The sequence below is a fragment of the Streptococcus parasanguinis genome (assembly GCF_016648855.1).
Classification (GTDB): Bacteria; Bacillota; Bacilli; order Lactobacillales; family Streptococcaceae; genus Streptococcus; species Streptococcus parasanguinis_L.
The window spans coordinates 1-115,343 of record NZ_JACLQU010000001.1; the positions used below are offsets into that span (position 1 = coordinate 1).

A 115,343-nucleotide genomic window follows, 5' to 3' on the forward strand; every position below is an offset into this window, starting at 1 on the left:
CTTAGGTCCAAAACTAAGTCATGGAACTTCTTCGAAGTTCGCTGACGTCCGTACTCACCTAAGGAAAGTTTCTAAGATGTTTTGAACTAAATCTTAACGCACTTCTGCATTGACTTTTTCTTCAAGTGACGCTTGGATTTTTTCCATGTAGCGAGCGACTTCTTCATCCGTCAAACTATCTTCTGGATTTTGGAAGGTCAAACTGTAGGCCATAGACTTCATGCCAAGTCCTAGTTTTTCACCGGAGAAGACGTCAAAGAGTTTGATGTCTGTCAAACGTTTTACGCCAGCAGCTTGAATCGCATCAACCACTTCTTGGTGGGTCACTTCTGCTTTGAGAAGAAGGGCGATATCACGGCTCACGGCTGGGAATTTAGTGATTTCCACAAAGGCTGCGGCTGGTTGAAGAGCTGCTTCAATAGCAGATAAGTTCAATTCTGCCACATAGGTTTCTGGGATATCATAAGCCTTAGCTGTTACAGGGTGGACTTGTCCCAAGACCCCAATCACTTGGTCACCAAGTGAGAGCAAGGCTGTACGCCCTGGGTGGAGACTCTTGATTTCAGAAGTTGCTGTATAAGTCACATCAAGACCCAAGCGAGCAAAGAGGGCTTCCAAAATTCCCTTGGCATAGAAGAAGTCAACTGGAACAGCTGCAGTTTGGAAGTCTTTTTCAGCGACTAGACCAGTTAAAGCAAAGGCAAAGCTGTTGATTTCGTTTGGTAAGTCTTCTTTTGGATTTCCTGTCTGTTCAAAGACTTTTCCGATCTCGTAGAGGGCCAAATCTTTGTTCTTACGAGCGACGTTGTAAGCTACGGTATCCAAGATTCCTGAGATCATATTTTGACGGAGGACTGAACGATCCACAGTCATTGGCCACATGAGCTCTGTTAAGTTACTTGGCGCAGTTGTGAATTCCACGGCTTTTTCAGGAGTTGTCAAGGCATAAGTGATGATTTCAGTCAAGCCTGCTCCTTCAGCAATGGTCCGAACTTGACGACGCAATTTTTGAGTCGCTGTCAATTCACCTGCTGTCCCGTCATCTTTTGGAAGGGTTGCTGGTAATTTGTCATAACCGTAAATCCGAGCAATTTCTTCAAAGAGGTCCGCTTCGATGGTGATGTCCCAACGGCGACGTGGAACGCTTACTGTGAAGCTGTCAGCATTTCCAGAAAGACCAAATCCAAGGCGACGGAAGACATCTTCGACATCCGCGTAGGAAAGCTCTGTTCCAAGGACACGGTTCACGTCTGCAAGAGTGGAAGAAACTTCCACATCTGAAGTATCCAACTGACCTGCTGAAACAATGCCCTTACGCACGGTCGCACCAGCAAGCTCTGCAATCATGCTTGCTGCCGCATCAAGGGCTTCATTAACGGTTGCCACGTTGATCCCTTTTTCAAAGCGAGAAGATGATTCAGAACGAAGGTTGAGGCGACCGCTTGTCTTACGGATCGATTTGCCATTGAAGACAGCTGCTTCAAGGACGACACGACTAGACTTTTCAGAGATTTCTGTAGCCTCTCCCCCCATGACACCTGCAAGGGCAACAGGTTTATCAGCAACCGTAATCACGAGGTCACTTGTTTCCAACTCACGCTCTTCCCCGTCCAAGGTCACCAATTTCTCACCTGCACGCGCTTCACGCACACGGATGTCAGTTCCTTCAAAGGTATCCAAGTCAAAGGCATGCATAGGCTGACCAAAGTAAAGCAGGATATAGTTGGTCACGTCGACCACATTATTGATGGGACGGATACCTTCATTCATGAGGAGGTTTTGCAACCATTGTGGACTTGGTGCGATGGTTACATTGTCCAAGATACGAGCTGCATAGTAAGGAGCCTTGTCTGTATCAATGCTGATAGAAAGAGCATCCGCTGCAACTTGGTCTGTTTCGGTCAAGGTAAAGTCTTTGAAGTTCACAGCCTTGTCATAGATGGCTGCTACTTCATGTGCTACCCCACGCATCGAAAGGGCATCTGCACGGTTTGGAGTGATAGAAAGCTCGATGATTTCATCATCCAAGTCTAGGTAAGAGAAGACTTCTTCTCCTGGAACAGCATCTTCTGGCAAGATTTGGATGCCATCTGCAAATTCTTTCGGTACAACGGAGTCAGAAATACCCAACTCACCAAGTGAACAGATCATCCCAAGGGATTCCAAACCACGGATTTTCCCTTTTTTAATCTTGTAGTTATCTGCGATGCGAGCACCTGGAAGAGCCACCATAACCTTGATGCCTGCACGCACATTTGGTGCTCCACAGACGATTTGACGCGCTTCTTCTTCACCCACATTAACTTGGCAGACATGAAGGTGTGTCTCTGGTACATCTTCACAAGACAAAACTTCTCCGACGACAATTTTTGAGAGACCAGCAGCAGGTGATTCCACACCTTCTACTTCGATCCCTGTGGTTGACATTTTTTCAGCCAACTCTTCTGATGGCACATCAATGTCCACCAATTGTTTTAACCATTTATATGATACTAACATAATTCCGATCATAAGATCCCACTAGGTGAGATCTTCTCAATTCCTTTCTCTCAATTTGAACCCACAATTAAGCTTACGGATTCTCCTTCAAATGCTTGCGCAACAACCAGTCTGTATCTACGGTATCTCCGGTGATATACTGGTGTTCACTAAATCGTTCAAATCCAAAGCGGTAGTAAAAATTTTGCGCCTTAAAATTGCGTTCCCATACACCTAACCAGGCCCACTCAAAGCCACGGCTCTTGGCTTGATCCAGCGCAAAGGTAAACATTTCCTTGCCGAAACCAGCTCCATGACATTGCTTCTTGACATAGATCCGTTGGATCTCAAAGGACTTGTCCATCTCTACTTGCTCCGTCTGCGCTTGCCCCCAGTTGATCTTGAGAAAACCACAGATTTCTTGATCTTCATTGAGGACAAAATAGGTTTCAGATTCTGGATCTAGCAGATCCTTCTCGATTTGCTCCAAAGAGAGCACCGTAGAGAAGTAATCTTCCAAATCTTCCTCAACAATATAGGGACCAAAGGTATCCCGATAGGTTTCCACTTCTAGGTCACGTAAGGTCTCTAATTGATCGATTTTTACTCTAACTAACATGATTATTTAAACTGTTCTGAGAAGCGAACATCTCCTTGATAGAAGCCACGGATATCATTGATTCCGTAACGAAGCATGGCCACACGCTCTTGACCAAGTCCAAAGGCAAATCCTGAATAGATTGTTGGATCAATGCCACTCATCTCAAGGACGCGTGGGTGAACCATACCAGCTCCCATGATTTCGATCCAACCTGTCTTCTTACATACGTTACATCCCGCTCCACCACACTTGAAGCAAGAAACGTCCACTTCAACCGATGGCTCAGTAAATGGGAAGTAAGAAGGACGCAAACGGATTTGACGTTCTGCACCAAACATCTTTTGCACGATCAATTGAAGCGTTCCTTGAAGATCGGCCATAGAAATGCTTTTCCCAACGACCAAGCCTTCGATTTGATGGAATTGGTGGCTGTGGGTCGCATCATCCGTATCCCGACGGAAAACCCGCCCTGGAGAGATCATCTTCAATGGTCCCTTGCTAAAGTCATGCGCATCCATCGCCCGCGCCTGTACAGGTGAGGTATGGGTCCGAAGCAAGATTTCTTCTGTGATATAGAAGGTATCCTGCATATCCCGCGCTGGGTGATCTTTAGGCAGATTCATACGTTCAAAGTTATAGTAGTCTTGCTCCACTTCAAAGCCGTCCACAACTTGGTAGCCCATCCCGATAAAGATATCTTCGATTTCTTCACTGGTTTGAGTCAAGATATGACGGTAACCACTAGCAACCGGACGACCTGGAAGCGTCACATCGATGCTTTCGCTAGCTAGTTTCGCTTGGACTTTCTTTTCTTCCAAGAGTTTGGTTATTTCTTCAAAGGCAGCCGTCAACACATCGCGGGCTTCATTGACGTGTTTCCCGATAACCGGACGCATCTCAGCAGAGACATCTTTCATCCCTTTGAGGATCTCAGTCAGAGATCCTTTTTTCCCAAGGACAGAGACCCGTAGTTCTTGCAATTCTTTTTCATTTTCAGCAGAGATCTGCTTCAATGCTGCCAGCGTTTCTTCACGAAGCGCTTTTAATTGTTCTTCAATCGTTGACATATTTCCTCCATCATGGTCCATCTACAGACATAGAAAAAACCACGCACCAACACCCACATTCGGAGCGTTGACACGCGGTACCATCCGTTTTTTATCCGTAAACCAGACCTTAATTTCTAAATCCTTTACACAAGTGAATTCACTCAGCTTTCATGCAAAGAGCTTTCAGTCACGGCTCTTCTCCCTGTCGCACTTCCCTTGAGATACTAGTCTTGCAGATTTCTATTCAATTACTACTTAGTTTATCAGATTTTTAGTTAAAAAACAAGTTAGATGAGACCAATTCACTAGAAAAAGGAACAAGAGACAGTGCATTATCTATTTGCCTTGTCTATTTCATCTGCTTGCCTTTTCAATAGAAGAGTGGCTGCTTGGTTAAAACCATCACACCAGTTATACCATTTTGCTTCATACTCATCTTGAGGTAAGATATGATGTTTTAAATCCAAAACAGAGGTTATCTTTCTTTCCTCACAAGCTTGCGCATAGAGAGCATACAACTCATCGCCACCATCTCTATCAAACTCAGCAGAAATCGTATCCCGATCTGCCAATAAAGCCTGATAAGCCCTGTGATGCCCGTCTGTAATCAAGAAGCGATTTCCAAATGCAAGAACACTAATTGGATCCACATTGATGATGTCTGCCGACTGATCCAGCATCTGGATAGCTTGTAACTTCTTTTCTGATAAATATAGTTGGGTCGGATGAAGATCTGTTATCTTAACTTCCATATCTTTCTCCTCTACCATGAGTAACATAGTTGGTCATGAGCACTGGTAGACATTTTTAATGGTCACGATTTAAAGACCTGCCAAAGCCAAATTCCCCTGCCATTCTTGTGATTCGTTTCCTTTTTATTTAATGACTTGTCCAGCATCTTTCAAGACAGATTCTGGAATAGTAATGCCCAATTCATCTGCGACTTTTTTATTGATGACAGATTTTCCTTGGCTAAAGATTTCAACAGGTGTATCCGCAGGTTTTTGACCTTTCAAAATCTTCGCAGCCATTTTACCAGTTGCTACTCCAAGATCATGTTGGTCGACAACGACTGAACCAAGACCACCAGCTTCTACCATAGCTGTCGCACTTGGGAAGATTGGTTTTTTAGCTGTTTTGTTGGCTTCGACAACTGTTGAGAAGGCTGATGCGATAGTATTGTCGATTGGAACCCAGATGGCATCGACTTTGCCTGACATTACAGACACAGTGGAAGCAATTTCGTTTGTAGAAGGAACAGAATAAGGAACGACCTTGTAGCCTGCTTTTTCAGCCAATTTTGTAAATTCTTCTACTTGAGATTTTGAGTTATCTTCACTGGTTGAGTACAGGATCCCAATTGTTTTCACGTTTGGAGTCAACTCTTTGATCAATTTCAACTGTTGCTCAGTTGGATTGTGGTCAGATACCCCAGTGATATTGCCACCTGGTTTTTTCAAATCTTTGACCAAGTTTGCGCCGACCGGATCAGTGACAGCTCCCATAACGATGGGTTTGTCTTTGGTTGCACTAGCCAAACCTTGAGCAGATGGAGTTGCAATCCCAATCAAGACTTGGTTATCCTTGTCTACCAATTGTTTACTCATGGTCGCAACTTTGTTTTGGTCGCCTTCTGCATTGAGGAAATCAATGTCCACTTTATCCTTGTCATAACCTTCTTCAGCTAAACCATCTTGAATCCCCTTGTAGATCAAGTCAAGCGAAGGGTGGCTGACCAACTGCAAGACCCCAACTTTAGCCTTTTCATTGCTGTTTGCTGCCTTGTTGTCTTTGCCTGCTGTAGCTGAATAGATCGCTGTCCCAATGACTGCTGCTGCAATCAAACCAATAATTCCCATTAACCGTTTATTTTTCATTTTTAATACCTCTTCTATTTTTCATTTTCTTCTTTTTTTCCATCATCTAAAGACTGTGACGCCATCGTTTCTTCATATCTTTTCTCCCTTCTCATCTAAAACAAAAAACACGCCCACACATAGCAAAAGCTATGTGAGGACGTGTCATCGCGGTGCCACCTCACTTATGGGAAAAGGATAGTCTCCCCCATATCTCTGTCTTGTCTAGCAACAAGTTGCACGATAAGGTGTGCCAACCGAATTTTTATTGTTTCAAATTCATCTCATCATTAGTCCAATTTCATAAACTGCCGCTACCTACTCTCAGCAACCGTAGGCTCTCTTGAAACTTTCATTTACTACTTTTCTAATTTCTTACATTTTAAAGTTTTCTTTCAAAAATGTCAATACTTTTTCTGCATTTTTTTGAAAACGTTCGCATTTTCTATTGAACAGCCCCTAGCTTCTTTCTGGGATTTCCGCACTAATTTTGATATAATTTACTAGAATAAACGCTAGAATGATGAGGAATCCCATGTCTTTTGATGGATTTTTTTTACACCATATGGTGCAAGAATTGAAGGCCGAACTCTTGAGTGGTCGCATTCAAAAAATTAACCAACCCTTCGAGCAAGAATTGGTGCTTCAAATCCGAGGCAATCGAAAAAACCAAAAACTCTTGCTCTCTGCCCATTCTGTCTTCGGACGGATCCAACGGACCCAGACCAACTTTGAAAATCCTGCCTTTCCCAATACCTTTATTATGGTTATGCGCAAATATCTTCAAGGCGCTGTCATTGAAGGGATTGAGCAAATGGAAAACGACCGGATTCTTGAGATCCGTGTCTCCAATAAAAACGAAATTGGAGATGCCATTTCTGTCAGCCTCATGATCGAAATCATGGGCAAGCACAGTAATATTATTCTCCTGGACCGCACCAGCAATAAAATCATCGAAGCTATCAAACATGTCGGCTTCTCACAAAATAGCTACCGGACCATTCTCCCTGGATCAACCTATGTAGCTCCTCCGAAAACCAACTCGGTCAATCCTTTTACAATTGGAGATGAAGCTCTTTTTGCCCTTCTTCACAAGGAAGAATTAAGCCCAAAGAACCTTCAAAAATGTTTCCAAGGTTTGGGGCGAGATACAGCTCAAGAATTGGCCAAGCGACTTGAGACGGATGAAAAATTAAAGACCTTCCGTGCCTTTTTCCAATCTTCAACTGAGCCTCGCCTAACGACCAAATCCTTCTCGGCTATCCCCTTTGAGGATGCGACCAGTCAAACCTTTGAAACACTTTCTGATCTGCTGGATGACTATTATCGAGACAAGGCTGAGCGCGATCGGGTGCAACAACAGGCCAGTGAATTAATCCGCAAGGTCGAAAACGATCTTGAAAAGAACCGGAAAAAATTAGCCAAACAAGAAGCTGAGTTAGCGGCGACCGACAATGCGGAAGAATTCCGCCAAAAAGGAGAATTGCTGACAACCTTCCTCCATCAGGTACCAAACGACCAAGACCAGGTTGTTTTGGATAATTACTATACCAACGAGCCCATTACCATCCAACTCAACAAAGCCCTGACCCCCAATCAAAATGCCCAACGCTACTTCAAACGCTACCAGAAGTTAAAAGAAGCCGTCAAACATTTGACCATCCTCATTCAAGAAACCAAGGAAACCATTTCTTATCTTGAAACGGTTGAAACAGCCCTTTCTCAAGCGAGCCTGGCTGAGGTGGCAGAAATTCGAGAAGAGCTAATCCAGACCGGCTTTATCAAACGGCGCAACCGTGAAAAAATTCATAAACGGAAAAAACCAGAAAAATACCTGGCGAGTGATGGAAAAACCATCATTTTAGTGGGTCGCAATAATCTGCAAAACGATGAACTGACCTTTAAAATTGCTAAAAAAGATGAACTCTGGTTCCATGCCAAGGATATCCCGGGAAGCCACGTCGTCATTACAGGAAATCTAAATCCATCGGATGAAGTGAAAACCGATGCTGCAGAGTTGGCGGCCTACTATTCCAAGGCCCGTCTCTCAAACCTGGTCCAAGTAGATATGATCGAAGCCAAGAAACTCAATAAACCAACTGGTGGAAAACCAGGTTTTGTCACCTACACTGGCCAAAAGACTCTGCGGGTCACTCCCGAAGAAGAAAAAATCAAAGCCATGAAATTAACAGACTGATTTCAAAAATAAAAGAGAGTAGGACAGAAATCGGTAATTCGTTAGAATTCGATTTCGTCGTCCCACCTCCGCACTGTTGAGTAGGGCTGTAAAAGCTGATGAAATCAGCGTAGTAGAGCCCACTCAACCACTGCGTCTTGCTCGACAATCCAAAAATAATTGAGAGGCTAGGACTTTTGTCCCAGCCTCTTTTTATTCTGCTTTATTGATGTCTTCTTTGACCTCATCAACATTGAATTTGGCAAAGAGGTACTGACGGTCTTGAACTGGGAAACGTTGATCCAGCTGATCGATGGCTCCCACCTCTACAATCCCTTCTGAAATGACAAAATCCATGACATGGCCACCAAAGGTGTGGTCATCTGAAATAAAGTGCAAATGATAACCAGCCACGCTCACGCCATGGAAAATTTCTGGTGTCCAAAAACCGACGATGGTTCCAGTGACATTTTCTCGTGTATACTCTGGCTGATGGGTTGCAACCTCTGCAAACTTCATCTCTGGTGTTGATTTTGGAATCATACGGACATGCATCTTGGCAAAGTCACCACGAATCTTAATGGAGCGGAAAAGATTTTCCCCATCGTAATAAGATTCAATACGGGCTTCCAATTCCTCGTCCGTCATTTCAAAGCGTTGGCGGAAAATTACTTCTGCTTGGTGAGGGACGACTGCTGCATAAGGAACCTTGGCATCCAGAGAAACTTCGACTATTTCAGGATGATCACCTGATCCCTTGGCCTGATATGCCTTACCATCTAATACGATCAACTCTCCATCAATAGAATCAAGCGTCCCAACTCCTAGATCTCCGTGTTCCAAGAGTTCTCCAATCGTAAATGAACCCCCGTACAGACCCGCCATTAGGGCACCTAAGGTATTGTATTGAAAAAGTTTCACTGGTTCCATGTTTTTCTCTCCTCATTCTATCTTCTACCAGTATACCACAAACTATTCCGAATCTTCACGATATGGTTTTGATTAGAGGCTATCATAGAGGGTTTGCATCTGCACATCGTCTGGTACGATTGCCAAATACTGATTAGCCACTTCACGCGCCTTCGTCACATCTCCAGCCTTACGCAACAAATAAACATAGGCTTCGAGGAATTCTGGGTTGTCCTTTAAGTCTTCATAGAGCTCTTGGTAGGCTGAGACGGCCTCTTCTGTTTTCTCCAAGGCAGACAAGGCACGGGCAATGTTCCATCGAGTGACAACTGTTTCGACTTCTTCATTTTGCCAAGCCAAGACTTGGTCAAAGCGTTCCTGTTCCAAATAAAGGGTGGTCAGGCGAAGAGCAATCTCTTCGAGATCATCTGCCACTTCTTTAGCCTCTAATAGATAAGCTTCTGCCTGTTCAGGCTGGTGAAGTTCATAAGAAAGCTGAGAAGCAAGAAGCTTCAATTGGGCATCAAAGGGATTCTTCTGGATCCCTTGTTTAGCAATCTCAAGCGCTTTTTCACGGTCATTTTCAGCCTGTAAAGCCAAGGCATAACCGTACTCATATCCCTCAAAATCAGGCGACAAGGTATCAATTTGTTTGTAGTAGATCAGGGCTTTTTGGAATTCTTCTTGGTCAGACAATAAGGTCGCTAATTCGTAAGCAATCTGGTCATCAAACTCAATCTCCAGAGCTTTCTCTAAGAAGGGAACAGCTGCTTCAAACTTACCAAGATTGGCATAGGCAAAACCAATCCGTTGATAGGTGGAAATTCCTGTTGCTTCCAAAATCTCCCGATTGTCTAACTGGGCATACTCTTGGATAGCCTCTTGGTAGCGTTCCAATTCCAGATCAATTTCAGCTAGCCCTAATTGAATGATGGGATCATCAGACAAATGAGCAGCTTCAACTAATTTTTCACGCGCCACATCTGCTAAGCCTTCCATCTGATAGAGATCCGCCTTAACCAAGAGACTCGCCACATACCAGTTTGATTCAGGTCCAATTTCTTCTAAATAAGCAAAGGCCTCTTCTGTTTGGCCTTCCTCTGCAAGGATGGTTGCCAAACTCAGATACACTTCTGGGTAGGTTTCTGCAATCTGTTCATAGATCTCTTTTGCCTGAGGGTAAAAACCGATACTTTCAAGATATTGACCTAAATCCAATAATTGTGCTTCACTATCTTCTAACAAAGCCTGTTGAAATTGAACTTCTGCCTCTTCTAGCTCTTGACGATCGAGAGCTTCTACCATTTGTTGACTATGACTCACTGTGTATTTCCTCTTCTACTTCATTGTGTTCTTCATACAAGCCACTGACGACCTTATACCATTCAAAGATAGCTCCGATCACCACCTTAGCAGATGCATAGACTGGAATTCCAAGGAAAACTCCCCAGATTCCAAACATAGATCCTGATGTCAAGAGCACAAATAAAATGGTAATCGGATGGATATTTAACTGGCTTCCCAAAACCAACGGTGATACAAAACGTCCTTCAATGGTCTGCTCCACTGCAAATACAATCAAGACCTTGATAAACATCTCTGGTCCAGCTACCAAGCCCAAGACTAAAGCAGGTAACATGGCTAAGAAACTACCCAAATAAGGGATCAAATTCAAGATCCCCGCAGAGATCCCAAGCGTCACCGCATAGCGCAAGCCAATGATCTTAAAGAAGATGATGAACATAATGGCGACGACAATGGCTACCGTAATTTGCCCTCGAACGTAGTTGGAGAGTTGGGTATTGACATCTGAGAGAACCTGTTCAGCCGATTTACGAATCTTAGTCGGTAAGAAGCGAACAATGTGGCCCTTTAAATTTTTTCCATCTCGAAGAAGATAAAAGACAATAAAAGGCATGATGATCAAGGCAACAATAACTTGCGAAGCCACTCCGATCAAGTTGCTGACCCAATTGACAGCCCGCCCAGAAATCGAACTCGCCCAAGAAGTAATGTTTGCAGACAATTCCTTGGTGATCTCATCTAATTGGGGTTTGATATCTGAGGAGACGCGATTATCTAGAAAATCATCGATAGTTGCATTGGCCTTTTCCAAATAAGTTGGCAGGTTATGAAAGAAACTCACCACTTGTCGTTGGACGGATGGAATCACTACAGCTAGACCCCAAATTAAAAGCACTGCAATCAAGAAAAAGACTAAGGAAATCGCAAAAATCCGCTTGAGTCCTTTTCTTTCAAGAAAGTCAACAATAGGGTTAAGCAGGTAATAGAGTAAACCAGAGATAATGACAGGCAGCATGACTGCTCCTGCAAACTCAAAAATAGGAATAAAAATAAAGGTGATTTTACTCAAAACCAAAAGGTTCAAGCCCAACAGCAAGGTAACTAAAAATACGGTAATGGCCTTGTTGTCTAAAAACCATCTAAAAAACCAGGACAAACTAAACTGTTTTTCTTTATTATCCACAGAGAACTCCTTTTCATTTCAATCTGTTTCTATTTTAGCATTTTTTGAGCTTGAAGTTACGAAAAAACTAGCAAAATAAGAAAGAAAGGCCCTCCCCTTTTTAACTAGCAATTGCCTTCCAATAGGACCTTTGATATAATAAACCTAACAAATCATACGAGGTGACCTATGTCTCAAACCATTTATTTCGGTACCTATACCAAAAAAGAATCCAAAGGAATTTACAAGGCACAATTTGACCCTGAAACAGGGACATTGAGCCAACTTGAACTAGTGGCAGCTGAGCCCAATCCAACCTATATCGCTTTTTCTGAAAAAGGCAACCTCTACAGTGTCGGAGCTGAAGAAGGAAAAGGAGGAATCGCAAGCTTTACAGCTGATTTTCAGCCGCTCAATCACGTTGTTGAAGAGGGAGCACCACTCTGCTATGTCTCTGTCGATGACAAGCGTCAACTGGTCTATGGAGCCAACTATCACAAAGGCCAAGTTCTCGTATATCAGCTAGAGGCAGATGGACGTTTGTCCTTTGTCGATCAAGACACCCACCAAGGAAGTGGTCCTCATGCCAATCAAGCAAGTCCACATACCCACTATGCAGACCTTACACCAGATCAGTACCTGATCACGTGTGACCTAGGAACAGACAGTTTGCATGTCTATGATGTCAGTGAGGAAGGAAACCTAACCCTGATCAATCAGTATCAAACAGCCCCAGGGGCAGGACCTCGTCACCTGGTCTTTCATCCCCACTATAAGACTGCTTACCTCATCAATGAATTAAATGCTACGATCGATGTACTCTTTTATGATGGTATGGGTGAATTCGAACACTTCCAAACTGTTTCCACACTTCCATCAGACTACGATGGTCAAAAATGGGCTTCTGCGATCAAACTCTCAGCTGATGGGAAATTCCTCTATGCATCTAACCGTGCTCACAATTCCATCGCTGTCTTCAAAGTTGTGGCTGATGGTAGCCTAGAACTCATTGAAATTGTTCCAACTCAAGGGCTCAATCCACGTGATTTCACGCTTAGTCCTGATCAAAACTATTTGATCGCAGCCCATCAAGATTCACCTAATGCCACCGTCTTCAAGCGAGATTCTGCTAGCGGAAAATTAACCCTTCTATCCCACGACTTCTATGTTCCAGAGGCTGTTTGTACGGTTTTTCATTAAGTCGTTTTAGTTGTCAAACCTCTAAAAAAATGATTAAATAGATGAGAAAAAGGCGTGAGCCTGACTTCACAACTTATATTTTAGGAGATCCAAGCATGAATCCAATGGACTTATTTAACCAAGTAAAAGAAATGATCGAAAAGAAAGATTTCGACGCTGCAAAGAAATTTGTTGATGACAACAAAGACAACCTCGGTGACTACCTTGAACAAGCTAAAGGGCTTGTATCTGGAAATGAAATGGTCAGCGGTGCCTTGGACAAAATCAAAGGCTTGTTCTAATAGAACTACTCCTCAACGCTTTAGTTGAGGAGTTTTTGTTTATACCAATCGCAAAAAAGATCCTTGAGAAAACTCAAGGATCTTTTTAGTCTAGTAAACTAGATTATTTCTTAAGGTTGTAGAATGATTTCAATCCACGGTATTCAGCTACTTCACCAAGTTGATCTTCGATGCGAAGCAATTGGTTGTATTTAGCGATACGGTCTGTACGTGAAAGTGAACCAGTCTTGATTTGTCCTGCGTTTGTTGCAACTGCGATGTCAGCGATTGTTGAATCTTCAGTTTCACCTGAACGGTGTGATACAACGGCAGTGTAACCAGCTTCTTTCGCCATTTCGATAGCATCGAATGTTTCAGTAAGAGTACCAATTTGGTTAACTTTGATAAGGATAGAGTTAGCACATTTTTCTTCGATACCACGTGAAAGGTAGTCAGTGTTTGTTACGAAGAAGTCGTCACCAACCAATTGAACTTTACCACCAAGACGTTCAGTAAGAGCTTTCCAACCGTCCCAGTCGTTTTCGTCCATACCATCTTCGATAGTGATGATTGGGTATTTGTTTACCAATTCTTCAAGGTAGTCGATTTGTTCAGCAGCAGTGCGGACAGCAGCTCCTTCACCTTCGAATTTAGTGTAATCGTAAACTTTGCGTTCTTTATCGTAGAATTCTGATGATGCACAGTCAAATCCGATAAATACGTCTTTACCTGGAACATAACCAGCAGCTTCGATAGCAGCGATGATAGTTTCTACACCATCTTCAGTTCCGTCAAAACGAGGAGCAAATCCACCTTCGTCACCAACGGCTGTTTCAAGACCACGACCTTTAAGGATTTTCTTAAGTGCGTGGAAGATTTCAGCACCCCAACGAAGAGCTTCTTTGAATGTAGGTGCACCAGCAGGTACGATCATGAATTCTTGGAAAGCGATTGGAGCATCTGAGTGAGATCCACCATTGATGATGTTCATCATTGGAGTTGGAAGAACTTTAGTGTTGAATCCACCAAGGTAGCTGTAAAGTGGGATTTCAAGGTAGTCAGCAGCAGCACGAGCTACAGCGATAGACACACCAAGGATTGCGTTTGCTCCCAATTTACCTTTGTTAGGAGTACCGTCAAGAGCGATCATAGCACGGTCGATAGCTTGTTGATCACGTACATCATAGCCGATGATTGCTTCAGCAATAATGTTGTTTACGTTGTCAACAGCCTTTTGAGTTCCAAGACCACCGTAACGAGATTTGTCACCGTCACGAAGTTCAACTGCTTCGTGTTCACCAGTAGAAGCTCCTGATGGAACCATACCACGTCCATGAGCACCTGATTCAGTATATACTTCTACTTCAAGTGTTGGGTTACCGCGTGAGTCTAGGACTTCGCGAGCGTAAACATCAGTAATAATTGACATTTCTTACTCTCCTTATTGAGTTATATTTTTTACTCCTCTATCATATCGTAATTAGGCTATTTTTTCAAGAAAAAACAAGGAAATCTACGAAAATTGAGAAGTTTTTAACAAGAAAACGGTTCCACTATCTTATTTTCTGCCATTTCTCCTCCTTATTTAATTTTTTAGCATTCTTCTACTCTTCTGCTACGCTTTATGCTATACTAAACTTATGACAGATATTAATAAAACGATTTTAGAAAAAGCTGCTGGTCCTACTCGATTCAATCCGGATGAGCAGCGTCGATTTTTGGAGACTTATGAGGAGCGGGTGATTGCTTCATGCACCTTGGAGGAGGCAAGGGACAAGATATACCTGGAGCAGTATTCGACAATCCTCACTGATATTTCAGATCGCTTTCATCCTGTTTTGGTCAAGATTTCGCCTGCCTTGGATGAAAGCAGCCAACTTCAATATTTGAAAAAGACAAAGGATCTTGGTCTTGTGGCAAGCATTGTTTCAGATGACTGTCGCCACTCTCCCTTTGGTCTCATCATCCATACTGATCATCCATCTGGAATTTCTCCAACCGATATCAGCCTCCAGTATCCAAATTTGTTTGAAAAGAAAGAAGAGAGCACAGCACCTGAAAAAAAATCATTTTGGAAACGCCTCTTTGGCTAAAGAAAGAACCAATTGAAAAGGAAATTCCTTTTCAATTGGTTTTTTAGTTTGCTTTCATTTTTAAGAGGTTACCAATATTTCGAGCACAGGAAATCAGATTTTTTTCAGCATGAGTGAGTGCATCTGCCACCTCACAAGGACCTGGCACAATAGAGAAGGCAGCCTCAATATGATGACTTGGGAATGCTGGCAAATCGTCCGCTAAGCTACCACAAATAGCAAGCACTGGGATCTTCTCTGGTGTTCTTTTGGCTACCCCGACAGGAGCTTTTCCAGACAGAGATTGGAGGTCCATCCTACCTTCTCCCACGACGACCAGATCCGCTTTTTGAGCCTTACGATCGAAGTCGATTAGATCCAAACTTTTCTCAATTCCTGAGGAAATCTGACCTCCCGCAAAAGCGACCAAGCCTGCTGCCATGCCACCTCCAGCTCCGGCGCCAGCCATGGATAAAATTCGGGCATCTGCTAGCTGGTAAAAATCCTGCATAGCCTGGTCGACAGCTGGAAACAGAAGGGGATTCAAACCCTTTTGCCCGCTAAAGATATAGGTTGCTCCTTGACTGCCACAGAGAGGATTGGTGACATCCGTTAAGACCAGGAGCTCGATGTCATGTAAAGCATTTGGAACCGCACTGGTATCTATTCTATCAACACGACCGATCGAAGCACCTACAGGACGAAGCAGATGACCTTGGTCATCATAGAAGGCTACCCCTAGTCCGGCTGCCATCCCAATCCCACCATCATTGGTCGCTGAACCACCAATCCCCACACAGATCGTTTTAACCCCTTGGTCAACCAATTGCAAAATCAGTTCACCAATTCCTCGTGTCTCTAGTTCTAGTGGATTGCGTTTTTCAGCTGGGATAGAGCCTAAGCCAACAAGAGAGGCCATCTCAAAAAATGCCATCTCATCTTTTTGGTAGTAAGCCATTGAAACAGGCTTCCCAAATGGTCCTGTTACCTGAGTATGCTTCTTGGTTAAATTCAGAACGTCAGCGAGTGTATCCATGGTTCCTTCGCCACCATCCCCTATGGGAAGGAGGTCAAAAGTTGCATCTGGTAGAGCCTCTTGAAATCCTTTTTTTAAGGCTTCTGCTACTTGTTTGGCGGATAAGGATTCTTTAAATGAATCCGGTGCTAGTAGGATATGCATGCTGTTTCCTTTCTATGCTGGTCTAGAATTTCAAGAACAAGGCTTAGATCCCTCGTTTCAATACGGTATGGAGCTCGTTCGGCAACGATCGGCTTTGCCATAAAGGCAATCCCGATTCCGGCTGTTTCAATCATGGGAAGATCATTGGCACCATCTCCCATAGCAATCGTCTGACTTCGTGGAATATGATTTTCTCTCGCCCATGTCAGGAGAGAGTCTTTTTTTCTTTCAGGGGTCACAATCTCTCCGAGCACTTTCCCTGTCAGACGGCCATCAAAAGTCTGCAAACGATTAGCACGAACCAGATCAATTCCTAAAGACCTCGCGATAGGATCGATGACTTCATGAAATCCCCCTGAAACAAGGCCAACCTTGTAACCTCTTTGATGAAGTTCCGTGATTAAAATCTTAGCTCCCGGTGTAACGTCCATCTGCTCTATAATTTTCGGAAAAATAGAGGCCTCTAATCCCTTCAATAAAGCGACACGCGCCTCTAAAGATGCTGAAAAATCCAGCTCGCCATTCATTGCTTGTGCCGTGATCTCTGCTACTTTTTGTCCCACGCCAGCTTCTTGAGCTAGTAAATCAATTCCTTCTTGTTGGATCAAAGTTCCATCTACATCCATAACGAGGAGACCTGTTACTTCTTTCATCGCTTTCCCTTCTTATTTCTCCCTTACTATACAAAAATAGGGTTTAAATTTCAAGTTTCAATGATCATTTGAAGATAAAAAAAACGACCTCCTAAAAAGTCGTTTTTTTGTTATTAGAAGCGAATTTGCTCCCGAGTTTTTTCATACGAAGTAACAAAGCGATCTGTCACTCCAGCTTCTACCATCTCCAAAGCATCTGAGATGACCTTAAAGGAAGCTGCATAGTCATATTCTCTTTCGAAAATATAAAGGGATTCATCAAAAGCTGCTTGCACATGATCATCAAATGAACGGTAACGGTTTGAGTATTGCAACAACTGCTCTGTTAAAGTAGCATTTTGTACAATTCGATAAGTCGCTTCTTCCAATTCATTCATATCATTGGTCAAAATATCTAACAAACGATTGGTTGATTCGATGTTGATTTTATCCCCTTCCAACTCATCCATCAAAGCCTCTGTATTGTTGCTTGCTGTGAAGAATAATTCCAAGAATTCTTGAGGGATTCCTGGCAAGTTTCGCTTGTCCATATAGCGTTTAATGGCATGCAAACGGTTAGCATAGATGTTAACTTTTTGGCGAGCATTGGCATCGTCTTTTTCAACTTTTGAAAGGGAATCACTCAAGCCGATTTGCTCATCTTCGATTTCTTTCAAGCGAGCCTCGATGGCTTCTAATTCTTCTTCTACGATAGAATAGGCCTTTTGTGTTTCAGATGAATCTTTCAAGGCATCTTCTACCACATTTTCTTGTGAAGATAGCTCAGCTTCCAACTCTTTTAACTGTTGGCTGAAAGCTTCATTCAAGACGAATGTTTTACCAAGGCGTTCCACTTCTGCTGCAAGGTTGCTATTGTTATCTTTTGCGTGTTTCAAATAGCCAGGCAGTTGTTTCACTAACTTCTTCACGACTTTTTGTGATTCGATTTCACGAGTAAAGATGTGATACAATGCATCGATTTCCTCTTGAATTTGCTCATTCTCGTAAATAGCATTGTCCAATTCAAGCGCGGATACATTTGCCATATTGTTCTTCAAGGAAGCATGCAACTGTTGGAAACGAGATTCAATATCTGTTTCAGTGAAGTGGTAGCCAGATTCCAAAAGCTTTCGGTAGCCACTTTCCAAATCCTCTAATTGGTCTGGAAGTTTTGACTGAAGATCGGTGACAATTTCTGGCACTCGCTCAACAATTTGTTTTAAGGCCACAATATGATTCTCAGCGGTATCAAGGATTTCAGCTGCTTCAACAGGGTCACCTGAAGAATTCAAGGTGACAAATTGTGAAAACTCAGATTGAATATTTCCAATTTGCTTTTCAATTTCAGGAAGCGCACTGCCATAACGATCTGGATCTGAAGTGACTTCTTTTTGAAGTTCTTCAAACATATCTAAGGCATGAACCACGCGTCCGCTATTTTTTTGTTCTTGCTCTTCAAGATCTGAAAGGGCTTGGCGAATCGCCTTGATATCTTCGTCGATCAACTGGATCTGACTTTCGATATTGTCAATAGCTTGTTTAGCCTTCATGAAACGGAAAGAATTATTGTAGCCTTCCGCCTCAAACAGATTGTTTTCAATATCAGCAAATGAATTTAAGGATAAATCTACCCATTTTTGATTCCATTCACGAAATGCAACTTGACTTTGACCAATCAAATGCATGTTTTTTACGGCCTCAACTTCATCGTTGACCGGAAGGTTATATAACTTTTCTTTTCGTTCTTCCAGTGCTGCCAGTAAGGCCTCGTTTCGTTTTCTCAAAATGACTGCAACCACATATCCTACAATCAAGATAAGGGCGACAATAAAGATGAGAACAATTAGTCCACTAGACATATAAAAACTCCTTCATCGTATTACTTGAACGTAATCCTAGTAATTATACCATAAAATATCCATTAATGGGAAGCGTTCGTTGAATTTTATACATCGAGTGTACTATATTCAGCGTTTTCTTCGATAAATTCCCGACGTGGTTCCACGCGGTCCCCCATCAACATATCAAATATCTTATCTGCTTCCGCAGCATCGTCTACTGATACCCGTGCCATCAAGCGGTGTTCGGGGTTCATAGTTGTTTCCCATAATTGGTGATCATCCATTTCCCCAAGACCTTTGTAGCGTTGGATGGTTGGTTTTGAGCGACCTTCTGAATAGCGTTCCAAAGCTGCAGCTAATTCTGCTTCTTGGTTCGCACCAGGTTGGATATATTCTTTGATCTCACTACCGACTTTGACCCCATAGATTGGTGGTTGCGCAATATAAACATATCCCGCTTCCAAGACTGGTTTCATATAGCGATAGATCAAGGTCAACAGAAGAGTTCGAATATGTGCGCCATCGACATCGGCATCGGTCATGATGACTAATTTTTGATAACGCGCTTTTGTGACATCAAATTCAGCACCAAATCCAGTTCCCATAGCAGTAAATAAACTACGGATCTCTTCATTGGCAAGAATCTTGTCCATACTTGCTTTTTCAACGTTCAAAATTTTACCACGGATTGGAAGAATTGCCTGAAATTCACGATTCCGACCTGATTTAGCAGATCCTCCAGCCGAATCCCCTTCGACGATGAAGAGTTCTGTTTCTTGTGGGTTGTTTGAAGAACAGTCTGCCAATTTACCAGGCAGGTTAGAAATCTCAAGTCCCGATTTCTTACGGGTCACTTCCCGTGCCCGCTTAGCTGCTACCCTAGCTTTCGCTGCTAAAATCCCTTTTTCAACGATTTTCTTAGCGATTTGTGGATTTTCCAAAAGGAAATCAGAAAAGGCATCACTAAAGAGTCGATTGGTAATTTTTACAACTTCTGAATTTCCAAGCTTTGTCTTGGTTTGTCCTTCAAACTGTGGGTTTGGATGTTTAACTGAGATAACTGCTGTTAAACCTTCCCGAACATCCTCTCCTGTTAAATTGTCTTCGTTTTCTTTTAAAAGTTTATTTTTCTTAGCGTAATCATTGATGACACGAGTGAGAGCTGTACGGAAACCTTGCTCGTGAGTACCACCTTCATGGGTATGGATGTTATTAGCAAAACTCATGACGGTTTCATGGTAGCCCGTAGTATATTGCATCGCCACTTCAACGGTAATATCATCCATTTCCCCATCTGTATAGATGGGTGTTTCAAAGATGACATCTTTATTTTCATTGATATATTCGACGTAACTAGAGATCCCACCTTCGTAGTGGTAATGCTTTTCCTGCTCTAAGCCTTCGCGCTTATCCGTCAGGGAAATACGCAAACCACGATTCAAAAAGGCTAATTCTTGAATCCGTTTATTTAATTTTTCAAAATCATACTCGGTGGTTTCCGTGAAGATTTCTGGGTCTGGAATAAAGTGGACGGTTGTCCCTGTCCGATCTGTCTCCCCGATGACTTTCAAATCATCCACAACGTGTCCACGTCGATACTCTTGGTAATGGATACTGCCATTTTTATAGACGCGAACATCGAGGGATGTGGAGAGGGCGTTGACGACGGATGACCCTACCCCGTGAAGACCACCAGAAACCTTGTAGCCGCCTCCGCCAAATTTTCCTCCCGCGTGAAGCACAGTAAAGACAGTTTCAACGGCAGGTCGACCTGTCTTTTCTTGGATATCCACTGGGATTCCACGACCATCATCGACAACCGTGATCGAATTATCTGCTTCAATGAAAACTTCAATATGGCTAGCAAAACCAGCTAAGGCTTCGTCGATCGAGTTATCCACGATTTCCCAGACCAGATGATGAAGACCTTCTTTTGAGGTCGATCCAATATACATCCCCGGACGCATCCGAACGGCTTCTAGTCCTTCCAAGACCTGAATCTGACTGGCATCATATTCTTGTGCTTGATTTTCTTGCTGTTTATCCTCTGTCATAATTTCCCTTTTCTATTCAAATATAAACTGGTGTAAGTGGGGCATGGTGTCAAATAAATAGGTTGAAAGCCCTGCAGCCTTCCCAGCTTCAATATCGATCGGACGATCTCCGATGACCAGACCGTCTTGAATGCCATATTTTTCCTTCAAAAAAAGCATAGAGGCTGGGTCTGGTTTTCGAGGAAAGCCCTCGTCTGCTGTTACAATCTCCGTAAAGTAGGGTGCAATGCCTGTCTGTTCAATAAGGGTCAAAACTTGGCGATCCCGATGAGATACCAAAAAATGGCGTCCTCCATGTGCTTGGATCTCTTCTAGTAACTCTTTTGCTCCCTCAAATAAGACCGGCTCTTGCAAGCCCAAGGCTTCTTTTTTCTTGTATTCCGTACGAAAATTGGAAATATGAGGGGCAAAGGTTTGAATTGCATCCTGTGTTGAGATTTTTAATGCTGCATAAACAGAATCATGATCGGCTTGGATGTGAAAGTCCTTCAATGTCGCTACAAAGGCATTTGTGGACGTTTCGTAATTATCCAATAGCGTCCCACCAAGATCCCATATAAAATCATGATAATTCATAGTCAATATTATACCACAAATGGACAAAAAAAATAAGCTAAAACCCTCATTTAGGGGGGATTTTAGCCATTTTTTACGGTCATTTCATTTTAAATCATAGAGAAGTCATTTCCCGTCATAGAATGTAAACTTTCACCAGAAAATATGGTGTCCAAAAGAGCTCTTTTAAGCATCTCCAAAGACATCTTGATAGAGCATTCCTTGACGAAGGCTTTGGGCATCTCCTCCAAATTGCTCTACCAAGGCATAAGCCAAGGCAAGCGCAGTTGAAGGACCACGACTGGTCAAGAGATTCCCGTCTTTCACCACTGTTTCTTTCTGATAGTGCCCATCTTGAATCTCTTCTTCAAAACCATCGTAACAGGTATAGTGTTTATCTTTTAAGAGGCCGGCACGTGCCAAGACAATTGGTGCTGCACAAATCGCAGAAATGATTTTTCCTTTTCTACTTTCTTCTTGAAGAGCTGCAATCAATTCCGGATTATCCCGCAAATTCGCAGCTCCTGGCATCCCACCTGGTAAGAAGATTCCATCATAATCTGACAGGTCCCCATTCCAGAGACGGTCGACTTCCACTGTGATCTGGTGAGAACCTGTGACCGTTTCTTCCATCCCAACGAGGTCACAGTCGATCCCAGCACGTCTCAAAACATCGACAATGGTCAAGGCTTCAATTTCTTCAAAACCGTTTGCTAAAATCGTTGCTACTTTTTTCATTTTCATTCCTTCTTTCTATCTATTGCGCCTTTTTAAGGACTACTTTTTTACGGATTGGAGGCCCTTCTTCTGGCTCTTTCTTTTTGCTACTATGATTATATATTGAAAGGACCAGACCAATACCAATCAGATTACTAATAATAGAGGACCCACCTTGTGAGATAAAGGGGAGGGGAATCCCCGTCAAAGGGAGAAGACCCGTTACTGCTCCAACATTTTCAAAAATATGAAAGACCAGCATCATAATAAATCCAATGGAAATATAGGTATAAAATTGGTTATTGGACTGGAGGGTAATTTTTAAAATGCGGTAAATCAGGGTCACATATAAAATCAACAGCACCAGAGCTCCAACAAAGCCAAAGTCTTCTGCTACTACTGTAAAAATCATATCACTTTCCCGTACGGGAACCAATAAATTGGAGACATTAAAGCCTTGCCCAAAGAGGCCACCACTTGCAATGGCTAGCTGTCCTTGCGCCTGCTGGTAGGTGGTTGTTTGTGCATAGTCAAAAGGATTTAACCAGGCTAAAATACGGTTCATTTGGTAGGTTGGCATCCCTACTTGCTGGTGCAGAAAAGCCCGACCCCCTTCTGATAGAAAGAGAAAGAGAAAGCCTGCTAACCCACCTGCTAGAAGCAAGATGACCGGCAAGATTATTTTCCAAGAAACTCCTGAAACGAGCACTAAGCCCGCAAAGATGGCCAAGAATACTAAGGCCGTTCCCAAGTCCTGCTGGAGGGCCAATAAGGCAAAGACCGGAATTGTATAGATGGTCAACTCTAGAATTAAAAACCAATCTTGTCGTAACAATCGCTCACGCCCCTTATTTCTTTGTAAAAATCGAACAATAGAACGTGACAGCATCAGGATGAAGGGAATCTTCATAAATTCTGAAGGCTGAAATAAGGTGATGTTTCCATAAGCTACCCAGTTTTTTGCACCTGTTGAAGCCACCAAGTTTGAATTATAAAAAACAAGAGGAAGAACCATCAAGGCCAAGCCTAGTAGGTAAAGAAAGGGAGTGATTTTCCAAAGAAATTTCGTACTAAAAATCGTCACAATCAGGCAAATGATACATCCCACACCAATCCAGGCTAATTGCTGCCCCAAAAAAGGCCACACCATTTGGGGATAATCATGAGAAACTGCCACATAAACGGATAAGATCCCTATCATAAGTAGGGTGAAGACAATTCCAATGATCGAATAATCCAGGTGGATCGTCCAAAAATGATTTTTCTTCATTCACATTCCTTTCTGTGAGAATCATCAAATTAATTAATAGAACAACATCTGTAGAATCAAGCTAGATCCTGCCACACAGAACCAAGCAATCAAACCTACCAGAAGGGGGGCTGCTCCTGCCGCACGGAACTGTTTCCAAGAAACCTTGCTTCCGATTCCAACCAAGGCCATGGCCATAAAGAGGTGAGAAAGGTCATTTAGGTAAGGTAGGACCACTTTAGGTACCAGGCCAATAGAAGAAAGAATGGAAGCCACAATAAACCAGATAATAAACCAAGGAATAATTTTCTTTAACATTCCTTTGTTTCTTCCTTGTTGTTTACTCCTATACCATTTTAAACCGATCAAGCCCAAACAAACTGGTACAATCATCAGGGCGCGTGTTAACTTAACAATTGTAGCCATTTGCCCCGCTGCTTTACTGTAAGAAAATGCTGCTGCTACAACAGATGACGTATCGTTAATGGCTGTTCCTGACCAGAGGCCAAATTGGAAATTAGACATATGCCATAAATGCCCTAATACTGGAAAGATAAAGACAGCCAAAATGTTGAAGAAGAAGATAGTTGACATAGATAGGGCAATTTCCTCTTCGTCTGCTTCAATGATCGGAGCTGCTGCTGCAATAGCAGATCCACCACAAATAGCTGTACCAAACCCAATTAAGGTCCGTAGATGAGATTTCAGGTGGAAGACTCTCCCAAAAATAATCGCTGCAAGAAAGGCAACGGTTATCGTCGGCAGACTAATCTTTAAAGAAGATAAACCTGTAGAGGCAACTGTCGCAATGGGCAAGCTAAATCCCATGAAGATAATCGAATACTGCAACAATTTCTTACCGGACCAGTTCAAGCCTGGTCGTGAATTCTCCGGCAAATCCACAAATTCATTAAGGACAATTCCTAAAATTAAGGCAAAAACACTGGAGCCAATAATGGGAAAGAAAGTTCCCAACAACATAGCACAAAGTGCCAGTACAAATGCAATTGCAAGTCCAAATCCTTTATTTTTCATTTTCTCAATTCCTTTCAAAAAAGTCAGCTGCTTGCTCAACAAGCCGCTCTCTCAATGTCGTGTGAAGGGGCAACACTTGTTGCAACCCGTCCAAAATTTGTTTTCCATATCGCTTGGTTACCACCCGCTGATCCAATAAGAGGACCAGAGATTCCTGATCTTGAAAACGGCTGGTTCTCCCAATAGCCTGTTTAAGTCTTAAAATCGCTACTGGAAGACTATAGTCATAAAAGGGATTTTTCCCCTGTTCTCTGAGTTTTGTATTCAGCTTTTGAACCATATAATCTTTAGGATTGTCAAAAGGAAGGCGCGTGATGATTTGAATCACTTCTTTTTGTTGAGAGAAATCGACTCCCTCCCAGAAGCTTCCTGTTCCCAATAAAATGGAGCTTTCTCCTCGGTCAAATCGCCGCTTAATATTAGCTGCATCACCATTTCGATACTGGGCCAAATGAGGAAACTTCAATGCGTTTGACGTCTCCAGTAACAATTCTTTTGAGGTAAACAAAAGAAAAATTGGTTTTCTTAGAGGAAGGAGTTCATCGATGAGCTGACAAATCTCTCTTGCATACTCCACAGAAGATAAAGAAACGACATCTGGAAAATCTATCGGCACCAACAATTCCTGGTGTTGTTTGACTGTTATTGGCACCCGGTAGATCTGCTGCTCTTGGTATCCCAAAAGGGTAGGTAAATGCACCTTTTTACTGATAGCGATCGTCGCTGATACAAAGAGCACGGGTACTTCTTCAGGCACAAACTCCCTAAAGGATAGCAAGTCCTCAACTCCTCCATGGAGACGAAGAATCTGGTGGCTTTCGACCACTTCCTTGTCCATCCAAAAGGTTTGGTAGCGCTCATCAAACAATTCTCTTAGATTCTCTAATGATTCATTTTTTAATTCCGATACATCCTGTCGCATTTTTTCCACTGTTTGATCTGATAAGATGGCTGGTTTTCCTTGTACAACTTCCTTAGAGCAGGCATTTAACTCAAATTGAATACTCTCCAGCAAACGCCTTTGCAGAAGATCTTTTTCCTCTTCGATGGCATGTTGCAAGCCTAGAAGAAGAGATTGCAAGTTTTCTTCTCTCTGTGAAAACTGCTCTAAAGCAAAGAAGAGTTTTTGCGCTTCATCCACTACCAGAACAGATTCTTGAAGTAGACTCTTATCATCTTCTAGACGAGTTAACAGATAGGCATGATTGGTCAGAATTACCCGGCTGGTTTTCACTTTTTCCTGGCCGAGACGCCAAAAATCTTCCTGATAAAAAAGTGAACGTTTCGACAATTGGCCATCGTGGCAAATGTCAGCTACAAAATGAAGATGACGATAGAGTTGGCCAATTTCACTGAGCTCTCCCGTTTCCGTCATGGTCAGCCAAACCAACAGTTGCATTTTAAAGCGTCGGATCATCCCATTATCTGACTCACTCTGTAAGGCCTCATAAAATTTATCGAGTTGGATGTAATCCTTGGGACTTTTCAGGCTATGAAAGGGAATTTGGAAAAGATCTTGGATAGTCTTTCCTTCCTTCTTCATAATTTGATCCTGAAGAATTTTAGTCGGAACACTGACAAGAATGCGCTTGGATGTTTTCGCCAAAAGCGTTAATAGATAGGCATAGGTCTTCCCAATACCCGTTGGCGCTTCAATAAAACTCGGAAGTGGCTGTTGCAAACTGTCCTCGATATAGGCAACAAATTCTCTCTGCTCCGGATAAGCCTCCATTCCCAACAACTGCATATTGAATTCAAACTGTTCAGACAAATGACGACTTTCTAAAAACTGCTGTGGCTTTCGCAGGTAGAGACCATGAACTTCTACTAAATGAGCTGGTAAAAAAAGGCTACTGTCTTCAAGCGCATCTTCTATTAAGAGTCGTGATTCATAAATCAAACAATCTGCCATCGAAAGAAGTTTTTCGATCAATCCCCTTGGCAAGCTCGCAATTTTCTCTCTCAATTTCAACAGCAACTGGGCTGTTGCCATAGCATCCGCTAAAGCGGAGTGAGCATGGTGCAACTCAATTTCCAGTTCAGCTGCAAGCGCTCCTAAATTGTAGCGTTCTAAAGTCGGATAGAAAATTTGAGACAATTCAACCGTATCAATCCGAGGAGTCGTTAGCTCAAATCCTTCCCAAAAGAGGGCTTCTGCCAATAAATTCGCATCAAATTTGACATTATGGGCCACAAAGACGGCATCTTCTATTAATTCAAAAATTTCTTTTGCCACTTGTGCAAACTCTGGAGCTTTTTTCAAGCGAGCATCTGTCAGGCCAGTCAATTGTTTGATATGCTCATCCAATCGTTCGTGGGGATTCACATCCGTCTCATAGGATTGCGTAATCCTCCCATCTTCAATGATGACAATCCCAACCTGAATGATCTTAGCATTGCTTCCAGCACTGGTCGCTTCCAGATCCACAATGGCATATTTCCGTTTCTGTCTTGTCATAATACTTAAAATTATATCACGTTTGAGCAAGCTCTGCAGATTTTTTTCTCCTTTCATGCTGACTTCAATCCTGTTATTTTCCTCGCAATTTGATACACTATTCTAGAAAGGAGTCCTTATGAAAATCTATCGTACCGTTAATCCTGTAGCTTATGAAAACACCTACTACCTTGAAAATGACCACTCCCTCATTCTTGTCGATCCAGGGAGTGACTGGGCAACTATTCAAAAACAAATTGATCGCATCGGAAAACCCATCGTAGCGATTCTTTTAACCCATACACATTACGATCACATTATGAGTCTTGAAAAGGTTCGTCAGACCTATCATTTCCCACCTGTTTATGTCCATTCAGCAGAAGCCAGTTGGTTGTCTTCTCCAGTCGATAATTTATCTGGTTTGGATCGTCATGCGGATTTAGAAGATGTGGTATGTAAGGAGGCCGACTTCCTTTATGACATTCGCTCCGATTACCAAATAGCTGATTTCCACTTTTATGTTCTGGAGACACCAGGCCACTCTGCAGGAGGAGTCTCTATCGTCTTTCCTGAGGATCACCTGGTTCTATCTGGTGATGCCCTTTTTCGCGAAACCATTGGACGGACCGATCTTCCAACAGGGAACGCGACACAGTTGCTTAGCAGTATCAGAGAAGAACTCTTTACCCTTCCATCTTCCTACACTGTCTATCCCGGTCATGGCCCTGAGACTTCTATTGGTCACGAGAAGATGTTCAATCCCTTCTTTAGACAATCCTAAAGAGTCCTTATCATCCTTCCTGTCCTCATAACAGTAGACAAAAAAAGCAAGTGCGAACTTGCTTTTTTATTATATCTTAAGAAAACGTCTCATGGAGATTGAAGAACCAATCGCTCCAATCAAAATTCCTAATCCAAAGAGGCCACCGACCATGATCGGTACCAAGAGATGAGGACTATAGAGATACAAGTTTTGATCTGCCAAGTTATTGTTCATAGATGTATAGACAACATTATAAACATAGAAGACCAAAGCTGAAGGAACCAAGGCTCCCAAAAGACCGATCCAAGCACCTTCTAAAAGGAATGGTGCACGAATATAGCCATTTTTTGCTCCTACCAGTCGCATAATCTTAATCTCACGACTACGTGAAATGATGGTAATCCGAATGGTATTTGAAATCAAGAAGACTGCGATGAAGATCAATAAAGCTACACCAATCAAGCCCCAGTTTCGGATAAAGGTTCCAAGAGCGAACAAGCGTTGGGTATCGACCCCGCCATCTTTAACCTCAGAAACTCCTTCAATTTTTTTGGCATCAGCCGAAACTTGCTTTACATATTTAGGAGCAGTCGTCTCTACATAATAAGCATCATAGAGAGGATTGGCATCTCCATCAAAAATCTTCCAGTTGTTCCCAGCCGTTTTGATCAGTTTATCATACTGTTCTTCCTTGCTAGAAAAATCAACCTTGTCAACATGTTTCATGGCTGTCAGAGCATCGTAGACCTTATGGTAGTTTTCATTGGTCACGGTTTGACCGTCTTTTTCAATTTGCTCACTCTGGTCTTGAATATCCTTGCGCATGTATACTACAACCCGCACACTATTTTGAATATCATCTGAAAGCTTGATAGTATTGGCAATAACTGAGGCGAAAATAGCAACCAAGCTAAGGGTAATCATAACCGAGCTGACCGCTGCAATCGTCATCCAACCATTTCGTTTCAAGCTTTTAAGCGATTCGATTAAGTGTCGGAAAAATCTTCTAATCATCGTATCCGTACTCTCCTTCCGCTTCATCACGCACTACACGACCATTTTCAATCGCGATGACACGGTGACGTAAAGTATTTACAATCTGGCTATTGTGGGTCGCCATCAATACTGTGGTCCCTTGCAGATTAATCCGCTCCAAAAGATTCATGATTTCCCATGAATTATCTGGGTCCAAGTTACCCGTTGGCTCATCCGCAATCAAGACTTTCGGATTGTTGACGATCGCACGAGCAATCGCAATCCGTTGTTGCTCTCCCCCTGACAATTCATTCGGGAATGAGCGGACCTTGTGTTTCAATCCGACAAGATCCAAAACTTCCATAACACGCTTTTTAATATTGCGACGTCGCTCACCGATAACTTGCATTGCGTAGGCAATATTTTCATAAACGGTTTTCTTTGGAAGCAATTTATAATCTTGGAAGACCACTCCCACATTGCGTCGCAACATAGGAATATCGCGTTTTTTGATTTTATCCAAATCAAAATCAGCTACTTTCAAACTTCCTTTATCGTGTTTGACTTCACGGTATAAAAGTCGAATAAAGGTCGACTTCCCTGCACCAGAAGGTCCTACGATGTAGGCAAATTCTCCTGGTTCAATTTGGACAGAGACCCCGCGAAGGGCCGTCGTCCCGTTGTCATACTTTTTGACAACATCTTTCATTTCAATCATTGACATGTAATGAAATTCCTTTCATTCTTTTCTGGTTGATTCCCTCGAGGTTATTGGAGACGCCATTTAAGGTAGGCATCGATAAAGCCATCGATATCTCCATCCATCACCTTGTCCACCTGCGCTACTTCGTAGTTGGTCCGGTGATCCTTAACCATGGTATAAGGGGTAAAAACATAGGAGCGGATTTGACTTCCCCAGGTGATTTCTTTTTTATCCCCTTTTAGAGAATCCACTTCTGCTGCTTTTTTCTCTTGCTCTAATTGGTAGAGTTTAGCTTGCAACATCTTCATCGCACGATCACGGTTCCCGTATTGGGTCCGATCCACGGTGGATGCCACTACAATCCCTGTCGGAATGTGGGTCAAGCGCACCCCTGTAGAGACCTTGTTGACGTTTTGTCCACCAGCTCCACCAGAGCGGAAGGTGTCCATCTTGATATCATCATCACGAACTTCGACTTCAATGGTATCGTCTAATTCGGGCATGACCTCAACAGATGTAAAGGAGGTATGACGACGTTTAGCGGAGTCAAATGGAGAGATTCGAACCAAACGGTGTACCCCCATTTCAGATTTCAGAAGACCGTATGCATGTGGCCCTTCAAAGGATAGGGTCACAGACTTGATTCCAGCCTCATCTCCAGCCTGATAGTCCAAGACTTCAACTTTAAAGCCGTGGGCATTTCCAAAACGAGTATACATCCGAAGAAGCATGTCGCCCCAGTCCTGAGCTTCTGTCCCTCCTGAACCTGGGTGGATTTCTAGGATGGCATTATTATTGTCATAGGGTTCAGACAATAGCAAGGTCATCTCATAGCTGGTCATACGTTTATCCAGCTCCTCCAACTTCTCGATCAATTCTTCTTTGACCGAATCATCTTCTGCCAAAAAGTCCAGTAAGATTTCTGACTCATCAAAGAGATCCACCATTTGATGGAAATTTTCATAGGTCTGCTTGAGTTCATTTAATTCTTGAGATGTCTTTTGCGCAGCAATGTTATCATCCCAAAAATCAGGTTCTGTCATTTTATTTTCTAAAATGGCAATTTCTTCTTCCAATGCCTCTAAGTCAAAGAGACCCCCTGAAAGAAGCTAATTTTTCACGATTTGCGTCAATTTTTTGACGAATTTCTGAAATGTCCATAAGTACCTCTTTCTATGTATCTAGTCTATTATATCATAACCTTCACTATTTGCCCACCTTCCAATATTGGATCTACTGGTTGACCACTGCCAAGCCAGCTGATTTTCAGCATTTTTTCTATTCATTTGTAACCTAATTGTTAGAAAAAAAGATCCTCTTATGCTAGACTGGTAGCATGACAACAGTAGCTTTTATGTCCGATTTACATATTGATTCAAACAACTTCGGCAAAGAAGAATTAGAGACCCTGATCACTCTTTTCAAGGACAAAAAAATTCAACATCTCCATATTGCAGGAGATATTGCCAACGGCTTTGAAAAGACGTCACAGGAATTTTTAGACCAACTCCGATATCACCTTCCAGTGACCTTTAGCCTAGGAAATCATGATATGCTGGGCCTATCAGAAGAAGCCATGAGACCTTTTGAATTTCAAAAGATTCCCTTCTCCAATCATACGCTTCTTGCCTTTTCGGGCTGGTATGACTACAGTTTTGTTCCTACTATCTCTCCCCAAAAACATCTCCAAACCAAAAATCTATTTTGGTTTGACAGACGCCTCCAACGAATGGGATCTGATCCAGCCATTACCAAACGTCTGTTGCAAGAGCTGGAACAAGAGCTCATGCGAGTAAACCAACCCCTGATCATCGCCATGCACTTTGTTCCTCATAGTCAGTTTCTCCTGCGCCACCCTTATTTTGAACGCTTTAATGCTTTTCTAGGGAGCCAAGCCTTTCATGAACTGTTTAGACAATATCCTGTCAAAGAGGTGATTTTTGGTCATAGCCACCATCGAATGCCAGCAACAACCATTGACAACATCACCTATCATGCCAGACCTTTAGGCTATGTCCGAGAATGGGAGCTCTGCAAACAATTTTTCGATGCTTTTCCTGAATATGATTTTCCAAAACGATACGATCCCTACAAACGCTATCGCAGAATTAAAGAACTCCCCGAATTTAAAGCATACAAGAAAAAACAGCTCGCTCATGAATTTTCTCAAGCCATGACGATCCTTGAACTATAAAAAAATTGGTTCCTTCGGAACCAATTTAGAATGTAGACAAACTATTTTAAAGTAAAATAAGTTAAGCGATTCTGCAAAAAAATAAATAAGTTCCAATTTTTAAATCGATCGAGAAAATACCTAAACTTTCCGCTGTGAGAAAAGTGCCTGAAACAATAACATTTCAGGCACTCGGAATTATTGAGACCCTAGGCTCAATAATTAGTCATGGAACTTCGAAGAAGTTCGCTGACGTCCGTACTCACCTAAGGAAAGTTTTTTATATGACTTTGTTTTCAATCTGAATTGGTCCCTCTGGGACCAATTTTTTTACTCTTCTGTATCCAAAAGATTTTTTGCAACGATTGCAGCCAGAACACCGCCAACGATTGGAGCCAAGATAAAGATCCAAATTTGTTGGAGGGCTGCACCACCTACAAAGAGTGCAGGAGCCAAGCTACGAGCTGGGTTAACAGAAAGTCCTGTAATGTTCAAACCAACAAGAATAATCAAAGTCAAGCTCAAACCTATGACAAGACCAGCGATTTTCCCATTACCTTTGGTAGCTGATGTCACTGTCATGATGACTAAGATAAAGATAAAGGACGCAATCACTTCAAACAAGAAACCGCCAAATGGAGTCACACCCTTCGCTAGGGCATTTTCACCAAGACTAGCTGTTGACATACCTGAATTTGACAAGAGGAAGAGAACTGTTGCAGATGCGAGAACCGCACCCACTACTTGCGCTGCAATATAATTAACCAAGTCCTTTGAAGACAAGCGTTTGTTCACAAACATGGCAATCGAAACAGCCGGGTTCAAGTGGGCACCAGAAACAGTCCCAATTGAGTAAGCTGCTGCAACAATGGATAAACCGAATGCCAAGGCAATTCCTAAATGTCCTAGACCTTCTGTTCCATTTCCAAAAACAACTGCGCCAGTCCCGATAAAGACAAGCATAAATGTGCCGATTACTTCAGCAAAAAACTTTTTCATAACTAAGTTTCCTTTCTTCAAACTGTTGACTAGTTTATCAAAAAACCACACGTACCTCAAGAAATATGCCCAGTCTATTTTGCCCGCAAAAAAAGCCATCCGAAGATGACTTTTTTTATGCTTAAATAGCGTTTTTATCTTTTCCAAGTGCACGTTGAACGGCTTTGACAATCTCAACGAGAACAACAATCAAGAGCGAACCAATCATAACAGCTAACCATTGTGTCAAACTCAAATGAGAGACATGGAAGAGTTTGTTAAATCCAGGGACAATGATGGTCGCCATCAAGAGAACAAAGGCAACTGGAATCGACCAGTTAAAGGTCTTGTTCTTGAAGAGTCCCACTTTAAAGATGGATTGGTAAACCGATTTAACGTTAAAGGCATGGAGCAATTGGATCAAACCAAGAGTTGCAAAGGCCATGGTCAAAGCGTCTGCATGGATTTCGGCACGAGTCGCATGTTCTGGATAGAGTAAGGCCCAGCCATAAACACCAAGAACCAGCATGGTTTGGAAGACACCTTGATAAAGAATAGCTCCGAAGACCCCACCGTCAAAGAAGTTAGATTTACGTCCACGAGGTTTGTGGGTCATGACACCTGGCTCAGCTGGTTCCACACCAAGAGCGATAGCTGGAAGAGTATCGGTTACCAAGTTGATCCAGAGAAGATGTACTGGTTGTAACACATCCCAACCAAAGAGGGTTGCAAAGAAGATGGTGAAGACTTCAGCCATATTGGCAGACAAGAGGTATTGGATAGATTTTTGGATATTTGAGAAGACCTTACGTCCTTCTTCTACCGCTACGATAATGGTTGCAAAGTTGTCATCGGCAAGGACCATATCTGATGCTCCCTTAGAAACCTCTGTACCTGTAATCCCCATACCGATACCGATGTCAGCTGTCTTAAGTGATGGTGCATCGTTGACCCCGTCACCAGTCATGGCAACAACTTTTCCTTCATTTTGCCAAGCTTTCACGATCCGAACCTTGTGTTCAGGTGATACACGCGCATAGACAGAGTATTGCTTGAAGACTTTTTGGAATTCTTCGTCAGAGAGTTCATTCAACTCAGCTCCAGTGAAGACATGGTCTTCGGTGTCATTTGGATCGATGATTCCCAGACGTTTGGCAATCGCTTCTGCTGTATCTTGGTGGTCACCAGTGATCATAATTGGACGGATACCCGCTTCCTTAGCGACACGAACAGCTTCTGCAGCTTCTGGACGCTCAGGGTCAATCATACCGACCAAACCAGAGAAGATCAAGTCAGACTCAACGATTTCAGATTCCAAGGTTGGAATTTCGTTACTTGTCTTATAAGCCATCATCAAAACACGAAGGGCTTGTTTAGCCAAGTCTTTGTTGGTAGCAAGTATAGCTTTCTTATCTTCATCCGTGATAGGACGAACTTCCCCATTAACTTCAATACGCGTCACACGTTTGAGCAATTGGTCAGGAGCTCCTTTGACAGCGATAAAGTAAGAACCGTCCGATTCCTTATGGATAGTTGACATAAGCTTACGGTCAGAGTCAAATGGCAATTCTGCCACACGTGGTTCATCCTTCAAAATTTCGCGAACATCAAAATTGTGATCCAAACCAAACTGTACCAAAGCAGTCTCTGTTGGGTCCCCAATCAACTTGCCAGATGGGTCCACCTTAGTATCATTGGCAAAGTTCATGATACGAAGGGTATTGTTGCTAGCAGCAATCTCAGCTGCTGAGCTTTGCAATTGACCGTTGGTGTAGACCTTCTCAACAGTCATTTGGTTCATAGTCAAAGTACCTGTTTTATCAGATGCGATGATTTCTGTTGAACCAAGAGTTTCAACCGCTGGTAATTTACGAACAATCGAATTGCGTTTGGCAAGGGTTGTAGTTCCCAAAGATAGAACGATAGTTACAATGGCAGGAAGTCCTTCTGGAATGGCCGCAACCGCAAGGGCTACCGCAACCATCAAGCCTTCTAATGGATGCTCTCCACGAACGAAGACGCCAACTAAGAAAGTAATGACCGCAATCACAACAATTAAGTAAGTCAAGGCTTTAGATAATTGTTCCAAGCTTTGCTTCAATGGTGTTTCAGTCTCATCGGCATTAGCCAACATATCTGCAATCTTACCAACTTCTGTATACATACCAGTGTTTGTTACGACACCAATACCACGACCATAAGTTACATTTGAGTTTTGGTAACCCATATTAACGCGGTCCCCAATACCAGCATCTGCTTCAACAAGTCCTGTCACATCTTTTTCAACTGGCACAGACTCCCCTGTAAGAGCTGCTTCTTCAATTTTAAGAGAAGCTGCTTCAAACAAACGCATATCTGCAGGAACCACATCTCCAGCTTCCAGAAGAACGATATCACCTGGGACCAATTCTTTAGAATCAATTTCAATCACGTGACCATCACGGCGGACACGCGCTAATGGACTAGACATGTTTTTCAGCGCTTCGATAGCTGCTTCGGCTTGTCCTTCTTGGTAGACACCAAAGGCTGCGTTCAAAACAACAACGGCTAAGATGATCATGGCATCTGTAAGGCCGTCCATTCCTTCTGTGATCACAGAGAGAGCTGCAGCGATCAACAAGATGATGATCATCAAATCTTTAAACTGATCGATAAACTTAGACAAGAGGCTACGTTTTTCACCTTCGTCCAGTTCATTATGACCATAAATCGCTAAACGTTCTTGAGCTTGAGCAGTTGACAAGCCTTCAATTGAAGAGTCCAATTCCTTTAGAACTTCTTCTTTACTCTGTGTATAAAACAAAGCTTTATTTTGTTCTTTTGACAAAATAATTTCCTCCTTATAGCTTTCTACTAGGTCTCTTTTGCACAAAAAAGAGACCTGTTTGAAAAAACAAGTCTCGCCGTTTAATATAGTGCCGGAAATAATTTCGTAATGACGACACTATCGCGGAAAACCGCCAGCTACTCCCTTGAGTGGTTTTATTATACCATTTTTATAGAATAAAGCAAGCGGGATCTAGAATAATTTAATGAGGATTATTCTTCCCATTCCACCAGTAATTGATAATCGGCAAATTCCTGTTCTCCATCGAGAGTTAACAAGCGATAAGAGACTTGCAAATGACCTGCTTCTAATTGAAAGAGGTCTGTTGTAATCAAAAACTGCAGAATGCCCATCGGAGTTGGGATGATTGCCCCACCATATTCATTTTTGTAGAAACGCATGATGGATTTAGGACTTGAGAATCGTGTCATGACCAATTCATCATTGGAAAATTTCAAAGCAACCTTTTCATCTTCTTCATTGGTATACAAGAGATATTGAAAACCTGCTTTTTCCTTCCATTCACCTTGATAGTACTGATCAACAATTTCCATTTCTTCTCCAAATCGAATGGTATTTTGAATGCGAATCTGCATCTTTGTCTCCTTCTCTTCTTTTCTTGCCTTACTATTCTATCAAATTTTACGCATTTTGACTGCCCCTATTAGCCTCTAGATCGCAAAATAGGCTTTTTTTTGCTATAATAGACCCATGAATGAAAAAGTCTTTCGCGATCCCGTTCATGATTACGTTCATGTGGATCATCCCATCATTTATCAATTAATTAATAGTAAAGAATTTCAACGACTACGCCGCATCAAACAACTGGGGACATCTGGTTTTACCTTCCACGGTGGGGAGCATAGTCGTTTTTCTCACTGTCTTGGCGCCTATGAAATTTCAAGACGTATTCTGTCTATTTTTGAGGAAAAGTATGCAGAGCAATGGAATTCTGATGAAAACTTACTGACCATGACAGCCGCTCTTCTTCATGACATTGGACATGGTGCCTATTCTCATACCTTCGAAGGACTCTTTGGAACCGATCATGAAAAGATGACCCAGCTGATCATCACCAGTCCAGAGACGGAGGTCAATCAAATCCTCTTACAGGTAGCACCTGATTTCCCAAACCGTGTAGCCAGCGTCATTGATCATACCTATCCCAATAAACAAGTGGTGCAATTGATTTCTAGTCAAATTGATGTGGACCGGATGGATTATTTACTGCGGGATGCCTATTTTACGGGTGCTTCCTATGGAAAATTTGACTTGACCCGTATTTTGCGTGTCATTCGACCGATTGAAAATGGTATTGCCTTCCAACAAAATGGCATGCACGCTGTCGAGGATTACGTGGTCAGCCGTTACCAAATGTATATGCAGGTCTACTTCCACCCGGCTACTCGTGCCATGGAAGTCCTCCTTCAAAATCTACTCAAACGCGCTAGAACCATTTATCCAGATCAGAAAGAGTATTTTCAACTGACTTCACCTCGCTTGATTCCATTTTTTGAAGAAGAGGTCACCATTCAAGACTACCTAAATCTAGATGACGGTGTGATGAATACCTATTTCCAAGTCTGGATGGATAGCCCGGATACCATCCTGTCTGATCTTGCTCAGCGCTATATTAATCGGAAAGTCTTTAAATCGACTCTATTTACAGAAGATAAGCGAAAAGACTTAGCAATCCTTGAAAAACTGATTAAAGAGGTTGGGTTTAATCCAACCTACTACACCGCTATTCATCAAAATTTCGATCTGCCCTACGATATTTATCGACCAGAGCTTGAAAAACCGCGGACCCAGATCGAGATGATCCGAAAAGATGGGAGTCTCGCTGAATTGTCTCAGTTGTCTCCACTCGTCGCTGCTTTAGCAGGAACTCGCTATGGGGACAACCGCTTCTATTTCCCCAAAGAAATGCTGGAGGTTAATGGACTTTTCAGTAAGCAAGTAGAGGAATTCACTTCCTATATTACCAATGATTATTTTACAGGAGAGACGGATGTCCATTAAATTAGTTGCGATCGATATCGACGGTACACTTCTCAATTCAAAAAAAGAGATCACACCTTCTGTATTTGAAGCCATTCAAGATGCTAAAGCCGCAGGCGTTAAAATCGTGATCACAACCGGTCGCCCTATCGCAGGGGTCTCAAAACTTTTAAAAGAACTCCATTTGATGGATCCTGGAGACTATGTCATTACCTTTAATGGTGGTCTGGTGCAAGAAACCGCTACTGGAAAAGAACTCATCAAGGACCTTTTACATTATGAGGACTATCTTGATATCGAGTCTCTTGCTAACAAACTCAAAATCCACTCTCATGCTATTACTAAAGACGGCATCTATACCAGCAATCGAGATATCGGACGCTACACCATTCATGAATCTCAACTGGTCAACATGCCCCTTTATTACCGGACGCCTGAAGAAGTTCGTGAGAAAGAATTTGTCAAGGCCATGTATATCGATGAACCAGATATTCTAGATGCTGCGATTGCAAAAATCCCTAAAGAATTCAAGGATCGCTTCACTATGGTCAAATCAGCCCCTTTTTATTTAGAAATTCTAGGGAAAACAACCAATAAGGGATCAGCTGTTCTTCATCTAGCTGAACGACTTGGAATTCAGCAAGAAGAAACCATGGCCATCGGAGATGAGGAAAATGACCGTTCCATGCTAGAAGTCGTGGGCCATGCCGTCGTTATGGAGAATGGCAATCCAGCTCTTAAAAAAATTGCTACAACTATTACCAAATCAAATGATGAATCTGGCGTTGCATACGCCATTAGAAAGTGGGTATTATAAGAAATGTACCATTACCAGCTAGGAATTTCTGCTAGTGAGCATGATGACTTTGTTATTCAGAGTGACCAAACCAATCTCTTACAAAGCAGCTCATGGGCAAAAATCAAAGATAATTGGGGAAATGAACGGGTTGGTTTTTATCAAGAAGACCAATTAGTCGCTGTTGCAAGCATCTTGATTCAACCCCTGCCACTTGGCTTTTCCATGCTCTACATTCCTCGAGGCCCCATCATGGACTACCAAAACAAAGAGCTGGTTTCATATGTGATCCAGTCCCTTAAAAAGATAGCCAAACAATACAAGGCCTTGTTTGTGAAATTTGATCCAAGTCTTTTCTTGAGTAAACAATTGATTGGACAAGAAAATACGGAAACCACTGATGTGCAAGCAGTAATCGATACCCTAACTAAAGAAGGGATTGAATGGACTGGCCGAACCAGTGATATGGCAGAAAATATCCAACCACGCTTTCAAGCGAATATCCACAAAGAGTTTTTCACTGAGCAAGATCTTTCAAAATCTACTCGACAAGCCATCCGAACTGCTCGAAACAAAGGGATCCAAGTCCAATTTGGCGGGACTGAATTGTTGGAGGACTTTGCTTCTCTCATGAAAAAGACTGAAGCTCGTAAAAGCATTCATTTACGTGGAAAAGACTACTACGAAAAACTACTCACAACCTACCAAGGACAATCCTACATTACCTTGTCTACTCTAGATCTCGAGAAACGCAAAAGCTCCCTTATAAAAGATCTTGAAAAAAACAAGGCAGAGGCTGAAAAATTCACAGAAAAAACAAAGCCTGGCAAGGTTGAGAATAACCAAAAAGAAAAAGAGCGGATAGAGGAAGAACTGCAATTTCTTGAGCAGCATCTCCAAGCAGGTAGACAAATTGTTCCTTTATCTGGGACCTTAACCCTTGAATTTGGTGGGACATCTGAAAATGTTTATGCAGGGATGGATGAAGAATTCCGCCGCTACCAACCTGCTATCCTCACCTGGTATGAAACTGCCCAACACGCTTTTGATCGTGGTGCTTCTTGGCAAAATATGGGGGGCATTGAAAATTCACTCGATGGTGGTCTCTATCATTTCAAATCAAAATTTAATCCTGTCATTGAAGAATTTGTTGGGGAATTCAACCTCCCAACCAGTCCACTCTATCCACTTGTAAACAAAGTCTACAAGATCCGGAAAAAATTAAGGAGTAAATAAGTTACATGACTCTTACGACAATTTCAAAAGAAGAATTTACCTCATTTGCAAATACTGTCTCCCATCGCTCTTTTATCCAGTCTGCTGAAATGGCAGATCTGCTTGAAAAGCGAGGAAATACCGTCCAATTTATCGCTTGGAAGCAAGAAGATCAAGTCCAAGTGGCAGCAATCTTGTACAGTCTTCCTATGACAGGTGGTCTCCATATGGAAATCAATTCTGGCCCCCTTTACCAAGAGGAAGCTATGCTAGAACCCTTCTATGCAGCTATAAAAGACTATGCGAAAGAAAATGGGGCTATTGAACTCGTTATTAAGCCCTATGATACCTATCAAACCTTTGACAGTGACGGCAATCCAACCAGTGAAGAGCAAACCCATTTCATGGATACCCTAAAAAAATTGGGCTATCAGCATGATGGTTTAACAACAGGTTATCCAGGTGGAGAAGGTGATTGGCATTATGTGAAAGATATGGAGGGTATCACCGAAAAAAATCTTCTCAAGAGCTTCAGTAAAAAAGGAAAGCCACTTGTCAAGAAAGCCAAATCTTTCGGTATTGAACTGAAACGATTAAACCGAGATGAACTGCAACTCTTTAAGGATATTACTTCCTCTACCAGTGACCGTCGCGACTATCAGGATAAGACCTTGGATTATTACCAAACTTTCTATGACAGTTTTGGCGACAATGCAGATTTCATGATCGCAACACTGAACTTCCACCATTACTACACGAATCTTGAAAAAGACCAAGGAAAACTAGCACAGAAGATTGAGAAATTACAGAAGGATCTTGAAGTCAACCCCAATTCAGAGAAAAAACAAAATCAACTTCGTGAATTCTCTAGCCAGTTTGATACCTTTGAGGTGAGAAAACAGGAAGCAAAAGAATATATTGAAAAATATGGAGATCAAGACGTCATTCTTGCAGGTAGCCTCTTCGTCTATATGCCACAAGAATCCACCTATTTATTCAGTGGCTCTTATACAGAATTTAATAAGTTCTATGCTCCTGCTGTTCTCCAGGAATATATGATGCTTGAAACCATCAAACGTGGCATCCCAAGATATAACTTCCTAGGTATTCAAGGAATCTTTGACGGGTCAGACGGTGTTCTTCGTTTCAAACAAAACTTCAATGGTTACATCGTCCGTAAGATGGGGACCTTCCGTTATTACCCAAGTCCTCTGAAATACAAACTGATTTCTCTCATTAAGAAACTATTAGGACGTTCCTAACTTAAAAGACCAGCTTTGTAGCTGGTCTTTTCTACTATAAAAAAGACGAGAAACCTCTCGCCTTTTTATATGTCATTATTTAACGAAGTCAAGCAATGCCAAGAAGCTTTCTGGATCAAGTGATGCACCCCCAACAAGAGCTCCATCAACGTCTGGACAAGCCATGTATTCAGCAACGTTTTCAGGTTTCACTGAACCACCGTATTGAACACGTACTTTGTCAGCCACTTCTTGACCAAAGTCAGCAGCTACAACGTCACGAACAACTTTACACATTTTTTGTGCGTCGTCTTGTGAAGCTGATTTACCAGTACCGATCGCCCAGATTGGTTCGTATGCGATAACTGTTGAAGCTACTTGTTCGGCAGTCAATCCAGCAAGAGCAGCTGAAACTTGAGCCCCTACGAATTCTGCTGCTTTACCAGCTTCGTAAGTTTCAAGGCTTTCACCACAACAGATGATTGGAAGCATACCATTCGCAAAGATTGCTTTTGCTTTTTTGTTGATATCTTCATCAGTTTCATGGAAGTAGTCACGACGTTCTGAGTGACCGATAACAACGTAGTCAGTACCGATTTCTTTCAAAACTTGTGGGCTAGTTTCACCAGTGAAGGCACCAGCATTTTCAAAGTAAGTGTTTTGGGCAGCAACTTTAAGGTTTGAACCTTTAGCAGCAGCAAGTACAGCTGTCAAGTCAACTGCAGGAGCTGCGATACCAGCTTCAACAAGGTCAGCTGAAGGAAGTTTTGATGCTACAGCTTCAACGAATGCTTTTGCTTCTTCTGGATTTTTGTTCATTTTCCAGTTACCAGCGATAAATGGTTTACGTGACATTTCACATACCTCTTTTTTCTAATTTTATACTACTATTTTACCATAATTTTCGTCATAATGAAAGGTTGCACAAGCTCATTTTACGTTTTACAAAAAATAAAAACCCCGTCTTCACGGGGTTTTCTGTCTGTCTATATAATTGTTAATCTGGGAACTAGATCGAATTAAGCTTCGATTTCAGTAACCATACCTGAACCAACAGTACGTCCACCTTCACGGATTGAGAATGTAGTACCTTGTTCAACGGCGATTGGGTGGATCAACTCAACGTCGATAGTCACGTTATCACCAGGCATTACCATTTCAGTTCCAGCTGGAAGTTCGATAGATCCAGTTACGTCAGTTGTACGGAAGTAGAACTGTGGACGGTAGTTGTTGAAGAATGGAGTATGACGTCCACCTTCTTCTTTAGTAAGGATGTAAACTTCACCTTTGAATTTAGTGTGTGGGTTGATTGAACCTGGTTTAGCGATAACTTGTCCACGTTCGATTTCATCACGTTGGATACCACGAAGAAGCACACCAACGTTATCCCCTGCAAGACCTTCGTCAAGTTGTTTACGGAACATTTCAACACCAGTAACAACTGCTTTTTGGATTTCGTCTTTGATACCAACGATTTCGATTTCGTCGTTGACACGAACAACACCACGGTCGATACGTCCTGAAGCAACTGTACCACGTCCAGTGATTGAGAATACGTCTTCGACTGGAAGAAGCAATGGTTTGTCAGTATCGCGTTCTGGTTCTGGGATGTACTCATCAACAGTATCCATCAATTCCATGATGATGTCTTCATATTTAGAGTCACCTTCAAGAGCTTTAAGAGCTGAACCTTGGATAACTGGAAGGTCATCACCTGGGAAATCGTATTCTGAAAGAAGGTCACGGATTTCCATTTCAACCAATTCAAGCAATTCTTCATCGTCAACCAAGTCAACTTTGTTCATGAAGACGATCAAGTGTTTAACACCAACCTGACGTGAAAGAAGGATGTGTTCACGTGTTTGTGGCATTGGTCCGTCAGTTGAAGCTACTACAAGGATAGCTCCGTCCATTTGAGCGGCACCAGTGATCATGTTTTTAACGTAGTCCGCGTGTCCTGGAGCGTCGATGTGAGCGTAGTGACGTTTAGCAGTTTCGTACTCAACGTGTGCAGTGTTGATGGTGATACCGCGTTCGCGTTCTTCTGGAGCAGCATCGATAGACGCATAGTCTTTAGGTTGGTTAACTGATGAAGGCAAGCGACGTGCCAAAACAGTTGTGATTGCTGCAGTTAGGGTAGTTTTACCGTGGTCAACGTGTCCGATTGTACCGATGTTAACGTGCGGTTTACTACGATCGTATTTTTCTTTTGCCATTTGAGTAAAAGCCTCCAATAAAATATATTTTATAGATAGACAGTAGGCAATACAGTCTAACTTTCCTTACTATTCTATCGAATTTTAGATAAAATTGCAAGCCTTTTACCTATATTTTCTTAATTATTCCTCTTCTTTTCTTTTATTTTATCAGCTTGCTGAAAGATCCTGATCTAGCTTTGAAAATTCTCATTTAAAATCTGCTATTTAAGCCTTTATGTACCTTTTGCTCCTTTGGGTTCAGGGAATAAAAAAATCGGAACAGTCGTTCCGATTTTTTTAACCTGAATTACGTAATCCTGTCGCCACCCCGTTGATGGTGATATGGATTAGCTTGTCTTGATCGGCTGGTAATTGGCCGGTCCGTTGACGTCGAATCAGTTCTAACTGAATATAGTTCAAGACGTTAAAGTACGGCATCCGATAGTCCAAACTTTCTTTCAGATAAGGGTTCTCCGCGAGCAACTCGTCTTGTTCCTCAATCATCAAGATGATGTCCTTGGTCAATTGCCATTCATGTAAGATAATCTGATAGATATTGCGAACTTCTTCTTCTTCACACAATTGAGCGTACTCAAAGGCAATATCCATGTTGGCTTTGGATAAGACCATGTCCACATTTGACAAGAGAGATTGGAAGAAAGGCCAGTTTTTATACATGTATCGAAGGGTTTCGATATTCTCAGGATCCTCATCGATAAATTCCTTAAAGCTAGAACCTACTCCGTACCAACCAGGGAACATCACCCGACTTTGTGACCATGAGAAGACCCATGGGATAGCACGCAAACCACCGATTTCTGTAATGGTCTTACGAGCAGCAGGACGTGAACCAATATTAAAGCTTGAAATTGCTTTGATCGGACTTGATTCAAAGAAGTAGTCATAGAAGTGCTCATTTCCAAAGACCAAATCACGATAGATATCGTAACTGCAATTCACGACTTTATCCATGACTTCCCCGAAACGATCAAACATAGAGAATGGACTCTTTTGTTCGGCAATCATTCGGTTAATGGTTGCAGAGACGAGCATCTCAAGGTTGTAGTAGGCAGCATCTTTATTTCCATATTTATTGCCGATCACTTCCCCTTGCTCGGTTAAGCGGATACGGTCATTAATGGATTTCAATGGTTGAGAAGTGATGGCTTCATAAGTAGGACCTCCACCACGACCAACAGTACCACCACGACCATGGAAGAAGGTAATCTTCACACCAAACTCGTCACCGATAGCAGTCAATTGTTGTTGGGCTTTAAAGAGGGTCCAACAAGAAGACAAGTATCCACCATCTTTGTTGGAATCAGAGTAACCTAACATAATCTCTTGGTAGTTGTTCTTAGAAGCAATCCAACGTTTAGCGATTGGAAGAGACAAGTAACTTCTCATGGTTTCTTCTGAATGATCCAAGTCTTCGATCGTTTCAAACAAAGGCACGATTTGCACACGAGCTTTTTCCGTATCGACTAAGCCCACTTCTTTCAACATCACAGCCAATTCCAACATATCTGACACACTGGTTGCATGAGAAATGATGTTTTGACGAATGACTTCTTCTCCTAAACGATCCTTCAATTCACGGGCCGTTTGGAAAATCGCTAATTCTTTTTCAAGCAGTTCAGATTTTTCAGCATGAGTTGCTGATAAAATACGTGGATCTTCTAAAAGTTCTTTCAAGAGAACTTGACACTTTTCATCCTCTGATAAATCAGAATAGTGGTCATTAATCCCTGCTGATTTCAGCAATTCTGCCACACAGGCTTCATGTACACTCGAATCCTGGCGCATATCAATAGAGGCCAGATAGAATCCAAAAACATCGATAGCTTCTAGAAGTTCTGCAAACTCACCAGAAATTAAATACTCTGATTTGTTTTCTAACAAGGAATCTTTGATCTTTTCAAGGTCTTCTTTAAATTCTTGAGCTGATGCATAAGCTGGAGCTTCTTTCTCAGAAATTTTCTTTAAAGCTCCAGAGATACGATTGCCGATATAATCAGAAACTGGCCCTTGTTGATGAGCATTTGCTCCTAATAACCTCTCGACAGCATAACGATCTTCTCTGGTTTCTCCCACCATCGTCCATTCTTTTAAATTGACCAAAGTCTGGATCAATTTTGACTGGATATAGTGGAAAGCACGACGGTATGGTTCTTTTTCACGAAAGACGGATGTATCACTGGATAGGGCTGCCATTTCAGCTACTGCTTCACTTGTTTTAGAAAGACTCGTTGAAAGGGAGAAATGACGGTATAATTTAGAAATCTTTTCGATGTAATAGTTCAAAATGACTTCACTTTGAATAGTTGCTGAACGCTTCAAGGTCTCAGCTGTTACAAACGGATTCCCGTCTCGGTCTCCCCCAATCCACATGCCCATTGTGATCGGACGTGGTTGTTCAAGCTCTAATCCATGCTCTTTTGCCAAGCGTTTGTATTCCAACATAAGATTTGGAACAGCTTGTAAGAAAGAGCTATTGTAATATTCCATGACATTGGTGATCTCATTGGTAACCTTCAATTTTTTGTCACGAATCATATCCGTTTGCATCATGATTTCGATATTACAACGAAGATTGTTATACCACTTATTCTCATTCATTAAACCAGCTTTAACATCCCGGTGCTGACGAAGAAGAGCGTGAATATGATTGGTTAAATCCAGCATGGTTTTTCGTTGCACTTGAGTTGGATGGGCTGTTAAAACAGGTACAATATTGAGATTTTCAAGAATTTCTTGTGCATCTTCATTTTTCGCAACTTCTTTGATGGTTGAAGAAAGTTTTCCGAGGTATTCACCATCCACATTATTCAAATGATTGATTTCATAGGCCAAATCGACATCTTCTGAGATGTTAATCAAGAGTGGTAAAATGGCAAAATAACGTGAAATCACTGTCATTTCTTCATTTGTCAATTGTTCCACTATTTGATTCAACTCACGATAGTTCTGTGTTTTTGATAGATCCTTCAACTGCCTAATTTTATCAAAGGTTTCCGGACGAACCAAATTTTTCGTAATATCATCTAATAAATTGGTTAAGATTTCGGCTTCTTCTTTGATAATATCTTTATTTGTGAAGTTCTCTAATTTTTGTAAGACCATTTTTTCTCCTTTTTGAATAGCCATTTAACAATTCCCTTTTAATAATAAGGTTTGATTTTACCTTTTTCTTCAAAAACCATGCCTTCTTGTTCCATCTTAGCCCGTTTTTCACTAGCGTCGATATTCAAAACGAAAGCAATCGCTACGGATAAGACCCATAAGCTATTTCCCCCTTGGGATAAGAAGGGGAAGGTCACTCCTGTAGACGGAATCAAACCAGAAATTCCTCCGATGTTAATGAAGGTTTGCACTAAGATCATCCCACCGATTCCAATGGCCATCATCGAATTAAAAGGATTCTTTGCTCGAATACCGACTAAAATGATCCGAAGAATTAAGAAGAATAGGAGAGCAAGGATCAAGCTAGCTCCAACAAAACCTAATTCTTCAATCACGATCGCAAACACAAAATCTGTGTGCGCTTCTGGTAAGTAACCTTGTTTTTCAATGGAATTTCCAAGCCCCAAGCCAAACCAACCACCATTACTCATGGCATAGTAGGAATTGGCTAATTGGTGTCCTGCACCAGACAAGTCATTAAAGGGATTAAAGAAGGCACTAAAACGTTTGGCCACATAACCAAAGACAGGAATTTTAGCGACACGGTCCACACCGATGATCCATATTGAACCAAGGACAATGGTGGAGGCTCCAACAACTAAACCAAGTAAAGAGGTAAACCAACGGTAGCCCACTCCACTAGCCGTAATCATGATCAAGACCGTTAAGGCCAAGATCGTCGCATTTCCCAAGTCCGGCATAATCACAACGATTCCAATCAGAATCAAGGTCAGCCAACGCCAATCGTTTAAATTCCTTGGAATCCATTCATTGTGGGTCAAGGCTTGATAATCATAATCGCGTATCTCGTCTTGTCGTTTAGAAAAGATCAAGGCTAGATACCAGACTAAGATCACCTTGAGATATTCTGCTGGCTGGATACTAAACCCTCCAGGAATTGTCAACCAACCGTGAGCCCCATTGACCGTATCTGTGATAAACCTAGACAAAATCAACAAAATCACTTCAGCAAAAATGACAACAGCCAGTACTTTTTTATTTCGAAGGAAATCTAAGCTAAATTTATAAATCAGGGCGATGGTTAGGAGACTAAGGATAAAAAAGAGTCCCTGTGTCCGTACCATCCGAATCGAACTCACTCCACTTTGAATTGCCAAGGCACTTGTTGTCGAATAGACAACAATCAAGCCAATGATGGATAAAATCAAATAGGGAATGAGGATGGAATAATTTAAAAGATGTCTTTTTTCAATTTTCATAATTCACCATATTCCTAATATTCAACCTTCATTATATCATTTTTAAGAAGCAAAACCAAGGAAAGGCCAGAAAAGATTCGGCTTCTTCCCCATTTTCAAGAAATATTCTAATCATTCTTCTTATTTTCATATATTTTTATCCTTTTTCGATGAAAAGATTCCTTTTTTTTTGAAAATAATGGCTGAAATCAGCATCTTTTAAGCATTAAGTTTTGCCTTTTCGTTTTTTTTACGGTAAAATGATTTTGTATGAGAAAAAGGATAAAACCCGTTGTTCTCTTTGTCTTTTTTATCGGTATCATTTCTTTTCTGGTTCTTTCACGAACGATTGCCGATCTGCAAGCCAGAGAGCGACAAGAAACAACCAAAACCATTCCGAACTCCAATACACCTAAAAAAACAACTACTGCAAGCTCTTCTTCTAAAAAAGAAGAAGACATCAATCCAGAACTGGTTGGCCGTCCGATCATTGATATCTCAGGCTGGCAATTGCCTAGTGAAATTGATTACGATGTCCTTTCCCAAAATGTGGGAGGTGTAATCGTACGTGTCCATAGTGGGGCTCAAGCTAAAAAGGAAAATGCGGCAACCTACTTAAATGGTCTGGATAAATCTTTTAAAACTCATATCCAAGAATTCCAAAAACGAAATATCCCTGTCGCAGTCTATGCTTATGTCGCTGCTAAGGATAAAAAAGAAATGGAAAAAGAAGCAGAAGAATTTTACAAGGCTGCTTCTCCTTACAAACCGACCTACTATTGGTTAGACGTTGAGGAAAAAACCATGAAGGATATGAATGCAGGTGTTGAAGCTTTCCGAGCAAAACTACAAGCTTTGGGTGCAAAAAATATTGGACTCTATATCGGAACTTACTTCATGGAAGAACATAGTATCTCCACTGATAAATTTACGGCTCTTTGGATTCCTACTTATGGATTTGATGACGGCTACTATAATGCCGCGCCAGATACCAACACGGAATACGACTTGCATCAATATACCTCTCAAGGGCAATTAAATGGATTCTCACACTACTTGGATCTCAACCAAATTGCTCCGACGCAAGACCAAGAAGCGATTTATCGGAAACTTTTCAAAGTACAAAAAGATAACTCTTCCTCATAGCCTTAAAACAGCAGATCAAGTGATCTTCACTTTTTCTGCTGTTTTCTATTTTTAAGGAGAAGACAATATCGTCGCTATTATATGTTATAATGGTCTAATGAAATCTGATTTTGTAGAGAAAAAGAGAAAAGGAGAAAGCCATGGCAAAAAAAAATAAAGTGAAAAAAACCTTAGTCGAGCAGATCTTGACTAAAGCAAAAATTGAGCACGTAGGCTTACAAATCAACGCTTTAGAAGGGATCTTACCAGAAGGGATTGATCGCTCTACTATTTTCAAAACCCTAGCTCTCAAAGGAGATAAAACGGGTCCTGTGATTGGGATCATTCCTATTACGGAACATCTTTCAGAGAAAAAATTGGCCAAATTATCGGGAAATAAGAAAGTCGCTATGATTCCTCAAAAGGATCTCGAAAAGACAACAGGTTATATTCATGGGGCCAATAATCCGGTGGGCATTCGTCAAAAGCATCCTTTCCCAATCTTTATCGATGAATCAGCCCTTCAGTTAGAGACCATGATCGTATCTGCCGGGGAAATCGGCCATAGTATTCAAATCAAACCACAACTTCTAGCAGACTTCGTACAAGCGACTTTTGCAGATATTTTAGAATAATGACAGAGAAGGAGACAAGATTGTGAAACTATATTTTATTCGACACGGACGGACAGAATGGAATGAAGAAGGACGTTTTCAGGGATCAAATGGCGATTCTCCGCTGTTACCAGCCTCTATTCATCAGCTTGAAAAATTAGGAAAGCACCTAGCTACTGTTCCTTTTGATGCAGCCTTTGCAAGTGATCTGCCACGAACAGTCCATACCGCACAGATCATCCTCGATCAATTGGAGACACCTCTAGAATTGCAAGCAACGCCTGCTCTTCGTGAGTGGAATTTGGGAAAATTGGAAGGAGCTAAAATTTCTACTATTTCAGCTATCTATCCCCAACAAATGGATGCCTTTCGCCATAACCTAGCCCGCTTTCAAAATGAAATCTTTGATGCAGAATCTGTCTATGAAACGACCAAACGTACCTGTGATTTTATAAAAAGCCTGAAAGGAAAAGAGCTCGATATTGTTCTCATCGTTGGACATGGGGCTAATTTGACAGCTTCTATTCGAACCTTGCTTGGTTATGAAACAGGAGAACTCCGCAAAAATGGCGGACTAGATAATGCCAGCGTGACGATTCTGACAACAGATGATTTTGAGCATTATCACTTAGATACTTGGAACGACACCTCTTATATGGAAGACTAAAAAACACTGATCTTGCGATCAGTGTTTTCTTTTAGCTTATTTCATAGTTGGGAAGAGAAGGACGTCGCGAATCGTTGTTACATTTGTCAACAACATAACGAGACGGTCAATACCAATTCCAAGTCCACCTGTTGGTGGCATACCATATTCGAGGGCTTCAACATAGTCATAGTCGATGCCTGTAGCTTCGTCATCTCCCAATTCTTTCGCACGCGCTTGTGCTTCAAACCGTTGCAATTGATCGATCGGATCATTCAATTCCGTGAAGGCATTCGCATACTCTTTGGTCATGATGAAGAGTTCGAAACGGTCAGTGAAGCGTGGATCTTCTGGATTTTTCTTAGCCAATGGGGACACTGCTACTGGGTGACCGTAAACAAAAGTTGGTTGTGTTAAGGTTTCTTCAACGAATTCTTCGAAGAAGGCATTGATAATTTGTCCCACTTCTGTGTAGTGTTTTTCAACTGGTACATGTTTTTCGTTTGCAAGTGCTACAGCTTCTTCAAAGGTCATGTCTTGCCAGAAGTCAACACCTGTGATTTCTTTGATCGCATCAACCATGTGAACCCGTTTGAATGGTTCGTTGATTTTGATTTCTGTTCCTTGATAGTCAATTGGACCATCACCATGGACCGCTTTCGCAGCATGTTGGATAATGCCTTCTGTTAAGTCCATGATATCGTGGAAGTCAGCGTAAGCTTGGTAGACTTCGATCGAAGTGAATTCAGGGTTGTGAGTAGCATCCATTCCCTCGTTACGGAAGATCCGTCCAATTTCATAGACGCGTTCCATCCCACCAACAATCAAACGTTTCAAGTGAAGCTCAGTCGCGATACGAAGCACCATGTCAATATTTTGCGCATTGTGGTGAGTGATAAATGGTTTGGCAGCCGCACCACCAGCTTCATTGTGAAGCACTGGTGTTTCCACTTCAAGGAATCCTTGACCATCTAAATAACGACGGATTTCAGAGATAATTTTTGAACGGGTTACAAAACGTTCGAAGCTTTCACGGTTTGAAATCAAATCCAAATAACGTTTGCGATAGATGGTTTCAACGTCTGAAAGTCCGTGGAATTTTTCAGGCAAAGGACGAAGGGCTTTTGACAAGTGAGTGATATGAGTTGCTTTAATCGAAAGTTCACCCATGTCTGTGCGCATGATTTCCCCTTCAACACCAAGGAAATCACCAAGGTCTGCTTTTTTGAAGATCTCGTAGTTTTCTTCTCCAACTGCATCCTTACGAACGTAGATCTGAATTTGACCTTCACGGTCTTGAAGATGGGCAAAGCCAACCTTTCCTTTTCCACGTTTTGTTACAAGACGACCGGCAATAATAGCTGTTTCGTTCAAGTCGTGGAGTTGTTCTTTATCTAATTCTGAATATTTTTCTTTTAATTGACCTGAATTTGCAGTACGTTCGAATCGCTTTCCAAATGGATCGATTCCTTGTTCACGAAGGGCCGCCATTTTCTCACGACGGACAATCTGCTGGTCATTCAATTCTTCCATATGTTCAGTAGTCATTTGGAACCTCCTAAGTTATTCTTCCCTATTCTATCATATTTAGGCCAGAAATTCACTAATATTTACCAATTAAACAAAAATAAGGTAGAAGAAAAAATGCAGCTTCCTGAATGAATACTCAAAAACATTTGAACACCGTCCTTGACTGCTCAATCCGTTTAACCTGTATAAGGCAATATGATTGAAACGGGTTCGACAAGAGTACAAAAAAGGAGCGTGGTGAATCTTAAACCATTCATCCTGACTCGCTCCTATTTTTATTCATAACGCAGTGCTTCGATAGGGTTTAACTTAGAAGCCTTATTTGCTGGTAAAATCCCAAAGATAATGCCAACAAATGCAGAGAAAATAATACTACCGATAGCAACATTTAAGGAAATAATCGGCGGTCCTTCTAAGGAGGATGCAGCGAGTGTAGTAATCAAGCTATTCACACCATATGCAAGGCCAAGTCCAATTAGCCCACCAATGATGGTCAAGACCATCGATTCAATCAAAAATTGGACCAAAATCTTACTTCTCGTTGCTCCCAAGGCCTTGCGAAGACCAATTTCTCTCGTCCGCTCGGTAACAGAAACCAACATGATATTCATGACTCCAATGCCACCAACTAAGAGGGAAATCCCAGCAATAGCTCCAATGACTGATGTCATAATTCCTACTACTTTATTGGTTTCCTCAAGTATGCTATCCAAATTAAAGATTTGAAATTCTCCTTGGCGAACACCTGAAAGTTCTGTTAACTTTTGAGCAGCCTCGATCCCAACGGATTTGATTTCTTTCACATCCGGTACATGGACGACAATATTTTGAATTTCATCGGTTCCGAATTCAGATGCCAGCTGGGTATTGGCCATCAAGGCACTTCCACCTGAGGAAGCTCCGTAAAGAGCTGTTCCTGCATTTGGATCCTTGAAAATACCAACGACGCGATAATTGTTATCCCCAACAGAGACCACCTGATTCAGTGGATTCTCCGTTCCAAATAATTGTTGGGCCAATCCTTCATCAAGGAGCACCACCCGGGAGAAATTACTATAGTCTGAAGGGGTTAATTTTCGCCCAGATAAGAGCTCAACCTTTTTGACAGAAAAATAGGTTTCATTTACCCCTTGGATGTTTACCCCTTCTGCTTTTTTCTTTTGAAAAGCAATGGTTGCATTGGAGGTATTGCTAACATAGTAACCATCGATGCCTTGAATCTTGGTTAATTCCTTAACCCAAGATTCTTGCACAACTGGTGGTGCTTCTTGGACTTGACCATCAACATCTTCAGCGTTTTCCCCATCCATATCCGATGGAGCAGCCATCCCTCGGTCTTCAGCTGCAGGGCCACTTTCGCCTCCGCCTTCTCCTTCTCCAGTATCATCAGAAGGACCAATATTGATCCCAGTCACATAGCCACTCTTGTTGGGAGAATAAGAGATTTGTACATACTCTTGGTCCTTGGTGAAGGTCTTGGTGACACCAGCTTTCATACCATCTCCCAGAGCCATGATGACAACGACAGAAGCGACCCCAATAATGATCCCCACCATGGTCAAGAAAGACCGTAATTTATGGCTCATAATTGAGCTGATCGCAAATTTCCAATTTTGCATTAGGTCCCCCTTTCCAGCTTGCTATCTGAGGAGATCACTCCATCACGAATGACGATGCGACGATGCGCAAAGGCTGCAATTTCTGGCTCGTGTGTAACCATGATAATGGTTTTTCCTTCTTGGTTTAACTTGGTTAACAAGTCCATTATTTGCTCCCCCGTCTTGGTATCTAGGGCACCAGTCGGCTCATCTGCTAAGACGATGGCTGGCTGATTGACAAGGGCTCGGGCAATCGCAACCCGCTGTTTTTGACCTCCTGAGAGTTCTGAAGGCAAATGGTGCATGCGAGAATGGAGCTCTACCTTTTCAAGGTACTGCTCAGCTAATTCCTTCCGTTTAGCTGGATGAACTCCCGCATAAATGAGAGGCAGTTCTACATTTTGAAAGGCATTGAGCTTGGAAAGAAGAAAGAATTGTTGAAAGACAAAACCGATCTGTTCATTTCGAACACGTGCTAATTTTTTCTCACTGAGATTTCCAACCTCCTGACCTTCTAGGAAATACTCTCCACTGGTCGGGCGGTCCAACAAGCCAATGACGTTCATCAAGGTCGATTTCCCTGAGCCAGATGGACCCATAATGGCTACAAATTCTCCCTCTTCGACTTCTAAATCGATGTCTTTTAAGACACGAAGTTCTTGGTCTCCGTTTTTATAGGTTTTATTGATTCCTTTTAGTTCAATCAATTTTGTCATATTTTCCGATCTCTTTTCCATCTTCCAGTTTCTCATTAGGATTCACAATAACTTGAGCATCTTTCTTCAAGCCTGACAAGATTTCCTGGTTTTCAGCATCGGCGTTACCAAGCGTCACTTTTACTTTCTTAGCCTTGCCATTTTCGACCGTCCATACATAGCTCGTATCCCCATCAGCCATGACACTTGTCACGGGAACAAGGGGATGTTGAGTAGAACTTTTGACTTCAATATTGACAGAAAAGCCTTGTTTGAGTTCCCCAATCTCACTGGTAATATCCACTGTAAATGGGTACTTGGCTCCACCGCTTCCTTGTGTTCCACCTGCTGCATTGGCACCTGCTTGACCCGCGTCGGTCGGATAGTTGGCTACATAAGAAATCTTTCCTGTCCAGGTTTTATCCGGATAAACCTTGGAAGTGAGGACCACTTCCTGACCTTCAGAGATATTGGCCAAATTGTATTCAGACAATTCCCCTTTAACTTGTAAATTCCCGTTGCTCACAATGTGAACCAGAGTTTGGTTGGTCCCTGTAGTCGATTTTGAAACATCTTTATTGACTTCGACCACGGTACCATCTGTATTACTCCTGACTGTTGTCGCATCCAGAAGAGCTTTGGCCTTGTTCATATTATCGACTGCATCCGACTTAGCATCTCGTAAATCGCTAGCTTGGGAATCGACTGTTCGTTGTGTCTGCGAAGCTGATTTGGCATCTGCTTCTTCATCTCCTGTCGTATCAATGGTCACACCATTTGTCAGTAGGTCATTTAACTGACGGTCTGCCTTATTGACAGCACGAACGGCTGCATCATAAGCGGTTTGGGCCTCTGTACTGCTATACTGAACAATCGGCTGACCGGCCGTCACTTGATCTCCTACATTGACCAAAATCGACTGCAAATCCCCTTTGGTTCCATCAAAATAGACATACTGTTCCTGGTTGGCAGTGACTTTCCCAGTTAACAAGACCGAAGAAGCGATCGATCCATCCTTGACTGTTTGCACCATTGGAGTTTCTTTCGTGATTGCTTGATCAGGAGTACTTGGATGCGAAAACATCATCACACTTCCTGTTCCAATCACCACAATTGCTGCACCTGCAGCTGTAAATAGTTGCCATTTTTTCAATTTCTTCATCGTTTTTCTCCATCAAAGAAAGCGTTTTATTCTATACCATAGTATACCATATTTCCTTACTTTTCTATCTAAAATTGACACAGCAAAATGAAATTTAAATACTTGGTAACATGCTAAACCCTTGACTTTTGTAACAGTTGATATTACAATCAAACTGAAATCCCATTTAGGAGGAAAACATGAAAGAATTTGATATTATTTCAATCGGTGGAGGTAGTGGAGGAATCGCTACGATGAACCGGGCTGGGGAGCACGGAGCCCGTGCAGCTGTCATTGAAGAAAAACAATTGGGTGGCACCTGTGTCAACAGAGGATGTGTGCCTAAAAAGATTATGTGGTATGGTGCACAAATTGCAGAAGCAATTCGCGATTATGGACCAGACTATGGATTTACTTCTGAACAGACAAAATTTGATTTTGCAACCTTAAGAAAAAATCGCGAAGCCTATATTGACCGTTCCCGTAATTCTTATGATGGCAGTTTCAAACGCAATGGGGTTGAACGAATTGAAGGACGTGCCCGTTTTGTGGATGCTCATACGATTGAGGTAAATGGGGAAACCATTAAGGCGAAGCATATCGTGATTGCGACCGGTGCCCATCCTTTTATCCCTTCTGTTCCTGGAGCTGAATTTGGCGAAACTTCTGACGATGTCTTTGCTTGGGAAGAACTCCCTACATCTGTTGCCATTATTGGAGCTGGCTACATCGCAGTGGAACTAGCCGGTGTGCTCCATGCCCTTGGTGTTCAGACCGATCTCTTCGTTCGCGGTGATCGTCCCTTAAGAAAGTTTGATTCCTACATTGTCGATGGCTTAATGGAAGAAATGGAAAAACAAAACCTTCCGCTTCATAAACATAAGGTTCCCATGAAGCTTGAAAAATTAGAAGACGGTCGTGTGAAGATTTATTTTGAGGATATGACTAGCCACGTGGCAGATCATGTTATCTGGGCAACAGGACGAAAACCAAATGTCCAGGATCTCAATTTAGAAGCTGCCGGCGTCACCTTAAATGAAAAAGGATTCATCGCAGTGGATGAATACCAGAATACAGTTATTCCAGGAATCTATGCTCTTGGGGATGTCACTGGAGAAAAAGAATTAACCCCTGTCGCTATTAAAGCTGGACGCACTCTTTCTGAACGACTATTCAATGGAAAAGTCAATGCCAAAATGGATTATACAAATATCCCGACCGTTGTCTTTTCTCACCCCGCTATCGGAACCGTTGGCCTAACGGAGGAAGAAGCCCAGCAAACTTATGGAAAAGAGAATATCAAAGTCTATACTTCTCAATTTGCTTCCATGTACACTGCTGTAACCCAACACCGCCAGCAAGCAAAATTCAAACTCATCACTGCTGGTCCCGAAGAAAGGGTCGTTGGCCTTCATGGTCTTGGATACGGAGTCGATGAAATGATCCAAGGATTTGCAGTTGCTATCAAGATGGGAGCGACAAAAGCCGATTTCGACGCAACCGTCGCCATTCACCCAACCGGATCCGAAGAATTTGTGACAATGAGATAAAACATAAGCTTGAAGTTGTTACACTTCAAGCTTTTTTCTTTGTTTATGGTAAGATGGCAATGGCACGAACCGGTGAACCAGTTGCCTTGTCCCAATGAGGGAAAGCAATCGAAATCAAGGCACCTACAGCTGGAACTTGATCCAATTGATTCAAAACCTCAACTTGGTAGATATTTTGTTCCAAGAGGTAGTATTCATTGACCAAGCCATGCTCTGCTGCTGGAATACCCGCATCGGTATCAAAGGTTTCATGCCCCACAGCCTTGACATGGCGTTCATGAATCAAGAATTCCAGAGCTTCACGGCTCCATCCTGGACTTTGTTGAACCCCATTTTCATCAAGGTTGCGCATAGCATCTTGATCCGGCCAACGTTTTGACCAATCACTACGGAAGGCAACAAAAGCACCTTCAGCAATTTGTCCATGCTCTGCTTCAAAGTCTAAGATATCTTGTTTGCTCAAGATAAAGTTTGGATTGGCTGCAACTTCTTTAGACTTGTCGATAACATAGAGTGGCAAGAGGAGATCTTTAAGGGCAATCTCATCTAACCAACGACCACCTTCTACAAAGTGAATTGGTGCATCGATATGCGTACCGTATTGACCAACCACTGTAAATTTTTGAACATGGAAACCATCTTTTAGCGTGAAGAGATCTTCTTGTTGCAAAGCAGGAAGGGCTGGGAAGTGTGGACTTTCCGCATTGATCTGGTGACTCAAGTCCACCCATTTTTTAGCTTGCAATTCTTTATAAATACTTAGTAAATCTGACATGTTTCTTCCTCCTTATTCGCCCCAAACTTCAGCGACAATTTCCTTAATCAAACCGATTTTTTTCCATTGGTCTTCTTCTGTCAAAATGTTTCCTTCTTCTGTTGAAGCAAAGCCACACTGAGTAGACAGGTAAAGATTTTCTAAAGGTACATACTGACTCGCTTCTTTAATACGAGCGATGACTTCATCCTTGTTCTCCAGTTGACCACTCTTAGATGTCAAGAGGCCTAACACCACTCCTTTTCCAGGGGTCACTTCTGCAAGTGGTTCAAAACCACCAGCACGATCGGTGTCAAACTCAAGGAAGTAAGCATTGACCGCTTCTTCTCCAAGGAGTTCTTTTGCAATCGGTGCATAGCCACCTGATGAAGCCCAGGTAGAATGGAAGTTCCCACGACAAACGTGTGTATTGACGGTCAAACCAGCTGGAACATTTTGGTAGACATCGTTGTTAAAGGTCAAGAAGAGATCAGCTAATTCCCGGCGAACCTCATCTTTTGACTTGCCTTGAGCTGCTCCCCAAGCCGTCAAGAAATTATCGTCTACCAAGACACCCCACGTACAATCATCTACCTGAAGTGTCCGAAGTCCTGCATCATACAAATCTTGAATCACTTGAAGATAGGCTTGCTTGATGTCTTCACGAACAGCCGCAAAATCAGGATAGATGGTATTCAATTGCTCTACATGTTCTGCATCACGGATCAATTCAAAATAGAATTGCGCAGGCGCTGGAATGGTATATTTAGGTTCTACACCATCTACATCTGCTACAAGATCACGCAAGAACTTGTAATGCTCTACAAATGGATGATTGGCTCCTGTAATTTTTCCAACGACAAGTGCCGAGTCCGCCTTGGTCGTTTCATCATGGAATTGATAGCCTTGTTCAGCTTGGACGTGATCAATGCCACCAAATCCCCAGAAGAAATCCAAATGCCAATAAGCACGGCGGAATTCTCCATCCGTTACTGACTTCAGACCAGCAGCAATTTCTTTTTCAACGAGGTCACGAATCGCCTGATCTTCTACTTTTGTTAAGTCAGCCTGACTGATTTTTCCAGCTGCGAAATCTTCACGAGCTTGAACCAAAGCTGCTGGACGAAGGAATGAACCAACATGGTCTATGCGATAAGGTGCATGTGTATGTGTCAATATGAATTCCTCTTTCCTATAAGTTTTACATTAATTCATCAATGCAACCATTATAGCAGTCTAACACCTGATAAACAAGGGGTTGGGATAATCTAATATCTTTGACATCTATATAGTCTTAGACTATAACAAAAAGAAGTCCTTGAAGGACCTCTTTTTTATTTTAATTTTTAAATGCATCGAGCATAACTTGAAACTCTTCGTTCGTGAGTGTAATGCCTTTCCCCATCTTTGTATGGTCGGGACTCCAGGTCCGGATATCATACTTAGCTGGAGCACCGTTAAAACTTACACGGTTCAATTCCTTGGTCCAACCCTTGTCATTTTCTGACAAGACCAGTAGATGTTCTTCGATTTGGAATGAAAATTCTGCCATTTCACGACTCCTTTCTTGCCTTCTCATCTCTATTATTCGTAAATCATTTACAAAATCGTTGAAATTATCTATAATATATTGTATCAAGTTATGGAGAATTTAGCTATGAAAAAATTTCTCGAGATCGTTAAAGACCGAGCAAATGAATTTTTCAATGGAAAAGTCAGTACCCCTGCCCCATTAGAAGATGAGAGAATTATTGAAATCATTCAACAAGCATTGCGAAAAAAACAAGGGGTTCATGTTATTTTTTCAAACAAGAGTTTTACAGGCGATATTGTCAAGTATGACCAAGAACGCCGACAACTGATCGTGAAAAATTTTAAAAAGAGTATGTCCACGATTATTCGGATTTCTGAGATTCAGAAAATCAGTTTGGTCCCCAATAATATTCGCATCGCTCAACAAAAAGGAGAGGTTTAACCCTCTCTTTTATATTGAAAACAAACGTCATTTTTGGCGTTTGTTTTTATTACTTTTAATCTCATTTCTAAATTTATTAGAGTATCAAAAAAATTCTATCAAATTTTAACTTTAACTTTTGAACCTAGTAAAAAGTTAAAGTTCCAGTACATACTACTAGTATTGACGTTGCCTTGATTAAAAAGGTCACCAAATCTTTCATAATTACATTATCTATTTAAAGAAAAATATTAGTAATAAATTATGTAAATTCAATCTAATCTCTAATCACCATAAGTATGCTCCCATTTTTTCATTTCTTCAACGATACTTCTTAGAGCAATACCTTTTTTTGTCATTTTATATTCAACCTGTGGAGGCGATGTCGGTAAAACTTTTCTTGATAAAATACCTTCTTGCTCAAAATCATGTAATCGTTGAGCTAATATTCTAGGATTAATACCTTCTACACTACGCAAAAGACTACTATAATGTATATTACCATCAATAATTTCAGATAAGATCTCAAGAGTAAATTTACCTTTTAGTAAATTCAAGACCCTTCTTGCTGGACAAATTGATTTTTTCAAAGATTGCTTCTTGCAAGTCTCCATTCATTTCCTCCTTTTTTGATAGTTACTATACTTTTTTTCCCTTCTTGTTTCAGAAATTATTACATGATAAGCTAATTATATCATTTGAAAGGGGAAATTACTATGGATATTACAACTAAGTTTGACCGTATCAAAGATATTCTCGGTTGCGCTGATGGAAGATACTTTGGCACTGGATATACTCAAGTAAAATATTTTCAGAAAGTTAAATATATTGCTTTTGATTGATAAATGAAAATTGGTTTGATGAAATAACGGAGGAAGCTTGATGAAAAAAACAAATACAAAAGCGCCAGCTTATCTACTTTTTATTCTTTCACTAGGATACATTATGGCGGTCCTAGATACAACCGGAGTGGTTCTTGCTGTTCCCCATATTGAAACAGCTATGAGCGTCTCATTAGAGCAATCCATTTGGATTATTAACGCCTATACACTAGCTTTAGGCTCTTTACTCCTACTTTCAGGAAATCTAACAACAAAATATGGTGCTAAACGAATTTTATTATTTGGAATGACAATTTTTACACTTGCCTCATTTGGGTGCTCTTTTTCACCAAATATTGAAACATTAATCATACTTAGATTCGTTCAAGGTTTCGGTGCTTCTTTGTTTATGCCTAGTTCATTAGCACTTTTATTCATTTCATACCCTGATTCTACTAAAAGAGCACGTATGTTAGGAATTTGGACAGCAATTATTTCTGTTGCAACCGGTACTGGTTCTTTTATTGGTGGACTAATTATTAACTACTTCGGATGGAGGGGTATTTTCTTAATCAATATTCCATTGGGAATTTTGACAGTAATTTCAATATTACTTCTTGTGAAAAACAATATTGCCAATCCAAAGACTAGAATTGACATTTTCAGTAATATATTTCTTGTTGCAACTATCGGAAGTCTAGTTATTTACCTTGTTGAAGGGAATCAATATGGCTATAGTAACCTAAATCTTTTATTGTTTCTTCTCCTGTTTATATTATTTACTGTTGGTTTAGTAGTCCACGATAAAAAAAGTAAAGCACCTATTGTTCCCCACCAACTATTAAAAAATGCTAAGTTTATTGCCTCTAATCTGTTAGGTTTAGTAGTTAACATTTCATTATATGGTATTGTTTTGGTGCTAGGACTTTATTTTCAAACTTATTTAAACCTCTCCTCAATGGTTTCTGGACTCCTCATTCTACCAGGAATGATTGTCTTAATTATTGGTAATTTATTTTACGCACGTGTTGTAAAACGATTTTCCGTGGGAAGCCTCGCTACTGTCTCAATTATTTTTGCCATTGTAGGAGCAGCAGGAATTTTTGGAATTGGAGTCCTTTTTCATGAAATTCAACTATACATCCTAATCCCTTTATTTTCTTTAATGAGCCTTGGTATCGGAGTGTTAACTCCAGCAACTACTACCATTCTTATGGAAGCTGCTGGTCAAGAATTATCTGGAATTGCTGGTGCAACTTTAAACGCTAACAAACAAATTGGTGGACTTTTTGGTACAACAATTATGGGGATTCTAACTACTAATTTATCCCATAATTGGAATATGGTTATCGTTGTCGCATTTTTGGTTAACGTGATAATGTATATTGCTACTTGGTTAATTGCTAGTCGTTACCTTTATGGAAAAGAATAAAACCAAACAGAATGCATTCAATTAAAAGTTGATTATACAGATTGAAGAAAAAGTCCATTTTGACAATTTTCTTCAATCTTTTTTCATAATTATATAAAGAAAAAACTCTAAAGGAGAAGTTTTTCTAGTCCTAATAGAGTTTTTCTATATTCTGAAGAGAGATTTAACCCTCTCTTTTTTTGTTATACTCGAACAGTTTTACTTGCCCCATCTTTTGAGTAGAGATTGATTAAACCTTCCTGGCAAGAACGAATCATATCTCCTGGCTTGACTTCTTGTGGAACGGTGATCGTAAGAAGTTCCATCGGATTTGGTGCGCGATCAATCTTCACTCCATCCTTATCATGCAAGTCTTGGATCTGGCATTCAAAATGACGGAAGCCTGGTCCGTAGAATTCCACTTGGTCGCCTTCATTGATGACATTCCGTTGGCGAATCGTCGCAGTCATGGTAGATGGATCAAAGTCCACCACTTCTCCTACAAATTTGTATTGCGGAATCTTACGACGTGCCCCAAACAATTGTTCATTTTCAGTCGGTGTTTGGTAGTAGAATCCAGTTGCTAATTCACGTTGAGCGACTTTCCACAATTCATTGATCAAATCATCCTTAATGGCATAAAAGGCTTCTGGACTTTCCATATAGGCATCACAAGCTGCCTTGTAACAGTTGGCAACTGTTGATACGTAATGGACAGATTTCATCCGACCTTCGATCTTCAAGCTATCAACCCCATTGTCAATCATGTCTGGAATATTTTCGATCATACACATGTCCACGGCTGACATAGAATATTCTTCTGGGACTTGTCCTTTGATACTCTTGCGTTCTTGGCCAAATGGCATATCATAGAGATCGTATTTCCAACGACAAGATTGAGAACAACCACCACGGTTGGCATCCCGGTCAGACATGTGGTTAGAAAGGGTACAACGTCCGGAATAAGAAATACACATGGCTCCATGAACGAAGGCTTCGATCTCAAGATCGGTACGCTTACGGATCTCTGCCAACTCTTCCATGGATACCTCACGGGCCAAGACGACACGGGTCAAGCCATATTCTTTCCAGAAATGGAAGGTCTCCACGTTGGTTGCAGAAGCTTGCGTAGACAAGTGAATATTGAGTCCAGGTGCATAAGTTGCACAGATTTCAATCAAGGCCGGGTCTGAGACGATCACGGCGTCAAGGCCCATATCTCGTAATTCACGGAACCATTCACCAGCCCCTTGTTCATTTCCCTCATGGGTCACCATGTTCGAAGCCACGTGTACATCTACGCCACGTGCATGCGCATATTCGATACCTTCACGAAGCTCATCCATGGTAAAGTTTCCAGCACGGCTACGCAAACCATAGGCTTGTCCACCGACGAACACTGCGTCTGCCCCATAATTAACGGCAACTTTTAATTTTTCTAATGTTCCAGCAGGTACCAAAACCTCTGGACGTTTTTTTGTATTTGTCATGTTTTCTCCAATTTACAAGATTGTCGATATGATGAATAGCCTCTTCGTTCCCTGAAAAAGGAAAACTCACAAACGAAGAAGCCCTAGTTTTTTTATTATTTTACACGATCTGGTTCATAATCATAGAAACCAGTATCCAAACCACGATTAGCTGGATGCAATTTGCGGATTTCTTCATCAAACAGATAGGCTTGATCCTGTGTAAATGTTCCTTTTTGAATCAAATCACGGGCCTTGACAAAGTACTCTGTAATCTTGACAAAGTTTTCACCCGGACAGTAGACACCATCGAGTTTCCAATGATCAAAGCCATGTTCTACCAACTCAGACAATTTGGTCATCATATTCAAGTCATTATTTGAGAAGATATGGGTTCCATGTTTGTCCTCGTAGACCGAATAATGAGAATTGGGATCTCCTGGCTCGGCCAAGAACAGATCCCGATCTTTGGTCACAGAGTCCTCTGTCTTGATGAAGTTGTAATAATTCTGAAGAAGAGGTCGTTTCGAATGGTGAATAATGCTAGCACCATAGACCAATACTTCTGCTGGAATCTGAAGATTCTCAGCCATTACGAATAATTCGGCAGATGGAATCTCACGAGCCAGAACAGCTTCAGAAGCTCCTGCTTGTTTTCCCCAGAAATTGATCTGGCGGCTAGAAGTGACCATGGTTGATGCATCGTAGATGGTTTTGAATGGATAGCCATCTCGTTTCAAGACATAAAAAACGCCCGCATCTCCGACAGTAATATAATCAGCCTGAATTTCTTTCAAAAAGTCTAAGAAAGGCTTGATTGAATCCATCATCGATTGGTGCATGAGTGCATTTACAGCCACTGTCAATTCTTTGCCAGCAGCATGGACTAGTTGAGCAATTCGATTTATTTCGTCATAGCTTAAAGTTTGAGGCAATCGTAATCCGTAATCTTTTTCACCGACATAGATTCGGTCAACCCCTGCATCAATCAGGGCTTGCGCTTGCTCAACACTCTCTGCTGTTGCTGTAATAATAATATTTTTCATAGAACCATTATAACAAAAATTCCGATATTCTAGAAAAATTTATTCATTTTGTAAAATTTGTAACATTTTTGTAACATTTATATAGCTGAATTCATGATAGAATAATAGAGTACTGTTAGGAGAGAGAAAATGCCCGTAAGAAATTTAAGACACTATGATGAAGAATTCGATTATATCGAATTAACCAAACAAACCCAAGAAACCCCTATTCAGGACTATGCTCCTGAAGTTGAACCCACACCCCAATTAAGTGAATTGCTATATTTTTTAAATATCGCTGTTTTCTGTGTGTTGACGGTTGTATTTAGTTTTATCTTTTTAGCAACAAAAATGAATACCTTCTTTGCGTTTGCTTTAGCGATTGGTTCTAGCTTTGCTAGTATTCAAGGATTCCGAATTTACTACAATAAACGAAAAAAATAAAAATCAGGTTTTCCTGATTTTTTTATTTACTCGAATTTTTTTAATTGGAATAACAATTGGAAGACAAAACTTAACTGCCAATTGCCATCTTACCTTCCATAAAAAATGAGGCTCACTGAGCCTCATTTTTTTATACTTCTTTTGTTTCTTCTTCAGCTGCTTCTTCAGAATCTTTTTCACCCAACTCTAAAACGATGTCTTCTGATTCTGTTTGTTTGCGAATGGATTTAACCAAGTCGTTGCCGCTTAGATTTTCTTTTTGAAGTTTATCCTTAAATGAGTGATAGACTTCTTGAGATTTTTCAACCACATCTTGCGTCTTTTCTTTGACAGATTCCAAAACAGTTCCTGTCGTAATTTCTCCAGAACCAACTTTTTCTTTGGTTTGTTGGATCACTTCTGCTGCTTGTTTTGAAACATCCTTAGCAGTTTGTTTCACCGATTCATGTACTTCTTGAGGATCTTCTTGATAGTCTTTTACGAAGCGCACCACTTTTTTAGTGACTTTCTTTCCTTGCTCTGTTGATAAATAGTAGGCTGCTGAAGCACCTGAAATCACACCAATTAATAAACTAGATAAACGTCCCATATTCTTCCTCGATTCTATTTAAATAATTTTGAAGCCATCTTAATCGCTTTTAATCCGATAGAGGCTTTCACTGTTTTTCCACCAGCTGATACAGCTTTGGAACCTAATTGACGGGCTTGATCATTCAAATCTGAAACAGACTCTGAAAGATCCGCCACGGCTGTAAAGAGTGGGTCAATTGTTGCAACTTTTTGATTCAAATCATCCGTTAAAACATTGACTTTTGCCAATAGATCATTGGTCTGATGCAAGGTGACATTGACATCTGATGTCAAAACTTGGATCGTTTTTTGCGTCTCATCTACAACTTTTCCAATCTTTGAGAGGAAAAAAATCATATAAATGACAAGCGCTACTAAGGCAAGACCTAAGAGGCCGTATGCAATTTCAATAAACATATGTTACTCCTTTGTTTCTACATAATAAGGGGCTTTTTTGCGTCGTTGGTAAAAGATGATGGCGAGTCCAACTAGAATCAGGATCATCGACAACCACTGGGAAACACGTAAGCCCGCAAACATCAGGCTATCTGTCCGCATTCCTTCGATGATCATCCGACCAAAACCATACCAGATAAGGTAAAAGGCTGTGATCTCACCTTGTCGCAAAAATTGGGGCTTCCTACGAAGAATCAAGATCAAGAGAAATCCTAGCAGATTCCAACTGGATTCATATAAGAAGGTTGGCTGACGGTAACTACCATCTATATACATTTGATCTCGAATAAAAGAGGGCAGGTAGTTGAGACTTTTGACAGCAGCTCCATAAGCTTCCTGGTTAAAGAAGTTTCCCCAGCGACCAATACTCTGTGCAATCATGACGCTTGGGGCCGCAATATCTAAAAAGTCGATCGGTTCAATCAAACGTCTACGAGAGAATAGATAGAGGACAAGGGCACCTGTCAAGAGGCCACCATAAATCGCGATTCCTCCGTTCCAGATCGCAAAAATCTCACTAAGATGCTGGCTATAGTAACCCCATTCGAAAATAACGTAATAGAGTCTGGCCCCCACAATCGCAAGAGGAAAGGCAATCAAAATGAAATCAATGATATCATCTGGATCAATTTTTTTACGGGGCGCTTCTTTCATAGAAAGATAAACGGCTAAAATCAAGCCAGAGACAATACAAATTGCGTACCAACGAATACTGATCGGACCTAATTGAAGGGCTACTGGATTCATTCCTTCACCTCATTTTGACTAATCAACTGGGACAAACGTTCTTCAAAGGTTTTGGTGGCATCATAGCCCATTTCTTTGGCACGAACATTCATAGCTGCAGCTTCGATCACGACCGAAATGTTCCGACCAGTCTTCACAGGGATGCGAATCCGAGGAATGGTCACCCCACCGATTTCTAACTCTTCTGCATTATTACCCAGACGATCATAAACCTGATCCTTGGCATAATTTTCCAAGTAAACGGCGATTTGGACTTGTGAAGAATCCTTAACAGCACTGGCTCCGTAGAGGCTCATGACATCGATAATCCCGACACCACGGATCTCTAGTAAGTGGCGTAGGATTTCAGCTGGCTCTCCCCAAAGGGTCATCTCATCTCTCGCATAGATATCGACTCGGTCATCTGCTACGAGGCGGTGTCCCCGCTTGACAAGTTCCAGACCTGTCTCGCTTTTACCAATTCCGCTATCTCCTTGGATCAAGACACCCATCCCATAAATATCCATCAAGACACCGTGTACACTCGTACGTTCTGCTAGCCGACTATCCAAATAGCTAGAAAGCTCTCCAGATAAACGACTGGTTGCAACATTGCTCTTCAAAATGGCTAGTTGCTTTTCTTCTGCAGCTCGCAACATTTCTTCTGGAATTTCTAAATTCCGCGCGACAATGATGACAGGTGTCTCTGGCTGGAACATCTTGCGCAGGACCTGATGACGGTTGTGAGAGCTCATCTTCACCAGGTAGGACCATTCTTTCATTCCTACAAGCTGAATCCGCTCAGGTGTGTAATAGTCGAAATAGCCCGTCATTTCAAGACCTGGACGTGAAATGTCCGCAGTCGTAATTTCCTTGCTTAAGAGGCTATCATCCCCATAAACAACCGATAGACGAAGCTTTTCCTGTATATCGCGAACAGTAACTGCCATATCATTCTCCCTTTTCAAATTCTCTCTCTATTATAGCAGATTTTCTCTTCAGACGAGAGACTGAAGTGTCATTTGAAAGATCCATTTTCAACTCCTTTTTAAGGCAAGCAAAAAGAGGTCAAGACAAAGGTCTTCAACCTCTAGGAAATGATGGGAACATCTGAAGAATGCTCTAGCCTTGGCCTTGCAAAAAATCTTTGATCATAGATTTGATTCCAGTAGATACTGCATAGACCACCGCATTTGAAGGAAATGCGATCAAGCCGAGCATAAAAGCAGTAGGTCCTCCCCCCAACAAGGAGAAAATCAGATACAAAACCGGCAGAAATAAAATCGAAAACCGATAAATTTGTGACTTTCTAGCCATTTCTGTTGGCAGAAACAAGAGGTAGAAGAGACTATTCCAAATACCCAGTGGAAAAAGAAGCATTCCGATCAAAACTGTTCCAACTCCTTCTCCAAAAACACGATTTAAAATGAAAAACTGTCCTATAAAACTGAAGAAGAGATATAGAATAAAAGCAAGGTAATAGAACTTCTGCTTCACTCAAATCTCCTTTTAGAAGAACGGACTATCATTCTGATCATGGATGGGTTCGGCCTCTTTTCTTCGACGAGGTCGAGGGCCATAGTCAAACATTTCCTGCTCCTCCTCGTCCTTATAAGGTAAGGTCGTATCTAACAGTAAGTAGATAATCACACCGATAAAGGCATGAGAAACCGTGAAAAGAATAAACAAGAAGCGTAGGAGAGTTACACTCAGACCAAATTTATCGGCTAAGCCAGCTAGCACACCTGAAACCAGGCGATGTCGTTTTAATTTGTAAAATGATGATGTCATTTGATTTTCCTCTTTCTAGTTAGACCTATTTTAGCAGAGTCTAACTGGAAAGAGATCCGCCTAAAGACCGATTCTTACTCTTGTCTCATTTCAAGGAATTGCAGGCGGCTGCGACAGCGACCGCAGGCATATTTCTTTAGATCAATTTTTCGCTTTCGTCTATACTCTTGGCCACAATGGGGACATTGATAGAGATAGATCCGCTTGACTCGCCCAGCTCTATCTGGTAGAGGAGGTGTGAAACGAAGACCGTCCACTTGCTGGAGGAGTTGCTTAAAGGCTAGATCTTTGTGGCGATACCCTTTACCTTGATCGTAAAGATGGTAATGGCAGAGCTCGTGGCGGACGATTTTGCGAAAGACCTCTAACCCGAAAGCTTGGTATATTTTCGGGTTGAAATCAAGGTGTCGATCCTTGGGAAAGAAACGACCCCCAGTGGTTTGAAGACGTGAATTCCACTCTGCTCGATGACGGAATTCTCTCCCAAAATCTTCTAGGGATACTTGGCGTACATACTCAGTCAGATTCATTCGGAGCTACCAAACTGAGATTGACTTTTTCGCGTTCCACATCAATCTTCTTCACCCAGACGGTTACCAAATCACCTACTGATACGACCTGGCTTGGATGCTTGATAAACTGCTTGCTCATATGGGAGATATGAATCAAGCCATCTTCGTGAATGCCAATATCGACAAAGGCCCCAAAGTCAACCACATTGCGCACAACCCCTTCTAATTTTTGGCCTATATGGAGGTCTTTAATATCCAAGACATCCTGACGGAGCACGGGTGCATCAAAGGAATCCCGCAAATCGCGACCTGGTTTTAGGAGATCGGCAATAATATCTTTCAGGGTTTCTGGTCCCAGATCCAGCTGAGTAGACATCTCCTTTATGTTCACAGCTTTTAATTTTTCCTGAGCGGATGCATCGAGGTCGGTAATTTCAAGAAGTTGAAAAAGTTTTTCAACTTCCTTGTAACTTTCAGGGTGAACGCCGGTATTGTCCAAGATATTTTTACTTTCAGGAATGCGTAAGAATCCAGCCGCTTGCTCGAAAGCCTTGGCGCCGAGACGAGGGACTTTTTTAATCTGTGCTCGTGAAAGAATCATTCCTTCTTCTTCCCGGTATTTCACAATATTTTCAGAGATGGTTTTATTGAGTCCTGCTACATGGGCTAAGAGAGAGGGACTAGCCGTATTGATATTGACCCCAACTTGGTTGACGACAGTATCTACCACGAAATCCAAGCTTTCTGTCAGTTTTTTCTGATTGACATCGTGTTGGTATTGACCGACACCGATGGATTTGGCATCGATTTTCACCAATTCTGCTAGCGGATCTTGCAAGCGACGGGCAATGGAGATGGCCGAGCGTTTTTCAACGGTTAGCTCTGGGAACTCATGACGGGCCAACTCACTAGCTGAATAGACAGAGGCTCCGCTTTCATTGACAATAACATAGCGAACTCCTGGATGGTCATGAAGCACCTCTGCGACAAAGGCCTCACTTTCACGGCTGGCTGTTCCATTTCCAATTGCAATAATCTCTACGCTAAACTCCTTGATCAAGGAGGATAGATCCTTTTTAGCCTGCTCGATCTGAGCTGGTTTTGCAGGAGCAACTGGATAGATGACCTGGGTGGCAAGCATCTTTCCTGTCTCATCAACAACGGCTAGTTTAGCACCGGTCCGAAAGGCTGGGTCAAATCCAAGGACCACGCGCCCTTTTAATGGAGGAATGAGCAATAGATTCCGTAGATTTTCAGAGAACAATTGAATGGCTCCGTCTTCTGCCACCTCCGTTAACTCTGTCCGAATCCGACGTTCAATCGCAGGAACGATTTTTTTCTTAACCGCTTGTTGAATAACCTCATCCACATAGGCATTTTTCGTTTTAAAACGAGCCTCAAAAATACGAATGATCCGATCCAGTTGGTGCTCGAATCCGACTTTGAGAACGCCCAATTTTTCCCCACGATTGAGAGCTAGAGTCCGGTAGCCTTGCATATTCTTAATCTTCTCAGAAAAATCATAGTAGATTTCAAAGGTTCTCTTAGGATCTAAGCTTTCATCCTTCAAGGTTGACGTCATGAGGGAATGCCCATGAATTTCTTGATAGGTGAGGGCCCGTAATTGGGTATCCTCTGAAATAGCTTCTACCAGAATATCCACTGCACCAGCTAAAGCCGCAGTTTCAGTTGGGAAGGCCTCACAGGTAAATTTCTGAGCCTCTGCTTCCAAGTCTGGACTATTTTGCAAAATGAGACGTGCCAAAGGAAAAAGTCCTGCTTCTCGAGCAATCGTCGCCTTGGTCCGCCGTTTTTCCTTATAAGGGAGATAGAGCTCTTCGACATCCGCTAATTTTTCAGCAGCTTCAATAGCCTGCTTGAGCGCCTCTGTCAGTTTGCCCTGTTCCTCAATCTTAGCAAGGACGGTTTCCTTTCGTTCAGCCAGAGCCGTTAACGATTTGTCCCGGTCAATAATGGCCTTGATCGCTACTTCATCTAAATTTCCCGTTAGATCTTTTCGATAGCGAGCAATAAAGGGAATGGTTGAGCCTTCTGCGGTCAGACTCAATACGGTATCGATTTGTTTTAAGCTAACACCCAATTCTTGGGCTATTTTTTCATATTTATCCATAGCTTCTATTATAGCATATTTTGCTGCCATCAAGGGGTGAGATCGCCTGTTCTGGTCTCTGTTTCAGGGATTTTTCATAGAATAATTTTGACCCTATGGATCCTTCCTTTTATGCTCCATTTCCCCCTTGCTCTTTCCTTTTTGTTATAATGAAAGAAAATAAAAAGGAGGCCCAACAATGGCTATTAAATTCTCAAAAACAGATGATCTTGATAAAATGTTTGAAAATTTTGCGAGTTTTCCGGATGTAGAAAAAACAGTCGAATTCCCCGAAGAAAAAAAGAAGGCAGAAACTGCTACAACTAAAGAAGCAAAGAAGGTTAAGTAATGACATTCTTTCAACACCTTCCCTCTAGCGTCTTGCAGGCTGGGGCTATTTTTCTCTCGATTATTATCGAGGCCCTACCGTTTGTCCTAATCGGGAGTATCATTTCAGGGATTATCGAGGTCTATATCACCCCCGAGAGGGTCTACCGCTTTCTTCCCAAGAATAAATTTGGGCGGATCTTCTTTGGGACTTTTATCGGTTTTATCTTTCCTTCCTGTGAATGTGGGATTGTTCCCATTATCAATCGCTTTCTAGAAAAGAAAGTCCCAAGTTATACTGCTGTTCCCTTTCTGGTGACAGCACCGGTCATCAATCCTATCGTTCTCTTTGCGACCTACTCAGCCTTTGGGAATTCTGTCAAGATGGCCCTCTACCGCGCCCTTGGTTCCCTACTGGTCGCAACGGTACTAGGGATCTTTCTTGGTTTTATTCAGACAGATTCGATCCAAAAAGAACATCGTAAGGCTGTACATGAACATGATTTTAGGGACTTGAGCAAAGGCCAAAAGCTCTTTCAAGTCTTGGTGCAAGCCATTGATGAATTCTTTGATACAGGACGCTACTTGGTATTTGGTTGTCTCTTTGCCAGCCTCGTCCAAGTCTATGTCCCAACACGGATCCTCACTTCGATCAGTGCGACACCGGTTATTGCTATTCTCCTTCTCATGGTCTTGTCCTTTCTCCTCTCACTTTGTAGCGAGGCGGACGCCTTTGTTGGATCCTCTCTTCTAACAAGTTTTGGAGTAGCGCCTGTTCTTGCCTTTCTGGTGATTGGGCCTATGCTTGATGTCAAAAATCTCCTCATGATGAAAAATTATCTCAAGACCCGTTTTATCTGGCAATTTATCGGAATTGTGAGTGGAGTTGTGCTCCTTTATGCTTGGTTTGTGGGGGTAGTGCTATGATTCGTTTCTTGATATTAGCTGGCTATTTTGAGCTCACCATGTACCTGCAATTATCTGGTAAGCTCAATCAATACATCAACTTACACTATTCTTACTTGACTTATATTTCCATGTTCTTGTCCTTTGTTTTAGCTCTTGTGCAGCTGATCATCTGGGTCAAGCAGATGAAGATCCACAGTCATCTCTCTGGCTTCTGGGCAAAAGTGGCGAGTATCTTCTTGCTCTGTATTCCTTTGTTTGTCGGGCTATTTTTCCCTACAGTGACACTGGATTCCCAAACAGTCTCTGCCAAAGGCTACCACTTCCCGGTTGCAGCCGGTTCTTCCAAGGAAATCCAGCAGGACGAAGGGACAACAACCCAGTATCTCAAACCAGATACTAGTAGCTATTTTACCAAGTCAGCCTATGAGTCAGAAATGAAGCAGGCTGCAAAGAAATATGTTGATAAAAAAGTAATTCAGGTGACCACTGAGAATTACATGGAAGTCATGGAAGTTATTTATGATTATCCTGACCAATTTGCAGGAAAGACGATCGAACTGACCGGCTTTGTATACAATGACCCCAATAACAAGGACAGCCAATTTCTCTTTCGCTTTGGGATCATCCACTGTATCGCAGATTCCGGCGTCTACGGTCTCTTAACGACAGGTGCTCCGCAGCATTTCGAAAACAATACCTGGATCCATGCGAAAGGAACCTTGTCCATTGAATACCACAAGCAGCTCAAGCAAAGCTTGCCTGTCCTCCACATTAGCGATTGCCAGACCATTACAAAACCGGATAATCCTTATGTCTACCGCGTATTCTGATGGATTCACCAAGTTTCTTCGGTGGTCGATCCAAACATTTTATAACAGCTCAAGCTAGAATCCACATTGGTTCTAGCTTTTTCTATGCTTTCCTCTCAAATCCTCTAATCCAAGCGGAAAATATTCGGAACAACGATTCCATCAAAGAAATCTTGTAGATTTTATGGTAAAATATGGTTAATAAAATAGGAAATAGGTACTTAAATGTCTTCAAAAGTTATTGTAACCATTTTCGGGGCCAGTGGAGATTTAGCCAAGCGCAAACTCTACCCATCCCTTTTTAGACTCTATAAATCAGGAAATCTATCTGAACACTTTGCGGTTATCGGAACAGCTCGCAGACCATGGAGCAAGGAGTACTTTGAATCAGTTGTGGTAGAATCCATCACAGATCTGGCAGATAGCCCACAACAAGCTCAAGAATTCGCTAGTCATTTCTACTACCAAAGCCACGATGTCAATGATACCGAACATTACATCGCCCTGCGTGAATTGCAAAATAGCTTGGATGAAAAATACCAAACAGAACACAACAAGGTCTTCTTCTTGTCCATGGCTCCTCAATTTTTTGGAACCATTGCCAAACACCTCAAATCAGAAGGCATTGTGGATGGGCAAGGCTTTGAGCGCTTGATCGTTGAAAAACCTTTCGGTACAGATTTGGAAACTGCAAGTCAGCTCAACAAGGAATTGGAAGAAACCTTTGATGAAGAACAAATCTTCCGGATCGACCATTACCTTGGAAAAGAAATGATCCAAAATATCTTTGCCATTCGTTTCGGAAATCTTATTTTTGATAACCTTTGGAACCGAGATTTTATTGACAACATCCAAATTACCTTTGCTGAACGCTTAGGAGTTGAAGAACGCGGTGGCTACTATGATCATTCTGGGGCCCTTCGAGATATGGTGCAAAACCATACCCTTCAGCTTTTGTCATTGCTTGCCATGGATAAACCAGCTACCTTTACCAAGGATGCAATTCGGGCAGAAAAAGTTAAAGTTTTTGAGCAATTGCACAATCCAACAGATGAGGAACTGAAGAAATTCTTTATCCGTGGTCAATACCATTCAGGTACGATCGAAGGGAAAAAAGATATCTCTTATCGCAGTGAGCCCAATGTCGACCCTGAATCTACTACAGAAACCTATGCTTCTGGTACGTTCTTTGTTGATAGCGATCGCTTCCGCGGAGTGCCTTTCTTCTTCCGTACCGGAAAACGCTTGACCCAAAAAGGAACCATGGTCAATGTGGTCTTCAAGCAAACCGATTCCATCTTTGGACATAGCTTGCAACCAAATGTCTTGACCATTTATATCCAACCAAACGAAGGTTTCTCATTGAGCATCAACGGGAAAGAGGTCGGAGAAACATTCAGCATCGCACCGATTTCCTTTGATTACGAAACAGATGCGACTGCAACTGGAGCTTCCCCAGAGCCGTATGAAAAATTAATTTTTGACGTTTTGAACAATGACTCAACCAATTACAGCCACTGGCACGAAGTTCGTGCTTCATGGCAATTGATTGACCGAATCGAAAAACTATGGGCCGAAAATGGAGCACCACTCTATGAATACAAGTCTGGATCCATGGGACCAACTGCATCCGATGATCTCCTTGCAGAATACGGAGCCGAATGGGTTTGGAAACCTGAACCTAAGAATTAAGGAAAGCCACCTTCGGGTGGTTTTTTTGATAGCGCAAGGAAACAAAAAGACAAATTGTTCTTCCAACAATTTGTCTTTTTCTATTCGACTCTTAAATCAAGCCTTCCAAGAGGCCTCTCATGAAGTTTTCTGAATGGAATGGTCCGATGTCATCAATCTTTTCTCCGAATCCAATCAACTTCACTGGAATGTCCAACTCTTCACGGATCGCAAGGACGACCCCACCTCGAGCCGTTCCATCGATCTTGGTCAATACAATTCCTGTCACAGGCGTAATTTTTGAAAATTCTTTGGCTTGCACCAAGGCATTTTGACCAGTCGATGCATCGAGGGCCAGCAAGGTTTCATGCGGCGCATCAGGCACCACTCGCTTGATAATCCGGCCGATTTTTTCAAGCTCCGCCATGAGGTTGTCCTTGTTTTGCAGACGACCCGCCGTATCAATCATCAGAACATCGATGTTTTCAGCGATCGCACGTTCCATTCCATCAAAGACGACGCTAGCAGGATCTGATTTTTCAGGACCTGTTACAACTGGAACGTCTACACGGCGTCCCCATTCTGCCAGTTGAGCCACTGCTCCTGCACGGAAAGTATCTGCTGCAACCAACATGACTTTCTTGCCTTCTTGTTTGTAGCGGTGGGCTAACTTCCCGATAGATGTGGTTTTACCAACTCCATTGACCCCAACAAAGAGCATGACCGTAAGGCCTTCTTGAAAACGAATGGCTTCATTAAATTGGCCATCCTTTTCATACAAGTCCACCAATTTTTCGATGATCACGCGTTTGAGAGCATCTGGTTTTTTGGCATTTTCCAAACGGGCTTCATAGCGCAACTCTTCGGTTAAATTAGAGGCCACTTGAACCCCAACGTCACTCATGATCAAGAGTTCTTCCAATTCTTCAAAGAATTCTTCATCGACTGAACGGAAATTAGCAAAGAAGGCATTGAGACGTGCTCCAAATCCAGTCCGTGTCTTTTTCAAGCTACGATCGTATTTTTCCTGAATGGTTTCTTGCTGAGGCTTAACCTCGTCTGGAATTGGCTGCTCTGCCTCTTCAACAGTTCTTTCCTCAACGGTTGATGCTGCTTCTCCTTGAGGAAGTCTGGACTCAGCTTCTGCAACTTCTGAAGTTTCTTCCACTTGAGCGATCGCTTCTGATACTTCAGGTTCTGAAACCTCATCCTGAGCTTCTACTAGTTCTGGAGACTCCTCTTCTGTCGTGCTCCCTTCTACTAGCTCAGCTTCAGATGATGGAGAAGCAATCGGTGACTCTTCTTCCAGTTCTGAACCGTTAGCCCCATCTGCTTCCTCACCATCTTCAGTTTCTTCCGCTTCAATTTTCACTTCTTCAAGAGGCTCAGTCTCCGTGTCATCAGCTAGTGGTGAAACTTCTTGAGGAATTGCTTCTGTTTGAGCAGGTTCAAAGGCAACTGGAGGCTCCTCTACTGGTTCTTGATCTTCAGGAGTCTCTGAAGTCACGATTTCTTCAACAAGAGGTTCCTCTGCCGGCTCTTCTTGAGCAACGGTTGAAATAGGTTGATGAGTGGCTGCAATTCGCGCTTTGAGCTCTTGGTAATAAGCCTCCATATCAGCGATTTTTTGCTCTTCCTTGTCATTTAAGGTAGCCGCCGGCTCCTCTTTGACAGTTTCTTCAACCTCAGTACTTTCCGTCACTTCTTCCGAAGACGGAAGCACTTTTTCAGTTTCTTCTTTTTTTCCAAATAAACGATCAAATAATCCCATTTATTCACTCTCCTTTAGCACATAATTTTCAATCGCCCATGCGACAGCATCTTGGTCATTGGTCACAGGGGCCACAAGCGCTGCAACTTCCTTCACTGCTGGAATCGCATTGCCCATGGCAACCCCTAGTCCAGCCCACTGGATCATAGACAGGTCATTGGCTTCATCTCCACAGGCCATGACTTGATCTGCCTTAAGGCCCAAAATAGCTGCCAGTGCCTCTAAACCTGTCGCCTTGTGAACATTTTTAGGGCACCATTCCAGCAACATTTCCCGAGATTTAAAAATTTCATAGTCTTGAAATAAGTCCGGCTTGATCTGCTTGATCGCTGCATCTAAAAAGTCTTGATCGACTGCTGTCACACACTTGTTGTAGGAAATCGTGGATGGCAGGTCTTTAAAATCAGTTTCAATAAAGTTCAGGTAGGGATTGTAAAGGGAATAGAGAGACTTTCGATCTGCATGAATCTCATAAACCGTTCCCTCACTGATAGCATCCAGCGGAAGGCCTAGACGGGCTGTTTCATCATGAATGGTTGCGACATCTTCTGGTGCCAAGACAACTTTTGAGAGAATCTCTCCATTATTTCGCTGCACTAAGCCACCATTGAAGGTAATCGTATACTCTTCTTTGAGGCCTGCTGTTCCCAATTCTTCCAAAAGAAAATCCATGGCTTTCAGGGGCCGACCAGTGGTTAGAACCACCTTGACACCTTGGGCCTGTGCAGCAGCGAGGGCTGCTCTATTGCGAGGGGAGATCTTTTTTTCTGAATTGAGAAGGGTCCCATCTAAATCCAGCGCAATCAAGGAAATCTTACTCATACAATTTCCTCCATGTAGCGTAGGACAGAACCAGTCGCATGGTGGCCGATGACTTTTTCAGCAATCGCTAAGATTTCAGGACGTGCATTTTCTGGCGCTACAGGATGGCCCACGACTTGCATCATATGGAGGTCATTTAAGTTATCCCCGAAAGCCATCACCTGATCCATCGAGATCCCTAGTTTATCCGCTAAGGCGGTAATGGCCACTCCCTTATCGACATAATCGAGGACAATATCAATCGATTCAAAACCTGTCGTCATCGCTTTGACACCGGGGATGTTCTCAGTGACCCATTGCTCACCTTCAAGTACTAGAGCTGCATCAAAGTTGGTGGTCAATTTGAAGATTTCATCCTGAATATCTGCTAGGTTTTGCACTTTTTGAATGTTTTCATTGTAGTGCTGACTCAAGGCCAGATAGTCGGGATCTACTGTTTCTAATACATAGCTCCCTTTTTTCCCGGTCAAAAGAAGCTTATTCGGGTCTGCATAAGGTGAAGATTTCAAAGCCTCAAAAACACCCAAATAAAAGTCTTTGGACATGGTCGCTTCGTAGAGATCTTCTCCATGAAATTCTACCACACTACCATTTTCAGCAATGAAAATCATCTGGTCCTCAAATCCTTTAAAGAGAGATTTGAGAGAAAGGAGGGCACGGCCACTCGCAGCAGCAAAATAAATGCCTTTTTCTTTGCAGCTTGCTAATACCTTGCGTAAAAGGTCTTGATCGTACTGATGTTGATCATTTAGAAAGGTTCCATCCATATCCGTAGCAATCAATTTAATATCATTATTCTTCATTTTCTAAGTCTTTCAATTTTACTGAGACGATTTTAGAAACCCCAGATTCCTGCATGGTCACCCCATAGATGGAATCTGCAGCCGACATAGTTCCCTTCCGGTGCGTCACGACAATAAATTGGCTTTCCTTATCAAAGCGGTTCAGATAATCCCCAAAGCGCTTAACATTAGCCTCATCTAGGGCAGCCTCTACCTCATCCAGAATGACAAATGGAATGGTCTTGACACGAATAATCGAGAACAAGAGGGCCAAGGCAGACAAGGCCTTTTCTCCACCACTCATGAGGTTTAAGGATTGGATCTTTTTACCAGGTGGCTGCACAGAAATCTCAACACCAGCTGTCAGAAGATCTGGCTCTGTCAGAATCAAATCAGCAGAACCCCCACCAAACATTTGACGGAAAGTGACTTTAAAGGATTCACGAATGGCTTCAAAAGTTGATTTAAAACGTTCCTTGACTTCGTCATTCATGTCGTTGATGGTGGACAGAAGCATGTTTTTCGCAGCCAAGACATCCTCACGCTGGCTGGAAAGGAAATCAAAGCGCCCCTTCACCTCATCGTACTGCTCGATCGCATCCACATTGACAGGACCAAGTGCCTTAATATCTTTTTCGATGCTCTTGAGCTGATTCTCAGCTGCTGCAAGATTTTCAACAGGTTTGGCCTGCTCTTTGGCTTGTTCAAAGCTTTGCATGAATTCATCGGTAATTTGCGTTAAGAGCTTGTTCAAATGATCCGCATGCTTTTCACGTGTCGCTTCAGCCTTGGCTTGTTGACGAATCCATTCTTCGTTTTTCTTACGCGCTTGTTCCATCTGTTCTGCCACATCTTCGGCCTGGCCTTCCAAATCATCTAGCTCAAAGCGTTTCCGAATGACCCCTTGTTCCAAGTCCGTTTTCTTGGCTTGGGCCTGTGCCAATTGATTGGCTAGCTGCTCCACATCTACTGTTTGAACTTGGGCATCGCCTTGTTCAATCAGCAATTGCAACTGATGCTCTTCTACTTCCAACTGGGAGATCGTTTCTTCCAAGCGACGAGCATCTGTTTGCTCATAGCTTTGTTGGCTCTTACATTCGGTCTGTTGAAGTCGCAATTCTGCCAATTGCTCTTGCAGGTTTTGTACCTTTTGTTGCAGAACATCTTTGTCCGACTTCATGGTTTCAATGTCGCGATTCAGATTTTCTTTTTGAAGCTCAATTTCTGCCAATTGCTCAGTAAGAGACTCCAGCTCTTCTTGAAGAGACTGGGTCGCATCTGTTGCCAATTCTGACTTCAAAGCTTCTAAGAGTTCCTGAATTTCTTTCAGTTGCTCTTGGCTTTGTTGGTAGGCCAATTGGGCCCGCTGTTGCTCTAGACGCGCTTGCTCACCTTGGCTTTGAATAGAGGCCAGGTATTCTTGCGCCTGCTTGAGCAGATTGTCCTTGGTCTCTACCTCCTGCTCAGCTTCTCTCAAACGAGCATCCAGAGCTTGCATTTTCTGCTTCAAACTATCTAATTCTGGTTTGACAAAAACCGTATTTTGGGAACGATTGGCACCACCGGCATACGATCCTCCGGTCCGCAATTCGGTCCCATCCAAGGTCACCATCCGAACTTGATAATTGACTTTACGAGCCGCCTCACGCGCATGCTCCGTCGTGTCAAAGATAGCCGTTACTCCAAGCAGGTTTTGGAAAATCTGTTCAAACCGATTTTCATAGGTCACTAAGTCACTCGCAATTCCTAGAAATCCTGCACTGGCTTGAATCAATTCCAAATTCCGAGGGGATAGTTGACGAGCTTTGATCGTCGTGAGCGGAAGGAAAGTTGCCCGTCCCAAGCGATTGCGTTTCAAGAAATCGATCGCTCGCGTTGCAGCCTTTTCATCTTCGACAATGATCTGTTGGCTGCTAGCTCCCAGAGCAATTTCAAGCGCCGTCTGGTAGTCTTTTGAGAAACTCAAATTCTCACTAACAGCCCCACAGATGCCTCCTAACCGTTCTGCTTCTTGCAAAACGCTCTTGACGCCTGCATAGAAGTTACTATGGTTCTTCTGAATGGCTTCCAAGCTATTGATCCGCGCCCGCTTATTCTTGCTCTCATCCATCAAGTCAAACATGGTAGCTTGAGCCTCTTGGTAGGCAGCTTTGGCCTGCTCCACTTTTACCAGTTGCTCTTGATATTCTACTAGTAAACCCTTGACCGTCGCTTGTGCCTGATCCAACTCTTCCAATTGTCGGACTTCTTTTTCCTTGGCAGCTTCGAAGTTTGTTTGTGCCTTGGTCAAATCCTCTTGACGATGGCTAGATTCTTGCAGGAGTGCTTGGATCCGACTCTCAATGGCTGTCCGTTCATTAGATTTTTCAGCCTCCGTCTGTAAGAGTGCGACATACTGCTCGCGTAGATGCTCAATGACTTGTTCCGGATCTTCTTCGTAGTTGGCTAATTCTTTTTCCAACTCTTCTTGTTGCTGACGGTTCTCTGTCAGTCTTTGTTGAAGCACAGCTAGCGTCTCTTGTTTTTGAGCCAGCTCTTGTTTCGCTTCTTCCAGACGGGCTAAAACAGCATCCAACCGCTCAAGATTTTCCCTGCGACTATGGGCCGCTTGACTCGATTGCAACTTAGCTACTTCGATTTGCTTTTCCAAATCACTGATCAAACGAGTAACCTCAAGTAAGCTGGCCTGGTCCTCAGCTAAGCTCTCATCCAACTGATGACGGGCTTTCTTGATGCGTACATTCTCTTCTTCTAAGACCTGACGACGTTGGTAATAAGAAGCCAACTGTTCTTGAATGGCCTTTTCTTCTTGATCAGCCTTTTCGTAGAGCTCTTTTGTCAGATCGACTTGAGCAACTAAAACATCCAGCAAGAGAACCTGCCGTTCTTGGTCTAATTCCAAGAAACGGCGAGCAACCGTCGCTTGCTTTTCAAGAGGTTGGATCTGTCCTTCTAATTCATAAAGGATGTCCTCCAAACGGTCCAAATTCTCCTGGGTTTGGTTGAGTTTGGTCTCAGTTTCCTTACGCCGCGTCTTAAATTTCAAGACACCAGCAGCTTCTTCAAAGATGGCCCGGCGTTCTTCCGGTTTGGAGTTAAAGATCTCCTCTACCCGTCCTTGGGAGATAATGGAGAAGGAATCACGTCCCAATCCCGTATCCATGAACAGATCATGCACATCTCTGAGACGTACTTTCTTGCCGTCGATCTTGTACTCGCTGTCTCCTGAACGATAAATATGCCGTTCGACACGAATTTCTTTCCCCGCTTGTTGGATAAAACCATCCTGGTTATCTAAGACAACTGTGACACAAGCATAATTCAGCGGTTTTCGCGATTCTGTCCCTGCAAAGATAACATCGGGCATCTTGCCCCCACGTAAACTCTTGACACTAGATTCCCCCAGGGCCCAGCGCAAGCTCTCCGTGATATTTGATTTTCCAGATCCATTAGGCCCTACAACGGCAGTGACCCCTTTGTCAAATACGACTTTTGTCTTATCCGCAAAGGATTTAAAGCCTTGGATTTCAATCTCTTTTAGATACATGGCCCATCATTCCTCGTTTCAACTGCATTGCGGGCTGCTTCCTGCTCCGCTAACTTCTTGGAACGACCATGACCATGTCCCATCGTTTGACCGTTCACGAACACTTCTACTTCAAACTCTTTGGCATGAGCTGGACCGGACTCGCTAACCACTTGGTATTGGATCTCCACATCTCCGTGAACCTGCAACAGTTCTTGCAGACGGGTCTTGTAGTCAATGACTTGGGAAAATTGACCCGTTTCAACCTTAGGAATCATGACCTGATAAATGAAGCGTTTGACCGCTTCCACTCCTTGATCCAGTAAAAGAGCACCTAAAAAGGCTTCAAATAAATCGCCAAGGATCGTATCACGGTCCCGGCCACCAGATTTTTCTTCGCCCTTGCCCAGTTTGATGAAATGGTCAAATTGGCAATCCCGAGAAAAACCAGCCAAACTCTCTTCACGGACAATCATAGAACGGAATTTGGACAAATCTCCCTCCGGTCTGTTTGGGTGTTCCTTATACAAATATTCGGAAATAACTAATTGAAGAACAGCGTCTCCTAAAAATTCCAAACGTTCGTTATGTGAAATTTTTAAGAGGCGGTGCTCATTGGCATAAGAGGTGTGCGTAAAAGCTGTATCTAATAAACTGCTATCTGAAAAAACGATCTGAAACCGTTCCGATAACAGGGCTTGTAATTTCTCCATGGGAAGCCTACTTTCTAATAAATTCATACTCTTAAGTATACCAAAAAAGAAGCACGAACGCACTTCTTTTCCTAGTTCTAGGGCCTGAATTCTCCAATTTTAATCAGGATCTTCTTCTGTTTGATTTTCGGACTTATTGGGAATCACTTTTAAGAGATAATAGGTGATAAAAATCGTCAAAGCACCTAGAGCAAGCTTCACCCAAATAATCGGTGCCAGATAGATCGAAATCCCCATCAGAATGTAGATCTGAAGAAGGATCCATTTCTTCCGTTCTTTGGCAATCGATTTGGTCTCTCGGTAATCCGCTACATAGGTTTGATAAAGCTTGGTTTGGTAGAGCCAGGTTTCAAAGCGTTTGGAACTTTTAGCAAAGCAGGCCATCGATAGCAGTAAAAAGGGAGTCGTCGGTAAAATCGGCAAAGGAATCCCAATAATTCCTAATCCCAAAGAAACAAAACCAACCGTAAGATAAACAAGGCGCATTTACTTCTCCTTTATATGATTCATTTTTTGATATCAGTCTGCAAGTATCATATCGGATAGTTGAAGCTTCATCTTAGATGGGTCTGACATTCCATCTACAATTCCCAATTGTTCCTCATTCAGTGGCAACAATATCAAAGTTGCTGAATGAGATGGTAATTCGCCGCTATCCTTGATGGAATAACTTACCTTTTGATTATCAAAAATAGTCTTTCCATCATAAGACCAAGAAATTGAAAAATTCAAATCTTTCTTGATATCCACATCTGTCTTATTGACCAACATGAGCGCTGCTCTTCCTTCAGATACAGCCCCAGTAAAGTAGACTACCATATGACCTTCACTACCAACTTCAGGATGTTCCTTGAGCAATTTTTTTCCTAACTCAATTAGCTCAGATGTTTTACCTTCATACTGAGGTGCTACTACAAATTTCAAACCTTTTTCTTCTTTAGAAGACTCTGATACTTTTGTTTCCTTCGTCGTTTGATTGGAAGTCGACTCTTTCGTATCCTGCTTAGACTGACTACAAGCTGTTAAAGCAACCAAACCAGCCAGTAATAACATCATTTTTTTCATTTCTATTTCTCCTTTTCTGTGATTGAGCATGATCTAACTACCATTCAGATTGGTTTCATGTTGTTCAAACCATATTTTATATATGCACTTCAATATTATTTCATTTTAGCTTTGAAAGTTGACTCAGCTGAGAAATAGATTGTATTTCCAGACAATAAAAAAATGAGTGCAAAAACAAATAAACCTAAATGAACTACAAAGTTCGGAGCAAAATTAGTTATTACCGCATAACAAACCACACAAACAATGATAAGAGAAATCGTTGGCATTAGAAGCGATAAAAAAATAAATTTTAATGTTGTTGGGACACAATATACTTTGATAAGATGATCATTATTCTCTAGCATGGACACAATTTTTCTTCTGCTCATCCACACGCGAATTCCCATCACAATACCAAAAACGAATAACGTCAATCCAATATTGAGTAAATGAGAGTTGAAGTACAGATAATCTTCAATCGGAAACGCTCTCGATAAAAGCAATGCCACAAACGCAGCTCCTGAAGCTGAAATTCCTTTGTTATGTGTTAAACCATTCCTTTGCTTGTCGTTTCTAGATGTTGTTAATGTGTTAAATTCATCCTCAGTTAACCGAATAGCCCAATGGGATGTAAAATACAAAAACCACGGGAAAAAGTATGAGATTATAAAAGGACGATCCACGTCTACTAAATAATGCTCATTATCTACATTTAGAATGCGATAACGAAAATTTTTTTTTGCTAAATGTTCTATGTTTGCTTTTTTAAGCATAAACACCCTTTCTTTTCATATCAATTCATCAAGGAGATTTTTAAATGATGAACCACCCAAAATTTCTTGGCCCATATTATCTACCATTAAATCGCTTAGCAAAGATGCAATGCTCTCATTCTATTGCAATAAAACATATTTCGATGTAATTATTGTCCGGATGATCCCATTTGACGCTTCAATATTTTAAGAATCTTTTTGGTCTTAATTTCCTGATGAAAATGCATCACACAAGCAAAAGCAAGAAGGTAGATCATCAGACATAAAAAATCAGTTTCTCTAATATAAGTAACCAAGAAAAAAATCCCTAAAAAAGCAAAAAGAATCTTCATAATAAAAATTGCAAGCACCTTTGCTCTAAGTGTTTTGCGCTCTTTTTCCTTCAAAACAACTGTTTTCCAACCCGTTCTCTGATCTTTTTTTCTCGACTTCGCTATCATCAGCATTCCGAAAACTATCAGAGTTCCAATCATTGCAATACTGATATTAATCGTATATGATAAGGTCCCAAAGGCTGAATTTAAAACACTTGCAATTCCTTTTAAAAGAAAGACTGTAAGTGGAGCAGCAACCATTATCCAATTGGAAGTATTTTTTTGATCATTATATTGAAATACTTCGTTTTCTTCATCAAAATAAATCCATTTCGAATCCAAATAACCGATATATGTTTTCACAATTAACATTTCTCCGTCAATTTATTCTCGAGATAAAGTACTCCTATCATACACGAATTTTGGGTAAAGAGCAAATTCATTACTAGATGTAGATTTCCTCAAATAGGCAAATAAAAAACCACCCTCAGGTGGTTTTCCATCTTATATCTTCGTCAAAGGGGTCGCGGTATCTGGCGAGGTATCTAGCACCTCAAAATCATGGCCAACAGCTAGATCTGCTCGAGCCAGTTGATTCTCCATGGTCATATGGGCCAATTCTTTGATATTGTTCTCTTTTGACAAATGTCCCAAATAAATCTTCTTGGTACGATTTCCCAAGGTTCGGATCATGGCATCTGCACCGTCTTCGTTAGAAAGGTGGCCTAGGTCTGACAAGATCCGCTGCTTCAAGCGCCAAGCATACGAACCTGCTCGAAGGATCTCTACATCATGGTTGGACTCAATCAGATAGCCATCCGCATCCGCGACGATACCTGCCAAGCGATCACTCACATAGCCCGTATCCGTTAGCATGACGAAGCTCTTGCCATCCTTCATAAAGCGATAGAATTGAGGGGCAGCAGCATCGTGACTGACCCCAAAACTTTCGATATCAATATCGCCAAATGTCTTGGTCTTCCCCATTTCAAAAATGTGCTTTTGAGCATCATCGACCTTTCCTAGATACTTGGTGCCTTCCATAGCCTTCCAAGTTGCTTCATTAGCATATAGATCCATGCCATATTTCCGCGCTAAAACACCCACACCATGGATATGGTCTGAGTGTTCGTGCGTAATCAAAATGGCATCTAAGTCTTCTGGTTTGCGATCAATTTCAGCCAATAGTCCCGTAATCTTTTTCCCAGATAACCCTGCATCAATAAGCAGTTTTTTCTTTGGCGTCTCAAGGTAGAAAGAATTCCCACTAGAACCTGAAGCTAAAATACTGTACTTAAATCCCTCTTCTGTCATTGACTCCTTATTCTTCCTCTTCTGTATCCCAGTCGTCTTTAATAGCGTCTTTGTCGTACGGCAAGACAATGGTAAAGGTAGATCCCTTGCCATATTCACTCTTGGCCCAAATAAAGCCTTTGTGTTGCTTAACGATCTCCTTAGCAATGGCTAAGCCCAGACCAGTCCCACCTTGGGCCCGGCTTCGTGCCTTATCCACTCGGTAAAAGCGATCAAAAATACGTGGCAAGTCTTTCTTTGGAATCCCCAAGCCCTCATCTGAGATAGAGATAATCAACTGAGCATCTGTCGTTTTCATCCCTACCTTGATCTTTCCACCATCAGGTGAGTACTTGATGGCATTGTTCAAGATATTGTCTATCACCTGGGTCATTTTATCCGTATCAATTTCAACCCAAATTGGAGTGATCGGGTATTCACGAATCAGTTCATACTTCTTGGTATCTTCTTGCGATTGACTCTTGATCTTATCAAAGCGGTTCAAAATAAAGGTGATAAAGGCCGTAAAGTTGGTCAACTCGATGTCCAACTGACTAGTTTCATTGTCGATTCGTGACAAGCTCAATAGATCTGTGACCATGCGCATCATGCGGTTGGTTTCATTGAGTGAAACCTTGACAAAATCTGGTGCTACTGGCTCTGACAAAGCACCATCGTCAAGGGCTTCCAGATAGGATTTCACACTGGTCAAAGGAGTCCGTAATTCATGACTCACATTGGAGACAAAGAGGCGACGCTCCCGCTCTTCCTTGTCCTGCTCTGTCGTATCGTGCAAAACAGCTACCAGACCAGAGATAAAACCTGACTCGCGACGAATCAAAGCAAAGCGCACACGAAGACTTAAGTATTCCCCATTTTCATCTTGGGAATCAATGGTCAACTCTGGTACTTCTGTAATCAAGCTTCGTAGATCATAGTCATCTCCAAGTGAAAGCAAATCTAGAATACTGGTATTGAGCACCTCATCTGGATTAACATTCAATTGCTTGGCTGCCATTTCATTGACCATGATGATCTGACCGCGTCTGTTGGTCGCAAGCACCCCATCTGTCATATAAGAAAGGATACTGGTCAAACGCTTGGTTTCTTGTTCCAAGTTTTCATGCGTCAGGCGAATAACCTCCGACAGATCATTGATACTATTGGTCATATCCGTCAGTTCTGGACTTCCTTGCATGTCGACCACTTCGGAATAGTCCCCTGCAATCAGATCCTTAATTTTGGCGTTTAATTGTCTGAGCTTGATATTGTCCCTACGGTTTTCTAGCAAAAGCAAGGCTACCACAATGATAAACCCAACCGTAATCAGAACAAAGACAAAGTTCGACGACATTACAAATTGTTTTAGTTGATCAATCATTGTTTCTCATATAATATCCGACACCACGGCGGGTCAAGATATATTCTGGACGTCCCGGTGTGTCCTCGATTTTTTCACGCAAACGACGAACTGTCACGTCCACTGTCCGAACATCACCAAAGTAATCATAGCCCCACACCGTCTCAAGAAGGTGTTCACGGGTCATCACTTGACCGACATGGGTCGCAAGGTGATAGAGCAATTCAAATTCGCGATGGGTCAAGTCCAATTCTTTGTTGCCTTTTTGAACCAAGAAAGCATCTGGAAGAATGTGAAGATCACCAATGACAATTTCCGTATCGGCCTCATTTTCAAGTTGAGGATCAGCCGCAAACTCCGAACGACGCAACAAGGCTTTCACACGCGCTTGCAATTCCCGATTCGAGAAGGGTTTGGTTACATAGTCATCCGCCCCGATTTCAAGCCCAATGACCTTATCAAATTCCGTATCCTTAGCAGATAGGACAATGATCGGCACATTGCTAGTCTTACGAATCGTCCGCGCCACTTCCAAGCCATCAATCTCTGGCAACATCAAATCTAGAATAATGATATCCGGATTTTCAGCCGCAAAGACCTCTAAAGCTTCCCGACCATCAAAGGCTGTCAATACCTCATAGCCTTCTTTTGCCATGTTAAATTTGATAATATCTGAAATTGGTTTTTCATCATCAACTACTAATATTTTTTTCATCTTACATACCCGTTTCTAATGCTACTTTTCCTTATCAATCTCTATCTTCTTATTATATCAAACTTATGAAGAAATGTGGAGTCTCAATTGCTGGACTTTCCAATAAGACAAAGCAAAAAGGCTGAGATCATGAAATCTCAATCTTTTCTTTGTTCATTATTTCTCAACACGTGATTTGTTGGAGATATCAGCTAGGATTGCTACTACAAACTCATCATGTTTAAACATTAAAACGGTATCTATTTTCAGAGGAGATATCGTTTTTCTTCTTATTCGGATAAGGATACAAAAATTACTTCCTTTCTCTATCTTTTAAATCAATTGATTTCTTCAGAGAAAGACTGTAAAATTTTTGATATAATGTCAAGGATGGACTGATGGATAGTTAAAAGATAATGTTCAAAAGAATCATAGGTAAGAATTAAAAACATGTCAGTTTGGACAGAAGGCTCTCTACCATCATCCATGCAGAAACAAGATTATATGAAATAAAAGGAGTAACCAATGTCCGGAAACTATTCAACACGTGAATTCCGCGAGAAACTATATGATGACCTTCATGTTCGATTAAGAGATACAATGATTTTGATGTGTTCGATTTTTATTGCCTCTATAGGTCTAAATATGAATTCAACAGCTGTCATTATTGGAGCCATGCTGATTTCCCCTCTTATGACACCGATTATTGGACTGGGGTTTGGTTTAGCTATTTTTGATACGCGTTTAATCAAGCAATCTCTACAGGTTTTATTTACTCAAGTATTGGTCAGTTTGCTTGTCTCGACTCTATATTTCTGGATTTCTCCCTTATCTTATGCAAGTAGCGAATTGATTGCACGAACCTCTCCAACCATTTGGGATGTTCTCATTGCTATTGCGGGTGGGATAGCAGGTGTCATTGGTTCAAGAAAAAAAGAAGCAAACAATATCGTACCAGGAGTAGCCATTGCAACAGCTCTGATGCCACCTATCTGCACTGCAGGTTATGGTTTAGCTAATGGAAATGTACGATTTTTATTTGGGGCTCTCTATCTTTTCTTGATCAACTGTGTCTTTATCATGCTAATCAATATTGTTGGAACAAGAATTATGATGAGACAATCTCCCTTAAGTTCATTTAAAGAGCTAAACATGAAAATGAGAATTGGGTTGATCTCCTTGATTGTATTATTGGTTCTTCCAGCCAGCTATTCGGCAGTCACTCTGACGATGGATCAAGCACGAAAAGAAGGGATCAAACAGTTTGTAGGAAAAGAGTTCGCCAATCATACGATCATTAATCAAGTCTACAAGTCAAGCAGCAATGAATTGGTCTTGACAGTTGTTGGAGATCCGATTTCAGAAGAAGAATTAGAAACCATTCGCCAAAAACAAGACTCTTACGGTATTCAATCTGTTCAATTGAAAGTCAATCAAGTCCATAATTCGACAAAATTAGATAGTGAGACGACCAAGGAATTTTACGAAAACATTGACAAGTATATCGATCAAAAACTCTCTGAAAAAGATTCACAAAACGATCTCGTAAAAGAAAATGAAGCAGACAAGGACTGAGGATAGTCAACTTATCTAACTCATGGAAGCAAATCTTGGGAGGATATCCTATATCCAAAAGTTAATGGATAGAAAGGATTGTTGATGAAGATACTATTTGTGGTGGTTTGACCGATCACTACTAGCTCAGGTTAAACAAAATAGAAAAAGCAACAACTGAAATAGTTGTTGCTTTTTCTTACTAAAAAATATTTATCAGACTGTGATCGTTTTATTTCTCAACACGAGATTTATTTGCAATATCTGCAAGAATCAATTCTACAAATGCATCCACTGACATGGTTTCTGTTTCTTTTTGACCATAACGACGTACGTTTACAGCCTTGTCTTCCATTTCCTTGTCACCAACAATCAATTGGTAAGGAATTTTTTGAGTTTGTGAAGCACGGATCTTGAACTGCATTTTTTCATTGCGTTCATCCACATCTGCACGAACACCACGGTCACGAAGTTTCTTAGCTACTTCCCAAGCATAGTCCACGTGTTTTTCGTTCGATACTGGGATAAGGGTTACTTGGTGAGGAGCAAGCCAGGTTGGGAAAGCTCCCTTGTAGTTTTCAATCAAGATCGCAGTAAAGCGTTCCATCGTTGAGATAACCCCACGGTGGATCATGACTGGACGGTGTTCTTCCCCATCTGCTCCGATGTAATGAAGATCAAAGCGTTCTGGAAGCAAGAAGTCCAATTGGATAGTTGAAAGAGTTTCTTCTTTACCAAGAGCTGTTTTCACTTGGATATCCAATTTTGGTCCGTAGAAGGCTGCTTCACCTTCAGCTTCATAGTACTCAACACCCATATCATCAACAGCGGCTTTCAACATGCGTTGAGCATTTTCCCACATCTCATCGTTGTCAAAGTATTTGTGTTTATCTTCAGGATCACGGTAAGACAAGCGGAAACGGTAATCCGTCAAGTTAAAGTCTTCATACACATCGATGATCAATTGAAGGATCTTCTTGAATTCTTCCTCGATTTGTTCTGGAGCCACAAAGGTATGACCATCATTCAGAGACATTTCACGCACACGTTGCAAACCAGTCAGAGCACCAGATTTTTCATAACGGTGCATCATCCCAATTTCAGCGATACGGATTGGCAATTCACGGTAAGAATGCACATGGTGTTTGTAGACTTCAATGTGGTGAGGGCAGTTCATTGGACGAAGAACAAACTCTTCTCCATCCCCCATATCCATTGGTGGGAACATGTCTTCACGGTAGTGATCCCAGTGACCTGAAGTTTTATACAGTTCTACAGAAGCAATTGGTGGAGTGTAGACGTGTTGGTAGCCTGCTGCTACTTCTTTATCAACGATATAGCGTTCCAACTCACGACGGATGGTCGCACCATTTGGCAACCAGAATGGAAGACCTTGACCAACTTCTTGAGAAATCATGAAGAGGTCAAGCTCTTTACCAAGTTTACGGTGGTCACGTTCCTTAGCTTCTTCACGCATTTGAAGGTAGTTCTTCAAGTCTTTCTTGTCAAACCATGCTGTACCGTAGATACGTTGCATCATCGCATTGTCACTATTCCCGCGCCAGTAAGCACCAGCAACGTTCAGAAGGTGGAAGATTTGGATGCGACCAGTTGATGGGACGTGTGGTCCACGGCAAAGGTCAACGTATTCACCTTGACGGTAGATGGTCAACCCACCTTCGTCTTCTGAATGTTCTTCGATCAATTCTAATTTGTACGGATCATTTTTGAAGATTTCACGCGCTTGGTCTTTGGTCACTTCTTCACGAACAGATGGGAAGTTTTCTTTCACGATTTTCTTCATTTCTTCTTCGATACGAGGAAGGTCTTCGTTAGAGATTTGACCAGCTTGGTTGTCTGTATCGTAGTAGAAACCATCTTCAATCGCTGGACCAACACCCAAGTGGATATCTGGGAAGAGGCGACGAGCTGCTTGGGCAAACAAGTGTGCCGCTGAGTGACGCAAGATTGGAAGAGCATCTTCGTGATCAGGTGTCACGATTTCAATGCTTCCATCTTCAGTGATGGCACGAGTAGTGTCGATGAGTTTGCCGTTGAATTTACCAGCAAGGGCTTTTTTAGCCAAAGAATTGCTGATAGATTGGGCAATTTCAAAAGTTGTAACGCCAGATTCGAATTCACGAACAGCGCCATCTGGGAAAGTAATCTTAATCATGATTTTCTCCTTATAAAGTTTTTAGTAGCTAAATGGTTGGGAGGTGTCTTTGAACATTGGAATCGTCACTCCTTTTGATGTCTTCATTAAGAAATCAAAAAAGCGACCTCCTCGAAAGGACGTCGCAACGTGGTTCCACCTTCATTTATGTTCCTCAAAAAAGAGGGACACCTCTGATTGGCTCTAACGTAGCCACCGTTTTATGTTTGCATAAAAGAATCACGAGTAGTCCCAAACCTATCCTCTACGCGATTTCCAGCCCCACGCGCTCTCTATCAGATTTCCTAGATTTGATATGTCTCTGTCAGTTATTATAGCACGATTGAAAAATTTTGCAAGAAAAAGTTTCATTTTCAATCAAAGAAATGCGTGATTTTACGGATTTTCTTCACTTGTTTGACCGAAGCTTTCATCATCTTCACAGATCCATTGACCGGAAGAGCAATCACCTTGGTCGGGATTTTCACAATGGTCTTAGACATCCGCTTAACCCGACTTTGCTCAGGATTCAAATCATTTGAAAAGTCTTTAGAAATGATTTTATCCAGGTAAAATTCGTAGACCCGACGGCCAAAGGTTGCTGCAGAAATATCATCAATCTTTTCTGCCCACTTGGTCTCATCGATTGGAGGCATCTCCTCAATCGCTTCAAGAATCGCTTGTGCCAGATCACTCTCTTCATAAAAGAGCTTTCCAAACATACGATCATCAATCACATGATCGAGATAAGGATTGCCATGAGCGATGATCGGGGTACCACTCGCAATACTCTCTAAATAAGTCAACCCTTGCGTCTCACTCGTTGAAGCTGAAATAAAGAAGTCAGCCGCCTTATAGTAAAGAGCTGTCTCATTTGGTGGGATCATCCCTGTAAAGACAACCGCATCTGAAATCCCCAGTTTCGCCGCTTGTTTTTTCAAATCATCCAAATAAGGACCATCTCCAGCGACGATCAACTTAACTTTTGGATTGACCTTGAGGACACCAGGAAGGGCCGCAATAACAGCCTGAATATTCTTTTCATAAGAAACCCGCGACAGACTCAATAAAAGCGTTTCATCTTCTGCGACTTCATATTTTTCACGAAGAGCTGCTGTCTCTGTCGGAGTGATTTCCGGTCGGTCAAACTTGGCCAAATCAATCCCTGTCGGAATAATACGTTTTTCTGCCTTGACCTTGTACTTTTGGAGTAAGTCATAGACGATCTCGCTTGGACAGATCACGCCATCCAGATCATTCATATAACTTCTCACAATGTATTTGACCATACTTGGGCGAATGACCATACCTCTTGCAATATAGCGAACATAGTCCTCATACTGAGTATGGTAGGTATGAATGACTGGAATCCGCAACTCACGTCCAATCCACACTCCCAAAAGGCCCAGTGAAAACTCAGTCTGGGTATGGATAATATCCAACTGGTATTGCTTAGCAATGGCAAGCGCCTTTGAGAAGCCACGATAAGCAACGCGGCGGTCCTTAAAGGCGAAGAAAGGCACACTTGGAATCCGAATGATCTGCCAATCTTCATAGCGGTTGACATCTTTATCCGTTGTCGTAAAGATAAAGACCGTGTGTCCCAATTTTTCTAATTCTGTTTTGAGCGTCCGAATACTGGTCGCTACTCCCGAAACTTGCGGGAAATAGGTATCTGTAAATAACCCTACACGCATCTTACATCTCCAAAACTGTTTGATAGGCTTCGACCAATTGATAAGCCACTAAGTCAATCGAACGACTTTCGGCGACCTTGTAGCCTGCCTCCCGCTTGTCTACTTGTCCGTTCAAGACCTTGTTCAAGGAATCCACAAATTCGTCTACATTGTGGCACAATTCAGATGACGTCTCGTCGATCCAGCCATTGTATACTGGAATATCCCGCAAGACCGTGTGCTGATGACTGGCCAAGGCTTCCAAAACAACGATTCCTTCTGTTTCTTCATAAGATGGGAAGAAGAAAGCATCTGAACCCGTCATGGCCCCTTGGAAGACCGCTCCCTTGAAGTAGCCAGGGAATTCCACATTACTCGGATGATCCTTTTCCACGATACGACGAATCTTACGCGGAATGATCCATTTGTTGATAGAACCTAGCCAAATAAAGCGAACATCCGGCATGCGACGGGCCACTTCTACGAAATCTTCAATCCCTTTGCGTTTAAAATAAAGCCCTGCACAGATGACAACCTTTTGGCCTTCTTGGATATTAAAATGCTTTCGAAAGACCTCTTCTTTTTTCGGATCCTTCTTGTATTTTTCCAAATCAATTCCATTGGAGACCGCGATAATCGGTGTGGTCACCCCATAAGACTGAATCAGGTGTTTAGAATATTCAGATGGCGTGATCACATAGTCTGCCTTTTGGTACATGTGAGCCAAATACTTCCCAAACAAGGGCGCAAAAAAGTTAGACCCGATAAAGGAATTTTCAAAATCCTCACGGGTTGAATGGCCATGCATGATGACTTTCTTTCCACGACGCTTTGCTGCATGGAGCAAAAGGAAACTCCGTGGGCCATAGGTATTGATATGCACCACATCATAATCTCCTAAAATATCTGTCGTATACGGAATCCCAGCCAAATCAAGCGCATGCATTTGGTGCTGCAAGGCTCGACCAATTCCTGATTTTTGTAATACGGATTTTCCTTCTAAATACAGTAAAACTTTCATACCCTCTATTATACCGAAATAAAGAGTGCCCAGCAAGTCTCTACCTGTTTCTAGTATAAAAAAGAGGCTAGAACAGTTTTGTTCTAACCTCTCAGACTAGTAGACACGTCTTCCCATGTCGAGACTCTAGTCTACTAATCCTTATTTTTTAGTCGTTCCACGTTGGTTGATCGTATGAGACAACAGTACTTCGCGTTCTTCCAACTCTTCTTTGTGCATGATCTTGGTCAACATGCGCATACTGATCGCACCAAGGTCATACAAGGGTTGGCCAATCGTTGATAGATTTGGACGCGTGTAACGAGTGACTTGTGAATCATCACTAGTAATGATTTCAAAATCTTCTGGTACTTTGATACCGTGATCAGACAAGCCGTTCAAGAGACCTGCAGCCAATTCATCACCTGTCACAAAGGCAGCTGTTGCTTTGGACGCAATGATGCGTTCTGCCAAGTTGTAACCTTCATCATAACGGTACTTGGATTCAAAGACAAGTCCTTCGCTGTAGCTCAATTTTTTCGCTTTCAAAGCTTCTTTGTAGCCCGCCAAACGGATTTTTCCATTGATATCATCCACCAATGGGCCGCTTACAAAAGCAATTTTCTTGTTGTGTTTTGCCAACTGTGTAACAGCATCCACAGTCGCTTGCTTGTAGTCAATATTGACACTTGGTAATTGGTGTTCAACATCCACTGTTCCAGCAAGGACAACTGGCGTCCGAGAGCGTGAAAATTCTGAGCGAATCTTTTCTGTCAAATGATAGCCCATGAAAATGATCCCATCCACTTGTTTTGAAAAGAGGTTGTTTACCACTGAAACTTCTTTGTCATCGTCTTCATCGCTATTTGCAAGAACAATATTGTACTTATACATTTCAGCAATGTCATCGATCCCCTTAGCCAATGTAGAGAAATAGCTATTCGTGATGTTTGGAATCACAACACCGACTGTTGTTGTTTTCTTGCTAGCAAGACCACGCGCAACAGCATTTGGACGGTAATCCAAGCGTTCGATCACTTCTAATACTTTTTTACGTGTATTTTCTTTAACGTTTTTATTCCCATTTACTACACGACTAACGGTTGCCATTGAAACCCCTGCTTCACGGGCGACATCATAAATCGTTACTGTATCGTCTGTATTCATAAGATTTCCTTTCATTATTGAAAATTTCGTTTTCACTCTCTAATTAATCCTATTTTATCATGGATTGTAAACACTTTCAAGTATTTTGGTAAAATTTTGTAAACTCTTGCTTTTTTGGGGAAAATTTGACAAAATAGATCCATAGAAAGAAGGTAGCATTATGTCTAAATTAGATCAAATCGTCGATTTTCTTGAAACTGAAAAAACAGATGTCGCTGTTGTATCCGATCCTGTCACCATCAATTACCTGACTGGATTTTACAGTGATCCCCACGAACGTCAACTCTTCTTGTTCGTTTACACTGACCATGAACCACTTCTCTTCGTTCCTGCACTTGAAGTGGAACGGGCAACTGCAGTTGTCGATTTCCAAGTGGTTGGCTATGTGGATTCTGAAAACCCTTGGGAAAAGATTAAAGGGGCTGTCGCAAAACCCGATGCCAAAACCGTTGCACTTGAATATGATAACTTGATCCTTACCAAATACAATGGCTTACGTACTGTCTTTGAACAGGCTCAATTCACCAACTTGACACCACGGATTAACCGCATGCGCTTGATCAAATCTGCTGATGAGATCCAAAAAATGTTGGTGGCTGGTCAATATGCAGATAAGGCTGTCAATATGGGATTCGACGCCATCTCACTAGATAAAACAGAAACTGATATCGTAGCAGAAATCGACTTTGGTATCAAACGCTTGGGTTATGAAATGAGCTTTGAAACCATGGTCTTGACTGGAAATAATGCAGCTAACCCACACGGAATTCCTGGAAGCAACAAAGTCGAAAACGATGCTCTCTTGCTCTTTGACCTTGGCTGTATGGTGAATGGTTATGCGTCTGATATGACTCGTACTGTTGCTGTTGGAAAACCTGATGATTTCAAAAAAGAAATCTACCACTTGACGTTAGAAGCTCAACAAGCAGCCATTGACATGATCAAACCAGGAGTAACAGCACACGACGTCGACCGTGCTGCCCGGAGCGTCATTGAAAAAGCTGGTTATGGTGAATACTTCAACCATCGCCTCGGACACGGGATCGGAATGGACGTGCATGAATTCCCTTCTATTATGGAAGGAAATGACCTGGTACTTGAAGAAGGCATGTGCTTCTCAGTTGAACCAGGAATCTATATTCCAGGTAAAGTCGGTGTCCGTATCGAAGATTGTGGTTATGTCACAAAAGACGGATTTGGACTCTTCACAGAAACCAGCAAAGACTTACTTTACTTTGACTAATCCTTTAGTCGTTTCAATATATAACAAACATCTTGTTTCGTTAATAATTATAAAAAATGAGGCTGGGACAAAAGTCCTAGCCTCTTAATTGTTTTTGGATTGTCGAGCAAGACGCAGTGGTTGCGTGGGCTCTACTACGCTGATTTCATCAGCTTTTACAGCCCTACTCAACTGTGCGGAGGTGAGACGACGAAATCGAATTCTAACGAATTACCGATTTCTGTCCCACTCTCATTTTTCTTATGAAACCGATTCTAGTTTCATTCTTTTCTGCGTATCTTGTACGACGTCTTTTAAAGTGGTTTGGGACATTTCTTTTTCCATAGCAGTCTGAATGTCCTCAAGCTTTCCATCTAAAACATTATGGATATTGTGGCCAATTGGGCAGGCCGGATTCGGATTGTCATGAAAACCAAATAATTGACCTGTCGAACCTAAGCATTCTACCGCTTGATAGATATCCAGCAGGCTGATCTCATCGGCTGCTTTTGCGAGCTCAGCTCCGCCTGTCCCACGCGCTACATGGATCAATCCAGCTTTCTTCAACTGAGACAAGGTCTTTCGAATAATAACAGGGTTCACGCCGACACTTCCTGCCAAAAAATCACTGGTTACTTTTGTTTTTTCTCCTTGTAGAGCAATCATGATCAAGACATGAGTACCAATGGTAAAGCGACTCGAAATTTGCATAACTTCACTCCTTTCTACCCGTTTTGAAGGTAGAGTCTATTGAACAACCGTCAAGGGACGACTTTCGTTATTCCTATTATACTCTTTTTAGTTGTAATGTCAACAGTTACACTATTGGAAGAAGTCCTCTAGCCAAGCATCGATTTCTCGATCATGACCTTCTCTCTGCTCAATTTCATGAAGGAGCTCATGATTGTGGGTATGATGAATGCCATTGACTAAACTTTCATAATACACTTGGTAATAAGGAAGATGGAGGTCTTTTGCGAGTTGCAGTTCTTTTTGGACATCATAGTCCACCCGTCTAAAATCGACATCTTTTAGCCCCATTTGATCAAATTCGAGAATGGCATACATGGCCCGAAGGTCCTTGCGAAGATTCTTTTCCAGAAAGAAAGGCTGACCGATCGAGCCAGGATTGATGATCAGTTCTCCGCCTGTCCCGTAACGGAAAAACTGCTGGTGAATGTGTCCGTAGACTGCAATATCACAAGACGGGTTTGTCACCAAGCGATCAAAATCCTTCTGCTCACCAATGTGGATCAATTCGCGACCCCAATTCTTATCAGGTAAGTGGTGGGTAATGCCGATCTTTAAACCTGCGATTTCTCTATGGACCTGCATGGGCATTTTCTGCATGTCTTCAATTTCCCGGGGCGTGATTTCTTCAAGAATATATTGACACTGGCGCATGAGGTAGCGATGACTGGGTCTGGTCTCATCCAACATCCCCCTCATGGCCCGCCAAAGACTATCTTCCCAGTTTCCAAGGACTTTGACCGTAATCGGTAACTCCTCTAACATCTCCAAGAGGGCCCGTCTCCCTGTCCCAGGCATCAAACTATCTCCCAAGAGCCAATATTCATCCACCTTGGCTTTTCGACTATCCTCTAGAACAGCTTCCAATGCTGTCGTATTTCCATGAATATCTGAAAGTAAAGCAATTTTAGTCATGATCTTCTCCTTCTCTCCATTATAACAAAGAGAAGAAAAACTTCCACCCTAAGGTGAAAGTTTTATGAACATTCCATGCTACTTGAAATGAAAACTCAGGCTAGAAGCGGACGCTTCGTCGTTGGATTTATCTTTTTCCAAAGAGTTGCTTAACGGCTTTGTATCTTAGTCTACTGATTTGAGGGCTTCGAGCATGTCTACTTTTCGAAGATAATGGTCAACATAAATTCCTAACAGGAGCAAGAGAAGGAGCATTCCTCCGACAGGAAAGAGGAACACGCCAAGTCCCACTTTAGGGTAAAAGAGAATGGCATCTGGTGCAATCATGGCAATGAGGAATTGATGAAGATAATAACCACCCACTAATCCCATGAGGATCCCTATGATAGACAATAAGATGGTTTCGCGGTAAATATAGAGCGTCACTTCCTTATTATGGAATCCTAAGACCTTAATGGTCGATAATTCACGGATCCGCTCTGCCACATTGATATTGGTTAAATTATACAAGATCACGATAGCTAGCAAGATCGATACGACTACTAGAATCATCATAGTGGTGTCCAAAGATTTGGCAACTGAATTAAAGAGGGAAATCATCGAAGCGTTCTGACTAACCGCCTTCACAGCTGCATGATTCATCATATCCCGACTGACAGCCTGTACTTGTCGTGTAGAAGGATTTTTCAACTGCACCAAATAGCTATTTGCTGAAGTCCGCTTTCCGTAGATTTTTTGGTAACTTGCCTGACCCATATAGATAAAATGGCCGACATAATTTTCAGTGATTCCCGCCACCTTAAAAGAGTGACCATCTAAGATCAGTCGATCCCCGACTGTAACCTGGGCTAGTTGTGCTAGCTTACTACTGATGATGACCCCTTTCTTGAGAGACAAGGACTCTCCTTGCTTGAGAGAACGCAAGCTGACAAAGGGAGAAAAATCTGTACGATCCGTTACCATCATCGTAATGGTCTGCTTGTCGCGTCCACCCTTTAAAGAAGCTTCGATGACCTTACTATAAATCGGTCGATAATCTTTGATATCTGATTTTTCCAGACGATTGGTTAGTTCCTTGCTTTCTTGGCTTGATGCATTGGTTTTTTGGGTTACAATCAACTCATAAGATAGGATCTCTTGAAATTGGCGTTTGGAAACCCCTCCTACAGAAGATTGAATCCCTAGCCCTGCAAAGAGGAGAGCAACAGAACCTGCCACTCCAAAAATGGTCATCAGCATCCGTTGTTTGTAACGAAAGAGATTACGAGCAGTGACCTTGTGGGTGAAACTCAGACGCTCCCAAATAAAATGGAGACGCTCCAGGAAAATCTTCGAACCAGATACCGGTGGTTTAGGAAGCAATAAAAGATTAGCTTCTTCTTTTAATTCCTTACGCGAAACCCAGTAAGCCGGAAGCACACTCGCGACGAAAGACAGTCCGAGCGCAATCAGAGTCATATCCCCATAAAAATACTCTCTGCTCTCTCCAATCACCATCCCTTGCGTGATAATGTTGGAAATGATCCCCGATAGGAAATAATGGCCCAGCAAGGTTCCTAGAAGGGTACCGATCGTCCCTGCAAAGAATCCATAGAGGACAAATTTGAGAATGATGTCCCTGGTACGATAGCCCAGCGCCTTAAATATCCCTGCATTGGTTCGCTCTTCATCGACAAAGCGGGTCATCGTGGTAAAGGTCACCATGGCGGCTACTAGATAAAGAACAACCGGAAAAATATTTCCGACAGCGGAAATACTACTACTAGCATTGCTATACATCAAGTAACCTTGTCCACCTGGCATGGTCTTGCGGTCATAGACATGATAAGTTGGAATTTCCAGCTGATCTCGCTCCCTTTGCGCTTTTTTCAGCTCCTCCTCTTTTTTTGCGAGCTCCGTTTCACCTGCAGTCCAGTCCTTCTTTTTCTGATCCAGTTGTTCTTGAGCTTGATGGAGCTTTTCTTGACTGGCTACTTGCTCTTTAGCTGGCAGAAAGGAAGCTAATTTTTTGAACTGGGCCTCCTGCAACTCTAATTGTTTTTGAGCCTGATCGATCTGACTCTTGGCTGACTGGAGTGTTTCCTTGGCACGACTGAGTTCTTTCTGGCCTTTTTGAATCTGTCCATCCGCCTCCTGCTTGAGTCTTTGATAGCGGGCCTTTCCATTGTCTTTCAGAAGTTTTTCTAACTCTTCTTGATGGGCTTCGAGCCCTTTTTGGTAGACTTGCGAAAAAGAATCTAAAGACTTCAGATCATCAAACTGAATCCGTGCCATCGCGGGAAGTTTAGTCGTAAAGACCTCTTTTGAAACTAGTGCATAGGCATCTAGATTTCCACTGCCACTCATGGCAGTGCCTAAATTTTTTTGAGACCACATCTCAGAGGATTGAACAAAGCCAACAATGGTGAATTGCTTTCGCTTTAAACTAGAGCGCGTTCCAGCTTTTTCTTCAAGTGTGAGGGTATCCCTTATCTGATAGCGATCCTCCCAAAAACTTGCTAGGGCCAGTTCCCCTTCTTTTTGGGGCAGGCGCCCCTTGGTCACACGAAAAGAAGAAAGGCTCTTTGGAACAGAAAAAAGTCGAATTGCCTCTCCTGTTCCTTTCACTGTCAAATCCAGCAGTGAACCAAATTCGACACGCGCCCCTTTGACTCCTAAAAACTCCTCTTGGTCTACCTGGTCTAATCCCAAGTCCCCCATGACAGCAAGATCTAGCATCTTTTGTTGCTGAATAAACTGGTTAGCCGTTCGGTGCATATTTGGAGTGGTCACCTTTAAGCCAACCAAGGCCAAGCTTCCCAACAACATCAAGGTTAAGATGGAGAGAAAACGTCCTTTTGAATGTGTAAAGGAAGCAAACAAATCCTTCCAATAGACTTTTCGTTTCATGCTACCACCTCTTCTAATACTCTAGTGTAGCAATATCTTGAGGAAGCTCATTGATTTCTACCGACTTGACCTTGGCGTCATGCATGCGAATCACACGGTCTGCAATCGGAGCTAGGGCACCATTATGGGTTACGATGATGACCGTCGCTCCCTTTTTTCGAGACATATCCTGTAAAATCCCCAATACTTGCTTACCCGTCTGGTAATCCAAGGCTCCCGTTGGCTCATCACAAAGGAGAATTTTAGGGTTCTTCGCCACTGCCCGAGCGATCGCCACCCGTTGTTGCTCGCCGCCTGACAATTGGGCAGGAAAATTATCAAGACGATTGCCAAGTCCTACTTCTCTTAAAACAGCTTCCGGATCCAGAGCATCAGAAACAATTTCTGAAGCCAACTCAACATTCTCCTTAGCTGTCAAATTGGGGACCAGATTATAAAATTGAAAGACAAAACCAACATCATCTCGTCGATAATTGGTTCGTTGATGAGCATTGAGCTTTGCAATATCCACCCCATCAATCAGAACCTGACCCTCGTCATTGGTGTCCATCCCTCCTAAGATATTGAGAACCGTTGATTTTCCAGCTCCTGATGCTCCCAAAATAATGACCAACTCGCCTTTTTCAATCTCAAAGGAAACATCCCGGTTAGCGAAAATTTCTGTTTCTCCACTCGTATAGCGCTTGTAACAATGCTGCATTTCGATGTAGGCCATTTCCTCTCCCACCTCCTACTTCCTATCTATATTATAGTCCTTTTCTGATAGATTACAAAGAAATCGAGGTAGTAGAAAACAAGGTTATCCTAAATTATCATGAACAATTATAAATTTTATGCTATAATTAGAGACAAATTTGATTTATTCTTAGAAAGAAGGCTCATTGTGAGTTTACAACAGTTTGAAAGGAAATCACTTCAAGAAATCAACCAATCTATTGACGTGCCAAAAGGGATCCCTTTTTGGAAGACCCTTCTGCTCTTTTCAGGACCAGGAAGTCTAGTAGCTGTCGGCTATATGGATCCGGGAAACTGGATTACGAGTGTCGTCGGAGGGGCCCAATACCGCTACCTCCTCCTATCAGTGGTTCTTCTCTCGTCTTTAATCGCCATGCAGTTGCAACAAATGGCTGGTAAACTAGGGATTGTCCATCGTAAGGATCTGGCCCAAACAACCGCCCATCATTTGCCAAAATGGCTTCGCTATACTCTTTGGATTGTGATCGAGCTTGCCTTGATGGCGACAGATTTAGCAGAAGTCATCGGATCAGGGATTGCCCTCCACCTTCTTTTTGGTTGGCCCTTGCTCTTTTCTATCCTGATCACTATCTTTGATGTCTTTCTATTACTGGGACTCATGCATCTAGGATTTCGAAAGATCGAGGCCATCGTTTCAACCTTGATCCTCACGATCCTTGCAATTTTTGGCTATCTGGTTTTCCTATCGAAACCAGATATCGGAGGAATCTTCGCTGGCTTCCTCCCTCAAAAAGAGGTGCTAGGAATTGGACTTCCAAAAGGAAATGAAGCCTTAACCTTGGCGCTTGGAATTATCGGGGCAACCGTAATGCCCCACAACCTCTATCTCCACTCTTCTATTTCGCAAACGCGAAAAGTCGATTACAAGGATCCCGCAGATATCAAACGGGCAGTGCGCTTTATGACCTGGGATTCAAATATTGAATTGAGTTTGGCTTTCGTCGTCAACTCCCTCCTCTTGATTCTTGGAGCGGCCCTCTTCTTTGGTCATGGAGATAAGATCGGTGCTTTCTCTAGCATGTACAACGCCCTCAAGGATAACCATATTGCCGGCGCTATCGCTAGTCCCTTCTTGTCCACCCTCTTTGCCATCGCTTTGTTAGCCAGTGGTCAAAATTCAACCATTACCGGGACCCTAACCGGTCAAATCGTTATGGAAGGTTTCTTACGATTCCGCCTGCCACAATGGGTCGTTCGTCTCATGACTCGGATCATTGCCCTTCTTCCTGTCATCATCGTTGCAATTTTATTCGGTGACCAAGAACATGTCCTTGATGACCTTCTGGTTTATTCTCAAGTCTTCCTATCAGCAGCTCTTCCATTCTCCATCTTCCCTCTGGTTTATTTCACCTCCAACAAGGAAATCATGGGAGAACATGTCAATGCGAAATGGAATACCTTCTTGGGCTATCTCGTTGCGATTGTCTTAACCATCTTAAATTTCAATTTGATTGTGACGACTTTTATCAAATAAAGAAACCAGCACTTTAAAACGTGCTGGTTTTTTGTTCGTCACTCTATCTTGTTCCTCCTTTTCCTAAAAATTTCCTGACCATTTTTTTAGGAGGGAATTAATTTAAATCACTAATTATTGTGAGGTTTTCACAAAATCTTGTCAGTGCCCGTCATTCATAAATTTGTGAAATTTTTGTACACTTTTCGTTATCTGTACAAAAATGAGAATTATTGTCTAATTTATATTTTTGGAGTATAATGCTATTTGTTAGTGTCGTGAAATTATTTAACCTATAAATTATTTCAATATCAAATAAATAGAAACAGATTTATACAACTATAGAAAGGAACATATGGTACGCCAAAGACAAACAACAACCAAGTCAGACTTACGAAATGCACTCTCAAAACTGCTCTTGCAACAACCTTTTGACAGCATCACTATTCGACAATTAACCGAAACTGCTGGAATTAACCGAGGGACCTTCTACTTGCACTACGTCGATAAATACGACATGTTTGAGCAAATGAAAATGGACATGATGCAAGAATTAGATAGCCTCTTCGTTGAAGGAAGCCCTGTCAAGGTGAACTTTCTCAATGTCTTGACCGCTATTAAAGAGAATTATGATTTTATTTATGCATTGTCCCAATCCTGTTGCTCGGACTTCCGTAAATTGGTAAGAAGTTTTACCCTTCATGCACTAGACGATACTCCCCATGCGAAAGAACACATCATTTCAGACTTTCAAGTTCCATACAAGTATGGGCTAGAAATTTTCATCGCTACGATTGAATCTGTAATTGTTACCTGGTTAGAATCGGGTGCAAAAGAGGACCCCATTGAAATTGGAACGATCATTCTCAGTGTCTGCGACTTTGCTAGCTGGAACTAAATCCCCCAACCTTTTCCTATCCTTCTGGAGAAGGTTTTTCTTTTGGCAAATGAAAAAAGATCTGATCACCTTGTTCAACTTGTTTGTAAGGAAGTAAAAAGGCAGGATCCTAACATCCTGCTTTTAGAATGTAGACAAACTACTTTAAAGTAAAATAAGTTAAGCGATTTTGTAAAAAAAATAAAAATGAGTTCCATTTTTTAAATCGATTCAAGAAAATACCGAAACTTTCCGCTGTGAGAAAAGTGCCTGAAACAATAAGGTTTCAGGCACTCGGGAGTTTTGAGACCCTAGGCTCAAAACTAAGTCTTGGAACTTCGAAGAAGTTCGCTGACGTCCGTACTCACCTAAGGAAAGTTTTTTATATGACTTTGTCTTCAATCTGAAGGCAGGATCTTAACATCCTGCTTTTTCTCTATTTTTTCTTTGCCAACATAGTTGCAAATCGAAGTTGAATCCGATGGCCATTCTCATCTCGACGATGGAGATGGCCAGGATTTTCATTGTATTTGACCAATTCCCAACCCTTGTAATACTCCGCCAATTCTCCTTCTTTAAAGGTGAACGAGAAGGGCATCTGGCAGGGATAATCTTCCGTATCCATGGCACAGACAATGAGATTGTAGCCACCTGGATTGGTATGCTCTTGCATATTGCGGATAATCGCTGGAATCCGATCAGCGTCTAAAAACATGAGGACCACAGTTGATACGATAAAGTCATAGTTTTGGGTAAGGGCTGCAGCATTGATATCATAAAGGCCCACTGGCATGTCCAGATCTTCCTCAGCGACAATACTTTGTAAGATCTCAAGTGCCAGCTCATTTTGATCCACCGCTGTTACGTCAAAGCCATGTTGGGCCAAAAAGAGGGCGTTGCGTCCTTGCCCGCATCCTAGATCCAGTGCCTTTCCAGCGGGGACAATTCCCACTGCTTCTAGCACTTCTGAATGGACAGGGTTGGTGTTGTATTTTTTGGGGAAATAGTCTTTTGGCTCACAGTAAAATTCCAAGTACCACTCCACATCGTCAGTCGCTGCTTCCACACGGTGCCAGGCCTGGGGTTCGGCCATGGGGTTTTCTGCTCCTGCTTCAAAGAGGTGGCTCGCGATTTCTTCCCCCTCTTCGGTCAATTCAATAAATCGTAACTGACCTTTTAAAACAGTAATCTTTCCCCAGGTTCCTACCTTGGTATTGTGCTTTCTTTGAAGAGCTTCTGGCATGGTATCCTTGGTCCAGATAGGCATGCGCTTGTAAGCGATCAATTTTTGTGTCATGCTGCTTCTCCTTTTTCTTTCACTACCCTTATCATACAGAAAAAAGCCCCTTTTTACAAGTTAGAAAAAGGAGAGCCCATCTCTAAGAAAAAAGACAGATCTGAAACGAGTTTCAAAACTGTCTTTTTCTTTAACGTGTATTGTATTGTTTCATGACCCGTTCAATATCCCGGTTTTGTTCCCGACGTTTGATAGATTCACGCTTGTCATAATCATGTTTCCCTTTAGCAAGCCCCAAAAGCAATTTGGCATAGCCGTCCTTGAGATAGACCTTCAAAGGCACCAAGGTCATTCCGGTCCCTTTGGTGTCTTGGTCCAGCTTTTGGATTTGCTTTTTATGAAGAAGAAGCTTACGACGACGGTCTGGGTCTTGGTTCCAGATATTGCCTTCCTCGTAAGGGGCAATGTGGACATTGCTAAGCCAAACTTCGCCATTTTTAACTTGTGCAAAACCATCTTTCAAGTTAATGCGTGCTGCACGGACACTTTTGATCTCTGTACCTGTCAGCACCATCCCTGCTTCTATTGTATCCACGATGGTGTAGTCATGTCTCGCCTTTTTATTTTGTGCGACTACCTTTCCTTCGCCCTTTGCCATGGTTGGCTCCTTTCTTTGCTACTTCCTTGTAAAATGGTTTCTTCCCTTTTTTCTTTTTGGATTTAGATGAAGAATCTTTCCGTTTGTCATCTCTTCTAACGGTTGATCCCTTAGAAACTTTTTTGTCTTTGCGTCTGCGATCCCTGCGATTGCCATCTCGGTCACGTCCTTTAGCCTTGAGGCCTTTTTCAACGATATCCCATTCACTTGGAATATAAGAGAAATCAATCTCTCCGGTCATCTTGTCAGCTCTTTCGACCTTGATCCGGATTTGCTGACCAACACGGAAAGTCACTCCCGATTTCTCCCCGCGAAGGGCTAGATCCCGTTCGTTAAAATGGTAGAATTCAGGAAGATTAGTAATATGGATCAAACCTTCGACTGTATTTGGCAACTCCACAAAGAGGCCAAATTTTACCACACTGGAAACCACGGCATCGTACTCTTCCCCAACATAGTCTTCCATGTATTCTGCCTTCTTCATAGCCTCTACTTCGCGCTCTGCATCAATAGCCCGGCGCTCCCGACTAGAGGATTGGCTGGCAATGTCTGGAAGGACTTGTTCAAAGTGCTCAGCCACATCTTGAGATTTTCCGTACTCGCGCACCATTCGATGAACCATCAGGTCCGGATACCGACGGATGGGACTGGTAAAGTGGGTATAATACTCAGCAGCAAGCCCATAGTGGCCATGGTTGTGCTCTGAGTAGCGAGCCTGTTGCATCGAGCGCAACAACATCATCGAAAGGACATCTGCATAGGGTTCTCCTTCGACCTTGCGCATAATTTCTTGCAGGGCTTCTTGACTCATCTCACTAGCCGTTCCGTAGATTTGGATTCCAAAACTAGAAGCATAATCGATAAACTTCTGTACTTTTTCTGCCTTTGGATCTTCGTGGATCCGGTAGATAAACGGCAGTTTCAGTCGCGTAAAGTGCTCCGCCACTGTTTCATTGGCAATCAACATAAAAGACTCAATCATCCGTTCGGCAATCCCTCTTTGACGTAGGACGATATCGACCGGTTTCCCTTCCTTATTGACCAAGATTTTAGCCTCATTGGTATCAAAATTAAGGGCGCCGCGGCGAATCCGCATGCTTTCTAGAATGCCATGCAAGGTGGCCATTTGATGAATACTTGGGACAATTTTCTTAAAGGTTTGAGCCTTTTCTTCGTCTCCCGCTAAGATATCATTGACGTCGCTATAGGTCATTCGGAAGGTTGTATTGATCACTGTTTGGGTAATGGTATGCTTGACGACCTTGCCATGAGGATCGATCTCCATGATGGCAGACTGGGTCAGGCGGTCCACATTCGGATTTAAAGAACAGATCCCATTGGAGAGACGCTCTGGCAACATGGGTACTACTCGGTCGGTCACATAGACAGAAGTCGCTCGATTTAGAGCTTCCTTGTCGAGTGCTGAACCTTCTGTAACATAATAAGAAACATCTGCGATGTGAACACCCAGCTCAAAGTTGCCGTTCTTGAGTAGCTTGATATGGACCGCATCGTCCAAGTCTTTGGCATCTGCCCCATCGATCGTAAAGGTGATCTCCTCTCGCAGATCCAAGCGTCCCTCTAAATCCTTAGCAGACGGTGCATCTGGAACCTGCGCAGCCTCTTTCAGCACTTCTTCTGGAAATTCTGAGACGATGTCCATGGATTCTAACACTTCCAAGACATCGATTCCTGGATCTGTTACATGACCGACCACATCCCGCACCGTCGCCACAAAATAATTGTGCTTACGGCTCGGGTATTGATCAATTTCGACCTTGAGGATTTCGGTCCCTTCCAATTGGATGGCTGGCTTCTTCACATAGATCAGCTGGCTGATCTTTTGATTTTTCGAACGAATGTAGCCGGCATATTTAGGCTTTTCCTCATCCAGAACGATTTGTCCAACTACCGTTTTGATGCTATGCTCCAAGATATCAATAATCTTAGCTTCTGCTGCCGTTCCCTTGTTTCGGTCTGCTACCTTGGTAATGACGATCTCAACGGTGTCCCCATCGATGGCGTGGTTGACATCATTTTGGCCAACAAAGAGGTCCTCTTCTTCGCCTTCTAAACTGACAAAACCAAAGCCATTCTTATGGGCATGAAAGATCCCCTTGAGCGTAATGGCTGGGGCCTTCTTTTGAGCCAAACGAAGAGAGCCATCATCCTCGAATTTCAACTCATGACGGCGTTCCATCAGAGAGATGGTTTTTACCAAGTCACGGAAATCCTTAGACCCTTCTTTTCCTAGAGCTGCTGCCAGATCATTGATCTGGACTTTGTCATGCTCTTGTAAATATTCTTTAATACTTGTTTTCATTGATTTATTTGCTGGTTATCCAGCCTCCTTTTTTCTATCTACTTGTGTCTTTGTTTTGCAAAATAAAAATAGGCAAAGACATCGTCTGAGCCTATCTTATCTACTAGAAAGTACCATTAAGATCATCGCGATCAATAACCAAAAGAAGATCATAATAGCTGTTAAACGCTGCATCACGGCTTCAAACCCGCGCGCTTTTGAACGTTCAAACAAGTCATTTGAGCTTGCGTCAAAGACGTTGCTCGATTGGTTTTTTGTTGGTTGCATAAAAATTGCGATAATAATCAATACTGATAATACTAGTAAAATAGTTGTTAATGCTCCGCTCATATTCAAAACTCCTTAAAATCTTCACTATTATACCATGAAAATCATTTTGATTCAATATGTAAGGTTACTTTTCTTTCCTTGGGACAATACTTCAAGACCTCGATCTTTTCAGGATGGGTTTTGGTATTTTTACTGGTCAAATAATTCTGACTCCCACAGCTGGTGCAGGTCAATTGAACTTTAATTCGCACGTACGTCTCTCACTTTCAAATACTTTCTAAATAAGAATAAGAGGAACATCAAATCGGTAAAGGCCAAAAGGGCTGTACCGTAAAATACCCAATGATAGCCAAAATGCATGAAAATACTCGATCCCATCATTGGCCCTAATACACCACCTAAGTAATAAAAGAGCTGGTTGTAGCTAAAGATCCGAGAGATCCCTTCAGGAGGGGTTAATCGATTCAATAATGCAGAAACTCCAGGTAGTAGGGCTCCTGTCCCGATCCCAAAGAGGAAGCGTAAAATCCCTAATTGAAGGGGTGATTGCGCTTGGGCACAAAGGATATAGAGACAGCCACTATAAAGAAGGGCGATTAACAAGAGCCGGTGATTTCCGATTCGGTCTCCGAGTTTTCCCATCCAACCTGAAAAGAGCATACTGGAGACTCCCATAGCCGAAACAATCATCCCTGATACAAAGATCAGGTTATCTCTTTGTCCCAAAGCTCGCACATAAAGAGGCAGGATCGGAGAAATAGATTGGGCGATCATTTGGATGGTCATGCTGGTCAAAAAGAGGCCCAAGAGAATATCTTTTTGCTGAATGGACTTGAGCAACTGCCAACTGGATTTTTGTTCTTCTTTTGGAAGGGGCTCATAGTCTTCCTCAATGCCCCAGAAGGTTAAGAGGGAAACCAAAAATAAGAAGAAGCCGACCAAGAGAAAGACATTGCGCATTCCTAGATTTTCAGCAATGAGTCCCCCAATCAAAGGCCCCATCAAGGTTCCAGCTACGACACCGGTCGACAAGGTCCCTAGGGCATAGCCGGATTGGTCCTTGGGAACTTGACTGGCAATCAAGGCTGTACTATTGGGGACAAAGCCTGAAAAGACCCCATTGAGCAAGCGCAGTACCAAGAGCCAAAAGACAGAAGGGACAAAGGCAATGCCTCCCATGGTCAGCGTCATGGCAATGGAAGCTCTAAGCATCATGGGTTTTCGACCATAACGATCGGCTAAGCTCCCCCAGATGGGAGACATGATCGCAGAAGTTACAGAAGAACTCGCGACGGCAATCCCAGCATAAAGGGGAACAGCCTTACCCGTAACACCCAACTCTTCCACAAAGAGGGCCATAAAAGGGACGACTAAAGAAAGGCTGGCTCCGATGAAAAAGCACCCGATCCAGGCAATATATAGATTTTTACGCCAATTGATTTCTCTTGTGATAAAATCATCTTCTTTCTAATTGTTTTAGGGCTGCATCTAATTGAGCATAGAGGGCCGTTAGATCGCCATTATTGTCTAAGACCAGATCTGCATGGACTCTTTTTTCATCTAGCGGCATTTGAGACGCGATGCGTTCTTGGGCCTGCAGTTCTGATAAGTGGTTGCGTTCCATCAGGCGTTTGAGCTGGGTTTCTTTTGATACAGCTACCAACCAGACAGATTCAAACCACTCTTCATAGCCTTGTTCAATTAAGAGTGGAATATCCATAAAAAAGAGATCGGATTGTGCAGCTTTTCTATCTCTTACCTCTGCTAGAGCCTCACGAATAAGCCTGCCTTGGACGCGATTGGACCAGTCTCGTTCACTAGGGTCTGAAAAGATCCGCTGACCCAAAGCGACGCGATCCAACTCTCCTTCTTTGGTAAGGATCTCTCTACCAAAATGATCTACTAGGACACGGTAGAGGGCTCCTCCTGGTGCTTGCAAATCATGAACCACTTGATCCGCATCAATGACCGGATAGCCTTTTTCTCTCAGATAGGAGGTCACAGTGGACTTTCCTGAAGCAATCCCTCCTGTTAATCCGATGATTCTTGCCATCTAGTTCTCCTTTTGGCAGTGGGGGCAAAAATGGGTTCCGCGTCCCCCCAGCTGGATTTTCTCAATCGGTGTCCCGCAGCGCAAACAAGGCTGGCCTGTTTTCCCATAGACCTGGTGTTCTTCCTGCATGGTGCCATCTTCTCCAAAAGCATTGCTGTAGGAGCGAATGGTGGAGCCACCCTTTTCAACAGCTTGAGCAAGCACAGCAATCGTTTCTTTGCGAACGGCTTTGGCTTCTCTAGCAGTCAAGCTTTGACCCAAACGGGCTGGATGAACCTTGGCTCGATAAAGAACCTCATCCACATAAATATTGCCCAAACCAGCTACTAATTTTTGGTCTAAAAGAGCTGATTTAATGGGTTTCTTTGATTTTTTAAGAGCTGCTTGGAAGGCTGGTGCTTTAAAATCCGCTTCCGTCGGCTCTGGACCAATTTTTTTCGCCAAAAAATAGCTGTCGACAAGCTCAGGTACTAGGACTTCCATGGTCCCAAACTTGCGGACATCTTCATAGACCAGAGTGCTACCATCTGTAAAATGAAAGAAGACATGGGCATGCTTGCGAAGAGGAACCTCGTCTGGATAAAAGAAATACTTGCCTTCCATCCGCAAATGCGAGATGAGGACCAGATCCGTCAGATAAAATAAAAGGTATTTCCCACGGCGCCCCATGGCCCGAATTTCTTGACCTGGAAGATCTTGACAAAAAGCATCTAGATCCGTCTGAATCATCTTAGGATACTTTACTTCCACTGACTGAATGGTTTTTCCAAGAATTAATTTCTCAAGACCGCGTCGAACCGTCTCTACTTCTGGTAATTCAGGCATAGAACTCCTTTCAAAAACAAGAAGCAGGCCTTCTGCCCACCTCTTCTTAATATTCTTTTTCGTTGTATCCGAAATCGGCAAGATCCAATTTCTTATCCCGCCAATTTTTCTTGACTTTCACCCAGGTTTCTAGGAAGACCTTGTCCCCTAGCATGAGCTCGATATCCTTACGCGCAAGGGTTCCGATCTTCTTGAGCATGGCGCCACCTTTTCCGATGACAATACCTTTTTGGCTATCGCGCTCGACCATGATGGTTGCACGGATATGGACCTTATCTGTCTCTTCATCCCGCTTCATAGAATCCACGACTACAGCAACAGAGTGAGGAATTTCTTCCCGTGTCAAGTGCAAGACCTTTTCACGGATCATTTCAGAGACCAAGAAACGCTCTGGGTGGTCAGTGATTTGGTCAGCAGGGAAATATTGGAAACCTTCTTCCAAGTTTTCGCTCAAAATATCAATCAACCGCGAAACATTGTTTCCTTGAAGGGCTGAAATCGGCACAATTTCTTTGAAATCCATTTGACTACGGAAGTTATCGATTTGCGCCAAGAGTTGGTCAGGGTGGACCTTATCGATCTTATTGACCACAAGAATAACCGGCACCTTAGCAGCCTTGAGGCGTTCGATGATCATGTCATCGCCCTTGCCACGCGGTTCATCTGCTGGCACCATAAAGAGAACGGTATCCACTTCTCGAAGGGTGCTATAGGCCGACTCTACCATGAAGTCGCCAAGCGCTGTCTTGGGTTTGTGAATCCCTGGGGTATCGATAAAGACGATCTGTTCCTTATCCGTCGTATAAATCCCCATAATCTTGTTGCGCGTTGTCTGCGCCTTATCACTCATGATAGCAATTTTTTGCCCCATGACGTGGTTCAAAAACGTTGACTTCCCAACATTGGGACGTCCTAAAATGGCTACAAAGCCTGATTTAAATGTCATATTATCCTTTCACGAGGGCTTGCTCCCTCTTATCTAAAAACCAAGGCCCAGAATTTGGGCACAAAAATCACCAGTCCTGTCAGTAAGGCAAAACCTGATACGACCAGGACTGCTCCAGCTGCCATGTCTTTAGCATTTTTTGCCAACATGGAGAAATGGTAGTTACTCGCTAAATCCACCACATTTTCAATGGCTGAATTCATAATTTCAAAAGCAATCACCAAGGTGATACTGAGCAATAAAAAGAGCCATTCTGTCGCAGAAATCCTAAATACCAAACCAGCAAGAATTGCTACAAGGGCTGATAAGGCATGCTTGCGCATATTGCGCTCTTCCTTGATCGCAGTGAAAATTCCTGTTATCGCAAACTCCAGGCTTGAAGTGAAGTCCCGATTTTTCCATTTTCGCTTATTGTCTTGTGAGTCCATAGGCTGTCAAAATCTCTTCCTGTAAGCCAAACATTTCCTTTTCTTCTTCCGGCGTATAGTGATCATAGCCATTGATGTGAAGAAAACCATGCACTGCTAAAAATCCCATTTCGCGCTCAAAGCTGTGGCCATATTCTTCCGCTTGCTCCCGCGCCTTGTCAATTGAAATAAAGAGCTCACCAATATAGGTATCGAATTCAGCCATCATCTCTGCCAATTCTGGATTTTCTGCAAGGTCTTCCTCGTCAAAAGAAATCTCCATCTCTGGCTTGTATTCTAAACTGATGACATCCGTCGGACGATCCGTATCACGGTATTCAAGATTTAGTTCATGACTGCGTTCATTGGTTACAAAAGTCACAGCCATTTCCTTGTCTTCTTTCCCAATTTTTTGAGCAGCAAATTCTAAAATTTCTTGCGTTTGTTTTAAGATTTCGGCAGAGACTTGACCAGTCTCATCTACCATTTCAATATACATCTGGATCACCTCACTATTATCACTTTATTATATCACAAAAACCAGCCTATATACTAGATACAGGCTGGTTTTCAATCTTTTTCTTTGCAGGACAATCTTACACCACTGTTTGCTGGATGGCATTCATCTGGGCATAGATCCCGCCTTGTGCAACCAGTTCTTCATGTCTACCACGTTCCACAATGCGTCCTTCGGATAAAACTAAGATCTGATCCGCTTCTTGAATAGTGGACAAGCGATGGGCAATGATAAAGGTGGTCCGGCCCTTTTGCAGGACCACCATAGCCTGTTGGATGATTTCTTCTGTTTCCGTATCGATGTGAGAGGTTGCCTCATCCAAAATCAGTATTTGCGGATTCATATAGAGCGTCCTCGCAAAGGAAATCAACTGGCGCTCGCCACTTGAAAAGGCAGATCCTTTTTCTACGACTGGATGGTCGATTCCCTTTTCAAGACGCTCTACAAAAGGCCAAGCCCCGACTTTTTTCAGCGCATCTTTAACCGCATCCCGGTCAATATGATCCTGACTCATGGCCACATTACTGGCAATGGTTCCTGTAAATAGATAAGGATCTTGCAGAACAATGCCCATGTGGCTTCGCAGGCTCTCACGAGAGACTTGGCGAATATCTTGCCCATCGATCAAAATCGCTCCTTCTTGAGGATCATAGAAACGATAGAGCAGATTCATAATAGAAGACTTACCCGATCCAGTATGGCCCACAAGAGCGATGGTTTCCCCGGGACTCGCCTGAAAGGCAATATCCTGTAAAACTGGCTTGCCTTCTTCATAAGCAAATTGAACATCATCAAACACGACTTGAGCCTTTTCTATCTTCAGTTCCGATACACCATCGGCCTCTAAGGGTTGATCCAAGAAGGCAAGGACGCGACTCCCCGTCTCTAGTGATCGCCGAATATTCGGAAATTGACGACTGAGATTGGCCATGAGATCAAACAGATTGATGACATAGTTAATATTGATAAATAAGAAACCAGCTGTCACACCGATATTGCCCTGTAGGAAAGAAATCCCAGCGATGGTCAATATACCTGCAATCACTAAAAACTTGAGCAATTCTGTCAAGGTCCAAGAAGCGATGGAATCAGCTAAGAGGATCCGATCATTGGCTCCTAGCATCTTCTGGGTAGTGGCTTCAAACTCCTCTACCACACCAGGCTCTTGATGATAGAGCTGAATCATACTGGCACCATGCAAGAGTTCATTGACTTGGGTATTGACCTCGCTTCTCGCATCAAAGAAATCCTTCATAGGCTGGTCCGTCATGACCTTGTAGAGATACTGGATTCCATAGAAAATTGGAAAAACCAAACACAAGAGAAGTCCCATCATAGGACTCAGGTAAAAGAGAATCCCTAGAATAAAGAGAAAGCGTACCAAATAGATGACTAAAATCATACAAGAGTTATAAAACTGGGTCCGCAAGGTCTCTGTATCATTGACAATTCTTGTCGCGATCTTCCCAGCCGGCTTATCATCAAAATAAGAAATAGGCAGTCCTTGCATGACTTGAAAGGCTTGGTCTCTCAGACTAGCGGTTACTTGATTACTTCCATGCAGTAAGATCCGATTGCCCATGTAGCTAATCAGCTGCCCCAGGCTCAAGACCAAGAGATAGAATCTTCCCATCTGAAGCAAGTCCCCTTGTCCGCCACCGTGGGTCAGTGCGGTCAAAGGCCCATCGATCATCTTTTGGAGAAGAAAGGGTGACAATTCAGAAAAAATGGTGGCTAGTAAGAGGCAAATAAAGCCAGCAAGAAAGACAGTTGGATAAAGCGTGATCCTCGATAATAATCGTTTCAATACTTTCATCTTATTCTCCTTCCTGTTTTTGTTGCCGTTGGTATTGTTCATAATACCAGCCCTCTTGAGCTAATAAATCACTAGCCCTACCTTCTTCTACAATACGACCTTGATCCAAGACGATGATCCAATCCGCCTGATGAACAGCAGACAAGCGATGAGAAACAATGATGGTCGTCTTGTCTTTTCGTTCCTTTTGAATCGTGTCAATAATGGCCTGTTCAGTCTTAGCATCTACTGCCGAAAGGGAATCATCTAACAGCAAGAGCTCAGCATCTCTTAAGAATGCACGCGCCAGGGAGATCCGTTGTTTTTGACCACCTGATACAGAGACCCCTTTCTCACCGATCAGGGTGTCCATTCCCTGAGACATCCGTTCGAGATCATCCGCAAAAGCAGCTTGGGCTACTGCTTCCACCAAGTCTTCTTGGCTGGCTCCTTTTTTACCAAGCGCTATATTCTCACGGATAGACTTGGAGAATAAAATATGTTCTTGGGAAACATAGCCAATTTTTTCTTCGATGGAGTGTCGGTTGTAATCCACGATCGGTTGCTGGTTGACCAAGAATTCTCCCTCACCAACTGGGTACTGCCGCAAGAATTGTCGAACCAGGGTAGTCTTTCCTGCACCGGTACGACCAACAATTCCAACCGTCTGTCCTTTCTGAATGGTCCAATCAATGCCTGACAGGCTCTTTCGCTCAGCACCAGGATAGCTGAAAGAATAGTCCTTAAACTGCACCAAATCAATCTGCTCTAGGTAGTGAGAACCATCTGGCTCCAGATCATCCGTTTCATCAATCACTTCTTTTAATTTTTTATAGGACATTTGCCCTGTCTGGTAGACCAAGATCAAGTCCGCCATCATCCACATAGGCTCAATTAAAAAGACCAAATACAGCTGTAAAGCCAATAATTTCCCAAGACTCAATTGCCCGCTTGCCAGGGACTGGCCTCCAAATAGCAGGAGCAAGACTGTCGAGAATCCAATAAACAACAGGGCTAAAGGTCCAAAAGAATACTGGATAGAGGCAATTTTATCCCCCGTTTTGGATAGACTGGCCGTTTTTTTCTGAAACTGTTTGACCTGCTGGTCCCGTCTACTATAGGCCC

105 protein-coding genes and 1 other annotated feature (1 of these 106 running past the window's edge) are annotated in these 115,343 nt (G+C 42.3%); of the genes, 26 read left to right on the forward strand and 79 right to left on the reverse strand.

The window, feature by feature from the left end; translation table 11 throughout:
• Positions 1-93: 93 nt before the first annotated feature.
• The 5 genes from pheT to trpX form a co-directional block, all read right to left on the reverse strand.
• A complete protein-coding gene (gene pheT, locus H7T92_RS00005) occupies positions 94-2,499 on the reverse strand; it encodes a phenylalanine--tRNA ligase subunit beta (protein ID WP_201036795.1) in 2,406 nt (801 codons plus the stop codon).
• Positions 2,500-2,572: 73 nt separating this feature from the next.
• Positions 2,573-3,097 (reverse strand): GNAT family N-acetyltransferase, encoded by a 525-nt coding sequence (locus H7T92_RS00010; RefSeq protein ID WP_049491064.1) that lies wholly within the window; start codon positions 3,095-3,097, stop codon positions 2,573-2,575.
• Positions 3,098-3,099: 2 nt separating this feature from the next.
• A complete protein-coding gene (pheS, locus tag H7T92_RS00015) occupies positions 3,100-4,146 on the reverse strand; it encodes a phenylalanine--tRNA ligase subunit alpha (RefSeq protein WP_049491065.1) in 1,047 nt (348 codons plus the stop codon).
• Positions 4,147-4,460: 314 nt separating this feature from the next.
• The gene (locus H7T92_RS00020) at positions 4,461-4,880 is read right to left on the reverse strand and encodes a ParB-like protein (protein ID WP_201036672.1); all 420 of its coding nucleotides are present in this window, start codon (positions 4,878-4,880) and stop codon (positions 4,461-4,463) included.
• A gap of 123 nt (positions 4,881-5,003) precedes the next feature.
• The gene (trpX, locus tag H7T92_RS00025) at positions 5,004-6,005 is read right to left on the reverse strand and encodes a tryptophan ABC transporter substrate-binding protein (protein ID WP_049491067.1); all 1,002 of its coding nucleotides are present in this window, start codon (positions 6,003-6,005) and stop codon (positions 5,004-5,006) included.
• Between the two features lie 132 nt (positions 6,006-6,137).
• Positions 6,138-6,369: a binding site (T-box leader), on the reverse strand.
• A 150-nt stretch (positions 6,370-6,519) separates the two neighbouring features.
• Between trpX and H7T92_RS00030 the strand changes: the two genes are divergently transcribed.
• Positions 6,520-8,181, forward strand: a complete 1,662-nt coding sequence (locus H7T92_RS00030) for an Rqc2 family fibronectin-binding protein (protein WP_201036673.1) — start codon at positions 6,520-6,522, stop codon at positions 8,179-8,181.
• 192 nt (positions 8,182-8,373) lie between these two features.
• On the opposite strand, the gene budA is transcribed toward H7T92_RS00030, so the two are convergent.
• From budA to H7T92_RS00045, 3 genes are all read right to left on the reverse strand, one after another.
• The gene (gene budA / locus H7T92_RS00035; RefSeq protein WP_150906356.1) at positions 8,374-9,090 is read right to left on the reverse strand and encodes an acetolactate decarboxylase; all 717 of its coding nucleotides are present in this window, start codon (positions 9,088-9,090) and stop codon (positions 8,374-8,376) included.
• Positions 9,091-9,162: 72 nt separating this feature from the next.
• The gene (locus tag H7T92_RS00040; protein WP_201036674.1) at positions 9,163-10,392 is read right to left on the reverse strand and encodes a tetratricopeptide repeat protein; all 1,230 of its coding nucleotides are present in this window, start codon (positions 10,390-10,392) and stop codon (positions 9,163-9,165) included.
• Positions 10,382-11,557 (reverse strand): AI-2E family transporter, encoded by a 1,176-nt coding sequence (locus H7T92_RS00045; protein WP_201036675.1) that lies wholly within the window; start codon positions 11,555-11,557, stop codon positions 10,382-10,384. The genes H7T92_RS00040 and H7T92_RS00045 overlap by 11 nt, the downstream gene beginning before the upstream one ends.
• Positions 11,558-11,725: 168 nt before the next feature.
• On the opposite strand from H7T92_RS00045, the gene H7T92_RS00050 reads away from it, so the two are divergent.
• Together H7T92_RS00050 and H7T92_RS00055 are read left to right on the forward strand one after the other, a co-directional pair.
• Entirely contained in the window at positions 11,726-12,736 is a 1,011-nt protein-coding gene (locus tag H7T92_RS00050) for a lactonase family protein (RefSeq protein ID WP_155199797.1), read from the forward strand.
• A gap of 95 nt (positions 12,737-12,831) precedes the next feature.
• Entirely contained in the window at positions 12,832-13,017 is a 186-nt protein-coding gene (locus tag H7T92_RS00055; protein ID WP_009731358.1) for a hypothetical protein, read from the forward strand.
• A gap of 103 nt (positions 13,018-13,120) precedes the next feature.
• On the opposite strand, the gene eno is transcribed toward H7T92_RS00055, so the two are convergent.
• A complete protein-coding gene (gene eno, locus H7T92_RS00060) occupies positions 13,121-14,425 on the reverse strand; it encodes a surface-displayed alpha-enolase (protein ID WP_021153554.1) in 1,305 nt (434 codons plus the stop codon).
• A gap of 211 nt (positions 14,426-14,636) precedes the next feature.
• On the opposite strand from eno, the gene H7T92_RS00065 reads away from it, so the two are divergent.
• Entirely contained in the window at positions 14,637-15,089 is a 453-nt protein-coding gene (locus H7T92_RS00065; protein WP_155199798.1) for a DUF1694 domain-containing protein, read from the forward strand.
• Between the two features lie 43 nt (positions 15,090-15,132).
• Here the strand turns inward: H7T92_RS00065 and H7T92_RS00070 are convergent, their stop codons facing one another.
• From H7T92_RS00070 to H7T92_RS00110, 9 genes are all read right to left on the reverse strand, one after another.
• Positions 15,133-16,248, reverse strand: coding sequence for a glycerate kinase (locus H7T92_RS00070; protein WP_155199799.1), 1,116 nt, complete (start codon positions 16,246-16,248; stop codon positions 15,133-15,135).
• Positions 16,233-16,901, reverse strand: a complete 669-nt coding sequence (gene serB / locus H7T92_RS00075) for a phosphoserine phosphatase SerB (RefSeq protein WP_155199800.1) — start codon at positions 16,899-16,901, stop codon at positions 16,233-16,235. Before serB ends, H7T92_RS00070 begins: the two co-directional genes overlap by 16 nt.
• 113 nt (positions 16,902-17,014) lie before the next feature.
• The gene (gene ezrA / locus H7T92_RS00080; protein WP_155199801.1) at positions 17,015-18,739 is read right to left on the reverse strand and encodes a septation ring formation regulator EzrA; all 1,725 of its coding nucleotides are present in this window, start codon (positions 18,737-18,739) and stop codon (positions 17,015-17,017) included.
• 86 nt (positions 18,740-18,825) lie between these two features.
• Complete coding sequence (gene gyrB, locus H7T92_RS00085) at positions 18,826-20,775, reverse strand: DNA topoisomerase (ATP-hydrolyzing) subunit B (protein ID WP_049491085.1); 1,950 nt, start codon at positions 20,773-20,775, stop codon at positions 18,826-18,828.
• A 12-nt stretch (positions 20,776-20,787) separates the two neighbouring features.
• Entirely contained in the window at positions 20,788-21,351 is a 564-nt protein-coding gene (locus H7T92_RS00090) for an HAD-IA family hydrolase (protein ID WP_134974090.1), read from the reverse strand.
• A 165-nt stretch (positions 21,352-21,516) separates the two neighbouring features.
• Positions 21,517-22,068, reverse strand: a complete 552-nt coding sequence (locus H7T92_RS00095) for a DJ-1 family glyoxalase III (RefSeq protein WP_049486074.1) — start codon at positions 22,066-22,068, stop codon at positions 21,517-21,519.
• Between the two features lie 19 nt (positions 22,069-22,087).
• Positions 22,088-23,317, reverse strand: a complete 1,230-nt coding sequence (locus H7T92_RS00100) for an FtsW/RodA/SpoVE family cell cycle protein (protein WP_201036676.1) — start codon at positions 23,315-23,317, stop codon at positions 22,088-22,090.
• Positions 23,318-23,350: 33 nt separating this feature from the next.
• Complete coding sequence (locus tag H7T92_RS00105; RefSeq protein ID WP_049472428.1) at positions 23,351-24,331, reverse strand: YeiH family protein; 981 nt, start codon at positions 24,329-24,331, stop codon at positions 23,351-23,353.
• Between the two features lie 4 nt (positions 24,332-24,335).
• Positions 24,336-26,789, reverse strand: a complete 2,454-nt coding sequence (locus tag H7T92_RS00110; protein ID WP_155199832.1) for a bifunctional DnaQ family exonuclease/ATP-dependent helicase — start codon at positions 26,787-26,789, stop codon at positions 24,336-24,338.
• A gap of 118 nt (positions 26,790-26,907) precedes the next feature.
• Between H7T92_RS00110 and H7T92_RS00115 the strand changes: the two genes are divergently transcribed.
• Complete coding sequence (locus tag H7T92_RS00115; RefSeq protein WP_155199804.1) at positions 26,908-27,549, forward strand: MBL fold metallo-hydrolase; 642 nt, start codon at positions 26,908-26,910, stop codon at positions 27,547-27,549.
• Between the two features lie 69 nt (positions 27,550-27,618).
• On the opposite strand, the gene ftsX is transcribed toward H7T92_RS00115, so the two are convergent.
• The 3 genes from ftsX to prfB form a co-directional block, all read right to left on the reverse strand.
• Entirely contained in the window at positions 27,619-28,545 is a 927-nt protein-coding gene (ftsX, locus tag H7T92_RS00120; RefSeq protein WP_042759907.1) for a permease-like cell division protein FtsX, read from the reverse strand.
• Positions 28,538-29,230 carry a cell division ATP-binding protein FtsE gene (gene ftsE, locus H7T92_RS00125; protein ID WP_003008021.1) on the reverse strand — a complete coding sequence of 231 codons (693 nt, stop codon included), beginning with the start codon at positions 29,228-29,230 and terminating at the stop codon, positions 28,538-28,540. The genes ftsX and ftsE overlap by 8 nt, the downstream gene beginning before the upstream one ends.
• A 44-nt stretch (positions 29,231-29,274) precedes the next feature.
• A protein-coding gene (gene prfB, locus H7T92_RS00130; RefSeq protein ID WP_100209015.1) for a peptide chain release factor 2 occupies positions 29,275-30,370 on the reverse strand; the annotation gives its coding sequence in 2 pieces (ribosomal slippage) (positions 29,275-30,297 and positions 30,299-30,370; 1,095 coding nt in all).
• Between the two features lie 175 nt (positions 30,371-30,545).
• On the opposite strand from prfB, the gene H7T92_RS00135 reads away from it, so the two are divergent.
• On the forward strand, positions 30,546-31,403 hold the full coding sequence (locus H7T92_RS00135) for a metallophosphoesterase (RefSeq protein WP_155199806.1): 858 nt from the start codon (positions 30,546-30,548) through the stop codon (positions 31,401-31,403).
• 309 nt (positions 31,404-31,712) lie between these two features.
• Here H7T92_RS00135 and H7T92_RS00140 read toward each other — a convergent pair whose 3' ends face one another.
• From H7T92_RS00140 to H7T92_RS00150, 3 genes are all read right to left on the reverse strand, one after another.
• Positions 31,713-32,381 carry an MIP/aquaporin family protein gene (locus H7T92_RS00140; RefSeq protein ID WP_045759670.1) on the reverse strand — a complete coding sequence of 223 codons (669 nt, stop codon included), beginning with the start codon at positions 32,379-32,381 and terminating at the stop codon, positions 31,713-31,715.
• A 121-nt stretch (positions 32,382-32,502) separates the two neighbouring features.
• Positions 32,503-35,187: a cation-translocating P-type ATPase gene (locus tag H7T92_RS00145; protein ID WP_155199807.1), complete on the reverse strand. Its 2,685-nt coding sequence runs from the start codon at positions 35,185-35,187 to the stop codon at positions 32,503-32,505.
• 212 nt (positions 35,188-35,399) lie between these two features.
• Positions 35,400-35,783, reverse strand: a complete 384-nt coding sequence (locus H7T92_RS00150; protein ID WP_201036677.1) for a YwiB family protein — start codon at positions 35,781-35,783, stop codon at positions 35,400-35,402.
• Positions 35,784-35,898: 115 nt separating this feature from the next.
• Here H7T92_RS00150 and H7T92_RS00155 point away from each other — a divergent pair, with 115 nt between their 5' ends.
• Genes H7T92_RS00155 through H7T92_RS00170 form a run of 4 tightly spaced genes read left to right on the forward strand, consistent with a single transcriptional unit; the run spans position 35,899 to position 40,461 of the window.
• Positions 35,899-37,209, forward strand: a complete 1,311-nt coding sequence (locus tag H7T92_RS00155) for an HD domain-containing protein (protein ID WP_155199808.1) — start codon at positions 35,899-35,901, stop codon at positions 37,207-37,209.
• The gene (gene yidA / locus H7T92_RS00160) at positions 37,199-38,005 is read left to right on the forward strand and encodes a sugar-phosphatase (protein WP_201036678.1); all 807 of its coding nucleotides are present in this window, start codon (positions 37,199-37,201) and stop codon (positions 38,003-38,005) included. The genes H7T92_RS00155 and yidA overlap by 11 nt, the downstream gene beginning before the upstream one ends.
• 3 nt (positions 38,006-38,008) lie before the next feature.
• Positions 38,009-39,220, forward strand: a complete 1,212-nt coding sequence (locus tag H7T92_RS00165) for an aminoacyltransferase (protein WP_201036679.1) — start codon at positions 38,009-38,011, stop codon at positions 39,218-39,220.
• Positions 39,221-39,225: 5 nt separating this feature from the next.
• Entirely contained in the window at positions 39,226-40,461 is a 1,236-nt protein-coding gene (locus H7T92_RS00170; RefSeq protein ID WP_049475357.1) for an aminoacyltransferase, read from the forward strand.
• A gap of 75 nt (positions 40,462-40,536) precedes the next feature.
• Here the strand turns inward: H7T92_RS00170 and tpiA are convergent, their stop codons facing one another.
• The 4 genes from tpiA to ftsW form a co-directional block, all read right to left on the reverse strand.
• Positions 40,537-41,295: a triose-phosphate isomerase gene (gene tpiA, locus H7T92_RS00175; RefSeq protein ID WP_003008052.1), complete on the reverse strand. Its 759-nt coding sequence runs from the start codon at positions 41,293-41,295 to the stop codon at positions 40,537-40,539.
• A gap of 164 nt (positions 41,296-41,459) precedes the next feature.
• Positions 41,460-42,656 (reverse strand): elongation factor Tu, encoded by a 1,197-nt coding sequence (tuf, locus tag H7T92_RS00180; RefSeq protein WP_003008055.1) that lies wholly within the window; start codon positions 42,654-42,656, stop codon positions 41,460-41,462.
• Positions 42,657-42,935: 279 nt separating this feature from the next.
• Positions 42,936-45,761 carry a phosphoenolpyruvate carboxylase gene (ppc, locus tag H7T92_RS00185; RefSeq protein ID WP_201036680.1) on the reverse strand — a complete coding sequence of 942 codons (2,826 nt, stop codon included), beginning with the start codon at positions 45,759-45,761 and terminating at the stop codon, positions 42,936-42,938.
• A 38-nt stretch (positions 45,762-45,799) separates the two neighbouring features.
• Entirely contained in the window at positions 45,800-47,041 is a 1,242-nt protein-coding gene (gene ftsW / locus H7T92_RS00190; RefSeq protein WP_045759674.1) for a cell division peptidoglycan polymerase FtsW, read from the reverse strand.
• Positions 47,042-47,290: 249 nt separating this feature from the next.
• On the opposite strand from ftsW, the gene H7T92_RS00195 reads away from it, so the two are divergent.
• From H7T92_RS00195 to H7T92_RS00205, 3 genes are all read left to right on the forward strand, one after another.
• Positions 47,291-48,166, forward strand: coding sequence for a GH25 family lysozyme (locus H7T92_RS00195; RefSeq protein WP_201036681.1), 876 nt, complete (start codon positions 47,291-47,293; stop codon positions 48,164-48,166).
• Positions 48,167-48,306: 140 nt separating this feature from the next.
• Positions 48,307-48,780: an aminoacyl-tRNA deacylase gene (locus H7T92_RS00200; RefSeq protein ID WP_049507671.1), complete on the forward strand. Its 474-nt coding sequence runs from the start codon at positions 48,307-48,309 to the stop codon at positions 48,778-48,780.
• Positions 48,781-48,802: 22 nt separating this feature from the next.
• Positions 48,803-49,426, forward strand: coding sequence for a histidine phosphatase family protein (locus H7T92_RS00205; protein WP_201036682.1), 624 nt, complete (start codon positions 48,803-48,805; stop codon positions 49,424-49,426).
• Positions 49,427-49,462: 36 nt separating this feature from the next.
• On the opposite strand, the gene lysS is transcribed toward H7T92_RS00205, so the two are convergent.
• The 4 genes from lysS to H7T92_RS00225 all read right to left on the reverse strand — a co-directional run bounded on the left by lysS (position 49,463) and on the right by H7T92_RS00225 (position 54,390).
• Positions 49,463-50,953, reverse strand: coding sequence for a lysine--tRNA ligase (lysS, locus tag H7T92_RS00210; protein ID WP_003016025.1), 1,491 nt, complete (start codon positions 50,951-50,953; stop codon positions 49,463-49,465).
• Positions 50,954-51,210: 257 nt separating this feature from the next.
• Complete coding sequence (locus tag H7T92_RS00215; RefSeq protein WP_201036683.1) at positions 51,211-52,554, reverse strand: ABC transporter permease; 1,344 nt, start codon at positions 52,552-52,554, stop codon at positions 51,211-51,213.
• On the reverse strand, positions 52,554-53,249 hold the full coding sequence (locus H7T92_RS00220; RefSeq protein ID WP_003002759.1) for an ABC transporter ATP-binding protein: 696 nt from the start codon (positions 53,247-53,249) through the stop codon (positions 52,554-52,556). The genes H7T92_RS00215 and H7T92_RS00220 overlap by 1 nt, the downstream gene beginning before the upstream one ends.
• On the reverse strand, positions 53,233-54,390 hold the full coding sequence (locus H7T92_RS00225) for an efflux RND transporter periplasmic adaptor subunit (protein WP_155198819.1): 1,158 nt from the start codon (positions 54,388-54,390) through the stop codon (positions 53,233-53,235). The genes H7T92_RS00220 and H7T92_RS00225 overlap by 17 nt, the downstream gene beginning before the upstream one ends.
• A gap of 179 nt (positions 54,391-54,569) precedes the next feature.
• On the opposite strand from H7T92_RS00225, the gene gorA reads away from it, so the two are divergent.
• Positions 54,570-55,919 carry a glutathione-disulfide reductase gene (gene gorA / locus H7T92_RS00230; protein ID WP_201036684.1) on the forward strand — a complete coding sequence of 450 codons (1,350 nt, stop codon included), beginning with the start codon at positions 54,570-54,572 and terminating at the stop codon, positions 55,917-55,919.
• Positions 55,920-55,962: 43 nt separating this feature from the next.
• Here gorA and H7T92_RS00235 read toward each other — a convergent pair whose 3' ends face one another.
• From H7T92_RS00235 to H7T92_RS00245, 3 genes are all read right to left on the reverse strand, one after another.
• Positions 55,963-56,694: a cyclase family protein gene (locus H7T92_RS00235; RefSeq protein WP_150906375.1), complete on the reverse strand. Its 732-nt coding sequence runs from the start codon at positions 56,692-56,694 to the stop codon at positions 55,963-55,965.
• A gap of 12 nt (positions 56,695-56,706) precedes the next feature.
• Positions 56,707-57,849 carry a 5-methyltetrahydropteroyltriglutamate--homocysteine S-methyltransferase gene (locus H7T92_RS00240; protein ID WP_201036685.1) on the reverse strand — a complete coding sequence of 381 codons (1,143 nt, stop codon included), beginning with the start codon at positions 57,847-57,849 and terminating at the stop codon, positions 56,707-56,709.
• Positions 57,850-58,012: 163 nt separating this feature from the next.
• Positions 58,013-58,225, reverse strand: coding sequence for a YdbC family protein (locus tag H7T92_RS00245; protein ID WP_003002541.1), 213 nt, complete (start codon positions 58,223-58,225; stop codon positions 58,013-58,015).
• Between the two features lie 90 nt (positions 58,226-58,315).
• Here H7T92_RS00245 and H7T92_RS00250 point away from each other — a divergent pair, with 90 nt between their 5' ends.
• Entirely contained in the window at positions 58,316-58,648 is a 333-nt protein-coding gene (locus tag H7T92_RS00250) for a hypothetical protein (RefSeq protein WP_013903885.1), read from the forward strand.
• A 263-nt stretch (positions 58,649-58,911) separates the two neighbouring features.
• On the opposite strand, the gene H7T92_RS00255 is transcribed toward H7T92_RS00250, so the two are convergent.
• Positions 58,912-59,241, reverse strand: a complete 330-nt coding sequence (locus H7T92_RS00255; RefSeq protein WP_013903886.1) for a winged helix-turn-helix transcriptional regulator — start codon at positions 59,239-59,241, stop codon at positions 58,912-58,914.
• Positions 59,242-59,343: 102 nt separating this feature from the next.
• Between H7T92_RS00255 and H7T92_RS00260 the strand changes: the two genes are divergently transcribed.
• Together H7T92_RS00260 and H7T92_RS00265 are read left to right on the forward strand one after the other, a co-directional pair.
• Positions 59,344-59,469, forward strand: a complete 126-nt coding sequence (locus H7T92_RS00260) for a 3-hydroxyacyl-ACP dehydratase (protein WP_013903887.1) — start codon at positions 59,344-59,346, stop codon at positions 59,467-59,469.
• A 40-nt stretch (positions 59,470-59,509) separates the two neighbouring features.
• Positions 59,510-60,880 carry an MFS transporter gene (locus H7T92_RS00265; RefSeq protein WP_201036686.1) on the forward strand — a complete coding sequence of 457 codons (1,371 nt, stop codon included), beginning with the start codon at positions 59,510-59,512 and terminating at the stop codon, positions 60,878-60,880.
• A gap of 182 nt (positions 60,881-61,062) precedes the next feature.
• On the opposite strand, the gene H7T92_RS00270 is transcribed toward H7T92_RS00265, so the two are convergent.
• Both H7T92_RS00270 and H7T92_RS00275 read right to left on the reverse strand, forming a co-directional pair.
• Positions 61,063-62,349 (reverse strand): peptidase U32 family protein, encoded by a 1,287-nt coding sequence (locus H7T92_RS00270; RefSeq protein WP_003002878.1) that lies wholly within the window; start codon positions 62,347-62,349, stop codon positions 61,063-61,065.
• A 95-nt stretch (positions 62,350-62,444) separates the two neighbouring features.
• The gene (locus H7T92_RS00275) at positions 62,445-63,374 is read right to left on the reverse strand and encodes a peptidase U32 family protein (RefSeq protein ID WP_003015582.1); all 930 of its coding nucleotides are present in this window, start codon (positions 63,372-63,374) and stop codon (positions 62,445-62,447) included.
• A gap of 129 nt (positions 63,375-63,503) precedes the next feature.
• Here H7T92_RS00275 and H7T92_RS00280 point away from each other — a divergent pair, with 129 nt between their 5' ends.
• The gene (locus tag H7T92_RS00280; RefSeq protein WP_201036687.1) at positions 63,504-63,797 is read left to right on the forward strand and encodes a DUF3270 family protein; all 294 of its coding nucleotides are present in this window, start codon (positions 63,504-63,506) and stop codon (positions 63,795-63,797) included.
• Between the two features lie 130 nt (positions 63,798-63,927).
• Here the strand turns inward: H7T92_RS00280 and H7T92_RS00285 are convergent, their stop codons facing one another.
• From H7T92_RS00285 to H7T92_RS00320, 8 genes are all read right to left on the reverse strand, one after another.
• Positions 63,928-64,386 carry a YtxH domain-containing protein gene (locus tag H7T92_RS00285; protein WP_201036688.1) on the reverse strand — a complete coding sequence of 153 codons (459 nt, stop codon included), beginning with the start codon at positions 64,384-64,386 and terminating at the stop codon, positions 63,928-63,930.
• A 14-nt stretch (positions 64,387-64,400) separates the two neighbouring features.
• Positions 64,401-64,784: a DUF948 domain-containing protein gene (locus H7T92_RS00290; RefSeq protein WP_031573975.1), complete on the reverse strand. Its 384-nt coding sequence runs from the start codon at positions 64,782-64,784 to the stop codon at positions 64,401-64,403.
• 3 nt (positions 64,785-64,787) lie between these two features.
• Positions 64,788-65,570, reverse strand: coding sequence for a prolipoprotein diacylglyceryl transferase (gene lgt / locus H7T92_RS00295; protein ID WP_201036689.1), 783 nt, complete (start codon positions 65,568-65,570; stop codon positions 64,788-64,790).
• Complete coding sequence (gene hprK / locus H7T92_RS00300; RefSeq protein WP_003008114.1) at positions 65,567-66,499, reverse strand: HPr(Ser) kinase/phosphatase; 933 nt, start codon at positions 66,497-66,499, stop codon at positions 65,567-65,569. The genes lgt and hprK overlap by 4 nt, the downstream gene beginning before the upstream one ends.
• 172 nt (positions 66,500-66,671) lie before the next feature.
• Complete coding sequence (locus tag H7T92_RS00305; protein WP_260314218.1) at positions 66,672-66,938, reverse strand: hypothetical protein; 267 nt, start codon at positions 66,936-66,938, stop codon at positions 66,672-66,674.
• A 120-nt stretch (positions 66,939-67,058) separates the two neighbouring features.
• Positions 67,059-67,340: a PspC domain-containing protein gene (locus tag H7T92_RS00310; protein WP_003005023.1), complete on the reverse strand. Its 282-nt coding sequence runs from the start codon at positions 67,338-67,340 to the stop codon at positions 67,059-67,061.
• A gap of 74 nt (positions 67,341-67,414) precedes the next feature.
• Positions 67,415-67,870, reverse strand: coding sequence for a SprT family protein (locus tag H7T92_RS00315; RefSeq protein ID WP_201036691.1), 456 nt, complete (start codon positions 67,868-67,870; stop codon positions 67,415-67,417).
• Positions 67,857-70,013, reverse strand: a complete 2,157-nt coding sequence (locus H7T92_RS00320) for a Tex family protein (RefSeq protein WP_375788153.1) — start codon at positions 70,011-70,013, stop codon at positions 67,857-67,859. Before H7T92_RS00320 ends, H7T92_RS00315 begins: the two co-directional genes overlap by 14 nt.
• A gap of 148 nt (positions 70,014-70,161) precedes the next feature.
• On the opposite strand from H7T92_RS00320, the gene H7T92_RS00325 reads away from it, so the two are divergent.
• The 4 genes from H7T92_RS00325 (at position 70,162) to zwf (ending at position 73,699) form a co-directional block, all read left to right on the forward strand.
• Positions 70,162-70,311 (forward strand): SPJ_0845 family protein, encoded by a 150-nt coding sequence (locus tag H7T92_RS00325; protein ID WP_003008123.1) that lies wholly within the window; start codon positions 70,162-70,164, stop codon positions 70,309-70,311.
• Entirely contained in the window at positions 70,311-71,216 is a 906-nt protein-coding gene (locus H7T92_RS00330; RefSeq protein ID WP_014713646.1) for a permease, read from the forward strand. The genes H7T92_RS00325 and H7T92_RS00330 overlap by 1 nt, the downstream gene beginning before the upstream one ends.
• A complete protein-coding gene (locus H7T92_RS00335) occupies positions 71,213-72,028 on the forward strand; it encodes a TIGR03943 family putative permease subunit (RefSeq protein ID WP_155199966.1) in 816 nt (271 codons plus the stop codon). The genes H7T92_RS00330 and H7T92_RS00335 overlap by 4 nt, the downstream gene beginning before the upstream one ends.
• A 204-nt stretch (positions 72,029-72,232) precedes the next feature.
• Positions 72,233-73,699, forward strand: coding sequence for a glucose-6-phosphate dehydrogenase (gene zwf / locus H7T92_RS00340; RefSeq protein WP_155199965.1), 1,467 nt, complete (start codon positions 72,233-72,235; stop codon positions 73,697-73,699).
• Positions 73,700-73,790: 91 nt separating this feature from the next.
• Here the strand turns inward: zwf and ftsY are convergent, their stop codons facing one another.
• The 12 genes from ftsY to yycF all read right to left on the reverse strand — a co-directional run bounded on the left by ftsY (position 73,791) and on the right by yycF (position 86,794).
• Entirely contained in the window at positions 73,791-75,449 is a 1,659-nt protein-coding gene (gene ftsY / locus H7T92_RS00345) for a signal recognition particle-docking protein FtsY (RefSeq protein WP_201036693.1), read from the reverse strand.
• On the reverse strand, positions 75,450-76,271 hold the full coding sequence (locus H7T92_RS00350) for a Cof-type HAD-IIB family hydrolase (RefSeq protein ID WP_024054729.1): 822 nt from the start codon (positions 76,269-76,271) through the stop codon (positions 75,450-75,452).
• A complete protein-coding gene (locus tag H7T92_RS00355) occupies positions 76,268-77,074 on the reverse strand; it encodes a Cof-type HAD-IIB family hydrolase (RefSeq protein WP_049497382.1) in 807 nt (268 codons plus the stop codon). The genes H7T92_RS00350 and H7T92_RS00355 overlap by 4 nt, the downstream gene beginning before the upstream one ends.
• Positions 77,064-80,600 carry a chromosome segregation protein SMC gene (smc, locus tag H7T92_RS00360; protein ID WP_201036694.1) on the reverse strand — a complete coding sequence of 1,179 codons (3,537 nt, stop codon included), beginning with the start codon at positions 80,598-80,600 and terminating at the stop codon, positions 77,064-77,066. The genes H7T92_RS00355 and smc overlap by 11 nt, the downstream gene beginning before the upstream one ends.
• A complete protein-coding gene (rnc, locus tag H7T92_RS00365; protein WP_070506695.1) occupies positions 80,591-81,292 on the reverse strand; it encodes a ribonuclease III in 702 nt (233 codons plus the stop codon). The genes smc and rnc overlap by 10 nt, the downstream gene beginning before the upstream one ends.
• 99 nt (positions 81,293-81,391) lie before the next feature.
• The gene (locus tag H7T92_RS00370; RefSeq protein WP_201036695.1) at positions 81,392-81,778 is read right to left on the reverse strand and encodes a YbaN family protein; all 387 of its coding nucleotides are present in this window, start codon (positions 81,776-81,778) and stop codon (positions 81,392-81,394) included.
• A 33-nt stretch (positions 81,779-81,811) separates the two neighbouring features.
• Positions 81,812-82,357, reverse strand: a complete 546-nt coding sequence (locus H7T92_RS00375) for a putative periplasmic lipoprotein (protein WP_201036696.1) — start codon at positions 82,355-82,357, stop codon at positions 81,812-81,814.
• Positions 82,358-82,452: 95 nt separating this feature from the next.
• Positions 82,453-83,112: a DUF443 family protein gene (locus H7T92_RS00380; RefSeq protein WP_201036697.1), complete on the reverse strand. Its 660-nt coding sequence runs from the start codon at positions 83,110-83,112 to the stop codon at positions 82,453-82,455.
• 149 nt (positions 83,113-83,261) lie between these two features.
• A complete protein-coding gene (locus H7T92_RS00385; RefSeq protein WP_201036698.1) occupies positions 83,262-83,789 on the reverse strand; it encodes a hypothetical protein in 528 nt (175 codons plus the stop codon).
• A gap of 141 nt (positions 83,790-83,930) precedes the next feature.
• Positions 83,931-84,740, reverse strand: coding sequence for an MBL fold metallo-hydrolase (locus tag H7T92_RS00390; protein ID WP_023918725.1), 810 nt, complete (start codon positions 84,738-84,740; stop codon positions 83,931-83,933).
• 7 nt (positions 84,741-84,747) lie between these two features.
• On the reverse strand, positions 84,748-86,100 hold the full coding sequence (gene vicK, locus H7T92_RS00395; RefSeq protein ID WP_031573918.1) for a cell wall metabolism sensor histidine kinase VicK: 1,353 nt from the start codon (positions 86,098-86,100) through the stop codon (positions 84,748-84,750).
• Positions 86,093-86,794 carry a response regulator YycF gene (gene yycF / locus H7T92_RS00400; RefSeq protein WP_003008151.1) on the reverse strand — a complete coding sequence of 234 codons (702 nt, stop codon included), beginning with the start codon at positions 86,792-86,794 and terminating at the stop codon, positions 86,093-86,095. Before yycF ends, vicK begins: the two co-directional genes overlap by 8 nt.
• Positions 86,795-87,298: 504 nt before the next feature.
• Here yycF and H7T92_RS00405 point away from each other — a divergent pair.
• A complete protein-coding gene (locus tag H7T92_RS00405; protein WP_150906395.1) occupies positions 87,299-88,348 on the forward strand; it encodes a DUF389 domain-containing protein in 1,050 nt (349 codons plus the stop codon).
• Positions 88,349-88,559: 211 nt separating this feature from the next.
• On the opposite strand, the gene thrS is transcribed toward H7T92_RS00405, so the two are convergent.
• From thrS to ccpA, 4 genes are all read right to left on the reverse strand, one after another.
• The gene (gene thrS / locus H7T92_RS00410) at positions 88,560-90,503 is read right to left on the reverse strand and encodes a threonine--tRNA ligase (protein ID WP_201036699.1); all 1,944 of its coding nucleotides are present in this window, start codon (positions 90,501-90,503) and stop codon (positions 88,560-88,562) included.
• Positions 90,504-90,856: 353 nt separating this feature from the next.
• Complete coding sequence (locus tag H7T92_RS00415) at positions 90,857-92,179, reverse strand: glycosyltransferase family 4 protein (RefSeq protein WP_201036700.1); 1,323 nt, start codon at positions 92,177-92,179, stop codon at positions 90,857-90,859.
• Between the two features lies 1 nt (position 92,180).
• Positions 92,181-93,179 (reverse strand): LTA glycolipid anchor biosynthesis glycosyltransferase, IagA/BgsA family, encoded by a 999-nt coding sequence (locus H7T92_RS00420; RefSeq protein ID WP_003008161.1) that lies wholly within the window; start codon positions 93,177-93,179, stop codon positions 92,181-92,183.
• A gap of 141 nt (positions 93,180-93,320) precedes the next feature.
• Positions 93,321-94,325 carry a catabolite control protein A gene (ccpA, locus tag H7T92_RS00425; protein ID WP_045759706.1) on the reverse strand — a complete coding sequence of 335 codons (1,005 nt, stop codon included), beginning with the start codon at positions 94,323-94,325 and terminating at the stop codon, positions 93,321-93,323.
• Between the two features lie 160 nt (positions 94,326-94,485).
• Here ccpA and H7T92_RS00430 point away from each other — a divergent pair, with 160 nt between their 5' ends.
• Positions 94,486-95,568, forward strand: a complete 1,083-nt coding sequence (locus tag H7T92_RS00430; RefSeq protein WP_201036701.1) for a M24 family metallopeptidase — start codon at positions 94,486-94,488, stop codon at positions 95,566-95,568.
• A 240-nt stretch (positions 95,569-95,808) separates the two neighbouring features.
• On the opposite strand, the gene H7T92_RS00435 is transcribed toward H7T92_RS00430, so the two are convergent.
• The 4 genes from H7T92_RS00435 to H7T92_RS00450 all read right to left on the reverse strand — a co-directional run bounded on the left by H7T92_RS00435 (position 95,809) and on the right by H7T92_RS00450 (position 100,816).
• Positions 95,809-96,258, reverse strand: a complete 450-nt coding sequence (locus H7T92_RS00435; protein WP_201036702.1) for an Rrf2 family transcriptional regulator — start codon at positions 96,256-96,258, stop codon at positions 95,809-95,811.
• 111 nt (positions 96,259-96,369) lie between these two features.
• Positions 96,370-97,212, reverse strand: a complete 843-nt coding sequence (locus H7T92_RS00440) for a metallophosphoesterase family protein (RefSeq protein ID WP_201036703.1) — start codon at positions 97,210-97,212, stop codon at positions 96,370-96,372.
• Positions 97,213-97,377: 165 nt separating this feature from the next.
• The gene (locus tag H7T92_RS00445) at positions 97,378-100,101 is read right to left on the reverse strand and encodes an ABC transporter permease (protein WP_201036704.1); all 2,724 of its coding nucleotides are present in this window, start codon (positions 100,099-100,101) and stop codon (positions 97,378-97,380) included.
• Positions 100,102-100,114: 13 nt separating this feature from the next.
• Complete coding sequence (locus H7T92_RS00450) at positions 100,115-100,816, reverse strand: ABC transporter ATP-binding protein (protein WP_201036705.1); 702 nt, start codon at positions 100,814-100,816, stop codon at positions 100,115-100,117.
• Between the two features lie 168 nt (positions 100,817-100,984).
• Here H7T92_RS00450 and H7T92_RS00455 point away from each other — a divergent pair, with 168 nt between their 5' ends.
• Together H7T92_RS00455 and H7T92_RS00460 are read left to right on the forward strand one after the other, a co-directional pair.
• Positions 100,985-102,331 (forward strand): Nramp family divalent metal transporter, encoded by a 1,347-nt coding sequence (locus H7T92_RS00455; protein ID WP_003013089.1) that lies wholly within the window; start codon positions 100,985-100,987, stop codon positions 102,329-102,331.
• Positions 102,332-102,665: 334 nt separating this feature from the next.
• A complete protein-coding gene (locus tag H7T92_RS00460; protein WP_201036706.1) occupies positions 102,666-103,208 on the forward strand; it encodes a TetR/AcrR family transcriptional regulator in 543 nt (180 codons plus the stop codon).
• A gap of 415 nt (positions 103,209-103,623) precedes the next feature.
• On the opposite strand, the gene tehB is transcribed toward H7T92_RS00460, so the two are convergent.
• The 13 genes from tehB to tetA(46) form a co-directional block, all read right to left on the reverse strand.
• Positions 103,624-104,484, reverse strand: coding sequence for an SAM-dependent methyltransferase TehB (tehB, locus tag H7T92_RS00465; protein ID WP_201036707.1), 861 nt, complete (start codon positions 104,482-104,484; stop codon positions 103,624-103,626).
• A 130-nt stretch (positions 104,485-104,614) separates the two neighbouring features.
• Entirely contained in the window at positions 104,615-105,082 is a 468-nt protein-coding gene (smpB, locus tag H7T92_RS00470; RefSeq protein WP_070595250.1) for an SsrA-binding protein SmpB, read from the reverse strand.
• Positions 105,045-107,405, reverse strand: a complete 2,361-nt coding sequence (gene rnr, locus H7T92_RS00475; RefSeq protein WP_201036708.1) for a ribonuclease R — start codon at positions 107,403-107,405, stop codon at positions 105,045-105,047. Before rnr ends, smpB begins: the two co-directional genes overlap by 38 nt.
• Before the next feature lie 96 nt (positions 107,406-107,501).
• Complete coding sequence (gene secG / locus H7T92_RS00480) at positions 107,502-107,735, reverse strand: preprotein translocase subunit SecG (RefSeq protein ID WP_003008189.1); 234 nt, start codon at positions 107,733-107,735, stop codon at positions 107,502-107,504.
• Positions 107,736-107,776: 41 nt separating this feature from the next.
• A complete protein-coding gene (gene rpmG, locus H7T92_RS00485; RefSeq protein WP_003005699.1) occupies positions 107,777-107,926 on the reverse strand; it encodes a 50S ribosomal protein L33 in 150 nt (49 codons plus the stop codon).
• The gene (locus H7T92_RS00490) at positions 107,916-109,115 is read right to left on the reverse strand and encodes a multidrug efflux MFS transporter (protein ID WP_311625817.1); all 1,200 of its coding nucleotides are present in this window, start codon (positions 109,113-109,115) and stop codon (positions 107,916-107,918) included. Before H7T92_RS00490 ends, rpmG begins: the two co-directional genes overlap by 11 nt.
• Before the next feature lie 16 nt (positions 109,116-109,131).
• Positions 109,132-109,728: a dephospho-CoA kinase gene (gene coaE / locus H7T92_RS00495; protein ID WP_201036709.1), complete on the reverse strand. Its 597-nt coding sequence runs from the start codon at positions 109,726-109,728 to the stop codon at positions 109,132-109,134.
• The gene (gene mutM, locus H7T92_RS00500; protein ID WP_201036710.1) at positions 109,729-110,553 is read right to left on the reverse strand and encodes a DNA-formamidopyrimidine glycosylase; all 825 of its coding nucleotides are present in this window, start codon (positions 110,551-110,553) and stop codon (positions 109,729-109,731) included.
• Positions 110,554-110,599: 46 nt separating this feature from the next.
• Positions 110,600-111,499, reverse strand: coding sequence for a GTPase Era (gene era, locus H7T92_RS00505; RefSeq protein WP_201036711.1), 900 nt, complete (start codon positions 111,497-111,499; stop codon positions 110,600-110,602).
• Between the two features lie 29 nt (positions 111,500-111,528).
• On the reverse strand, positions 111,529-111,927 hold the full coding sequence (locus tag H7T92_RS00510) for a diacylglycerol kinase family protein (protein ID WP_201036712.1): 399 nt from the start codon (positions 111,925-111,927) through the stop codon (positions 111,529-111,531).
• Positions 111,908-112,405, reverse strand: a complete 498-nt coding sequence (gene ybeY / locus H7T92_RS00515; protein ID WP_201036713.1) for an rRNA maturation RNase YbeY — start codon at positions 112,403-112,405, stop codon at positions 111,908-111,910. Before ybeY ends, H7T92_RS00510 begins: the two co-directional genes overlap by 20 nt.
• Positions 112,406-112,502: 97 nt before the next feature.
• On the reverse strand, positions 112,503-114,239 hold the full coding sequence (gene tetB(46) / locus H7T92_RS00520) for a tetracycline efflux ABC transporter Tet(46) subunit B (protein ID WP_201036714.1): 1,737 nt from the start codon (positions 114,237-114,239) through the stop codon (positions 112,503-112,505).
• A 1-nt stretch (position 114,240) separates the two neighbouring features.
• Positions 114,241-115,343, reverse strand: partial view of a tetracycline efflux ABC transporter Tet(46) subunit A gene (gene tetA(46), locus H7T92_RS00525; RefSeq protein WP_201036715.1) — the 3' portion only. It continues 622 nt past the right edge of the window; the window shows 1,103 of its 1,725 coding nt (coding positions 623-1,725); the start codon falls outside the window, past its right edge; the stop codon is at positions 114,241-114,243.

Bases quoted from the DNA above. Each gene is read 5' to 3' on its own strand.
- H7T92_RS00445 (WP_201036704.1), bottom strand. From the start codon at position 100,101: ATGAAACGAAAAGTCTATTGGAAGGATTTGTTTGCTTCCTTTACACAT.
- H7T92_RS00225 (WP_155198819.1), bottom strand. From the start codon at position 54,390: ATGAAGAAATTGAAAAAATGGCAACTATTTACAGCTGCAGGTGCAGCA.
- ybeY (WP_201036713.1), bottom strand. From the start codon at position 112,405: ATGTATATTGAAATGGTAGATGAGACTGGTCAAGTCTCTGCCGAAATC.
- H7T92_RS00335 (WP_155199966.1), top strand. From the start codon at position 71,213: ATGATTCGTTTCTTGATATTAGCTGGCTATTTTGAGCTCACCATGTAC.
- H7T92_RS00325 (WP_003008123.1), top strand. From the start codon at position 70,162: ATGGCTATTAAATTCTCAAAAACAGATGATCTTGATAAAATGTTTGAA.
- H7T92_RS00315 (WP_201036691.1), bottom strand. From the start codon at position 67,870: ATGAATCTGACTGAGTATGTACGCCAAGTATCCCTAGAAGATTTTGGG.
- H7T92_RS00235 (WP_150906375.1), bottom strand. From the start codon at position 56,694: ATGTCAGATTTACTAAGTATTTATAAAGAATTGCAAGCTAAAAAATGG.
- H7T92_RS00265 (WP_201036686.1), top strand. From the start codon at position 59,510: ATGAAAAAAACAAATACAAAAGCGCCAGCTTATCTACTTTTTATTCTT.
- tuf (WP_003008055.1), bottom strand. From the start codon at position 42,656: ATGGCAAAAGAAAAATACGATCGTAGTAAACCGCACGTTAACATCGGT.
- H7T92_RS00260 (WP_013903887.1), top strand. From the start codon at position 59,344: ATGGATATTACAACTAAGTTTGACCGTATCAAAGATATTCTCGGTTGC.
- yycF (WP_003008151.1), bottom strand. From the start codon at position 86,794: ATGAAAAAAATATTAGTAGTTGATGATGAAAAACCAATTTCAGATATT.
- H7T92_RS00330 (WP_014713646.1), top strand. From the start codon at position 70,311: ATGACATTCTTTCAACACCTTCCCTCTAGCGTCTTGCAGGCTGGGGCT.
- H7T92_RS00270 (WP_003002878.1), bottom strand. From the start codon at position 62,349: ATGACAAATACAAAAAAACGTCCAGAGGTTTTGGTACCTGCTGGAACA.
- H7T92_RS00165 (WP_201036679.1), top strand. From the start codon at position 38,009: ATGTACCATTACCAGCTAGGAATTTCTGCTAGTGAGCATGATGACTTT.
- ftsE (WP_003008021.1), bottom strand. From the start codon at position 29,230: ATGTCAATGATTGAAATGAAAGATGTTGTCAAAAAGTATGACAACGGG.
- H7T92_RS00170 (WP_049475357.1), top strand. From the start codon at position 39,226: ATGACTCTTACGACAATTTCAAAAGAAGAATTTACCTCATTTGCAAAT.
- H7T92_RS00095 (WP_049486074.1), bottom strand. From the start codon at position 22,068: ATGAAAAAAGTAGCAACGATTTTAGCAAACGGTTTTGAAGAAATTGAA.
- era (WP_201036711.1), bottom strand. From the start codon at position 111,499: ATGACATTTAAATCAGGCTTTGTAGCCATTTTAGGACGTCCCAATGTT.
- H7T92_RS00140 (WP_045759670.1), bottom strand. From the start codon at position 32,381: ATGAAAAAGTTTTTTGCTGAAGTAATCGGCACATTTATGCTTGTCTTT.
- lgt (WP_201036689.1), bottom strand. From the start codon at position 65,570: ATGAATCCAGTAGCCCTTCAATTAGGTCCGATCAGTATTCGTTGGTAC.
- H7T92_RS00415 (WP_201036700.1), bottom strand. From the start codon at position 92,179: ATGCGTGTAGGGTTATTTACAGATACCTATTTCCCGCAAGTTTCGGGA.
- H7T92_RS00435 (WP_201036702.1), bottom strand. From the start codon at position 96,258: ATGCAAATTTCGAGTCGCTTTACCATTGGTACTCATGTCTTGATCATG.
- gorA (WP_201036684.1), top strand. From the start codon at position 54,570: ATGAAAGAATTTGATATTATTTCAATCGGTGGAGGTAGTGGAGGAATC.
- hprK (WP_003008114.1), bottom strand. From the start codon at position 66,499: ATGGCAGTTACTGTTCGCGATATACAGGAAAAGCTTCGTCTATCGGTT.
- H7T92_RS00090 (WP_134974090.1), bottom strand. From the start codon at position 21,351: ATGAATTATCATGATTTTATATGGGATCTTGGTGGGACGCTATTGGAT.
- vicK (WP_031573918.1), bottom strand. From the start codon at position 86,100: ATGATTGATCAACTAAAACAATTTGTAATGTCGTCGAACTTTGTCTTT.
- ezrA (WP_155199801.1), bottom strand. From the start codon at position 18,739: ATGTCTAGTGGACTAATTGTTCTCATCTTTATTGTCGCCCTTATCTTG.
- yidA (WP_201036678.1), top strand. From the start codon at position 37,199: ATGTCCATTAAATTAGTTGCGATCGATATCGACGGTACACTTCTCAAT.
- H7T92_RS00065 (WP_155199798.1), top strand. From the start codon at position 14,637: ATGACAGATATTAATAAAACGATTTTAGAAAAAGCTGCTGGTCCTACT.
- H7T92_RS00350 (WP_024054729.1), bottom strand. From the start codon at position 76,271: ATGAGTAAGATTTCCTTGATTGCGCTGGATTTAGATGGGACCCTTCTC.
- ftsX (WP_042759907.1), bottom strand. From the start codon at position 28,545: ATGATTAGAAGATTTTTCCGACACTTAATCGAATCGCTTAAAAGCTTG.
- H7T92_RS00030 (WP_201036673.1), top strand. From the start codon at position 6,520: ATGTCTTTTGATGGATTTTTTTTACACCATATGGTGCAAGAATTGAAG.
- H7T92_RS00370 (WP_201036695.1), bottom strand. From the start codon at position 81,778: ATGCGCCTTGTTTATCTTACGGTTGGTTTTGTTTCTTTGGGATTAGGA.
- pheT (WP_201036795.1), bottom strand. From the start codon at position 2,499: ATGTTAGTATCATATAAATGGTTAAAACAATTGGTGGACATTGATGTG.
- H7T92_RS00390 (WP_023918725.1), bottom strand. From the start codon at position 84,740: ATGACAGAAGAGGGATTTAAGTACAGTATTTTAGCTTCAGGTTCTAGT.
- trpX (WP_049491067.1), bottom strand. From the start codon at position 6,005: ATGAAAAATAAACGGTTAATGGGAATTATTGGTTTGATTGCAGCAGCA.
- H7T92_RS00420 (WP_003008161.1), bottom strand. From the start codon at position 93,179: ATGAAAGTTTTACTGTATTTAGAAGGAAAATCCGTATTACAAAAATCA.
- budA (WP_150906356.1), bottom strand. From the start codon at position 9,090: ATGGAACCAGTGAAACTTTTTCAATACAATACCTTAGGTGCCCTAATG.
- H7T92_RS00275 (WP_003015582.1), bottom strand. From the start codon at position 63,374: ATGAAAAATATTATTATTACAGCAACAGCAGAGAGTGTTGAGCAAGCG.
- secG (WP_003008189.1), bottom strand. From the start codon at position 107,735: ATGAGCGGAGCATTAACAACTATTTTACTAGTATTATCAGTATTGATT.
- thrS (WP_201036699.1), bottom strand. From the start codon at position 90,503: ATGATTAAGATTACTTTCCCAGATGGCGCTGTTCGTGAATTCGAATCT.
- H7T92_RS00430 (WP_201036701.1), top strand. From the start codon at position 94,486: ATGTCTAAATTAGATCAAATCGTCGATTTTCTTGAAACTGAAAAAACA.
- rnc (WP_070506695.1), bottom strand. From the start codon at position 81,292: ATGGAGAAATTACAAGCCCTGTTATCGGAACGGTTTCAGATCGTTTTT.
- H7T92_RS00105 (WP_049472428.1), bottom strand. From the start codon at position 24,331: ATGAAAAATAAAGGATTTGGACTTGCAATTGCATTTGTACTGGCACTT.
- H7T92_RS00010 (WP_049491064.1), bottom strand. From the start codon at position 3,097: ATGTTAGTTAGAGTAAAAATCGATCAATTAGAGACCTTACGTGACCTA.
- H7T92_RS00440 (WP_201036703.1), bottom strand. From the start codon at position 97,212: ATGACTAAAATTGCTTTACTTTCAGATATTCATGGAAATACGACAGCA.
- coaE (WP_201036709.1), bottom strand. From the start codon at position 109,728: ATGGCAAGAATCATCGGATTAACAGGAGGGATTGCTTCAGGAAAGTCC.
- H7T92_RS00255 (WP_013903886.1), bottom strand. From the start codon at position 59,241: ATGGAGACTTGCAAGAAGCAATCTTTGAAAAAATCAATTTGTCCAGCA.
- H7T92_RS00200 (WP_049507671.1), top strand. From the start codon at position 48,307: ATGGCAAAAAAAAATAAAGTGAAAAAAACCTTAGTCGAGCAGATCTTG.
- H7T92_RS00100 (WP_201036676.1), bottom strand. From the start codon at position 23,317: ATGAAGAAAAATCATTTTTGGACGATCCACCTGGATTATTCGATCATT.
- H7T92_RS00380 (WP_201036697.1), bottom strand. From the start codon at position 83,112: ATGCTTAAAAAAGCAAACATAGAACATTTAGCAAAAAAAAATTTTCGT.
- H7T92_RS00245 (WP_003002541.1), bottom strand. From the start codon at position 58,225: ATGGCAGAATTTTCATTCCAAATCGAAGAACATCTACTGGTCTTGTCA.
- pheS (WP_049491065.1), bottom strand. From the start codon at position 4,146: ATGTCAACGATTGAAGAACAATTAAAAGCGCTTCGTGAAGAAACGCTG.
- eno (WP_021153554.1), bottom strand. From the start codon at position 14,425: ATGTCAATTATTACTGATGTTTACGCTCGCGAAGTCCTAGACTCACGC.
- tpiA (WP_003008052.1), bottom strand. From the start codon at position 41,295: ATGTCACGTAAACCATTTATCGCTGGTAACTGGAAAATGAACAAAAAT.
- H7T92_RS00405 (WP_150906395.1), top strand. From the start codon at position 87,299: ATGTCCGGAAACTATTCAACACGTGAATTCCGCGAGAAACTATATGAT.
- H7T92_RS00215 (WP_201036683.1), bottom strand. From the start codon at position 52,554: ATGCAAAATTGGAAATTTGCGATCAGCTCAATTATGAGCCATAAATTA.
- serB (WP_155199800.1), bottom strand. From the start codon at position 16,901: ATGAAAGAAGTAACAGGTCTCCTCGTTATGGATGTAGATGGAACTTTG.
- H7T92_RS00020 (WP_201036672.1), bottom strand. From the start codon at position 4,880: ATGGAAGTTAAGATAACAGATCTTCATCCGACCCAACTATATTTATCA.
- H7T92_RS00135 (WP_155199806.1), top strand. From the start codon at position 30,546: ATGACAACAGTAGCTTTTATGTCCGATTTACATATTGATTCAAACAAC.
- H7T92_RS00280 (WP_201036687.1), top strand. From the start codon at position 63,504: ATGCCCGTAAGAAATTTAAGACACTATGATGAAGAATTCGATTATATC.
- ppc (WP_201036680.1), bottom strand. From the start codon at position 45,761: ATGGTCTTACAAAAATTAGAGAACTTCACAAATAAAGATATTATCAAA.
- H7T92_RS00450 (WP_201036705.1), bottom strand. From the start codon at position 100,816: ATGGCCTACATCGAAATGCAGCATTGTTACAAGCGCTATACGAGTGGA.
- ftsY (WP_201036693.1), bottom strand. From the start codon at position 75,449: ATGGGATTATTTGATCGTTTATTTGGAAAAAAAGAAGAAACTGAAAAA.
- smc (WP_201036694.1), bottom strand. From the start codon at position 80,600: ATGTATCTAAAAGAGATTGAAATCCAAGGCTTTAAATCCTTTGCGGAT.
- ccpA (WP_045759706.1), bottom strand. From the start codon at position 94,325: ATGAATACAGACGATACAGTAACGATTTATGATGTCGCCCGTGAAGCA.
- H7T92_RS00155 (WP_155199808.1), top strand. From the start codon at position 35,899: ATGAATGAAAAAGTCTTTCGCGATCCCGTTCATGATTACGTTCATGTG.
- H7T92_RS00375 (WP_201036696.1), bottom strand. From the start codon at position 82,357: ATGAAAAAAATGATGTTATTACTGGCTGGTTTGGTTGCTTTAACAGCT.
- tehB (WP_201036707.1), bottom strand. From the start codon at position 104,484: ATGACACAAAAATTGATCGCTTACAAGCGCATGCCTATCTGGACCAAG.
- ftsW (WP_045759674.1), bottom strand. From the start codon at position 47,041: ATGAAAATTGAAAAAAGACATCTTTTAAATTATTCCATCCTCATTCCC.
- gyrB (WP_049491085.1), bottom strand. From the start codon at position 20,775: ATGACAGAGGATAAACAGCAAGAAAATCAAGCACAAGAATATGATGCC.
- H7T92_RS00285 (WP_201036688.1), bottom strand. From the start codon at position 64,386: ATGGGACGTTTATCTAGTTTATTAATTGGTGTGATTTCAGGTGCTTCA.
- H7T92_RS00320 (WP_375788153.1), bottom strand. From the start codon at position 70,013: ATGGCAGCAAAATATGCTATAATAGAAGCTATGGATAAATATGAAAAA.
- H7T92_RS00050 (WP_155199797.1), top strand. From the start codon at position 11,726: ATGTCTCAAACCATTTATTTCGGTACCTATACCAAAAAAGAATCCAAA.
- H7T92_RS00110 (WP_155199832.1), bottom strand. From the start codon at position 26,789: ATGACAAGACAGAAACGGAAATATGCCATTGTGGATCTGGAAGCGACC.
- H7T92_RS00250 (WP_013903885.1), top strand. From the start codon at position 58,316: ATGGAGAATTTAGCTATGAAAAAATTTCTCGAGATCGTTAAAGACCGA.
- H7T92_RS00355 (WP_049497382.1), bottom strand. From the start codon at position 77,074: ATGAAGAATAATGATATTAAATTGATTGCTACGGATATGGATGGAACC.
- H7T92_RS00150 (WP_201036677.1), bottom strand. From the start codon at position 35,783: ATGCAGATTCGCATTCAAAATACCATTCGATTTGGAGAAGAAATGGAA.
- H7T92_RS00055 (WP_009731358.1), top strand. From the start codon at position 12,832: ATGAATCCAATGGACTTATTTAACCAAGTAAAAGAAATGATCGAAAAG.
- H7T92_RS00290 (WP_031573975.1), bottom strand. From the start codon at position 64,784: ATGTTTATTGAAATTGCATACGGCCTCTTAGGTCTTGCCTTAGTAGCG.
- H7T92_RS00310 (WP_003005023.1), bottom strand. From the start codon at position 67,340: ATGACATCATCATTTTACAAATTAAAACGACATCGCCTGGTTTCAGGT.
- mutM (WP_201036710.1), bottom strand. From the start codon at position 110,553: ATGCCTGAATTACCAGAAGTAGAGACGGTTCGACGCGGTCTTGAGAAA.
- H7T92_RS00460 (WP_201036706.1), top strand. From the start codon at position 102,666: ATGGTACGCCAAAGACAAACAACAACCAAGTCAGACTTACGAAATGCA.
- H7T92_RS00195 (WP_201036681.1), top strand. From the start codon at position 47,291: ATGAGAAAAAGGATAAAACCCGTTGTTCTCTTTGTCTTTTTTATCGGT.
- H7T92_RS00115 (WP_155199804.1), top strand. From the start codon at position 26,908: ATGAAAATCTATCGTACCGTTAATCCTGTAGCTTATGAAAACACCTAC.
- zwf (WP_155199965.1), top strand. From the start codon at position 72,233: ATGTCTTCAAAAGTTATTGTAACCATTTTCGGGGCCAGTGGAGATTTA.
- smpB (WP_070595250.1), bottom strand. From the start codon at position 105,082: ATGGCAAAGGGCGAAGGAAAGGTAGTCGCACAAAATAAAAAGGCGAGA.
- rnr (WP_201036708.1), bottom strand. From the start codon at position 107,405: ATGAAAACAAGTATTAAAGAATATTTACAAGAGCATGACAAAGTCCAG.
- H7T92_RS00220 (WP_003002759.1), bottom strand. From the start codon at position 53,249: ATGACAAAATTGATTGAACTAAAAGGAATCAATAAAACCTATAAAAAC.
- lysS (WP_003016025.1), bottom strand. From the start codon at position 50,953: ATGACTACTGAACATATGGAAGAATTGAATGACCAGCAGATTGTCCGT.
- H7T92_RS00070 (WP_155199799.1), bottom strand. From the start codon at position 16,248: ATGCATATCCTACTAGCACCGGATTCATTTAAAGAATCCTTATCCGCC.
- H7T92_RS00510 (WP_201036712.1), bottom strand. From the start codon at position 111,927: ATGGACTCACAAGACAATAAGCGAAAATGGAAAAATCGGGACTTCACT.